The organism is Chromohalobacter canadensis, from assembly GCF_034479555.1.
Classification (GTDB): Bacteria; Pseudomonadota; Gammaproteobacteria; order Pseudomonadales; family Halomonadaceae; genus Chromohalobacter; species Chromohalobacter canadensis.
The window spans coordinates 1,362,934-1,476,460 of sequence record NZ_CP140151.1 but is presented as its reverse complement, the minus strand read 5'-3'; the positions used below and the strand labels follow the sequence as shown (position 1 = coordinate 1,476,460).

Annotated in this window: 104 protein-coding genes and 1 CRISPR repeat array (2 of these 105 running past the window's edge); of the genes, 57 read left to right on the top strand and 47 right to left on the bottom strand. The window is 60.2% G+C overall.

Features of this window, described 5'->3' with window-relative positions:
* Positions 1 to 100 carry the 5' end (the start) of a WYL domain-containing protein gene (locus tag SR908_RS06980; RefSeq protein ID WP_246923994.1) on the bottom strand. The gene continues 767 nt to the left of window position 1, outside the view, so the window shows 100 of its 867 coding nt (coding positions 1-100); its start codon is at positions 98 to 100; the stop codon falls past the left edge of the window.
* A 164-nt stretch (positions 101 to 264) separates the two neighbouring features.
* Here SR908_RS06980 and SR908_RS06975 point away from each other — a divergent pair, with 164 nt between their 5' ends.
* From SR908_RS06975 to SR908_RS16755, 8 genes are all read left to right on the top strand, one after another.
* On the top strand, positions 265 to 2,490 hold the full coding sequence (locus SR908_RS06975) for a CRISPR-associated endonuclease Cas3'' (protein WP_246923991.1): 2,226 nt from the start codon (positions 265 to 267) through the stop codon (positions 2,488 to 2,490).
* Positions 2,491 to 2,847: 357 nt separating this feature from the next.
* Complete coding sequence (gene cas5c, locus SR908_RS06970) at positions 2,848 to 3,516, top strand: type I-C CRISPR-associated protein Cas5c (protein ID WP_246923988.1); 669 nt, start codon at positions 2,848 to 2,850, stop codon at positions 3,514 to 3,516.
* The gene (gene cas8c / locus SR908_RS06965; RefSeq protein WP_246923986.1) at positions 3,513 to 5,315 is read left to right on the top strand and encodes a type I-C CRISPR-associated protein Cas8c/Csd1; all 1,803 of its coding nucleotides are present in this window, start codon (positions 3,513 to 3,515) and stop codon (positions 5,313 to 5,315) included. Before cas5c ends, cas8c begins: the two co-directional genes overlap by 4 nt.
* Positions 5,312 to 6,181 carry a type I-C CRISPR-associated protein Cas7/Csd2 gene (gene cas7c / locus SR908_RS06960; protein WP_246923984.1) on the top strand — a complete coding sequence of 290 codons (870 nt, stop codon included), beginning with the start codon at positions 5,312 to 5,314 and terminating at the stop codon, positions 6,179 to 6,181. Before cas8c ends, cas7c begins: the two co-directional genes overlap by 4 nt.
* A 10-nt stretch (positions 6,182 to 6,191) precedes the next feature.
* Entirely contained in the window at positions 6,192 to 6,830 is a 639-nt protein-coding gene (cas4, locus tag SR908_RS06955; RefSeq protein WP_246923982.1) for a CRISPR-associated protein Cas4, read from the top strand.
* 3 nt (positions 6,831 to 6,833) lie between these two features.
* On the top strand, positions 6,834 to 7,874 hold the full coding sequence (cas1c, locus tag SR908_RS06950; protein ID WP_246923979.1) for a type I-C CRISPR-associated endonuclease Cas1c: 1,041 nt from the start codon (positions 6,834 to 6,836) through the stop codon (positions 7,872 to 7,874).
* 14 nt (positions 7,875 to 7,888) lie between these two features.
* On the top strand, positions 7,889 to 8,179 hold the full coding sequence (gene cas2, locus SR908_RS06945) for a CRISPR-associated endonuclease Cas2 (RefSeq protein WP_246923976.1): 291 nt from the start codon (positions 7,889 to 7,891) through the stop codon (positions 8,177 to 8,179).
* 189 nt (positions 8,180 to 8,368) lie between these two features.
* Positions 8,369 to 13,915: a CRISPR direct-repeat array (repeat unit 33 nt; unit sequence GTCGCGGCCCGCACGGGTCGCGCGGATAGAAAC).
* Between the two features lie 39 nt (positions 13,916 to 13,954).
* Positions 13,955 to 14,176, top strand: coding sequence for a type I-F CRISPR-associated endoribonuclease Cas6/Csy4 (locus tag SR908_RS16755; protein ID WP_407652257.1), 222 nt, complete (start codon positions 13,955 to 13,957; stop codon positions 14,174 to 14,176).
* Between the two features lie 452 nt (positions 14,177 to 14,628).
* Here SR908_RS16755 and SR908_RS06940 read toward each other — a convergent pair whose 3' ends face one another.
* From SR908_RS06940 to SR908_RS06915, 6 genes are all read right to left on the bottom strand, one after another.
* Complete coding sequence (locus SR908_RS06940; protein WP_246923973.1) at positions 14,629 to 15,576, bottom strand: glycerophosphodiester phosphodiesterase; 948 nt, start codon at positions 15,574 to 15,576, stop codon at positions 14,629 to 14,631.
* Positions 15,577 to 15,580: 4 nt separating this feature from the next.
* Positions 15,581 to 15,892 carry a hypothetical protein gene (locus SR908_RS06935; protein ID WP_246923970.1) on the bottom strand — a complete coding sequence of 104 codons (312 nt, stop codon included), beginning with the start codon at positions 15,890 to 15,892 and terminating at the stop codon, positions 15,581 to 15,583.
* 72 nt (positions 15,893 to 15,964) lie between these two features.
* Positions 15,965 to 16,594: an OmpW/AlkL family protein gene (locus tag SR908_RS06930; protein ID WP_246923967.1), complete on the bottom strand. Its 630-nt coding sequence runs from the start codon at positions 16,592 to 16,594 to the stop codon at positions 15,965 to 15,967.
* 209 nt (positions 16,595 to 16,803) lie between these two features.
* A complete protein-coding gene (gene typA / locus SR908_RS06925; protein ID WP_246923964.1) occupies positions 16,804 to 18,615 on the bottom strand; it encodes a translational GTPase TypA in 1,812 nt (603 codons plus the stop codon).
* A 267-nt stretch (positions 18,616 to 18,882) separates the two neighbouring features.
* Positions 18,883 to 19,875, bottom strand: a complete 993-nt coding sequence (locus SR908_RS06920; RefSeq protein ID WP_246923962.1) for a polysaccharide deacetylase family protein — start codon at positions 19,873 to 19,875, stop codon at positions 18,883 to 18,885.
* A gap of 152 nt (positions 19,876 to 20,027) precedes the next feature.
* Entirely contained in the window at positions 20,028 to 20,990 is a 963-nt protein-coding gene (locus tag SR908_RS06915; RefSeq protein ID WP_246923959.1) for a glycosyltransferase, read from the bottom strand.
* A 487-nt stretch (positions 20,991 to 21,477) separates the two neighbouring features.
* Between SR908_RS06915 and glnA the strand changes: the two genes are divergently transcribed.
* The 8 genes from glnA to SR908_RS06875 all read left to right on the top strand — a co-directional run bounded on the left by glnA (position 21,478) and on the right by SR908_RS06875 (position 30,016).
* On the top strand, positions 21,478 to 22,887 hold the full coding sequence (glnA, locus tag SR908_RS06910) for a glutamate--ammonia ligase (RefSeq protein WP_246923956.1): 1,410 nt from the start codon (positions 21,478 to 21,480) through the stop codon (positions 22,885 to 22,887).
* A gap of 199 nt (positions 22,888 to 23,086) precedes the next feature.
* Entirely contained in the window at positions 23,087 to 23,707 is a 621-nt protein-coding gene (locus SR908_RS06905) for a DUF4124 domain-containing protein (RefSeq protein WP_246923939.1), read from the top strand.
* A gap of 161 nt (positions 23,708 to 23,868) precedes the next feature.
* Positions 23,869 to 24,945, top strand: a complete 1,077-nt coding sequence (gene glnL / locus SR908_RS06900) for a nitrogen regulation protein NR(II) (protein ID WP_281505153.1) — start codon at positions 23,869 to 23,871, stop codon at positions 24,943 to 24,945.
* 15 nt (positions 24,946 to 24,960) lie between these two features.
* Complete coding sequence (ntrC, locus tag SR908_RS06895) at positions 24,961 to 26,370, top strand: nitrogen regulation protein NR(I) (RefSeq protein WP_040240785.1); 1,410 nt, start codon at positions 24,961 to 24,963, stop codon at positions 26,368 to 26,370.
* A gap of 165 nt (positions 26,371 to 26,535) precedes the next feature.
* Positions 26,536 to 27,009, top strand: a complete 474-nt coding sequence (locus SR908_RS06890) for an Hsp20/alpha crystallin family protein (RefSeq protein ID WP_246923935.1) — start codon at positions 26,536 to 26,538, stop codon at positions 27,007 to 27,009.
* Positions 27,010 to 27,068: 59 nt separating this feature from the next.
* Entirely contained in the window at positions 27,069 to 27,467 is a 399-nt protein-coding gene (locus SR908_RS06885; protein WP_246923932.1) for an Hsp20/alpha crystallin family protein, read from the top strand.
* 325 nt (positions 27,468 to 27,792) lie between these two features.
* Positions 27,793 to 28,656: an isocitrate lyase/PEP mutase family protein gene (locus tag SR908_RS06880; RefSeq protein ID WP_246923929.1), complete on the top strand. Its 864-nt coding sequence runs from the start codon at positions 27,793 to 27,795 to the stop codon at positions 28,654 to 28,656.
* 22 nt (positions 28,657 to 28,678) lie between these two features.
* A complete protein-coding gene (locus SR908_RS06875; protein WP_246923927.1) occupies positions 28,679 to 30,016 on the top strand; it encodes a deoxyguanosinetriphosphate triphosphohydrolase in 1,338 nt (445 codons plus the stop codon).
* 31 nt (positions 30,017 to 30,047) lie between these two features.
* On the opposite strand, the gene SR908_RS06870 is transcribed toward SR908_RS06875, so the two are convergent.
* From SR908_RS06870 to SR908_RS06860, 3 genes are all read right to left on the bottom strand, one after another.
* Positions 30,048 to 30,977 carry a MalM family protein gene (locus SR908_RS06870; protein ID WP_246923924.1) on the bottom strand — a complete coding sequence of 310 codons (930 nt, stop codon included), beginning with the start codon at positions 30,975 to 30,977 and terminating at the stop codon, positions 30,048 to 30,050.
* 107 nt (positions 30,978 to 31,084) lie between these two features.
* Positions 31,085 to 32,458, bottom strand: a complete 1,374-nt coding sequence (locus SR908_RS06865) for a maltoporin (protein WP_246923920.1) — start codon at positions 32,456 to 32,458, stop codon at positions 31,085 to 31,087.
* A gap of 784 nt (positions 32,459 to 33,242) precedes the next feature.
* The gene (locus SR908_RS06860; RefSeq protein WP_246923917.1) at positions 33,243 to 34,142 is read right to left on the bottom strand and encodes a nuclease-related domain-containing protein; all 900 of its coding nucleotides are present in this window, start codon (positions 34,140 to 34,142) and stop codon (positions 33,243 to 33,245) included.
* A 148-nt stretch (positions 34,143 to 34,290) separates the two neighbouring features.
* On the opposite strand from SR908_RS06860, the gene SR908_RS06855 reads away from it, so the two are divergent.
* Positions 34,291 to 35,172 carry an NAD-dependent protein deacetylase gene (locus SR908_RS06855; protein ID WP_246923914.1) on the top strand — a complete coding sequence of 294 codons (882 nt, stop codon included), beginning with the start codon at positions 34,291 to 34,293 and terminating at the stop codon, positions 35,170 to 35,172.
* A 39-nt stretch (positions 35,173 to 35,211) separates the two neighbouring features.
* Here SR908_RS06855 and SR908_RS06850 read toward each other — a convergent pair whose 3' ends face one another.
* The 14 genes from SR908_RS06850 to SR908_RS06785 all read right to left on the bottom strand — a co-directional run bounded on the left by SR908_RS06850 (position 35,212) and on the right by SR908_RS06785 (position 48,036).
* Complete coding sequence (locus SR908_RS06850) at positions 35,212 to 35,619, bottom strand: YbaY family lipoprotein (RefSeq protein ID WP_246923912.1); 408 nt, start codon at positions 35,617 to 35,619, stop codon at positions 35,212 to 35,214.
* 51 nt (positions 35,620 to 35,670) lie between these two features.
* Complete coding sequence (locus SR908_RS06845; RefSeq protein ID WP_246923909.1) at positions 35,671 to 36,045, bottom strand: translation initiation factor Sui1; 375 nt, start codon at positions 36,043 to 36,045, stop codon at positions 35,671 to 35,673.
* A gap of 90 nt (positions 36,046 to 36,135) precedes the next feature.
* Positions 36,136 to 36,813 carry an HAD family hydrolase gene (locus SR908_RS06840; RefSeq protein WP_246923907.1) on the bottom strand — a complete coding sequence of 226 codons (678 nt, stop codon included), beginning with the start codon at positions 36,811 to 36,813 and terminating at the stop codon, positions 36,136 to 36,138.
* A gap of 163 nt (positions 36,814 to 36,976) precedes the next feature.
* Positions 36,977 to 37,735 (bottom strand): SDR family NAD(P)-dependent oxidoreductase, encoded by a 759-nt coding sequence (locus SR908_RS06835; protein WP_040240811.1) that lies wholly within the window; start codon positions 37,733 to 37,735, stop codon positions 36,977 to 36,979.
* A 166-nt stretch (positions 37,736 to 37,901) separates the two neighbouring features.
* Positions 37,902 to 38,879, bottom strand: a complete 978-nt coding sequence (locus SR908_RS06830) for a 2-hydroxyacid dehydrogenase (protein WP_246923904.1) — start codon at positions 38,877 to 38,879, stop codon at positions 37,902 to 37,904.
* 39 nt (positions 38,880 to 38,918) lie between these two features.
* Positions 38,919 to 39,884, bottom strand: coding sequence for a sugar kinase (locus SR908_RS06825; protein ID WP_246923900.1), 966 nt, complete (start codon positions 39,882 to 39,884; stop codon positions 38,919 to 38,921).
* Positions 39,885 to 40,231: 347 nt separating this feature from the next.
* A complete protein-coding gene (locus tag SR908_RS06820; protein WP_246923897.1) occupies positions 40,232 to 41,281 on the bottom strand; it encodes a TRAP transporter substrate-binding protein in 1,050 nt (349 codons plus the stop codon).
* An 83-nt stretch (positions 41,282 to 41,364) separates the two neighbouring features.
* The gene (locus SR908_RS06815; RefSeq protein WP_246923894.1) at positions 41,365 to 42,813 is read right to left on the bottom strand and encodes an aldehyde dehydrogenase; all 1,449 of its coding nucleotides are present in this window, start codon (positions 42,811 to 42,813) and stop codon (positions 41,365 to 41,367) included.
* A gap of 115 nt (positions 42,814 to 42,928) precedes the next feature.
* A complete protein-coding gene (locus SR908_RS06810; protein ID WP_246923891.1) occupies positions 42,929 to 43,759 on the bottom strand; it encodes a p-hydroxycinnamoyl CoA hydratase/lyase in 831 nt (276 codons plus the stop codon).
* A gap of 121 nt (positions 43,760 to 43,880) precedes the next feature.
* Positions 43,881 to 44,942, bottom strand: coding sequence for a TRAP transporter substrate-binding protein (locus SR908_RS06805; RefSeq protein ID WP_246923887.1), 1,062 nt, complete (start codon positions 44,940 to 44,942; stop codon positions 43,881 to 43,883).
* 48 nt (positions 44,943 to 44,990) lie between these two features.
* Complete coding sequence (locus SR908_RS06800; protein WP_246923885.1) at positions 44,991 to 45,470, bottom strand: DUF3237 domain-containing protein; 480 nt, start codon at positions 45,468 to 45,470, stop codon at positions 44,991 to 44,993.
* A 27-nt stretch (positions 45,471 to 45,497) separates the two neighbouring features.
* Positions 45,498 to 46,817: a TRAP transporter large permease gene (locus SR908_RS06795; RefSeq protein WP_246923882.1), complete on the bottom strand. Its 1,320-nt coding sequence runs from the start codon at positions 46,815 to 46,817 to the stop codon at positions 45,498 to 45,500.
* Complete coding sequence (locus SR908_RS06790) at positions 46,814 to 47,395, bottom strand: TRAP transporter small permease (RefSeq protein WP_246923869.1); 582 nt, start codon at positions 47,393 to 47,395, stop codon at positions 46,814 to 46,816. Before SR908_RS06790 ends, SR908_RS06795 begins: the two co-directional genes overlap by 4 nt.
* Positions 47,396 to 47,532: 137 nt before the next feature.
* Complete coding sequence (locus SR908_RS06785; RefSeq protein ID WP_246923866.1) at positions 47,533 to 48,036, bottom strand: MarR family winged helix-turn-helix transcriptional regulator; 504 nt, start codon at positions 48,034 to 48,036, stop codon at positions 47,533 to 47,535.
* Positions 48,037 to 48,275: 239 nt separating this feature from the next.
* On the opposite strand from SR908_RS06785, the gene SR908_RS06780 reads away from it, so the two are divergent.
* Positions 48,276 to 50,096, top strand: coding sequence for a feruloyl-CoA synthase (locus tag SR908_RS06780; protein ID WP_246923863.1), 1,821 nt, complete (start codon positions 48,276 to 48,278; stop codon positions 50,094 to 50,096).
* Between the two features lie 207 nt (positions 50,097 to 50,303).
* Positions 50,304 to 51,251, top strand: coding sequence for a Gfo/Idh/MocA family oxidoreductase (locus tag SR908_RS06775; RefSeq protein WP_246923860.1), 948 nt, complete (start codon positions 50,304 to 50,306; stop codon positions 51,249 to 51,251).
* Between the two features lie 81 nt (positions 51,252 to 51,332).
* Here SR908_RS06775 and SR908_RS06770 read toward each other — a convergent pair whose 3' ends face one another.
* Complete coding sequence (locus tag SR908_RS06770; RefSeq protein ID WP_246923858.1) at positions 51,333 to 52,484, bottom strand: DcaP family trimeric outer membrane transporter; 1,152 nt, start codon at positions 52,482 to 52,484, stop codon at positions 51,333 to 51,335.
* Between SR908_RS06770 and SR908_RS06765 the strand changes: the two genes are divergently transcribed.
* Complete coding sequence (locus tag SR908_RS06765) at positions 52,483 to 52,695, top strand: hypothetical protein (RefSeq protein WP_246923855.1); 213 nt, start codon at positions 52,483 to 52,485, stop codon at positions 52,693 to 52,695. The two genes, SR908_RS06770 and SR908_RS06765, sit on opposite strands and share 2 nt — an antisense overlap.
* Before the next feature lie 259 nt (positions 52,696 to 52,954).
* On the opposite strand, the gene SR908_RS06760 is transcribed toward SR908_RS06765, so the two are convergent.
* On the bottom strand, positions 52,955 to 53,740 hold the full coding sequence (locus SR908_RS06760) for an IclR family transcriptional regulator domain-containing protein (protein ID WP_246923852.1): 786 nt from the start codon (positions 53,738 to 53,740) through the stop codon (positions 52,955 to 52,957).
* A gap of 103 nt (positions 53,741 to 53,843) precedes the next feature.
* Here SR908_RS06760 and SR908_RS06755 point away from each other — a divergent pair, with 103 nt between their 5' ends.
* From SR908_RS06755 to pcaG, 11 genes are all read left to right on the top strand, one after another.
* A complete protein-coding gene (locus SR908_RS06755; RefSeq protein WP_246923849.1) occupies positions 53,844 to 55,181 on the top strand; it encodes a class-II fumarase/aspartase family protein in 1,338 nt (445 codons plus the stop codon).
* Positions 55,182 to 55,336: 155 nt separating this feature from the next.
* The gene (locus SR908_RS06750) at positions 55,337 to 56,158 is read left to right on the top strand and encodes a CoA transferase subunit A (RefSeq protein WP_035414865.1); all 822 of its coding nucleotides are present in this window, start codon (positions 55,337 to 55,339) and stop codon (positions 56,156 to 56,158) included.
* A complete protein-coding gene (locus SR908_RS06745; RefSeq protein WP_011505609.1) occupies positions 56,155 to 56,931 on the top strand; it encodes a CoA-transferase subunit beta in 777 nt (258 codons plus the stop codon). The genes SR908_RS06750 and SR908_RS06745 overlap by 4 nt, the downstream gene beginning before the upstream one ends.
* 10 nt (positions 56,932 to 56,941) lie before the next feature.
* On the top strand, positions 56,942 to 58,147 hold the full coding sequence (gene pcaF / locus SR908_RS06740) for a 3-oxoadipyl-CoA thiolase (RefSeq protein WP_246923842.1): 1,206 nt from the start codon (positions 56,942 to 56,944) through the stop codon (positions 58,145 to 58,147).
* Positions 58,148 to 58,157: 10 nt separating this feature from the next.
* Positions 58,158 to 59,327, top strand: a complete 1,170-nt coding sequence (pcaDC, locus tag SR908_RS06735) for a bifunctional 3-oxoadipate enol-lactonase/4-carboxymuconolactone decarboxylase PcaDC (protein ID WP_246923839.1) — start codon at positions 58,158 to 58,160, stop codon at positions 59,325 to 59,327.
* 95 nt (positions 59,328 to 59,422) lie between these two features.
* Complete coding sequence (locus SR908_RS06730; RefSeq protein ID WP_246923837.1) at positions 59,423 to 60,445, top strand: TRAP transporter substrate-binding protein; 1,023 nt, start codon at positions 59,423 to 59,425, stop codon at positions 60,443 to 60,445.
* An 18-nt stretch (positions 60,446 to 60,463) separates the two neighbouring features.
* Positions 60,464 to 60,988, top strand: coding sequence for a TRAP transporter small permease (locus tag SR908_RS06725; protein ID WP_246923834.1), 525 nt, complete (start codon positions 60,464 to 60,466; stop codon positions 60,986 to 60,988).
* The gene (locus SR908_RS06720; RefSeq protein WP_246923832.1) at positions 60,981 to 62,267 is read left to right on the top strand and encodes a TRAP transporter large permease; all 1,287 of its coding nucleotides are present in this window, start codon (positions 60,981 to 60,983) and stop codon (positions 62,265 to 62,267) included. Before SR908_RS06725 ends, SR908_RS06720 begins: the two co-directional genes overlap by 8 nt.
* Positions 62,268 to 62,447: 180 nt before the next feature.
* The gene (pcaQ, locus tag SR908_RS06715; RefSeq protein ID WP_246923829.1) at positions 62,448 to 63,425 is read left to right on the top strand and encodes a pca operon transcription factor PcaQ; all 978 of its coding nucleotides are present in this window, start codon (positions 62,448 to 62,450) and stop codon (positions 63,423 to 63,425) included.
* Between the two features lie 155 nt (positions 63,426 to 63,580).
* On the top strand, positions 63,581 to 64,321 hold the full coding sequence (pcaH, locus tag SR908_RS06710; protein ID WP_035414860.1) for a protocatechuate 3,4-dioxygenase subunit beta: 741 nt from the start codon (positions 63,581 to 63,583) through the stop codon (positions 64,319 to 64,321).
* Positions 64,322 to 64,324: 3 nt separating this feature from the next.
* Positions 64,325 to 64,957 (top strand): protocatechuate 3,4-dioxygenase subunit alpha, encoded by a 633-nt coding sequence (gene pcaG, locus SR908_RS06705; protein WP_084076006.1) that lies wholly within the window; start codon positions 64,325 to 64,327, stop codon positions 64,955 to 64,957.
* A gap of 48 nt (positions 64,958 to 65,005) precedes the next feature.
* Here the strand turns inward: pcaG and SR908_RS06700 are convergent, their stop codons facing one another.
* From SR908_RS06700 to SR908_RS06690, 3 genes are all read right to left on the bottom strand, one after another.
* The gene (locus SR908_RS06700; RefSeq protein WP_246923827.1) at positions 65,006 to 65,950 is read right to left on the bottom strand and encodes a threonine ammonia-lyase; all 945 of its coding nucleotides are present in this window, start codon (positions 65,948 to 65,950) and stop codon (positions 65,006 to 65,008) included.
* Positions 65,941 to 66,489 (bottom strand): thioredoxin family protein, encoded by a 549-nt coding sequence (locus SR908_RS06695; protein ID WP_246923824.1) that lies wholly within the window; start codon positions 66,487 to 66,489, stop codon positions 65,941 to 65,943. The genes SR908_RS06700 and SR908_RS06695 overlap by 10 nt, the downstream gene beginning before the upstream one ends.
* Before the next feature lie 235 nt (positions 66,490 to 66,724).
* Entirely contained in the window at positions 66,725 to 67,612 is an 888-nt protein-coding gene (locus SR908_RS06690) for a helix-turn-helix domain-containing protein (protein WP_246923821.1), read from the bottom strand.
* Between the two features lie 167 nt (positions 67,613 to 67,779).
* On the opposite strand from SR908_RS06690, the gene pobA reads away from it, so the two are divergent.
* Positions 67,780 to 68,967, top strand: coding sequence for a 4-hydroxybenzoate 3-monooxygenase (gene pobA, locus SR908_RS06685; protein ID WP_246923818.1), 1,188 nt, complete (start codon positions 67,780 to 67,782; stop codon positions 68,965 to 68,967).
* A 68-nt stretch (positions 68,968 to 69,035) separates the two neighbouring features.
* Here pobA and SR908_RS06680 read toward each other — a convergent pair whose 3' ends face one another.
* From SR908_RS06680 to SR908_RS06670, 3 genes are all read right to left on the bottom strand, one after another.
* On the bottom strand, positions 69,036 to 70,136 hold the full coding sequence (locus SR908_RS06680) for an NADH:flavin oxidoreductase/NADH oxidase (protein WP_246923808.1): 1,101 nt from the start codon (positions 70,134 to 70,136) through the stop codon (positions 69,036 to 69,038).
* Between the two features lie 62 nt (positions 70,137 to 70,198).
* On the bottom strand, positions 70,199 to 70,969 hold the full coding sequence (locus SR908_RS06675; RefSeq protein WP_246923806.1) for a trimeric intracellular cation channel family protein: 771 nt from the start codon (positions 70,967 to 70,969) through the stop codon (positions 70,199 to 70,201).
* A 105-nt stretch (positions 70,970 to 71,074) separates the two neighbouring features.
* Positions 71,075 to 71,977 carry a LysR family transcriptional regulator gene (locus SR908_RS06670; RefSeq protein WP_246923804.1) on the bottom strand — a complete coding sequence of 301 codons (903 nt, stop codon included), beginning with the start codon at positions 71,975 to 71,977 and terminating at the stop codon, positions 71,075 to 71,077.
* A gap of 14 nt (positions 71,978 to 71,991) precedes the next feature.
* Here SR908_RS06670 and SR908_RS06665 point away from each other — a divergent pair, with 14 nt between their 5' ends.
* The 15 genes from SR908_RS06665 to SR908_RS06595 all read left to right on the top strand — a co-directional run bounded on the left by SR908_RS06665 (position 71,992) and on the right by SR908_RS06595 (position 86,658).
* Complete coding sequence (locus SR908_RS06665) at positions 71,992 to 73,197, top strand: muconate/chloromuconate family cycloisomerase (protein ID WP_322527390.1); 1,206 nt, start codon at positions 71,992 to 71,994, stop codon at positions 73,195 to 73,197.
* Between the two features lie 33 nt (positions 73,198 to 73,230).
* Complete coding sequence (gene catC / locus SR908_RS06660; RefSeq protein ID WP_246923802.1) at positions 73,231 to 73,521, top strand: muconolactone Delta-isomerase; 291 nt, start codon at positions 73,231 to 73,233, stop codon at positions 73,519 to 73,521.
* A gap of 75 nt (positions 73,522 to 73,596) precedes the next feature.
* Positions 73,597 to 74,571 carry a catechol 1,2-dioxygenase gene (gene catA, locus SR908_RS06655; protein ID WP_246923800.1) on the top strand — a complete coding sequence of 325 codons (975 nt, stop codon included), beginning with the start codon at positions 73,597 to 73,599 and terminating at the stop codon, positions 74,569 to 74,571.
* Between the two features lie 69 nt (positions 74,572 to 74,640).
* On the top strand, positions 74,641 to 76,011 hold the full coding sequence (locus SR908_RS06650) for a Rieske 2Fe-2S domain-containing protein (RefSeq protein WP_246923798.1): 1,371 nt from the start codon (positions 74,641 to 74,643) through the stop codon (positions 76,009 to 76,011).
* A gap of 13 nt (positions 76,012 to 76,024) precedes the next feature.
* Positions 76,025 to 76,516 (top strand): benzoate 1,2-dioxygenase small subunit, encoded by a 492-nt coding sequence (gene benB / locus SR908_RS06645; protein WP_246923796.1) that lies wholly within the window; start codon positions 76,025 to 76,027, stop codon positions 76,514 to 76,516.
* A 119-nt stretch (positions 76,517 to 76,635) separates the two neighbouring features.
* Complete coding sequence (locus tag SR908_RS06640) at positions 76,636 to 77,808, top strand: ABC transporter substrate-binding protein (RefSeq protein ID WP_246923794.1); 1,173 nt, start codon at positions 76,636 to 76,638, stop codon at positions 77,806 to 77,808.
* A 63-nt stretch (positions 77,809 to 77,871) separates the two neighbouring features.
* Complete coding sequence (locus SR908_RS06635; RefSeq protein ID WP_246923792.1) at positions 77,872 to 78,732, top strand: branched-chain amino acid ABC transporter permease; 861 nt, start codon at positions 77,872 to 77,874, stop codon at positions 78,730 to 78,732.
* A 12-nt stretch (positions 78,733 to 78,744) separates the two neighbouring features.
* The gene (locus SR908_RS06630) at positions 78,745 to 79,797 is read left to right on the top strand and encodes a branched-chain amino acid ABC transporter permease (RefSeq protein ID WP_246923789.1); all 1,053 of its coding nucleotides are present in this window, start codon (positions 78,745 to 78,747) and stop codon (positions 79,795 to 79,797) included.
* Positions 79,798 to 79,800: 3 nt separating this feature from the next.
* Complete coding sequence (locus SR908_RS06625) at positions 79,801 to 80,568, top strand: ABC transporter ATP-binding protein (protein ID WP_246923787.1); 768 nt, start codon at positions 79,801 to 79,803, stop codon at positions 80,566 to 80,568.
* Positions 80,565 to 81,296: an ABC transporter ATP-binding protein gene (locus tag SR908_RS06620; RefSeq protein WP_246923785.1), complete on the top strand. Its 732-nt coding sequence runs from the start codon at positions 80,565 to 80,567 to the stop codon at positions 81,294 to 81,296. The genes SR908_RS06625 and SR908_RS06620 overlap by 4 nt, the downstream gene beginning before the upstream one ends.
* 440 nt (positions 81,297 to 81,736) lie before the next feature.
* Positions 81,737 to 82,144, top strand: coding sequence for a nuclear transport factor 2 family protein (locus SR908_RS06615; protein WP_246923781.1), 408 nt, complete (start codon positions 81,737 to 81,739; stop codon positions 82,142 to 82,144).
* A gap of 763 nt (positions 82,145 to 82,907) precedes the next feature.
* Positions 82,908 to 83,309, top strand: a complete 402-nt coding sequence (locus SR908_RS06610) for an aromatic-ring-hydroxylating dioxygenase subunit beta (RefSeq protein ID WP_322527396.1) — start codon at positions 82,908 to 82,910, stop codon at positions 83,307 to 83,309.
* Between the two features lie 28 nt (positions 83,310 to 83,337).
* The gene (benC, locus tag SR908_RS06605) at positions 83,338 to 84,366 is read left to right on the top strand and encodes a benzoate 1,2-dioxygenase electron transfer component BenC (RefSeq protein WP_246923778.1); all 1,029 of its coding nucleotides are present in this window, start codon (positions 83,338 to 83,340) and stop codon (positions 84,364 to 84,366) included.
* Positions 84,363 to 85,148: a benzoate diol dehydrogenase BenD gene (gene benD / locus SR908_RS06600; protein ID WP_246923764.1), complete on the top strand. Its 786-nt coding sequence runs from the start codon at positions 84,363 to 84,365 to the stop codon at positions 85,146 to 85,148. The genes benC and benD overlap by 4 nt, the downstream gene beginning before the upstream one ends.
* Positions 85,149 to 85,452: 304 nt before the next feature.
* Positions 85,453 to 86,658, top strand: a complete 1,206-nt coding sequence (locus SR908_RS06595; protein WP_246923760.1) for a benzoate/H(+) symporter BenE family transporter — start codon at positions 85,453 to 85,455, stop codon at positions 86,656 to 86,658.
* A gap of 54 nt (positions 86,659 to 86,712) precedes the next feature.
* Here SR908_RS06595 and SR908_RS06590 read toward each other — a convergent pair whose 3' ends face one another.
* Entirely contained in the window at positions 86,713 to 87,621 is a 909-nt protein-coding gene (locus tag SR908_RS06590; protein ID WP_246923756.1) for a LysR family transcriptional regulator, read from the bottom strand.
* A gap of 237 nt (positions 87,622 to 87,858) precedes the next feature.
* On the opposite strand from SR908_RS06590, the gene salA reads away from it, so the two are divergent.
* On the top strand, positions 87,859 to 89,169 hold the full coding sequence (gene salA, locus SR908_RS06585; protein ID WP_246924002.1) for a salicylate 1-monooxygenase: 1,311 nt from the start codon (positions 87,859 to 87,861) through the stop codon (positions 89,167 to 89,169).
* Positions 89,170 to 89,204: 35 nt separating this feature from the next.
* Here the strand turns inward: salA and SR908_RS06580 are convergent, their stop codons facing one another.
* The 8 genes from SR908_RS06580 to SR908_RS06545 all read right to left on the bottom strand — a co-directional run bounded on the left by SR908_RS06580 (position 89,205) and on the right by SR908_RS06545 (position 97,252).
* Positions 89,205 to 89,675 carry a MarR family winged helix-turn-helix transcriptional regulator gene (locus SR908_RS06580; RefSeq protein ID WP_246923753.1) on the bottom strand — a complete coding sequence of 157 codons (471 nt, stop codon included), beginning with the start codon at positions 89,673 to 89,675 and terminating at the stop codon, positions 89,205 to 89,207.
* An 86-nt stretch (positions 89,676 to 89,761) separates the two neighbouring features.
* Complete coding sequence (maiA, locus tag SR908_RS06575; RefSeq protein ID WP_246923747.1) at positions 89,762 to 90,409, bottom strand: maleylacetoacetate isomerase; 648 nt, start codon at positions 90,407 to 90,409, stop codon at positions 89,762 to 89,764.
* Positions 90,406 to 91,113: a fumarylacetoacetate hydrolase family protein gene (locus tag SR908_RS06570; RefSeq protein WP_246923745.1), complete on the bottom strand. Its 708-nt coding sequence runs from the start codon at positions 91,111 to 91,113 to the stop codon at positions 90,406 to 90,408. The genes maiA and SR908_RS06570 overlap by 4 nt, the downstream gene beginning before the upstream one ends.
* Before the next feature lie 47 nt (positions 91,114 to 91,160).
* The gene (gene gtdA / locus SR908_RS06565; protein WP_246923742.1) at positions 91,161 to 92,210 is read right to left on the bottom strand and encodes a gentisate 1,2-dioxygenase; all 1,050 of its coding nucleotides are present in this window, start codon (positions 92,208 to 92,210) and stop codon (positions 91,161 to 91,163) included.
* A gap of 80 nt (positions 92,211 to 92,290) precedes the next feature.
* On the bottom strand, positions 92,291 to 93,550 hold the full coding sequence (locus SR908_RS06560) for a TRAP transporter large permease (RefSeq protein WP_246923740.1): 1,260 nt from the start codon (positions 93,548 to 93,550) through the stop codon (positions 92,291 to 92,293).
* A 3-nt stretch (positions 93,551 to 93,553) separates the two neighbouring features.
* Positions 93,554 to 94,072 (bottom strand): TRAP transporter small permease, encoded by a 519-nt coding sequence (locus SR908_RS06555; protein ID WP_246923737.1) that lies wholly within the window; start codon positions 94,070 to 94,072, stop codon positions 93,554 to 93,556.
* A 47-nt stretch (positions 94,073 to 94,119) separates the two neighbouring features.
* Positions 94,120 to 95,127, bottom strand: coding sequence for a TRAP transporter substrate-binding protein (locus tag SR908_RS06550; protein WP_246923735.1), 1,008 nt, complete (start codon positions 95,125 to 95,127; stop codon positions 94,120 to 94,122).
* Between the two features lie 169 nt (positions 95,128 to 95,296).
* On the bottom strand, positions 95,297 to 97,252 hold the full coding sequence (locus SR908_RS06545; RefSeq protein ID WP_246923732.1) for an FAD-binding monooxygenase: 1,956 nt from the start codon (positions 97,250 to 97,252) through the stop codon (positions 95,297 to 95,299).
* A gap of 292 nt (positions 97,253 to 97,544) precedes the next feature.
* On the opposite strand from SR908_RS06545, the gene SR908_RS06540 reads away from it, so the two are divergent.
* On the top strand, positions 97,545 to 98,315 hold the full coding sequence (locus SR908_RS06540; RefSeq protein WP_246923729.1) for a MipA/OmpV family protein: 771 nt from the start codon (positions 97,545 to 97,547) through the stop codon (positions 98,313 to 98,315).
* Between the two features lie 92 nt (positions 98,316 to 98,407).
* Positions 98,408 to 98,536: a hypothetical protein gene (locus SR908_RS06535; RefSeq protein WP_281505106.1), complete on the top strand. Its 129-nt coding sequence runs from the start codon at positions 98,408 to 98,410 to the stop codon at positions 98,534 to 98,536.
* Positions 98,537 to 98,683: 147 nt separating this feature from the next.
* Here SR908_RS06535 and SR908_RS06530 read toward each other — a convergent pair whose 3' ends face one another.
* The 5 genes from SR908_RS06530 to SR908_RS06510 all read right to left on the bottom strand — a co-directional run bounded on the left by SR908_RS06530 (position 98,684) and on the right by SR908_RS06510 (position 105,014).
* The gene (locus tag SR908_RS06530) at positions 98,684 to 100,063 is read right to left on the bottom strand and encodes an NAD-dependent succinate-semialdehyde dehydrogenase (protein WP_246923726.1); all 1,380 of its coding nucleotides are present in this window, start codon (positions 100,061 to 100,063) and stop codon (positions 98,684 to 98,686) included.
* A gap of 203 nt (positions 100,064 to 100,266) precedes the next feature.
* Positions 100,267 to 102,258, bottom strand: coding sequence for a transketolase (gene tkt, locus SR908_RS06525; RefSeq protein WP_246923724.1), 1,992 nt, complete (start codon positions 102,256 to 102,258; stop codon positions 100,267 to 100,269).
* A 25-nt stretch (positions 102,259 to 102,283) separates the two neighbouring features.
* On the bottom strand, positions 102,284 to 103,240 hold the full coding sequence (gene tal / locus SR908_RS06520; RefSeq protein ID WP_246923721.1) for a transaldolase: 957 nt from the start codon (positions 103,238 to 103,240) through the stop codon (positions 102,284 to 102,286).
* 100 nt (positions 103,241 to 103,340) lie between these two features.
* A complete protein-coding gene (gene dhaL / locus SR908_RS06515) occupies positions 103,341 to 103,994 on the bottom strand; it encodes a dihydroxyacetone kinase subunit DhaL (RefSeq protein WP_246923718.1) in 654 nt (217 codons plus the stop codon).
* 27 nt (positions 103,995 to 104,021) lie between these two features.
* A complete protein-coding gene (locus SR908_RS06510) occupies positions 104,022 to 105,014 on the bottom strand; it encodes a dihydroxyacetone kinase subunit DhaK (RefSeq protein ID WP_246923715.1) in 993 nt (330 codons plus the stop codon).
* 371 nt (positions 105,015 to 105,385) lie between these two features.
* On the opposite strand from SR908_RS06510, the gene SR908_RS06505 reads away from it, so the two are divergent.
* The 7 genes from SR908_RS06505 (at position 105,386) to SR908_RS06475 (ending at position 112,797) form a co-directional block, all read left to right on the top strand.
* A complete protein-coding gene (locus SR908_RS06505) occupies positions 105,386 to 105,880 on the top strand; it encodes an RpiB/LacA/LacB family sugar-phosphate isomerase (RefSeq protein ID WP_246923712.1) in 495 nt (164 codons plus the stop codon).
* 91 nt (positions 105,881 to 105,971) lie between these two features.
* Positions 105,972 to 106,952, top strand: coding sequence for a sugar-binding transcriptional regulator (locus tag SR908_RS06500; RefSeq protein ID WP_246923708.1), 981 nt, complete (start codon positions 105,972 to 105,974; stop codon positions 106,950 to 106,952).
* Positions 106,953 to 107,238: 286 nt separating this feature from the next.
* Complete coding sequence (locus tag SR908_RS06495; protein ID WP_246923706.1) at positions 107,239 to 108,339, top strand: MDR/zinc-dependent alcohol dehydrogenase-like family protein; 1,101 nt, start codon at positions 107,239 to 107,241, stop codon at positions 108,337 to 108,339.
* Between the two features lie 151 nt (positions 108,340 to 108,490).
* Positions 108,491 to 109,078 carry a DUF2291 family protein gene (locus SR908_RS06490; RefSeq protein ID WP_246923703.1) on the top strand — a complete coding sequence of 196 codons (588 nt, stop codon included), beginning with the start codon at positions 108,491 to 108,493 and terminating at the stop codon, positions 109,076 to 109,078.
* A gap of 17 nt (positions 109,079 to 109,095) precedes the next feature.
* Positions 109,096 to 110,643: a sugar ABC transporter ATP-binding protein gene (locus SR908_RS06485; protein ID WP_246923700.1), complete on the top strand. Its 1,548-nt coding sequence runs from the start codon at positions 109,096 to 109,098 to the stop codon at positions 110,641 to 110,643.
* Between the two features lie 27 nt (positions 110,644 to 110,670).
* A complete protein-coding gene (locus SR908_RS06480; RefSeq protein ID WP_246923697.1) occupies positions 110,671 to 111,822 on the top strand; it encodes an ABC transporter permease in 1,152 nt (383 codons plus the stop codon).
* 18 nt (positions 111,823 to 111,840) lie between these two features.
* Entirely contained in the window at positions 111,841 to 112,797 is a 957-nt protein-coding gene (locus SR908_RS06475) for a D-ribose ABC transporter substrate-binding protein (protein WP_246923695.1), read from the top strand.
* Between the two features lie 69 nt (positions 112,798 to 112,866).
* On the opposite strand, the gene fba is transcribed toward SR908_RS06475, so the two are convergent.
* Positions 112,867 to 113,527, bottom strand: the 3' portion of a protein-coding gene (fba, locus tag SR908_RS06470) for a class II fructose-bisphosphate aldolase (protein ID WP_246923692.1). It continues 404 nt past the right edge of the window; the window shows 661 of its 1,065 coding nt (coding positions 405-1,065); its start codon lies beyond the right edge, outside the window; its stop codon occupies positions 112,867 to 112,869.

Sequence of the window (113,527 nt, the reverse complement as noted above, 5' to 3'; positions counted from 1 at the left end):
GCAGCGCCGAAGCCGTAACACGTCCCTCCCAGAACGCCAGCAGCTCGATCACGTGATACCGCGCCCAGGTATCCCAGGCGAGCGGCGACGTTTCCTTCATGACGTACCCCTCATGCTCTTCCCCTTGCGCAACCTGCCGTAAAATTCCCCTGGTGTTTTATCCATGGGGTGGTCGGGCTCAATCGACTTTGCTTATATGAGGGTAACAGAGCGTAATCGCGCTGTGATCGGAATGCTACGTATATGCTTGCTGCAGGTGTCTAAATGTTTTATGCCCACTCTTTGCCGGACGCCCCTCCCAGCAATTGGCAAACGCTGGAAAGTCACTTGGTCATGGTGGCTGAGCTTGCAGCTGAGCGTGCCGAGCGCTTTGGTATGGCCGAAGCTGGCTATGTGGCGGGACTGCTACATGATCTGGGCAAGTATAGTGCTGAGTTTCAAAAGCGTCTGAATGGCTCGAAGCAACGCGTGGATCACGCCACGGCGGGAGCCGTTGTCGCTAAAGAACGACTGGGCCCACTGGGTCATCTGCTGGCCTATGCCATAGCGGGCCATCATGCTGGGCTAGCGAACGGACGCGACGCGGGCGAACGTACCCCGTTGGTACACCGGCTCGAAGCCGAGCTTCCCGCGCTCGACCCCCGTTGGCAGCAGGAGCTCTCTCTGCCTGCCCAAATGAGACCGCCGGCACACTTTACGCAGCGTCGCGAGCGTGGCTTCTTTCAATACGCCTTCCTGACCCGGATGCTGTTTTCGTGTCTGGTCGATGCCGATTTCATTGATACCGAGAATTTCTATGCCCTGCATGAAAAAGGCGTGCCCCATGCCCGTGGCGGCGGCCCAAGGCTCGGCGTGTTGCGCGACGCATTGAATGATCATCTGGCAGCCTTCAAGACCGATAGCGCTGTCAATCGCCTGCGTGGTGACATACTGACCCATGTGCGCACTCAGGCTGAAAAATCACCGGGTCGTTTTACCTTGACGGTGCCCACCGGCGGCGGCAAGACGTTGGCATCATTGGCTTTTGCACTCGATCACGCCATCGCCCACGGTATGGATCGGGTGATCTACGTGATCCCATTCACAAGCATCGTCGAACAGAACGCAGCCGTGTTTCGTCGTGCGCTGGGCGAGTATGGCGACGCTGCCGTGCTGGAACATCACAGCGCTTTCGACAGCGATGCGCCGCGCAATCGTGATAGCCGTGAAAAACTCAGGCGCGACAGCGAGAACTGGGACGCGCCGATCGTCGTCACTACCGCCGTACAATTCTTCGAGAGCCTTTTCGCCGCCAAGACCTCGCGCTGCCGCAAGCTACACAATATCGCCAACAGCGTGGTGATCCTCGACGAGGCCCAGACCATGCCGCTTCCGCTGCTGCGCCCCAGCGTGGCGGCTCTGGACGAGCTCGCGCTCAATTATCGCACCAGCGTGGTGTTGTGTACGGCGACTCAGCCGGCACTGGCCGAGACCGATGACCCCGAGTGCAGCTTCACCGGTGGTCTGCGCGATCTGCATGAGCTGGCGCCTTGTCCGCAGGAACTTTATCGCCAGCTTGAGCGTGTCACCGTGCGCCATGTCGGCACCCTTGATGACGAGGCGCTGCGTGATGAGCTACTCGCCACCGAGCAGGTGCTGTGCATCGTCAATAATCGCCGCCATGCCCGGGCGCTGTTCGAGGCGATTGCCGAACAGCCCGGTGCCTATCATCTCACCACGTCGATGTGCGCGCTGCATCGCCGTCAGGTGCTGGCCGAGATTCTTCAACAATTGACGGAAGGCCAGCCCTGCCGCGTCGTTGCAACCTCGTTGGTCGAGGCTGGCGTGGATGTCGATTTTCCCCGCGTGCTGCGCGCCGAGGCCGGGCTCGATTCCATCGCTCAGGCCGCCGGACGTTGTAACCGCGAAGGAAAGCGTCACGTCTCCGACAGTGAAGTGCTTGTTTTCGCCACAGCTAACGATGAGTGGGCACCGCCGCCGGAGCTTGAGCAGTTCGCTCAGGTCAGCCGTGAAGTGCTCAGAAGCCATGGGAACGATCCGCTGTCTTTGGATGCCATTGATGCCTATTTTCGCCTGCTCTACTGGCAGCAGGGCGACAAGGCATTGGACCGGCACGACCTGCTTGGCCTGTGTGATAAAGGGCGCTTGGAAGGGCTGCCATTCGAAACCCTCGAGCAGAAGTTCCGCATGATCGAGAACACGCAGTGTACGGTGATCATTCCGTTTGACGAGACAGCACGTGATGCCATTCGGCGGCTTTCCTGGGCAGAAAGCGTCGGTGGTATTGCCCGTGACCTACAGCTCTACACCGTGCAGGTGCCGCGCCAAGGCTTTGCAGAGTTGGAACGTGCTGGTGCTATCGCTGCGGTCGAGCCGGATAAGTTCGGTGTGCAGTTCATGGTGCTGATCAACGAAGATCTCTATGACGAGCGGCTGGGGCTGAACTGGAATGAGCCGACGTTTATAAGGTCCGAGCGTTTTATAATTTGATAAATACAACAGATAGGAATTGATTTGAAAAGATAAGGAGACATAGACTGTTCACGAAGCCAACGTTGAGCGGATCGCTACAGGTCGTTCCTATGGATCATGAGCAGCCCCCAAGAAGCTTTAGATTCCTGTGTTCCATTCGAAATGGGCTCTTGCTGTTGGCTGCTGAATGGGGTGGTGCGAGATTGCGGCTTGAGGCGCCCGTTAAGCGTGTTGGTCTTTGGGTCTCGCTATCCATTTCGGGCCTTGGCATTTTTATGAGCTGGTTTGGATGGTGGAGCGGATAGAAACCTGTCGGTTGTATTTATTGTTGTCGCCCCGTTCTCCGGGGCGCGGATTCTGACTGGAGGTCTCTTGATGAGTTATGGAGTCAGGCTACATATTTGGGGAGAGCGGGCTTGTTTTACGCGCCCTGAACTCAAAACGGAAAGAGTCTCCTACGATGTCATCACGCCCTCGGCGGCGCGCGGCATTTTGGAGGCCATCCACTGGAAACCGGCGATTCGCTGGTGTATCGACCGCATCCATGTGCTGAAGCCGATTCGTTTTGAATCGATCCGCCGCAATGAGGTCGCCGGCAAGCTGCCCGCGGGTACGGTCAGCAAGGGTATTAAAAGCGGGCGCGTCGATGAAGTGCATTACTTCGTCGACCAGAACCGTCAGCAGCGTGCTTCTACCATCCTGCGTGACGTGGGGTATGTGATCGAAGCGCACTTCGAGTTCACGTCCCGTGCCGATGACAGCGACACACCCGGCAAGCACCTGGATATCTTCAATCGCCGCGCCCGTCAGGGGCAGTGCTTTCATATGCCGTGTCTGGGTACTCGAGAATTCCCAGCCGCTTTCGAACTGATCGAGTCCGAGCAGCAGATGCCGGCGGTGGACGATGATTTGAGTGGCGAGCGCGATCTTGGCTTCATGCTCCATGACATCGACTTCGCCAACGGAAAGACGTCGCGTTTCTATCGCGCCAAGATGCAGGATGGCGTGATTGAGGTACCTCCGTTTCAGGAGGCGCTGGCATGATCCTCTCCGCGCTCAATGACTACTACCGACGTCTTGCTGCTCAGGAAAAAGTGCCGGTACCCGGCTTCAGCAGCGAGAAAGTCAGCTATGCGCTGGTGTTTTCTCACGACGGTGAGCCAGTCGCCATTGATGATTTGCGTGATACGTCAGGCAAGAAACCAAGGCCAAGGTCGCAGCAAGTGCCGGTCGATAAGCGCCGCACGTCCGGGATTCATGCTTATCCACTATGGGATAAGACGGCCTATGCCTTAGGTGTTACCGCTGGAGAGGGTAAGCGCCTGGCAGATGAGCACGCCGCATTCAAGGCGCGTCAGTTGGCGCTGTTTGGTGGCTGCGATGATGCTGATCTATGCGCCTTCCTGAGGCTGCTCAAGCACTGGCAGCCGGAGAAGCTGGCTGAGCTTTCCGGCTACAGTGAAGAGATGCTGGACACTAACATTGTGTTCCGCCTCGATGGCCAGCAGCGCTACTTGCATGAAAACTCAATGGCGCGGAGCTTGTGGCGCACAGCGCTGGAAAACGACGAAGGCGTGGTCGGGCAGTGTCTGGTTACCGGTGAGATCGCTACCTTGGGTACCGACCATCCCGCCATTCGCGGGGTTCGGGATGCCCAGTCATCGGGTGCTTCCCTCGTCTCTTTTAACAGCGATGCTTACAACTCCTACGGCAACAAGGGGCAGGATAACGCCGCCATCTCGAAAGTCGCTATCTTCGGTTACTCCACGGCACTCAATTATTTGCTGCGCGGCGACAGCGACAATCACCAACGTCTACAAATCGGCGACACCACGGTGGTGTTCTGGGCCGAGGCCAGCGATGCGGTGCACGCCGAGGCCGCCGAAGACTTCTTCGCTATGCTCAACGAGCCGCCGAGCGACCAACAGGAGGCGGCACAATTGGGTAGCCTGCTGGGTCAGGTCGCCCAAGGGCGCCCATTGGCGGAGCTCGATCCCCGGCTAGAAAGTGGTACGCGCTTCTTCGTTCTCGGGCTGGCCCCCAATGCCGCGCGGCTCTCGGTGCGTTTCTGGTGCGCCGATACCCTGGACCGACTGGCTCGCCACTATGCTCAGCATCATCGGGATCTGGCGCTGGAGCCGGCGCCATGGAAAGGCATCGCGCCGGGAAGCTGGTGGATGGCTTTACAGACTGCACCGATGCGCGGCGGTCAGAAACCCAAGGCGGATGATGTGCCACCACAGCTTGCCGGTGAGCTAATGCGCTCGATTCTCACCGGCAGGCGTTATCCGCAGTCGCTGCTGTCCAATCTCGTCATGCGTTTTCGCAATGATGGTCACATCACTGGGGCGCGTATCGCGCTCTGCAAGGCCGTACTCGCGCGGACGGCGCGACTTGCGGCGCATTCCAATTCCCATACTCAGGAGGTGCCCGTGAGTCTCGATCGACACTCCACCCATCCCGGTTATTTGCTCGGACGACTATTCGCCGAGCTAGAAAACGCCCAGCGTGGCGCGCTAGGCAACCAGATTAACGCCACTATTCGTGACCGCTACTACGGCGCGGCGTCGGCGACGCCGGCCAGCGTCTTCCCGATGCTATTGCGCAATGCCCAGAATCACCTGTCGAACATGCGCAAGAAGGATAAGGGTGGGCTGGCACATACCCTCGAGCGTGAGATCGGGGCCATCGTCAACGGCCTTGGCGATACCTTTCCAAAGCATCTGAAGGTCGAAGACCAGGGGCGCTTCGCCATCGGTTATTACCACCAGTCGCAGGCGCGTTTCGCCAAGCGCGACAGCGCAACGACACCGGAAGAATCCACACAGGGAGACGACACATGACCGCTATCGCCAACCGTTATGAATTCGTGCTGCTGTTCGACGTTACCAACGGCAACCCCAACGGCGACCCGGATGCCGGTAACTTGCCGCGCCTCGACCCGGAAACCAATCAGGGGTTGGTCACCGATGTCTGTCTCAAGCGTAAGATTCGCAACTACGTTGAGCTGGAAAAAGAAGATGATGCTGGCTATGCCATCTACATGCAGGAAAAGTCGGTCCTCAATAATCAGCATAAAAAGGCATACGACGCTCTCGATATCAAGCCTGAGTCGAAGAAGCTACCAAAGGATGAGGCCAAAGCGCGCGACCTGACCGCCTGGATGTGTCAGAACTTTTTCGATGTGCGCACCTTCGGGGCAGTGATGACCACCGAGGTCAATTCCGGGCAGGTTCGTGGACCAGTACAGCTGGCCTTTGCCAGCTCGATCGATCCGGTTGTGCCCATGGAGGTCTCGATCACCCGCATGGCGGTCACCAACGAAAAGGATCTCGAAAAAGAACGCACCATGGGCCGCAAGCACATCATTCCCTATGGACTTTATCGCGTGCATGGCTATATCTCGGCCAAGCTTGCCGAGCGTACCAGCTTCTCAGAGGACGACCTTGAGCTATTGTGGCGTTCTTTGATCAATATGTTCGAGCATGACCGCTCTGCGGCGCGTGGCGAGATGTCGGCGCGTAAATTGGTCATTTTCAAGCATGATAATCCCATGGGTAATGCGCCGGCGCATAAGCTATTCGATAGCGTGAAAGTCGAGCGCGTCGATGGCGAGGCCGACTCTCCCGCACGCCAATACAGTGATTATCACGTTTCGGTCGACTCCGAGAGTCTACCGGCTGGTGTCAGCGTCGACGAGCGCCTGTAGGCCAGTGGGAATGGAGGACGAGGCCCGCCTAATCCCGCTCTCGGCGTTGCAGCACTATCTATACTGCTCGCGCCAGTGTGCGTTGATCCATCTCGAACGGCAGTGGGCCGAGAACCGCTACACCGCGGAAGGGCGCATCCTGCATGAACGCGCCGACCGTCTCGGCCACGAGCGTCGACGCGGCGTACATACCGCTATGGCACTGCCGCTGGCCCATGAGCGGCTGGGGCTGACCGGTGTTGCCGACGTGGTCGAGTTCGATGAGCGGGAAGAACAGGTCATCGTCCGGCCTATCGAGTACAAGCGCGGGCGGCCCAAGGCACATCGCGCCGACGAAGTGCAGCTCTGCGCTCAGGCGCTTTGTCTGGAAGAGATGTTGAACGTGGCAATCGAACACGGCGCGCTTTTTTACGGCAAGACGCGGCGGCGCAAGGACATACCTTTCGATGACGAACTTCGGGCACTGACGTTGGATGTTATCGCCGGCACCCGTGCGCTATTCGATGGCAACCGCACGCCGCTTGCCGTATACGAGGCCAAACGCTGCGACCGTTGCTCGCTGATCGAAGCCTGTCAGCCGCAGGTGATGGGCAAGCAGCGCTCGGCGCGTCGCTGGCTGGAGCGTCAGTTGCAATCACTCGACGAGTAACCCATGCGCCGTCAACTTAATACGCTTTACATCACTACCGAAGGTGCCTGGCTCAGGAAGGACGGCGCCAACATCGTCATGGAGGTGGAAGGCAAGGAACGTGCCCGCCTGCCGATTCATATGCTCGAATCGCTGGTTTGTTTCGGGCGTGTTCTGGTTTCACCGCCGCTGATGGGATTTTGCGCCGAGCAGGGTGTGACAATCACTCATCTCACTCCTTACGGGAAATTTCTGGCGCGCATTGAGGGGCCCGTGTCGGGCAACGTTCTGCTGCGCCGCACTCAATATCGCGTGAGCGATGACGAAACCGGCTGTGCCGCTATCGTACGTGGCGTGCTGATCGGCAAGGTACATAACCAGCGCGTCGTATTATCACGCGGCCTGCGCGACTACGGTGCCAAACTGCCGGAAGAGGAAAGGGCGCGGCTCGAAGGGGAGCGCGTTCGCATGAGCAGGATTGCACGCGACCTGCTGGTCGAGCCCACCACAGACAGACTGCGTGGATTGGAAGGGGAGGCGGCGCAGCGCTATTTCAGCGTGTTTGATCTGCTAATTCGTCATGAGAGCGATGCGTTTCGCTTTACGGGGCGCAATCGCCGTCCGCCGCGTGATTGCAGTAATGCGCTGCTTTCATTTCTCTATACCCTGCTGACTCACGACTGCCGCTCGGCGCTGGAGAGCGTTGGCCTCGACCCGGCGGTCGGCTTTCTGCATCGCGACCGGCCTGGGCGACCGAGCCTGGCGCTCGATCTTGCCGAGGAGTTCCGGCCGCTGCTGGGAGATCGCTTGGCGCTGTCGCTGATCAATCGACGCCAGCTACGTGAAAAAGACTTCATCATTGCCGAAAGTGGTGGCGTAACCTTGACGGAAGAGGCCCGCAAGACGGTACTGACCGCCTATCAGGAGCGCAAACGTGAAGAGCTCAATCACACCTTCATTGGCGAGAAGGCACCGATCGGCATGTTGCCTTTTCTCCAAGCGCAGCTATTGGCGCGCCATATACGCGGCGATCTCGATGCCTATCCGCCCTTTCTCTGGAAATAGACAGGGAGTTCTTCATGCTGGTACTGGTCAGCTACGATGTCAGCGTTACATCCGAGGGTGGCACACGGCGGCTACGACGGGTTTCGAAGGCCTGCCGCGATTTTGGGCAACGTGTACAATTCTCGGTCTTTGAAATCGAAGTCGAACCGGACCAGTGGACTCGACTGCGACAGAGCCTGATCGACTTGATCGATGAAGAGGTCGATAGTCTGCGTTTTTATTTTCTCGGACGTAACTGGCAGAAGCGCATCGAACATATTGGTGCCAAACCTGCCCTGGATATGAACGGCCCCCTCGTCTTTTAAGTGGCTCCACTGCCTGCGAACCGCAAGTGTCCCGCTATTTCCTGCCAAGTTCGCGGCTCTTTAACAAGTTGATTCAATAGCATTTGAAAGCTTTCAGTATCTAATAGCGGTCCATAGGCCGCATTTAAAGCAAGGGTTCGCTGATTTAGAGCGATTTTGTTTTATCACTCAATGAGTTATAAACGGGCAGTCGCGGCCCGCACGGGTCGCGCGGATAGAAACCGAAGGCACCGGTAGCGCGCACCCCCTCGTCCCAGGTCGCGGCCCGCACGGGTCGCGCGGATAGAAACATCGTCAGGTAGTTTTCCTGCGCAATGAGAACCTGTCGCGGCCCGCACGGGTCGCGCGGATAGAAACGCGGCCGCCCTGAGCAATGTCGTTGACCTGCTCGTCGCGGCCCGCACGGGTCGCGCGGATAGAAACATCTTCCACGCTACGGCATCAGCTCCACGGCTGGTCGCGGCCCGCACGGGTCGCGCGGATAGAAACGATAGCGTCGATGAATCGCCCTGCCTGGATCAGGTCGCGGCCCGCACGGGTCGCGCGGATAGAAACACCATCACCGACCTGATGCGCATCCTCGAGCAGGCGTCGCGGCCCGCACGGGTCGCGCGGATAGAAACTCGTCGACGAGGTTGATCGCATCGTCAACACCGGGTCGCGGCCCGCACGGGTCGCGCGGATAGAAACCGGGTGGGGTCGTGGAACAGCACCTGGGCGACCAGTCGCGGCCCGCACGGGTCGCGCGGATAGAAACTCGCCCGGCAAGCTGCATGGCGCGCGCGTCGACGGTCGCGGCCCGCACGGGTCGCGCGGATAGAAACAGGTTTAAGGAGGCTAGGATATGGCAATCCGTCCGGTCGCGGCCCGCACGGGTCGCGCGGATAGAAACTTGGACCAAAAGACCGCCGAGACACTGGACACCAGTCGCGGCCCGCACGGGTCGCGCGGATAGAAACTGATTCAGCCCTGACGGCGAAACGGTAGCCATATGTCGCGGCCCGCACGGGTCGCGCGGATAGAAACTCTAAGCCGTCATCGCGTTACCGTGGGGCGCATGGTCGCGGCCCGCACGGGTCGCGCGGATAGAAACTCGCCAGATCGGCGGCCTTGCCGAAGCATTCGCGTCGCGGCCCGCACGGGTCGCGCGGATAGAAACAACCCCGACAGCAACCCCTACATGAAGCCGATCGTCGCGGCCCGCACGGGTCGCGCGGATAGAAACAGGAATCGCTTGTCTGTTGCGCTGCCATCAAGCTGTCGCGGCCCGCACGGGTCGCGCGGATAGAAACTTCGAAGCCGCTGATGGTGACGCCTCGATCCCAGATGTCGCGGCCCGCACGGGTCGCGCGGATAGAAACCTTGAGTGGCCCCATGAGGAACTGCTCGGGGTCAGGTCGCGGCCCGCACGGGTCGCGCGGATAGAAACATGCTATAGGCACTCGCCTTTACCCACTTCACGAGTCGCGGCCCGCACGGGTCGCGCGGATAGAAACAGACCGACACAGGTCAGTGGTATGACCATGAGCGGTCGCGGCCCGCACGGGTCGCGCGGATAGAAACTGGCCTGCCTGGGAATGGGGGCCAAAAGGTATGCCGTCGCGGCCCGCACGGGTCGCGCGGATAGAAACATGTACAAGATCAACTCACTGACTCGCAGGCTGCCGTCGCGGCCCGCACGGGTCGCGCGGATAGAAACAATAAACTGACAGCCCCGTACAAGCAGTCCCTCATTGTCGCGGCCCGCACGGGTCGCGCGGATAGAAACTACGCGCTCTACAAGCGCAACGGTATCGCGCGCGGTCGCGGCCCGCACGGGTCGCGCGGATAGAAACTCCAGGCTAACGCCATCACCCCTCGCCAGGCTTGGGTCGCGGCCCGCACGGGTCGCGCGGATAGAAACAACAAAATGGGCTCGTCTGCCAAATCGGCATCGGAGTCGCGGCCCGCACGGGTCGCGCGGATAGAAACGCCGAAGTCGAGTCGCATCAGCAGGTTAAGAAAGGGTCGCGGCCCGCACGGGTCGCGCGGATAGAAACACCGCGCACCACGCCGACCAGGGACGCCGCTACGGTCGCGGCCCGCACGGGTCGCGCGGATAGAAACGCGATCACCAAGGGCTGGATTGAGATCAATCCCGTCGCGGCCCGCACGGGTCGCGCGGATAGAAACTCTTGCTCGGTGTAGAACGCATCGAAATACTGCTGTCGCGGCCCGCACGGGTCGCGCGGATAGAAACGAGCGTGGACTTGAGCGGATGGACGATGCCGGCGGTCGCGGCCCGCACGGGTCGCGCGGATAGAAACTGAGGAGCTGCGCAACGCCGAGGGCGCGGCTGATGTCGCGGCCCGCACGGGTCGCGCGGATAGAAACTCGCTCAGGCGAGCTTTGAAGCCAACGAGATCAGTCGCGGCCCGCACGGGTCGCGCGGATAGAAACAGCGGCGGCTCTGGATTGGCGTCCCTGCCGGCGTGTCGCGGCCCGCACGGGTCGCGCGGATAGAAACGAGAATCTCGTCGGCGACAACGCTACAGCGATGGCGTCGCGGCCCGCACGGGTCGCGCGGATAGAAACTCGAGCACTAACCCGCACCACTCGAACGCCCCAAGGTCGCGGCCCGCACGGGTCGCGCGGATAGAAACTTGGCGTGCTCTTCCATCTCGGAAGCGGTGAAGTAGTCGCGGCCCGCACGGGTCGCGCGGATAGAAACGAGAGCGAGGACGAATTGCGCCGCGCCCTGGAAGGTCGCGGCCCGCACGGGTCGCGCGGATAGAAACGTTGAGGCCGGTGACGGCGAGCACCAGGCCGGCAGTCGCGGCCCGCACGGGTCGCGCGGATAGAAACTCCTTATTGGTCCATCAGGTGCGCGACGTAACGCGTCGCGGCCCGCACGGGTCGCGCGGATAGAAACGGCCGTACTCGCTCGATGGTGGCGCCAGCGCCCCGTCGCGGCCCGCACGGGTCGCGCGGATAGAAACACCAAGTGGTCAAGAGCCGTGCTGCCGGTCTCGTGTCGCGGCCCGCACGGGTCGCGCGGATAGAAACTGGCGCGCCACTTCTGGCCTACGACATCCCGGTGGTCGCGGCCCGCACGGGTCGCGCGGATAGAAACTGGCCTACGACATCCCGGTGCTTCGACCATCAGCCGGTCGCGGCCCGCACGGGTCGCGCGGATAGAAACTGCAGTATCGCTAGCTTTTATAATTGAAAGTGAAGGTCGCGGCCCGCACGGGTCGCGCGGATAGAAACTCATCGCCCTGGGCGAATGGCTGATCGAGATCCGTCGCGGCCCGCACGGGTCGCGCGGATAGAAACAAGCCCAAGACCAAATGGGTGGCGGTGACCCCGGTCGCGGCCCGCACGGGTCGCGCGGATAGAAACCGCATCGGGTACTGAGGGTTCAGGGCGCTAAAAAAGTCGCGGCCCGCACGGGTCGCGCGGATAGAAACTGCAGTATCGCTAGCTTTTATAATTGAAAGTGAAGGTCGCGGCCCGCACGGGTCGCGCGGATAGAAACTCATCGCCCTGGGCGAATGGCTGATCGAGATCCGTCGCGGCCCGCACGGGTCGCGCGGATAGAAACAAGCCCAAGACCAAATGGGTGGCGGTGACCCCGGTCGCGGCCCGCACGGGTCGCGCGGATAGAAACCGCATCGGGTACTGAGGGTTCAGGGCGCTAAAAAAGTCGCGGCCCGCACGGGTCGCGCGGATAGAAACAAGCCCAAGACCAAATGGGTGGCGGTGACCCCGGTCGCGGCCCGCACGGGTCGCGCGGATAGAAACTGTTGTCAGCGGCCCGAATAGCCCGATTGAACGCGTCGCGGCCCGCACGGGTCGCGCGGATAGAAACTCATTGCTGGCTGTGGAGGTCTCGAGCGGAAGCAAGTCGCGGCCCGCACGGGTCGCGCGGATAGAAACCACCCACTGCTGAAGGCGGAGACCACGGCGCGGGTCGCGGCCCGCACGGGTCGCGCGGATAGAAACTCTGCGTGTATCGACAGGCCCCTCGCCGTAGACGAGTCGCGGCCCGCACGGGTCGCGCGGATAGAAACAAGATCGCGAAAAAACGTAGGCGATAACCCATGCGTCGCGGCCCGCACGGGTCGCGCGGATAGAAACTGTCCGGCTTCAGCGGGGGTTCTATGCAGCGACAGTCGCGGCCCGCACGGGTCGCGCGGATAGAAACGAGGATATGGACTTTGAAATGCCGTTCCACCCCGAGGTCGCGGCCCGCACGGGTCGCGCGGATAGAAACCGGTCATCGACGACCACGCTCGAGTACACAGCATCGTCGCGGCCCGCACGGGTCGCGCGGATAGAAACCGCAAATCCCGATGGTTACATTCAGATCGGGCGTGTCGCGGCCCGCACGGGTCGCGCGGATAGAAACCGTTATCCCCCAGCTCTGGCGCCGCGCCGCTATCCGTCGCGGCCCGCACGGGTCGCGCGGATAGAAACCAGGTTAGCGGCGCCATGGGTCTTGAGATCCGCGGTCGCGGCCCGCACGGGTCGCGCGGATAGAAACATCACTCAGCGAGGACGGAAGACTTACATGGTACAAGTCGCGGCCCGCACGGGTCGCGCGGATAGAAACCCGACGATAGATTTCTCGCAATACCAATGGTCAGGTCGCGGCCCGCACGGGTCGCGCGGATAGAAACTCCGGGAGGGGCTTCCACCGCCCCTCCCATCAAGTCGCGGCCCGCACGGGTCGCGCGGATAGAAACCATTTTCCGAGGTAGTCTTGATCATCGACTGACCGTCGCGGCCCGCACGGGTCGCGCGGATAGAAACACGCCGTGGGGTAAGAGATGAGAGCCGGACGACTAGTCGCGGCCCGCACGGGTCGCGCGGATAGAAACGAGAACCAGCCGCTGGGGCTGCTCAACCAGACCGGTCGCGGCCCGCACGGGTCGCGCGGATAGAAACATCCGCGACGCATGCGGGGTCAGCAGCCGCGCCGGTCGCGGCCCGCACGGGTCGCGCGGATAGAAACTTCCAAGGCGATCGCGAGCGTAACGTCCACACGGGGTCGCGGCCCGCACGGGTCGCGCGGATAGAAACGCTATAATGTCGCGGAGTCCAAGCAGGCAAAACGTGTCGCGGCCCGCACGGGTCGCGCGGATAGAAACCCAAGCGGCCTCAATGGCTACGCGCCAGCTTTCAGTCGCGGCCCGCACGGGTCGCGCGGATAGAAACTCCTCATCCTCGAGCGCGTCGAACAGCGACGGCATGTCGCGGCCCGCACGGGTCGCGCGGATAGAAACATAAGCTCGAACGTGACCTGGTAGATCGGCAGATGTCGCGGCCCGCACGGGTCGCGCGGATAGAAACCGTTGAGCCAATCCGCCGCTGAATAGCTGCACCCGTCGCGGCCCGCACGGGTCGCGCTGATAGAAACATCGTTGGATGTCTGCACACAGGGTGGCGTGGATGTCGCGGCCCGCACGGGTCGCGCGGATAGAAACAGCAGGCCAATGGTTGGAGTCGAAACCAGGCATGTCGCGGCCCGCACGGGTCGCGCGGATAGAAACGGGCGCGGCGTGGGTCGGCTTTGGCCAGACGATGGTCGCGGCCCGCACGGGTCGCGCGGATAGAAACTATTACGGACGAACCGGCACCGCCCGGATCTGCCGTCGCGGCCCGCACGGGTCGCGCGGATAGAAACGGCGACTGGTCCGGCGCATAAAGGAGCCCTATATGGTCGCGGCCCGCATGGGTCGCGCGGATACGGGCGGCGCAAGTCGAGTCAAGTGTTATGCACGTCGCCACGACATCAGTGAAGAAGCAGCGCGCCAGTGCCTCTCGGTATCTGCTGAACGCAAGATTTCGCTGCCGTTCGTGCAGGTGAACAGCCGTTCTAGTGGTCAACGCTTTGCGCTGTTTATCGAACACGGGGGCCCCTGGACGAGCCTACAGTTGGACGATTCAACCATTATGGGTTTAGCCGTGAAGCGACCGTGCCGTGGTTTTGACCCTTTTTTGGCGCCCTTTTAATAACTTTTAAATCAATAGCTTAGCGCTATAGTCTGAGAAAAGGTGTGACGCTTTATTTACGCGGACGTTCTTTAATAATCAGATAGCTTGGCTATGATAAGCTCTAGTTCGTTGCAGCCTAGGCAGCTCAGAAGTTCAAGCAGATTTGGACTGCCCGACGCTTTCCTGTTCGTTGCCGACCAGGCAGCTCAGAAAATGGAACCTCCAGCATTGGGGTGGCGACTACAGTTAGCTGCCGCCCAGGCAGCTCAGAAACAGCTCGCCAGCCAGTAACATGCCGCCTACGGGTTAGCGCTACCCCGCGACCTTGAGTCTTATATCGGCCCTAGCTGTCGCGTGTTCGAAGTGTTGAACCGCAGGCGCAAGCTCAGCCTGCGCCTGATTTCGGTGGCTTCACGATGGGTTCAAGATGCCTTACGAGAGCCTGATGAACGAGACGGCCGCCTGAAGTATCACTCTGCTTCTGCCAGCACGTCCTTCAATCGATCGGGGAAGTTGGTGAAGAGGCCGTCGACGCCCCAGCCGAGCAGTCGGCGCATCCGGTCTTTGTCGTTGATGGTGTAGACGTGCACCAGCAGGTCGTTGGCGTGGGCCTGTTCGATGAAGCGGGCGTCGATGACCGGTTCCCCTTCGTACAGGTAGTTGGGGCCGACGCCGTCGGCGTAGTCGGCGATTGCCTGGAAGTCGGCATCGGTGATGTTGGCGGGGCTGGGGGTGACGCCGGTCCATTCTTCGAGGGTTTTGCCGTCTTCGCTGGGGGAGTACCAGAGCAGTTGGATCAGCGGGATGTCGGGATTGAGCTTGTGCACTTCCTGCAGGCTGGCTTGGCTGAAGGATTGGATGACCACGGAACCCGACTGCACCAGGCCTTCAGCCTCCAGCTTGTTGACCAGGGCGTCTTGCAGCTCGGGATAGTCCTTGGGTGACTTGGTCTCGATGTAGTAGCGCACGTCTTGGCCGTAGCGGTCGATGACGTCATCCAGGGTGAGCAGCTTGGCGCCGGCGTAGGCGTCATCGGCATATTCCGGATGGGCTTGGTTGAACCAACTGCCGGCGTCGAGTGCCTTGAGTTCGTCGAGGCTGTGTTCTTTCACTAACCCTTGGCCATCGGTGGTGCGTTCCAGGGTGGTGTCGTGAATGGCCACCAGGCGCCCATCGGCACTCATGTGAATATCCAGCTCGAGGTAGTCGGCGTCCATGGCGAGCGCTTTGTCGTAGGCGTACCAGGTATGTTCAGGGGCGTAGCCGCTGGCACCGCGATGGGCGATGACCTGGACGTTGTTGTGCAGGGCCTCGCGTTGCTGTTCGAGCGCATCGGCTTGGGCGGTCATGGAGGCCAAGAGCGTGGTACTGCCGAGCAGAGCCAGCATGGACACAAGCGCGGGGCGAAGCGTCGACATGGCTTCAGTCCTCTTCATCCTCGATCGTGGGTTCCAGGGCGCGTTTGTCGTCGGGGAGGCGGACGTAGTCGCCGACGCTTAAATCGCCGTGGCTCTGATGGCGTTTGCCTTGGGTGTCGATGAGGGCGGCGACCTTGCCGATGCTGAGGGCGTCGTCTTCGCGGTAGGCTTCGACTTCGACGCGTACCACTATGCCTTGGTAGCGGGCGGAGAGCATCATGCCGGGGTGAGGTTGAACTTCGTGCTGTTTGTCGCTGGCGTAGTGGCGGGTCACGCTGGCGTTGCCGGGGGCGTCCCAGTCGATGTGCTTATGCATGGCGGGCTCCTGTCGCATCCGTGTGTTTTTACAGGGTAGCCCGCCGTGCGGGGTATCGCCTAGCCGGACGGCTCAGAACCGGTAGCTGAGGCCACCCATGACCACGATGGGGTCGATGTCCACGTCGGCGTGATAGTCGTTGCCGCCGAGCGTGGCGGTGGCGTCGCTGTCGATATCCAGATACCAGGCGGCGGCGTTGAGCGCCCAGTGGTCGTCGATCAGTAGATCGACCCCGACTTGCGCGGCGCCGCCCCAGCTATCGTCGAGTTCGAGCTCGCCGCCGTCGAGTTTTTCGTCGGAGAAGTGGGTGTAGTTGATCCCGGCGCCGAGATACGGCTGCACGCGGGCGTCGGTGCCGCCGAGCGGATAGTACTGCAGCGTCAATGTCGGCGGCAGGTGGTGGATGCTGGCCATGTCGTTGCCATTGAGTTGGACCTGATGCTCGAAGCGTTGCGCGGCGAGCAGTTCTACGCCGAGTTTGTCTTGGAAACGATAGCCCAGGGTGAAGGCGAAACCGCTATCGTCGTCGGCGTCGATTTTCATGTTCAGTGGTGCGCCGAAGTCGCCGTTGTCGCTTTGCGGGGCGACCTTGGCGACACCGAAGCGGGTGTAGAAGTCGCCCTGGCCGTAGGCGAGCGCCGAGGTGGCGGGCACGAGCGCGGCGGTGAGGGCGAGTGAGGAAACGAGCAGGGCACGGCGCATGGGACGACTCCTTGGTTTGTGACGAGTTGGCTTGAGACGAGTTGGCTTGAGGTGAAGCGAGAAGCGGCGAGCGCTTCGTATGCATCAAGTCTAAACCTAATACCCACATAAAAAATGTGGTTATATGTCGCAGCCCAGGAGTGACCGGCCGGAAACGACGAAGCCCACCGAAAGGTGGGCTTCGTGTTCCTACCGAGTGCGGGGCGCCGTTACTTCTTCTTGGCGCGCTTACGCTCGTTCTCGGTGAGGTGCTTCTTGCGCAGACGAATATGCTCGGGGGTGATCTCCACCAGTTCGTCGTCATCGAGGAACTCGATGGCCTGCTCGAGGCTGAAGCGGATGGGCGGCGTCAGCACCAGGGCTTCGTCGGTGCCGGCGGAGCGCATGTTGTCGAGCTTTTTGGCCTTGGTGGGATTGACCGCCATGTCGTCGGCACGGTTATTGATGCCGATCAGCATGCCTTCGTAGACTTCTGTGCCATGCTCGACCATCAATTTGCCGCGATCCTGCAGGGCGAATAGCGCGTAGGCCAGCGCCTTGCCGGGGGCCATGGAGATCAGCACGCCGTTGCGACGCTCGACGGAGGCGTCGGGCTTGAGCGGACCGTAATGGTCGAAACGGCTGGTGAGGATGCCGGTGCCGGAGGTCAGCGTGAGGAACTGGCCACGAAAGCCGATCAGCCCGCGCGCGGGGATGATGAAGTCCAGGCGCACACGACCCTTGCCGTCCGGGTTCATGTTGGTCATCTCACCCTTGCGGTAGCCGATCTCTTCCATCACCGCGCCTTGGTGCTGTTCTTCGCAGTCGATGATGACCTCTTCGTACGGCTCCTGCTTGACGCCATCGATCTCGCGGATGATGACCTCAGGGCGGCCTACGGCCAGTTCGTAGCCTTCACGACGCATGCTTTCGATGAGTACCGAAAGGTGCAGCTCGCCGCGCCCGGAGACCTTGAACTTCTCGGGCGTTTCGGCTTCCTCGACACGCAGCGCGACGTTGTGGATCAGCTCCTGCTCGAGGCGGTCACGAATGTTACGGCTGGTGACGAACTTGCCTTCCTTGCCGGCGAACGGCGAGTCGTTGACCTGGAAGGTCATGGAGACAGTGGGTTCGTCAACGGTCAGCACGGGCAGCGCTTCGACGGCGGCCGGATCGCACAGCGTATCGGAGATCGCCAAATCGCTGATGCCGGTGATGCAGACGATGTCGCCGGCTTCGGCCTGTTCGGTTTGAACGCGCTCGAGGCCGAGGTGTGTCATGACCTGGCCGACCTTGCCCTTGCGGACGTTGCCTTCCTTGGAGATCACGCTGATCTGTTGCCCCGGGCTCACGTTGCCGCGCTTGATGCGGCCCAGGCCGATGACGCCGACGTAGCTGTTGTAGTCGAGCGCGGAGATCTGCATCTGGAACGGCCCGTCGCGTTCGACGGTGGGCGGTTCGACGATATCGACGATGGATTGGAACATCGGCGTCATGTCGTCTTCGAGCGCATCCGGGTCCATGCCGGCGACACCGTTGAGCGCCGAGCAATAGATGATCGGGAAGTCGAGCTGTTCGTCGCTGGCGCCGAGGTTGTCGAACAGATCGAAGATCTGGTCGATGACCCAGTCAGGACGCGCGCCGGGGCGGTCGATCTTGTTGACCACGACGATGGGCTTCAAGCCACGATCGAAGGCTTTCTGGGTGACGAAGCGCGTCTGCGGCATGGGGCCGTCGACGGCGTCGACCATCAGCAGTACGGAATCGACCATCGACATGACGCGCTCGACCTCACCACCGAAGTCGGCGTGTCCGGGCGTGTCGACGATGTTGATGTGGTAATCGTGCCACTGGATCGCGGTATTCTTGGACAGAATGGTGATACCGCGTTCTTTCTCCTGGTCGTTGGAGTCCATGATGCGCTCTTGCCCTTCGGCCTTGCGGTCGAGGGTGCCGGACTGACTCAGGAGTTGATCGACCAGGGTGGTCTTGCCATGGTCGACGTGGGCGATAATGGCGATGTTGCGAAGGTTCTCGATCACGTAGGGATCCTGCTTGAAAATTGGGCCGTATTATAGGGTCAGGGTGCCGACGACTGCCAGTTTGATGACCGTTGCCAACAGGCGCGGCACGACAAAAGTCGCGTTGGCGCGGAGATAACCGTGGCGCTATCAGGGACTTGGGGCGTTTTGGCGGCAGGGCGAAAATACGCAAAAAAATGGCGGCGCGCTCGTCAATCGCCAATTATCGCATCAGAGTGGACGTGTGGCGTGGGGTGGAGCGCTCCGATCTAGAGGGCTATTCACTCATTAAAGGTGCCCGAGTAGCCAATCATAGAGACGTCCCGCGCTGCTGGCAACGGGTTGCGTGATCTGAAAGCGCGGCAATGCCAGTGGATCGTCGCGGTGCGAGAGCCAGCCGGCATGGCTATGAAAGGCTTCCTGAACGCCGCAGCGCTGGGCCAGTTGACGTACGCGGAGCGAGGCTTCCGGCTGTGGATAGGCGAAAGAAGACAGCGGGTCGCGGCATAGCACGCCGAGTTGGCGACGCGAATGGCGAATTTGCCATTGGATCTGGCGGTCGTCGAGGGTATCTAACGGCGTGGCGGCGACACCGCGCGCGCCGAAACGCACTAGGCCGTCGCTTTCCAAGCGGCGTACGCTGAACGGGTCGAGCGTTTGGGGCGCGATGTCGAACTCGGTGCCCAACTCCACGCCGAGTCGAGCCAGCGTCGACAGGGCGGTTTGCTGCGCGAGTTGTTCGAGGTAGTCGTGCAATGCGTGACTGTAGGCGGTGCCTGGGTGGTCGGGCCGTGGCGGTGGGAGCGGAAGCCCGGCATCGCCGAGGTATTCGCGAACGCGCATGGGCTGAATGCCGTCCCAGAGGATGTCGCCGAGGGCCATCCGCCAATCGCCTTGTGGACGCCCTGTATTGCCCGTGGTCAAAAACATGCTGGCCGGCAATGCCAGGCGCTCGAGCTGCCGCAGCGCTACCTCGGCGGTATCTCGCCAGCCGCCGTCGAAGGTCAGCGCGATGCGTGGCATCGGGTCGCGATGCAGACGGCGGGCGCTGGCCAGGGAGACGATCTGCGCGTGATCGGTCAGGTGGTCGAGCAGCCGCCGAAAGCTTTCCGGGCCGAGGCAGTAGGGCGCTCGGTGTGGTAGGCGTGCAGCGGCTTCATCGGGCAACACGCGCTGTATGACCAAGATTGCGCTGCGTCCGCGAAGCGGCTCGCTAAGGTTGCGTCGCCAGTGCCCACGCAGGCGCTGCACAAGATCGTGTGCAAGGCTGAGATGACTCATGGCGTGTCCCTCCGCACTGCTGTCGTTGCTCAGTGTGCGAGCGTTGTTGCCGTGCCGTGGTGACATCCTGTCGCAGACGGCAAGGGCCTCCTTTGAAGAGTGATGTTGTGATGGTGGTTGCGATATCTATCAGCATATCTCGTTGTCTCAATTTAGCCAGTCAGCCCCAGCTTGTCTCGTCGGCAGAATGTCATCAGCGCCGCGCCGGTGGCGGTCAACTGCAAGGCGTGCAGGCTCCAGCGGTACCAGTAGATGCGGTAGGCCATGCGCGGTGCCGGCGTGTCGTCGCGCCAAGCCATGAGCCCGGCGGGAAGCGCACTAAAGGTCAGGCCGGCCATCCCGACCCCTGGCGACAAGGGCAGCCACAGCAGCAAGGCCAGCGGTAGGCTCGTGCTCTGGAGAAGGGCGGCACTCACACGGGGGACGAGAAAACGCGGATGGCGCGCGGTGCTGGGGATGTACAGACAACGCCGCTGATGCCGACGTTGCCGACGCCACCAGGGGCCGAGGCGGCGCGGGGCGGCATGGTCGATCAGCAAGGGTGCGTCCTGCCAGCAGAGATGCGCGTGGCAGCGCCATAGACGTACGAGGATATCCAGGTCGGCGCCTGCCTCGAGGCAAGGATCATGGCCCCCGAGACGCTCGTACCACTCGCGGGTGATGGCCAGTTGACCGGTGGGCCAGTCCCAGGGGTGGTCGTCGAAGCCGCGTTGCGTGCGGCTGAGATACCAACTGGCGAGTTGTGGCGGCAACGGGGTGGCTGGGTATTGGGCGCAGACGATGGCGTCGGCGGCCTGGTGGCTGAAGGCACGGGCGAGCCCGGAGAGCCAGTGCTCGGGTACTTCGAGTGCTGCGTCCAAAAACACCAGCACATCGCCATTGAGGTAGGTAGCGCCATGGTGGCGAAGCGCGCCTTGTCCATGTTGGGGCAGTACCGCGAAGCGGATCTGACGTTCAATCAGCATGTGCTGGGTAGGCTCATCCAGCGTCGTAAGCTGGACCAACGTTTCGGTGTGCCCGCTGAAGCGCGCGATACTGCGTGCCAGGGCGCTCAGGCAGCGCTCCAGGTGCTCGGGGGTATGGCTGGCGTCGATTAGCAGACTGTAAGTGCGCATCGCTGGGAGTGCCTTGGGATCAAACCCGTGTCGAGGGGAGCTGTTAAACAGACTGGGGGGTGGTGCGAACCCTGGCAATCATCGCCGGGGCTGGTTTTTCTAAAGCAATACTGATTACGAGCTTGCGCGAATTCACCTCGACAGGGCGCGGCGCTCAGCTGTCGAGCGAAGGCCCGAATGTTTTTGCACCAATCTGGTTCATAGAGGCGATGCGATGCACCGTTAGAAGGCTTTGAAGTGTCTCTGCACTTTAATGTGGCGCACTTGGCGCTAAAGTGGTGCTAATCCTTGCGCAAGGATGGTTTATTTTTTCTCGGTGGATCATGCGTTTATCGAAGGTGCACTTAGATGGCTCAATGATTGGCATGCCTTCTGCATTGCAAAACGTAAAGTGCATACCCGTGGGCAGTTGCCGGCGGGCGTGCTACAAACGACGCTGAACACGCAAGCAAACGACCCGAGCCGTGGGCTCATAGTGGAGGAAATCATGTCCGAGAAGACCCTCGCCCTGATCGAAGAACACGATATCAAGTGGGTAGACCTGCGCTTTACCGATACCAAGGGCAAGGAGCAGCACGTCACGATTCCGGCCAGCGCCGTCGATGATGAGTTCTTTGAGGACGGCCAGATGTTCGATGGCTCCTCCATTGAAGGCTGGAAGGGTATCAACGAGTCCGACATGATCCTGCGCCCGGAAGATGGCAGCGGTTATCTCGACCCGTTCACCGAAGACGCTACCCTCGTGCTGCGTTGCGATATTATCGAGCCGGCTACCATGCAGGGCTATGAGCGTGATCCGCGCTCCATCGCCAAGCGTGCCGAGGCGTATCTGAAGTCCACCGGTCTGGGCGACACCGCCTTCTTCGGGCCGGAACCGGAATTCTTCATCTTCGACGAAGTGCATTGGAACGCCGATATTCAGGGCGCGATGTACAAGATCACTTCCGAGGAAGGCGCCTGGGCGACCGACTCCACTAACGTGGAAGGTGGCAACCTGGGGCACCGTCCGCGCGTCAAGGGCGGTTATTTCCCGGTGCCGCCGGTGGATAGCTTCCACGACATCCGCAGCGCGATGTGCAACACGCTGGAGGCCATCGGCCAGTCGGTCGAGGTGCATCACCACGAGGTGGCCAACGCCGGCCAGAACGAGATCGGCGTCAAGTTCAACACCTTGGTCAAGAAGGCCGACGAAGTTCAGGAAATGAAGTACGTGATCCACAACGTGGCCCACGCGTACGGCAAGACCGCGACCTTCATGCCCAAGCCGCTGGTCGGCGACAATGGTTCCGGCATGCACGTGCACCAGTCCTTCTGGAAGGACGGCGCCAACATGTTTGCCGGCGACGAATACGCTGGGCTGTCCGAAACGGCGCTTTACTATATCGGCGGTGTCATCAAGCATGCGCGCGCCTTGAATGCCTTCACCAACGCGTCGACCAACTCTTACAAGCGTCTGGTGCCGGGCTTCGAAGCGCCGGTCATGCTCGCCTACAGCGCGCGTAACCGCAGTGCATCGATCCGCATTCCGTATACCGCAAGCCCCAAGGGCAAGCGCGTCGAGTGCCGTTTCCCCGACCCGACCGCCAACCCGTACCTGGCATTCTCCGCGCTGCTGATGGCGGGTATCGACGGCATCAAGAACAAGATCCATCCCGGCGACGCGATGGACAAGAACCTCTATGACCTGCCGCCGGAAGAAGGCAAGGCGATCCCCACCGTGGCCGAGAGCCTCGACCAGGCTCTGGAGGCGCTGGACGCCGATCGTGCCTTCCTCACCGAGGGTGAAGTGTTCACCGATTCGATGATCGACGCTTACCTCGAGCTCAAGCAGGAAGAAGTCGATCGCCTGCGCATGGCGACGCATCCGGTCGAATTCGACATGTACTACAGCTGCTAATCGCGTACTACAGCTGCTGATCTCGCACGACTGCGAGTGATCGCGACTGACCGAGGCCCCGTCCGATGTGACGGGGCCTTTTACGTTATGACGCGTGCATGATGGAGGGGGCGTTAGGGGTTTAGAGGGGACGTGTTGTGGTTGGGTAAATTGAAGGTGCGCTAGACTGAGCGTTCGTTACAGGCACGAGGAGAAGGGCATGCGCCAAGGGTGGGCCACCGCAACATGGTTGAAAGGCGCTTGGGCGTTGCTCGTAGCGGTTGTGATGGGGATGTCGGCGGCGCAGGCGACCCCGGTCTATCGCAGCGTGGATGCGCAAGGCAACGTGACCTTTTCCGATCGCCCGGTAGGAGAGAAGGTAGACGTCGGTACGGTGAACACGGTGCCCGGCCAGCCGCGCGAGACACGCGATCTCCAGGCGCTGCCGGACGCAGCGACGGAGACGGAAGCGGATGACGCATCGTCATTCACCGCTTACGAGCGTCTCGCCATTGCGGCCCCTGGCAACGAGACGACCCTGCCCACCGGCGCGGCGGGTAATACCCAGGTGCGTGTGGCGATCACGCCCGAACTGCGCGAGACGGACAAGCTGCGCATGATTATCGATGGTGAGGTGAATGGGCCGGCTCGACACGCGACGACCTTCTCGGTCACCGAGTTAGTGCGTGGGGAGCACACCTTGCGTGCTGAAGTGGTCGATGCCGAAGGGCGGGTGCGTCAGCGTAGCGCGCCGGTCACCCTCTATGTGCAACGCGCCAGCGTGTATTTACCCGCCAACCCCAACAATCCCCGTAACAATGGTGACAGTGGCAGTCAGTGAGCCGATTTGGCGCCTGGTGCTGTCTGTTGTCCTTCTTTTGCACTATTTTGGTGCGTTAGTGATGCGTGCGTCCATGACGGCACTGCCCTATGCCGGGCGGTGACAGACTGGCGCGCTTCTTGCACTGATAACGTACATGGACGATGGATAATGGACGGGTCATGCCAGAACCTCCCTTGCCGCAATATTCGGTCGAACCAAAACGTTTGCTAGAACACCTGACGACGGCGATCGTGCTGCTCGATGGTGACTTGCATGTGCGCTGGATGAATCCGGCCGCCGAGTCGTTGCTGGCGACTAGCCGGTTGCGTGTCATGGGTCAGCGACTGGAAAGTCTGGCGGGCGTCGAGGGCAGTGTCGAAGCGGTGTTGTTCAAGGCGCGCGACGAGCTGCATCCCTTCACGCAGCGCGAAGCGACCCTGGTATTGCCGTCGGGGAGCACGGCCACGGTGGACTTCACTGTCACGCCGCTGTCCGCCGATGAGCTGCTGATCGAGATCGAGCCGCGCGACCGGCTGTTGCGCATTTCCCGCGAGGAGGCGCTGATCGCGCGCCAGGAGACCATCAAGGTGCTCACCCGGGGCCTGGCGCACGAGGTGAAGAACCCGCTGGGGGGCATTCGTGGCGCGGCACAGTTGCTCGAACGGGATCTGCCCGACCCGCAGCTCGCCGAGTTCACCCGGGTCATCGTCGAGGAGGCTGATCGGCTGCGCGATCTGGTGGATCGCATGCTGGGGCCCAACAGCATGAGTCGTCATGAGCCGCTCAACATCCACAAGGTGCTCGAGCGGGTGCGTACTCTGCTGGAGGCCGAGCATCCGCGCATCGACTACGTGCGCGATTACGACCCCAGCCTGCCGGATCTGGAAGGCGACGAGGCGCAGTTGATTCAGGCGGTGCTCAACGTCGCCCGTAACGCCGTCCAGGCGATGGAAGAACACGGCGTCGATGCCCCGCACCTGACCCTGCGTACTCGCGCCCGGCGGCAATTCACGCTGGGCGCCGAGCGCCACCGCTTGGTCTGCGAGCTGGGCATTCTCGATAACGGCCCCGGCATTCCCGAGACGCTGCGCGAGACGCTGTTCTATCCGATGGTCTCGGGGCGTGCCGATGGCAGTGGCCTGGGCCTTTCCATCGCGCAATCGATCCTGCATCAGCACCAGGGGTTGATCGAGTGCGACTCGGTGCCCGGGTGTACCGAATTCCGTTTGTTGATTCCGCTTGAGAGCCATCATTGAGGCTTGGGAGGCCCTATGACTGACGTCGCACGCATTGTGATCGTCGACGATGACCGCGCCATACGCTGGGTGCTGGAGCGCGCGCTGGCTCAGCCGGATCTCGACGTGCAGAGCTTTGAGCGCGCTGACACCGCGTTGGAACAGATACTGCGTCAACCGCCCGATGTGCTGCTGACCGATATTCGCATGCCGGGGCTCGATGGGTTGGACCTGATGGCGCGCATTCGCGAAAGCCACCCGGATCTGCCGGTGATCGTGATGACCGCGCATTCCGACCTCGACAGCGCCGTGGCGTCGTATCAGGGCGGCGCTTTCGAGTACCTGCCCAAGCCGTTCGATGTCGACGAGGCCCTGGCCTTAGTGCGTCGTGGCGTGGCGCATGCCCGCGAGCGACGCACGCCAGCGGCGGTGCCGGAAGGCCTGTCGGCGGAGATCATCGGTGAAGCGCCGGCGATGCAGGAAGTCTTTCGCGCCATCGGACGGCTCTCGCAATCGCATATCACGGTGATGATCAACGGCGAATCGGGCACCGGCAAGGAGCGTGTCGCGCAGGCGTTGCATCAGCACAGCCCGCGCCATGGTGGGCCGTTCATCGCCCTCAACATGGCGGCCATCCCGAAAGACTTGATGGAATCGGAACTGTTCGGTCATGAAAAGGGCGCCTTCACCGGGGCGACGTCGCAGCGGCGTGGGCGCTTCGAGCAGTCCGACGGTGGCACGCTGTTTCTCGACGAGATCGGCGACATGCCCGCCGAGACTCAGACCCGCTTGTTGCGGGTGCTGGCCGATGGGGAGTTCTATCGTGTCGGCGGCCACACCCCGGTCAAGGTCGACGTGCGCATCATCGCCGCGACGCACCAGCACCTGGAGCGCCTGGTCGAAGACGGCCGTTTCCGCGAGGATCTGTTCCATCGGCTCAACGTGATTCGTATCCATCTACCGCGTCTCTCCGAGCGGCGTGAGGACATTCCCCGCTTGGCGCAGCACTTCCTGGCCGACGCAGCCAAGGAGCTCGCCACCGAGCCCAAGGTGCTGACGCAGGAGGCCGAGCAGCATCTCACGCAACTGCCGTGGCCGGGTAACGTGCGCCAGCTCGAGAACACCTGTCGTTGGCTGACGGTAATGGCGTCGGGCCGCGAGGTGTTGGTTGAGGACCTGCCGCCGGAGCTGCGTGATATAGAAGGCACCGAAAGTGCCGGCGGCGACTGGCGCGGTGCCTTCCGCGAGTGGGCCGATCGCGCCCTGGCGGCGGGGCATACGCATCTGCTCGAAGAGGCGGTGCCGGATTTCGAGCGCATCCTCATCGAAACGGCGCTCAAGCATACTGGCGGGCGCAAGGGCGAGGCCGCCGAGCTGCTCGGTTGGGGCCGCAACACACTGACACGTAAGCTCAAGGTGCTGCTGCCGGCACTCGCCGACGAGTGATCGCCCCATTTGAAATATTCTCGAGGTTAGCGATTACCAACATAGAGGCCTTGAAATCCGTCGAACAGTACCTATTTCTGAGATTGAGCGAGGACGGTGACCGGGCGAGAAAGCCCAGACGCCAGCCTCGTATCGACAGCAGAGATAACGAGGAGGTGTTTGATCATGTTTGGAGATCTATGGCGCCTAACCGGGCCCAGCACCCCGGAATTGGATTGGCTGCGCGAAATGCTGGATGGCGTCCTCCCCAGTGGGGTGAGTGATATTCGCTCGATGCCGCGTGGCAGCTTCCCGCAAATCAACATGGGACGCACCGATGACGCCCTGCATGTCTATGTCTTCGCCGCCGGACTTAAGCCCGATGACCTGGAACTTAGCGTGCAGAACAACGTTTTGACGGTAAGTGGCACACGTGGTGAGCAAGCCTCAGGCGATGCGCAGGGCGGAGGCGCGCAGGATGAACGGCGCCCGCACTTTCGCCAGGAGCGTTTCAGTGGCCACTTCACCCGTTCCATCGCGCTGCCCGAGGGGGTGGACACCGAGCGCGCCGAGGCGCATAGCCATGACGGGGTTGTCGAGATCCGTCTACCCAAGAGTGAGAAGATGAAGCCGCAGCGTATCGAGGTTCAGGCTAGCTGAGCATTACGCTCGGCGATTTCACCATAGCCACGCATCGTGAGTGAAGGAGGTGTTGAGTCATGAACGAAGTCACCCGTCCAAACCAGCAGGGCCAGAACGTCGCCACGACACGTCAGGCCCAGGAACAGCGCACATTGCTGCCTGCCGTGGATATCTACGAAGAAGATGAGGCACTGCATGTGATTGCCGACATGCCTGGGGTGACCCGTGACGCGCTGCACATCGAGGTCGATGATAATGTGCTGACCCTTGAAGGCGAGATCAGCTTTGATATGCCAGAAGACATCACCGCCAGCTATGCGGAGGTGCAGGGTCAACGCTTCTCACGTCGCTTCACGCTGAGCCAGGAGGTCGATAGCGAGGCGATTCGTGCCGAACTGCGTGACGGTGTCGTCTACCTGTTGTTACCCAAGCGCGATACCCACCGTCGGCGTCGCATCGAGATCCAGGCGGCCTGACGTGTAGGCATGATACCTTGGCGCCCTCCGTGCGGGGGCGCCGCTTTGTGATCGACTCGCCCGTCCTGGTGTTTTCCCGCCAGCGCTTCCCACCGCAGCCGTGGCGTGACAAGGCATGCTTCGTGCATCTTGGCGAGCGGCGTAATATCCTTCTCCTCCTAACGTCTAAGTCGATGCCTTTCCGCCTGGTTTGACAGGTGACGCGTCAGCGGGAGGCATGTCCCATGCGCCAGTTAAGCTGGCCGTGTTCAATCCGACCGCCGTCGTCTGCGCGGGCCTTTCGCCCGTGCGCCGTACGGTCGTCGCATGACAATAGGAGTCCCGAGTGGCAACCCCCTCGCAACACGATCTACGTAATGACTTCCGCGCCCTGCTGGCCTCCGATCAATGCTTCTTCACCGCCTCGGTCTTCGACCCGATGTCGGCGCGCATCGCCGCCGACCTGGGCTTCGAAGTGGGGATTCTGGGCGGCTCGGTGGCCTCGCTGCAGGTGCTGGCGGCGCCGGATTTCGCCTTGATCACGTTGAGTGAGTTCGTCGAGCAAGCGACTCGCATCGGCCGCGTGACGCGGCTCCCGGTGATCGCCGACGCCGATCATGGCTATGGCAACGCGCTCAACGTCATGCGTACCATTACCGAGCTCGAGCGTGCCGGCGTGGCGGCGTTGACCATCGAAGATACCCTGCTGCCGGCGCAGCACGGGCACAAGTCCACCGACCTCATTCCGCTCGATGAAGGCGTGGGCAAGATGCGGGCAGCGCTGGAGGCACGTATCGACCCGGCGATGGCGATCATCGCGCGCACCAACGCCGGCCAACTCGACGATGACGCCGCCGTCGAGCGCGTGTGCGCTTATCAGGCGGCAGGGGTCGATGCCATCTGCTTGGTGGGCGTGCGTGATTTCGATCATCTCGCGCGTCTGGCCGCCCCGCTCGATATCCCGCTGATGCTGGTCACCTACGGCAATCCCGAACTGCGTGATCGCGAGCGTTTGGCTGCGCTCGGCGTGCGCGTGGTGGTCAACGGGCACGCGGCCTACTTCGCTGCGATCAAGGCCACCTACGACTGCCTGCGCGAGCAGCGCGATATCGCTGCCAGCGAACTGAGCGCGTCGCAGTTGTCCACGCGTTACTCTACGCTGGACGAGTATCGCGCCTGGGCGCGCGATTATATGGATGTGAAAGAGTAGGCCTCGACAACCGGAGAGTGCGATGACCGCCATGCAATGGGAGCGCTTGCTCGACCCGATGCGTCTCAACGACAAGCACGGGGGCTCGCGAGAGGAGATTGGGCGCAGTCCGTTCCATAAGGATCACGATCGTATTGTCTTCGCCGGCTCGTTTCGGCGTTTGGGGCGCAAGACGCAGGTGCACCCGCTGACCGACAACGATCATATCCACACCCGCTTGACGCATTCGTTGGAGGTGGGCTGCGTGGGGCGCTCGCTGGGCATGATCGTCGGCGAGGAGTTGCGCGAGCGACTGCCGGACTGGATCACGCCGGCCGATCTGGGCGTTATCGTGCAGGCGGCCTGCCTGGGGCACGACATCGGCAATCCGCCATTCGGGCATGCCGGCGAATATGCCATCCGCGACTGGTTCAAGCGCGCCGAGGCGGAGGGCAGCGGGCTGTTGGCCGAGCTTTCGCCGGCCGAGCGCGAGGATCTGCTGACCTACGAGGGCAACGCCCAAGGGTTTCGCATCGTCACCCAGATCGAATACAACCAGTTCAACGGCGGCATGCGCCTGACCGCCGCCACGCTTGGCACGATGCTCAAGTATCCGTGGACGGTGGAGCGCGCCTCGCGGGCCGGCAAGTTCGGTTGTTACCAGTCGGAGCGCGAGCAATTGGGCGAGGTTGCCGAGCGTCTGGGCTTGTTACCGCATGGCGAAACCGCCTGGTGCCGGCATCCGCTGGCGTATCTCGTCGAGGCCGCCGACGATATCTGCTATGCGTTGCTGGATCTCGAGGACGGCCTGGAGATGGGCATTCTGCGCTACGACGAAGTCGCCGAGGTGCTCATCCAGATCGCCGGGGGAACGCCATCGGGCTATGACGACATGCGTGCTCGGGGCGTGTCCCAGCGTCGGCGTATCGCGGCCTTGCGCGGCGCGGCGATGGAGCGTGCGGTGAACGATGTCGCGGCGGTCTTCGTGCAGCATGAAAATGCGCTGCTGAACGGCACGCTGAATGGCGACCTGCTCGAGCTGTGTCATCCCGATCTAGGCTGGGGGGTCGGCACGGCCAAGCAGATCGCCCGCGAGCGTATCTTCCAGAACGAACGCAAGGCCAAGCTGGAAATCGGCGCTTATACGACGCTGGGCATTCTCCTCGAGGCCTTCATTGGCGCAGCGTATGAGTTACATCACAGCGGTGAGTCATCCTTCAAGCACCAGCGCGTGCTGGCGTTGATCGGCGAGAACACACCCAAGCCCTCGTGGTCGCTCTACGCCAGCTATCGGCGCATGCTCGACTTCATCGGCGGCATGACCGACCACTACGCCGTCGACCTGGCGCAGGAGATGGGCGGCCGCCTGCGCGGCGAGTAATGTGCTTGCCACTCGCCGCGCAGGCGCGGGGTTACGGCGAGGCGCTGCGCAGGCGCTCGGCGAGCCAGGCGCGGGTGCCGCTATGGCCTTCGCGCTCGGCGCGTTCGGCCAGTTGCATGGCCAGCTCGATGTCGTCGGCCTTGAGGGCGGCGTTGATCATCCGCCGGTAATCGAAGTCGGGGGCGGAGGCATTGTCGCTATCGCCGCTTGACGAAGAGGCTTGCTCGTCGCGTGCAGTCGCGGTGCGAGTCTCCGTCACACTGTCGGCATGCGAGCGTGTGCCGAGAATCGGCGTTAGCAGGCCACCGCCGGTCTCTCGGGATTCGCTTTCCAGAGTGACGTTGCCGGTTGCGGTGTGCTCGGCGATGGGATCAGGGCCAGGGGGAAGCGCGAGGCCGCGTACGCGGGCGTAGACTTTTTCCGCGCTTTCATACTGCGTCGTGCCCTGGCGCGCGGTCTCGTTGCTGTAGACCACTAGGTAGGCGGCATCGGGGCCGGGGGTGATGTCGAAGGTGGCACCCAAACGCGCACCGGCGAAACCATTGGGACTGAGGTAGTCGAATTTATCGCTGGCGACGCGCTGTGTGGGCTGAAAATCCTCGTTGAGGATCAGCACCGTGGGGGCGAAGACTTGATCATTGGCGATGGTGCTGGTGAGTTTGAACGTCAGCGGCTCGCGCGTGCTGGGCAATTCGAACGCCTGGAAGTAGCTGGCCCCGTCCTCGAAACGGTGCATCGGGGCCTGTGTGTCGAGCGTTAATGACTGTGACTCGCCGACCGCCAATGGCTGATAGGGCAAGGCGGCGAGCGTGTCGCAGCAGTCCGTGGCTTGGGCGAGTGCTTGTTGGCTTTGCTTGGCCGACGCCACGGCGGTGTCGTCGTGGGGAACCAACGTGGCACAGCCTGCCAGGCTGGTCAGGGCCAGTCCCGAGAGCAGGGCGGCGAGAGGGCGTTGTGGCATGCGATGAACTCCCGAATGCAAAAGCGGCCCCGTCATCGATGCGACGGGGCCTCAAGGATCGAAACAGCTAGACTAGCGTTGCCGGCGGGCGGCGGCCCGCCGTGCGATCAACTGCCCCACCAGACCTCCATCTGAGCGCCGAAGGTCAGACCGTCTGTGTCGTTGAAGTCGACGTTATTGGGACCTGAGTTGGTGTCCAATGCGTGGGCTTGGCGATATTCGTTGGCCCCACGTTCTTCATAGGCATCGCCGCTCCACTTGGCGTAGGTGGCGAACAAGCGAATGGTGGGGCGTACCATGGCGCCACGCCCGGCCGACCACTGCTGGGCGAGGGTCAGCTTGGTGAGGTGATGGTCGCCTCCGTCGTAGCCGCCGACATTGCTTTGCGGCTCAATGTGGTCGTAACCGAGCTCCACCGCCGTGCTCATGATGTCGTTCCAGTAGTACACCGGACGCACGCCTGCCGAGAACCACTTACGGCCAGTATTGTCGTCCATGTTCTTGTCTTCATAGATGGCGGCGTAGAGCAGATCGAGCTTGTCCGGCACCAGCCAGACATGGCCGTGGTCGAGGATGCGCCACATGTCGCCTTCCTGTTCAAGACTGCCAGTGGAGCGACCCACGGCGTTGCCGTCACTGGTGATGATGCCATCGGTGGCATACTGCAGGGCCACGGTGTTGGAGCCGCCGAACCAGTTCGACTGGGTATGCTCGATGGTGCCCATCCAGCCTTTGTCGCCCTCGTCGTAGTCGACGCCTTCGTCGTCGTAGTAGTCCTCTTGCCATTCCGATAGCGAGGCACGGCCATAGTCGAGGCCCAGTTGCAGCGAGCCACCGGGATTGGTGGCAATGTCCGTCAAGCGCATGTCGATGGTGTCATCGGAGAGGCGTTGATCTTCGTCGGGCAGATTGTCGCCGTCAGAGCCGGTGCTTCTCACCCAGGCGAGGCTGAGGTTACCGAAGCCCATGTCGATGTCCGAGATCCCCACGCCTGGACCCGAGACGTCCCAGTAGTAGTAGTCGTTCATGTGGATATCGTGACGCTTGTAGAAGCGCTTACCGGCCCACAGCGTAGAGCCATCCGGCAGGCCGCTGATGGCGTTGGTGCCGGTGACGAACATTTCGCGCAGAGCGATGTTGTTGTCGTCGTCCTTGAGCGATTCGTCGTCGTTGGCCTGCGAGGTGACGTAGGCGACGCGGCTGGCGAAGTCGAAGCTTGTGCCTTGCTGGTCGAAGAGGTTGGCGCCCAGGCCGAGCTCGGCGTAGGTTTCGCACTCGTTGCCCAGTCGATACTTGGCGGGCGCCCCCGCCGCCTTGAAGCAGGTCTGGCTGCCACCGCCGGCAGTGGAACCAATGCCCGAGCGCGCGTAGCCGAAGAAGTTGGGATTGATGTCGGCATGGGCCAGCGCCGGCATGAGACAGGAAGCGCCGACCAGGGTCGCGAGTAGCGGCCGGCGCATGAGTTGGCGTGAGTCTCTCATGAGATGTCCCTTATGATGTTGTTGGTCATGGTGACGTTGAATCGTTTCATGGCGTGTGAAACGCGATGGTGCGTGCGCGTCGCTCAGCGAGTCTCTAGGACCGGCGCCGAGGTCGTTGCGCAGGGGGATTGGTACCTCCTGTGAACGGTGAATGGACGAGATGAACGTGTTCTCTGGCCCGCGCGAAACGGGTGCGCCGTTGGCGTGTCGGCAGCGTCGGCATGAGGATTCCCTTGTTGTTGTTCTCGAAACGTTGTTGTTCGCGAAGCGGCGTTATTTGCTAAGTGCGATGGTCGAATGATGTTTTCGCCATTTACGACATTATTAGCATGGTGTCGTAAGTTTTCATTTTGACTATGGTATAAACGCCACTAAAGTTTAATCTCTAAACTTACTCCTGATGCTAAGCATCGACTTGCCTAGGAAATAGCGGGTTTTCGCCGTTTTTACCTCAGTCCGGATAGTTCGTTTGTTTAATGTTTGGTCGATAATGTTGAAACATTACGAAAAACGAGCGTTTGCTTACCTGCTCGCAGCATATGTATAGAGCCTTGAAACGCTGCGGAGCGGGCTTGCCGGCAGCGCACCCGGAAGCCTGCTAATTTAGACAGTCAGGTGAGACAAATGGGGAAGGGGATGTGAGCGAGTTTACCTGGCTGGATAGCGTCGTCTTGGTGGTGGCCGGCTGGAGCGTCACCCTGACCATCGTGGTCATGGAGGTGCTGGCGAGTGACGCTGGGTGAGGTGCCGACGCGCGCGAAAACGACGCCTCAGCATGAGTCGTTCAAGGGGCAGCGCGAGGCTCGGCGCGTTTGACGCGCTGATCGAGTGCCTGCACTACGTGGTGGTGCACGTCGTCATTAATGGGTTTGAGCGGGGTGCCGTCGAGTAGAGCGGCGAGCCCTTCGCCGTTGACGACCATCAGCCCGGTGGGAGCTTTTTCGATCTCTACCTCCCAGCCAGGCAGGACCAGAACACCCTGCACGGCGACATCGCCCAGCGAGCGTCGCGCCAGCCATTGGCGACACCAGGCCGTGGCCAGTTGCGTATGGGCCAACGATTGACGCTCGCTCCAGCCGGGGAAGCGCAACCGTTGGCCGGAGACCGCGACCGTGGTGCGCGGCGCGCCGGCGATGTCCAGCGGCGGTGTGCGGGCGCTGACCTGGACCACGAAGATGCCGTGCGGGGTGACCACGACGTGGTCGATGGTGGTGCTGTCGGTGGGCACGTCATGGAACACGCAATACGGGTGCGCCTCGGGGCGGATCAAACGCTCCAGCTCCTGGCCGACTGCCAGTTCGCAGGCCAATCCTAGCTTGAGGCGCCGAATGCGCTGCACGTCGCGAATCAAGCGAAAGCACAGCACCAACGCCAATAAGGTGGTCAAAAGCCCGTAAAGTGCCCACTCCAGCCAACTGTGACGATTGGCGAATAGCATGCGGCCCATGCCGTAGACCAACGGCGCCAGGGTGATGATGGGGCCCAACGCGCCATCCAGGAAGAGCGCAGCATAGGCGCGGTCGAGTCGGTCGCGTAGCGACTGCGCGGACTCGCGCAGTGTGCGTCCGTCATAGGGCGATACCAGTGCCCCGTCTTCCAGGTGGCGCAGTGCCAGCACTACTAGCGCGGTGGCGCCGAGCGGGGCGAGAAAAATGATCGGTAGTACGTATTCCAGCCAAGCCATCACGGTCATCCTGGTCGAGAACGTGTTGCATGAACGCTCATTCTAGCTAGCTTGCCGGGGAACGGCGATGCCGATGAGCGATGGGCGCTTGTCGCGACGTGGGACGCCGGTTGTATCATGGAGTATCGGCTTTGCCCGGGAGATCACGATGTCCGATTCCTCAGCGTCGTCTTTGGCGACCTTTCTTTCTCATCATTCGCGGTTGTTCGTGCTCACAGGCGCCGGAATGAGTACCGATAGCGGTATCCCTGACTATCGTGATGAGCAGGGCGCCTGGAAACGCTCGCCGCCGATGACGCATCAGACGTTCATGCATAGCGATACCGCGCGTCGCCGCTACTGGGCGCGTAGCCTGGTGGGATTCCAGGCGCTATCCGAGGCGCGTCCGGGACGTGGGCACTATGCGCTGGCCGCGCTGGAGCGTGCCGGACGCCTCGAGCAGTTGGTTACGCAGAATGTCGACGGGCTGCACCAGCGCGCCGGCTCGCGGCGTGTGATCGACCTGCACGGCCAGGCCGACGTGGTGCGCTGCATGCACTGCGGAGCGACCCAGATGCGCCATGCCGTGCACGCCGCCCTGACGCGTCTCAACCCCCATTGGACTGGCCTGGAGGCGAGCGTCGGGCCGGATGGCGATGCCGACCTGGCGCATGATGACTTCAGCGATTTTTCGCTGTTGTCCTGCGCGCGTTGCGGTGACGGTATCTTCAAGCCCGATGTGGTGTTTTTCGGCGACAGCGTGCCACGCCCCCGCGTGGACGCGGCATTCGCTGCGCTTGAACGCGCCGATGCGATGCTGGTGGTAGGCTCGTCGCTGATGGTTTATTCGGGCTATCGCTTCGCGCGGCGAGCGGCGGAGTTGGGCAAGCCGATGGCCTGCATCAACATGGGGCGCACGCGCGCCGACGCGCTGTTCAGCCTCAAGGTCGAAGCGTCGGTGGGCGAGACGCTGGAGGCCGCGCTGCGTCACCTGACAGTCGTGACGCCTGCCGATGAGGTTTCGTCCCGGGCCCCGGCGGCCAGCACTTAGCCGCGCCGGGTATCGCTGCGCGTCCGCGTCGCTCACTCATTAAGGTGAAGCGGGCTCCAGTGTCACGGTCGGTGTGGTGCCGGTCTCGCCGTTGAAGACTTCGACGCGCTCGCGGTTGAGATGAGTCAGCCGTCCTTGGTCGCGCACTTCGGCCTGCAAGACGTACGTATGTGCCGCCTCGATGGCGCCTTGGTCGTATTGCAGCGTGGCCTCGGTCGCGGTGGTGTCGAACTGCGTATAGCGGCTTTCCGCCACGGTGGCGTTGTCGTCGCTATCCTTCAGCGTGACATCGAGAATGGCATCGTCCGACAGCTCGGGCGGTTGATCGAAGGTGACCCGGGCATCGAGCGTGTTGAAATCAGGGCCACTGGCGCAGCCTACGAGACCAAGCAGCAACAAGCCGGTGAGTACGGCATGCAGGCCGCGCGGTACATTAGGCAAGGACATGAGGGTCTCCTCGCACAGGGAAAGGGAAAGGGAAAGCAGCCGACGGAGCGTTCAACCGCCGGCCAATTTGACGCGATAGCCGCGCGCCTCCAGCTCAGCCTTGAGCGTGTCGCGCTGATCGCCTTGAATCTCGATGATGCCATCCTTGATGGCGCCGCCGGTACCACAACGTTGCTTAAGCGCCTTGGCCAGGGGCTTGAGCGCGTCGGTCTTGAGCGGCACGCCTTCGACCAGGGTCACGCCTTTGCCCTTGCGGCCCTTGGTCTCCCGGCGCAGGCGGACGATGCCATCGAGGCTCGCCAGGCGTTCTTCCTCCGCCGCCTCGGCACAGCGACACTCGGCGAGCGGTGCCCGGCACTCGGGGCAGGTCTCGCCGTGTTCGGTGGAGTATACCCGTCCGCGTAACTGGTCCTGAAGCGAAGCCATGCACGCCTCCCTGAATCGATGTGTCGAGAGACGCCCATGATAACGCGCCATGTCGATAGGCACGATATCGCTCGACGCCAATCGGTGGGGTTAGTGGAGCACGGCTTCCAACTGTTCCAAACGTGCCACGGCACTGGGTAGGTCGCGCATATGGTGCAAGGCGATAGCGCCCTCGGGAGTCGTCTCGCGTTCAGGGAAGCGGTTGATGTGGATCGTGCGCATCCCTGCCGCCAGACCGGCCGCGACGCCCACATCGGCATCGTCGATGACCACGCAGTGTTCAGGTGTGACACCCATCGCACGCGCGGCATGCAGGAACAGCTCGGGATCGGGCTTCCAGCGTTCGATGGTGTAGCCGCTGTAGAGGCGGTCCCCGAAATAGGCGCGCAGACCCGTACTGTCGAGGGCGCGGCGAATCTTGTGCTCCGGGCCGTTGGAGGCCACGCAGCGTGGGTGTTCGGTGAGCTGGTCGAGCGCCTCGCGGATCCCCGGAATCGGCTGCAACTCGGTGCTCATACGCGCCTGCATGGTATGGCGCAACTCCGCCTCGGCGGCATCTCGAGTGGCGTCATTCAGAGCACCGAAACGGCGCTCCAGCTCGGCGACGATGTTGGCGAATCTGACGCCTCGAAACTCTTCCATGTATTGGGATGCGGCGAAGGGTAATCCGGCACGGGTCAGGACATTGGCCATGACATCGGCGAGAAGGGGTTCGCTATCGACCAGAGTGCCATCGCAGTCGAATAGCAGGCACAGCGGATGAGACATGGTGGAGCCTCGAGGGCGTAGTGGATGAAACCGTTCATTGTCCCAAATATCGGCAGGCGACGCCCAGTCTTGAGAAAACGCGCCAAGTTTACGAACGGCGTTTTTAAACTCTTCCTAGAACTTTAGTTGCCCCCGGCCGTGATGGCAAGGCCGGGGGGAGCGTTCAAAGCGATTGCCCGCCGGTGAGTTCGATGCGTTCGCCGTTGAGCCAGCCGAAATCGCTCGACAGCAGGCTCGCGACTGCAGCACCGATATCATCCGGCTTGGCGGTGCGCCCTAGTGGCGTGATCGAGCGGAAGTGGGCATTGAGCGCTGGATCATCGCGGACTGCGCCACCGGCGAAGTCGGTTTCCACGGCGCCGGGGGCGATGGCGTTGACCGTGATCCGGCGCTCGCCGAGTTCCTTGGCCATATAGCGCGTGGTCACCTCCAGTGCGCTCTTCATTGCCGAGTAGGCGCAGTGATTGTCCAGCACGAAGCGCGTGGCGGCAGTGGAGACGTTCAGAATGCGCCCGCCACGGGCGATCATCGGCAGCAGGGCTTGGCTGAGCAGGAATGGCCCTTTGAAATGGGTGCGGTAAAGGGCGTCGAGATCGTCCTCGGTGGTTTCTTCGTAGGGCGCGAGAATCCCTTCGCCTGCATTGTGAACCACGGCGTCCAGCTCCGTGCGGCCGAAGGTATCTTCCAGCGTGTCCGCCACGTTGTCCTTGAACTCGGCGAAGGCGGTGCTATCGCCAATATCGAGTTTGAGCATCGCCGCTGTGCCGCCGGCGGCCTCGATCTCGCGCGCGACCGCCAGGGCGTCGTCGCGGTGACTGCGGTAGGTGCCGATGATGCCGACGCCGGCGGCGGCGAGGTGCAACGCCATGCTACGGCCGAGGCCTCGGCCGGCGCCAGTGATGAGGGCAATGCTGGAGGACATGGATGGCTCCCGAATCGGAAAGTGCGCAGCGTTGAGGCTGCTGTCAGTGAACACTGACTGGGGGCGGGGTGCGAGGTTTCAAGCGTGCGGGTCATGAATCGAAAACGCCTGCACCGAGAGGAGCAGGCGTGAAGGGGCGTGGCGCGTGCGTCGTGTGGGAGAGACGTCAGCCGCGCGGTGTGACGTCGTTGTAGGGGCTAGGCGGTTGCTGGCCCTCGAGGGCGGCGATGACGTTGTCGACGGCGCGCTGGGCCATGGCCTCACGCGTTTCATGCGTGGCCGAGCCGATGTGCGGTAGGGTGACGACGTTATCCATCCGCGTGAGCGGTGAGTCGCCGGGCAGCGGCTCCTGAGCGAAGACATCCAGCCCCGCGGCGTGGATCTCGCCGTTGGAGAGCGCCTCGATCAGTGCTTCCTCGTCGACCACCTTGCCGCGGGCGATATTGATCAGAATCGCCGAGGACTTCATGCGCTTGAGCACGTCCGCGTCGATCAAGCCAGTGGTCTCGGCGGTCAGGGGCACGTTGACGCAGACGAAGTCGGCCTGCTCGAGCAAGGTATCGAATTCGCAGTGTGTGGCGCCGAGTTCCTCTTCCAGGGCCGGCTTGGGCGAAGCATGGGTGTAGAGCACTTGCATGCCGAAGCCCAGTGCGCCGCGACGCGCGATAGCCTGACCAATGCGCCCGAAGCCGACCATGCCCAGCGTCTTGCCGTGGACGTCGGTGCCGAAGTGCGACTCGCCGATACTGCTCGTCCATTGGCCTTGCTTGACCATGTTGGCGAGTTCCACTGCGCGGCGGGCGCTGGCCATGATCAGCAGGAAGCCGGTGTCTGCGGTGGTTTCGGTGAGCACGTCCGGGGTGTGACAGAGCAGGATGTTGCGCCGGGTCAGCTCGTCCACGGGGTAGTTGTCGACCCCCACCGAGATGCTCGAGATGGCTTCCAGGTGCGGGGCGCCATCGAGCAGCTCGGAGGTGATCGGCAAGCTGGCACCCAGCAGGCCGTGCGCTTCGCTCAGCGCTTCACGAAACGCGGGGTCATCAGGGCCCTCCAGCGTGTCGAAGTAATCGACGTGGAAGTGGGTGCGCAGCTGCTCGAGGTGATGAGGCTTGAGTCGCTGAAAGGCAACGATGCGTTTGGTCATGTGTGGCTCCTGGTCATGGATGAAGCAGGGAAATTATCGTCACGCCAGTGGGTGCGCGGCTTCCAGGTCGCGCAGCCGAGCTCGGCGTGGGAGGCCTTCCATATCGCCGACGACCTGAACTTGTTCGGCGCCGATGAGATTGCCGCGATGTGCAGCCTGGCGTGGCGAGCACCCGTCGAGCAAGGCGCTGATCACGCCCACTGCGAAACCATCGCCGGCACCCACGGTATCGACAACACGGGATACGGCCACACCCTTCACCATGCCGGCATCGTCTGCCGTGCGCACGTAGCTGCCTTCCGGGCCGAGCTTGATGATGACGCCAGTGGCGCCTTGATCGAGATAATAGCCGGCGATGTCGTGCGCGTTGTCGAGCCCGGTCAGTCGCTGTCCCTCGGCGAGCCCCGGCAATACCCAGTCGGCGTGTGCGGCCAGTGCATTGAGGGTTTCGCGCATCTCGGCTTCGCTGTTCCACAGCGAGGGCCGCAGGTTGGGGTCGAAGCTGATCGTGAGACCGGCCTGGTGAGCGCGCTCCAGCATATGGAAGGCGAGTTCGCGCGTGCTCGGTGAGAGCGCGGGGGGCAAGCCGGTGGCATGTAGGTGGCGCACCCCCTGGAAGTCGAGATCGCGCACGTCGGCCATGCCCAGGTGGCTGGCGGCACTGCCGCGCCGATAATAGGCCACCTTGGGATCCTCGCCGTGTTCGGCGCGTTCCTTGAAGACCAGGCCGGTGGGATGCTCGGTATCGGTACTCAGGTAGCGGCAGTCGAGCCCCTCGGCGTTGAGTGTGCGGCGAATGAAGGTGCCAAAACCATCGTCACCGACGCGACTGATCCAGGCGACATGAAAGGCTAGCCGTGCCAGACCGATAGCGACATTGGTATCGGCGCCGGCGATGCGCCGCTGGAAGCGCTCGACCTCGGCCAGGTCGCCGGAGGTTTCGGCGATGAACAGCGTCATCGCTTCACCGAAGGTCAGGATATCCGGTGTAGTGGCATCGTTCATGAAAAGGTCCTGAAAGAATCTGCAAAAGCGATTGCCGAGGGCACGGCGTTGCGACGGGTCGAGCGATCGTCGATGGGAAAGATCCATCATAGAAACACTAGGGCATCACGACAATCGAACATACCTACGCTTTGTCTGAAAAATGCCTGCGCTCGCCCATACGGCGTTAAAAATCGACTCAAAATGCTCATTTACCCCGCGTAAACTCCGCTTTTTCGCCGATTTTTGCCTTGTCTGGCCATCACTCGTCGATTTTTAAGACAGAGCTTAGACTTTGGTCGGGAAGGGGCTAGAGGGGAGCTACGGGCAGGATGCTGCGCGGGGCGATATGCCCCGCGCATGGGCGTTTATTGCGTTTGCTTGGTGTATTTTTCGACGAGCTGGCTGGCGTCATCGTAGAGCTGCTGGCCGTCGTAGCCTTCTGCGTCCATGCCTGCGATCCACTCGTCGATGGTCTTGTCGGCGGCCGCTTTCCACTTATCCTGATCCGCCTCGGCGATATGGATCATCTGGCCCTCGCCGCGCGAGGCGATGTCGTCGATGGCGGCTTGCTCCGCCTCGTCCATGACGTGGCCGATTTGCTGAGCTTCCTGGATGCCGGCGTTATTGTCGATGACCTCCTGCAGCTCGGGCGACAGGCTGTCGTATTTGTCCTGGTTCATGGCCAGCACCATCATCGCCGTGTACAGGCCATTCTCACCATCGAAGAAGGTGTGGTTCTGGGCGACATCCAGCACGCCCAAGGCGGAGGCGCTCTCAAAAGGTAGCGTCAGGCCGTCGATCACGCCCCGCGAGATCGCTTCCGGGATCTGCGGCATGGGCATGCCCACGGACTTGGCGCCGAGCCGAGTGAAATAGCGGTTCATGGTCTTCGAGGGAGCGCGAATGGCTAGGCCATCGATATCATCGATGTCGTGCACGCTGACATCCTTGGTGTGAAGCTTGCCTGGGCTATGGGCAAAGACAGCGAGGGGATGAACGCCTTCGAAATCGTCCTGCATATGTTCCATGGCGAATTCTTGCGCCGCCATGCTGGTGGCTTCACCTGTGGTGGGCAGGAAGGGCTGATCGAAGGCTTCGGATTCCGGAAAGCGGTTCGGCGTGTAGCTCAAAAGCGTCCAGGCGATGTCGACGACGCCATCCTTGGCCTGATCATAAAGCGAGCTGGCCGATCCACCGAGTTGCATGGCGGGGAATATCTCTACCTTGATGGCGCCATCGGACTGCTCCTCGATGCGTTTCGCCCAGGGTTCCAGATACTGCGTCTGAACCGGCGTGGTCGGCGCCGCGAAGTGATGAAGGCGCAGCGTCACGGTGTCTTGTGCCTGACCCGTGCTGGCCAGGGTGATGCCGCTGAGGAGAACGAGACCGGCGAGCGTATGTTTTGTTGTCATCATCTTAAGCTCCATGGGGGTGGCGTTGGCGTGCCAGTACGCGATGTCTAGAAGCGTGGCCATTAGATGGGCCAGTGGTATGAGCGTTAAATAGGATAATGCCGGGGGCCAAGTTGCATGGTCATCCAGCGCAGTTCAGTGAATTCTTCGATGCCGGCCTTGCCACCGAAGCGTCCGTAGCCGCTCGATTTAACACCGCCGAACGGCATCTGTGGCTCGTCGTGTACGGTGGGACCATTGATGTGGCAAATGCCTGATTCGACACGTTGGGCGATGCGCATGGCGCGGGCCGTGTCGCGGCTGAAGACCGCGGCCGAGAGGCCGTACTCGCTGTCGTTGGCGACACGCAAGGCGTCTTCTTCATCCTTGACGCGCATCATGGCCACCACCGGGCCGAACGATTCCTCGCCGTACAAGCGCATCGCCTGGGTGACGCCATCGACCACGGTGGGCTGCATGATCACACCCTCGGCCTTGCCGCCGCATGCCAGACGCGCGCCATACTGCTGGGCGTCATCGAGCAGGCTATTGAGCTTTTCCCCGGCCTCGCGATTGATCAGCGTACCTAGCGGGTTGCCGTCTTCACGTGGGTCACCGGCACGCAGGGTTTCGGCCTTGCGGGCCAGCTTCTCGACGAAGGCATCGGCCACGGCGTCGACGACGATCAACCGCTCGGTGGACATGCAGATCTGGCCCTGGTTGAAGAAGGCGCCGAAAGCAGCGGCCTCTACAGCGGCATCCAGATCGGCATCCTCGAGGACCACGAACGGTGCCTTGCCGCCCAGTTCCAGCAGCACGGGTTTGAGATGGTGCGCGGCTTTCTCGGCGATGATGCGGCCCACCTGGGTGGAACCGGTGAAGTTGATGCGCCGCACGGCGGGGTGCTCGATCAATGCCTCGACCACCTCGGCGGCTTGGGGCGGTGCGTTGGTCACCACATTGACGATACCGTCGCCCAAGCCCGCTTCGACGAGCACTTCACCGATCAGGTGATGGGTGGCGGGGCATTGCTCCGAGGCCTTGAGAATCACCGTGTTGCCGCACGCCAGCGGTGTGGCGATGGCCCGCGTACCGAGGATGATGGGCGCGTTCCACGGGGCGATGCCGACCACCACGCCGCACGGGACGCGCACGCCCATTGCCAGGCTGTCGGGAACGTTGGACGGGATGACATCGCCGCCGACTTGAGTCGTCAGCGAGGCGGCCTCGCGCAGTATGCTGGCGGCCACCATGACGTTGAACCCGGCCCATCCGGGCGTGGCGCCGGTTTCATCGACCATGCGTGCGATGAAGTCTTCCTGGCGGGCTTCCATGGCGTCGGCGGCGGCGAGCAGCTTGGCGCGGCGCTCGCCGGGGCCGGTCTGCGACCAGGCGGGAAACGCCTGAGATGCAGCTTCGGCGGCGTGCTGAGTATCTTCCACCGAGGCTGCAGCGGCGCGCGTCACGACATGTTCATGCAGTGGGTTGCGACGCTCGAAGGTCGCATTGTCCTGGGCGGCGCGGTGCTCGCCGCCGATGAGTAGCGAAAGATCCATGAGACTCCCCTTGTGGTTGTCGAAGCGATAGGACGTTCAGGGCTGGAGGGCATGCCGACATCGCCAGGGGCGCGGTGGCGTCTTGCGAGTGAACGCCACCGTGCCCTCGCGCCGGTCAGCGCTGGTAGCTTTCCAGCCCGGGCTTGATGCTCTTGTCGTCGAGGAACTGTTTGAGACCTTGCTCGCGACCGTGCTCCGGGTCGAGCTGCTGCGCCTGGTCGAGCTTGGCGTAGAGGTATTCCTCGTTCTGTTCCCAGGTCAGCTCGCGGCACATCTTGAAGCCGGTCTTGGCGGCGCGCAGGACGACGGGGTTCTTGTCGCGCAGCGTGGTGGCCAGCTTGTGCGTGGCATCGCGCAGCTCGGCACGGGGCACGCTCTGGTTGACCAGCCCCATGTCGGCGGCTTGCGGGCCGGTGAAGGTTTCCCCGGTCATGATGTAATAAAGCGCCTGGCGATGCCCCACGGTGTCGGCCATGGCCTTGCTCACCAGATTGCCCGGCGGAATGCCCCAGTTGATTTCGGAGAGCCCGAACACCGACTCGTCGGCGGCGATCGCCAAATCACAGGCAACCAGAGGCGAAAATGCGCCGCCGAAGCACCAGCCGTTGACCATGGCGATGGTCGGCTTGGCGTAGTGACGCAACAGTTTCCATTGCCAGGTGGAGGCGTCGCGGCGGACCTTGACCTGAACGATTTCGGGGCTGGCGTCGATCTCGCGGAAGTATTCCTTGAGGTCCATGCCGGCGGAGAAGGATTCGCCCTCGCCAGTCAGCACGAGCACGTGGGCGTCCTGATCAAGCTCGATGGTCTCGAGCACGTCGATCATTTCGCGGTTGAGCGTGGGGCTCATGGCATTGCGCTTTTCGGGGCGGTTGAGCGCCACCCAGGCAATGCCATCTTCGACGTCAACCTTTACTGTTTCCCAGCGGTTCGTGTAATCGCTCATGTCAATTTCCTGTCAAAATAGTATCAAGTAAGTTGATATTTACCCTGCCAATCTAGGCGCGGGCCTGGTGGATGCCGAAGGAGGCACGGGCCAGATACCGCCTTTCGGCCCGAACATCACCTCAGCGTGTGTATTTCTCGACGAGCCGGCTGGCGTCGTCGTACAGCATCTGCCCGTCGAGCCCCTTCTCCTCGGCCTCGGCGATCCAGTCGTCGACGACTTCCTGACCGACCGCTTGCCAGCGTGCGGTTTCCTCGCTATCCAATCGCGTGATCGTGCCGGGTTGCTCGCCGCTCTGGATGGCCAGAATCTGTCGATGATCCGCCTGGTCCATGATCTGGCCGATTCGGTACGCTTCGCGGCTGCCGGAATGCGCATCGATGATGGCTTGCAGGTCATCGGGCAGGGCGTCGTATTTGTCCTGGTTCATGGCCACGATCATCATCGTGGTATACAGCGCCTTTTCGCCGCTGAAGATGGTGTGTTCGGTGGTGATGTCGGCCAGTCCCATGGCGGTGATGGCTTCGAAAGGAATCACCGTGCCGTCGAGCACGCCGCGTGATAACGCCTCCAATGCCTGGGCCACTGGCATGCCGATGGGCTCGGCGCCGAGCTTGGCCAGATAGCGATTCACCAGCCGGCTGGGGCCACGCATCTTGAGGCCTTCGATGTCCTCGAGCGAGTCGATGCGCGTCTCCTTGGTATGCAAGGCGCCGGGACTGTGGGTGTGCACGGCGATGGGATGCACGCCCTCGAGTTCGTCCTTCATGTGCGTCATGGCGTACTCATGGGCGGCTTGGCTCGTCGCGGCACCTGATGTCGGCAGGAAGGGCAGGTCGAAGACTTCCGCCTTGGGGAAGCGCCCTGAGTTGTAACCCAGCACGGTCCAGATGATATCCACTTGGCCGTCCTTGGCCTGACCGTAGAGTGAGGGCGGTGTGCCGCCGAGCTGCATGGAAGGATAGAGTTGAACCTCTAAGCGTCCATTGGATTCTTCTTCGATGTCCTCTTTCCAGGGGATGAAATACTCCTGGTGCACGGGCGCCGAGGCGGGGAAGAAATGATGTAGCCGCAGGGTGTATTCGGCCTCTTGTGCCTGAGCCTGGCTGGTGGCAGCGATCGAGAGCGCCGCCGCAGTGGTCAATACGAAGCGGCGCAAGTGTGAAGTGGCGCATTGGATCATGGCGAAGTGCCTCATTGTGGTTGTTGTATGACGCCGGGAGGCAATGGATCAGCCTACGGCGAAAAGATCGATGATCACGTTGTCCCGGGTGCGTGCCGCGCTGCCCAGGAACAACGTTCGGTTGAGCCAGTCCAGCCGCGTGCTGGTGGTAAAAAAGCGCGGCGCGGTGTGGAAGTAGTAGTCCTCGGGCGGCACTGCTTCTCCGTCTCGTAGCCGCTGCATGACGGACGCCGGGCCGTGGCGAAAGCCCGTGTTTTCTACCTCGATGCGCTCGCCGTCGTCGGTTTCCAGGAAATAGCGTGCGTACAGTTCAGCCACGCCATCCGCACGTATCGTTTGCCAGTCGCCGCCCGCGGCGAGAATACGGCCATTGAGCTGTTCGCCAGCCACGTCGCCGCCGGTGATCGCGATGAAGCGGCGTTGGCCGTGTGCGCTCTCGCCCAGTTCCCAGGGCGAGGCGACGTCCACCGTGAGGCGGGCGATGAAATCCAGCGTGGGCGTGCGAAGCGGGTTAGTGGAGGACATCATGAGCTCTCCTCGGGCGATGTGGTGACGTCAATAAAGCCAGTAGACGAAACCCAGCGTGATGGACGGGAAAACCACCAGCATGATGATGCGCAGCACGTCCGCCGCCAGGAACGGCAGGATGCCCTTGAATGTCTCGGTCAGTGGTACGTGAGGCGCCATGGAGTGAATGATGAAGATATTCAGTCCCACCGGTGGCGTGATCATCCCCACTTCCACGACGACCAATGCCAGAATGCCGAACCAGATCGCCACGTCGCCGGGGGGCATGCCGAAATCCATGCCCGTCACGATGGGTAGGAAGATGGGCACGGTGAGCAGAATCATCGACAGGCTGTCCATGAAGCAACCCAGAACCAGGTAGCACAGCAGGATCCCCGCCAGGACGATCCAGGGACTGATTTCCAGGCCCACGATCCAGCCCGCCGTGATTTGAGGTAATTGCGTCAGGGCGAGAAAGCTGTTGAACACGCTGGCCCCGAGGACGATGAAGAAAATCATCGCCGAGGTGACGGCCGTGTCGAGGAGGCTCTCACGCAGCCCCTCCCAGCGCAGTCCGCCGCGGATAACGGCTAGCAGCCCGGTGGCGGCGGCGCCGACGGCGGCAGCTTCGGTAGGCGTGAAAATCCCTGTGTAGATACCGCCGATCACGATGATGAAGATCGCTGCACCGGGCCATACATCGAGCAGCGAACGCCAGCGCTCGCCGGCTGATGCCTTGGCCTTGCTCGGGGCGCTATCCGGAAAAAATCGCACGAACAGTGAGATCGCTACCATGTAACTGAGTGCGGCAAGAATGCCGGGGATCAAGGCGGCGGCGAACATCTCGTTGATGTTCTGTTCGGCGAGGATGGCGTAGATGACCAATACCACGGAAGGCGGGATCAGAATGCCCAGCGTGCCGCCTGCGGCCAGCGCGCCGGTGGCCAGACTACCGCGATAGCCTTGACGTTCCATTTCCGGCAGCGCGACTTGCGTCATGGTCGCGGCAGTCGCCAGCGAGGATCCGCAAATGGCGCCGAAGGCACCGCAGGCGCCCACCGTTGACATGGCCAGGCCACCGCGACGGTGGCCCAACCAATCGTTGGCGGCTTGAAACATGGCGCGTGATAGCCCGGCGCGCGCTGCGAATTGCCCCATCAACAGAAAGAGGGGAATGATTGACAGTGTGTGGCTGGAAAAGTGTTCGTAGGGCAGTGTCTTCAGGGCATTGAGGATACCCATCGGCCCCGTGACGAGCATCGAGCCCAACGCGCCGATAACCAGCATGGCGAGGCCGATAGGGATACGGGCGCCCATCATGGCCAGCAACAAGACGAAGCCGCCTGCGCCCAGAGTAAGAGGCGTCATGAGGCATCTCCTTGTGTCGAGGGGTCGGCGTCACCCGAGAACGTGGCCAGGAGCCGGTATAGGCAGACTAGCGAGAGCAGGATGAAACCGATTATGCCGGCGATATAGCCCCACCACAGCGGGATACCCAGCAGCATGCTGGTTTCCATGTAGCGGTGCTTGTCGAGCAGGCCGTGATAAAGCCGCCATGTCATCAGGCATGAAACGACGAGGAATAGGGCCTCCGCGAGCACGGCGAGAAAACGCTGCACACCCAGCGGTGCACGCATGACCAGCAGATCCACCGTGACGTGACCACCACGCAGATGGCAGTAAGGCAGAAATAGGAACACCGCGATGGCCGTGCCCATCTCGACCATTTCATAGTCACCAGTGACGGGTCCGATCCAGCTCAGGACCGCTATGTCACTGACCAATGGCAAGCTGGAGATCCAGCGTCCGAGAATGCTGGCCACCGTCATCAGGGAGAGCGCTGCGACGATCAAGCCGCCGATGATCGCGGCGAGCCGACAAGTCGTTGCGAGGCCCCGGCGTAGGCAGGTGATACTGGCGTTGGATGTCGTCGCTAGGCTGCTCATGATTATATCTTTATCGGTTGCGTGGATCGGCCAAGGCGCGAGTAAGGTCGTTTTTTAGTTACTTTGTATAATTAATTGTCCCTGAGCAGGTGTGCAAGCCATGCCGCTTCAATTTGCCTAAAATTGCGGCTAAAGGATTAGTCGTCACCTTCCTCCGAGGCGTATACCTTCCGTAGCAAGGTCAATAATTGGCGTCTCTCTATCTCGCTAAGTGATTGAGTTGCTTCTAAATCGCTTTGCTCTGCCAAGCCTTTCAAGCGCTCGACGAGTGCCTCGCCGGTCTTGGTGAGGAAGATCCCATGCGAGCGACGGTCACGCTTGCATCGCACGCGCAAAGCCAAGCCACGCTCTTCCAGACTATTAATCAAGCTAACGACTCGCGGCGGATCAATGCTCAATGTCTGGGCCAGATTGGATTGCGTAACGCCTGGATAGCCCTCGATGACCACCAGCGAAGAGAACTGTGCCGGGCGAATGTCATGCTCGCGCATGGCCTCGTCGAAGTGCTTGAAAACCTTGAGCTGAGCCCGCCTCAGGGCATAGCCGAGACGCTCCTCGAGCACCAGCCCCTCGACGGTGGTCGGATAGGCTTCCTCGAGGGGTGTTTGCTCCGATGAGGATGTTTTCTTGGGTGTCGTCATGAGGGCTCCTTCATTCGGTTATATAGTTAATATGAGAATTATATGGTTGGGGCATTGTTTCCGATATCGGCAAGCATAGGCAACACCGGCGCCATTTGGGGGTTATCGTGCATCTAAAGTCTCATGCGGTGTGTCTAGTCAAAAAAATAGTTACCTATTATAACTATATCTATCACGTTGTTGGTGAAGAACGTACCGCTGAATAACAAGGTTCATCACAGACTAATGGAGCGCCTTTCATGTCGTCCCCTTCCGGCAGCCGGCCTTTGCCCCGTTCCGAGAGCGATACGTCCCCACAGGCGTATCGACTGTACGGTGGTGAGGTACCGGATTACCCCCGTTGCATGACCGAGCGCCTCGCGTACTGGGCACGCGAGACGCCGTCGACAACGTTTCTGGCCGAACGCGAGGGGGCGCAACGTGCCTGGCGGACGCTGACCTTCGGTGAGGCGATGCCGCGCGTGGCCTGCCTGGCACAAGCGTTGCTGGACCATGGCTTATCGGTAGAGCGGCCGTTGATGGTGCTGTCGGGCAACGGCATCGATCATGCGTTACTGGCGTGTGCCGCCATGCATGTGGGCATTCCCTATGTGCCGGTATCGCCCTCGTATGCGTTGTTGTCGGAGGACTTCGTCAAGCTTCGCCATGTCGTCGAGCTCGTGACGCCGGGGATGATTTTTGTCGACGATGAAGCACGCTTTGGCGCAGCTCTGACGGCCGTTTGCGATGAGCAGGTGACCTGTGTGGCGACGCTACCGAGCCATCGGGGGCTGTCGCTGGAGACGCTGGCGGCGACGCCGGCACGGGCCGAGGTCGATAATGCTCATGCGCGAGTGACACCGGATAGCGTCGCCAAGTTGCTGTTCACCTCGGGTTCGACTGGCATGCCCAAAGCGGTGATCAATACGCAGCGCATGCTGTGCAGCAACCAGACCATGCTCGAGAAACGTCTGGATTTCCTGAGCCGCCACAAGCCGGTGCTGGTGGACTGGCTACCCTGGCACCATACCTTCGGCGGCAACACGATCCTGGGCATGACGATCCATAACGGGGGTTCGCTGTACATCGATGACGGCAATCCGACGGCGGACGGCGTGCGGCGCACGGTGGATAACTTGCGCGAGGTCTCGCCGACGTTCTATTGCAACGTGCCCAAGGGCTTCGAGGCCCTGGTCGAGCATTTGCGTGACGATGAGGCCTTACGCACGGCCTTATTCCGTAATCTCGAGATGATGCACTTCGGTGGCGCCGTGTTGCCGGTGCATGTGCGCGAGGCGCTGGATACCTTTGGCGAGCAGACTCGTGGACGCCCCGTGCCCATGCTGACGGGGCTTGGATCCACCGAGGCGTGCCTGGCGTTCTGTACCGAGGAGGCCAGTGGTACGCCGGGCTTGATTGGTCGGCCCGTGCCGGGGATGTCGCTCAAACTGGTGGCAACGGACGACAAATGGGAAGCGCGCCTCAAAGGACTCAATGTCACGCCGGGCTACTGGCGCGACGCCGAACGCACCGCCGAAGCATTCGATGACGAAGGCTATTATTGTACCGGGGATGCGATGCGACTCGCTGATCCCGAGCAGCCTGAACGTGGGTTAATCTTTGACGGTCGCTTGAGCGAGAACTTCAAGCTGGTGACCGGTACCTGGGTCAATGTGGGCATCTTGCGATTGCAGCTCATCGAGCATTTCGCTCCGCTAGTGCAAGACGTGGTGATCGCCGGTGAAAGCCGTGACTATCTCACTGGGTTAGTAGTGCTGAACGTCCCCGCATGCGCGCAGCATATAGGCGTCGCGACGTCATCAGTGCATGACCTGGCGCACGATACCACCCTGCACCAATGGTTCGCGCAACGTCTGGCGACCTGCCGTCGAGGGCAGGCGAGTTCCACGTGTCTGGAACGTCTACTGATTCTGGATACGCCGCTTTCGGTCGATCGTGGCGAGTTGACCGACAAGGGGTCGGTCAATCAGCGCTTGGTGCGCGAACGCTACGCCGATCTCGTCGGGACACTCTATGCCGATACTCCTCGCGATGCGCGCGTGGTACTGCCGGCTTCTTAGCCGATAAGTGAGCAGTACGCGGGCCGCTCAAGACGCCATGCGCCATCCGCACTCCGAGAATAAACCTGATAACACGCAGCCATGACGTGGTATTTGCCGATACCTAGCTCATGGCTGCAACGCTTATGAAAGGTAGACAAAGCATGGCGATCCTGCGGCAATGTCCGGCAACGAGATGGGCATAATCAAAGCAGCCGAGGAGCCATGATGACTTCACCCATACGTATCCTGATGGTGGGCGAAGGCGCCATCGCCGGGATTCATATGCAAGCCCTGGCGTCCGTTCCTGAGGCCCGTGTCGTGGCCGTGGTAGGAGGTGATGCCCAAGGAGCGCGACGCTTCGCCGAGCACTGGAATATTCCGCATGTGTGCGCTGACTATACGCAAGCGCTGGCGACGCTCGAGATCGATGCCGTGATCCTGGCGACGCCGAGCCCGTTACATGCCGACCAGGCCGAGCAAGCGATCGATGCCGGTAAACACGTCCTCTGCGAAATTCCCATGAGCCTGAACCTGGCGGATGCCGAGCGCATGACAGCGCGAGCCCGTGAGGCAAATACCGTCGCTATGGTGGCCCATACGCGTCGCTTCAATGCGCCGCATCGCGAAATGAAGCGCCGTATACGAACGGGAGAGTTCCACCTGCAGCATCTGGTGAGCGAGACGTATTTCCTGCGTCGCGAAAACCTCAATATGCAAGGCGAGCCACGCGGCTGGACGGACCATTTGCTGTGGCATCATGCTTGCCATAGCGTAGACCTGTTTGCGTGGTTGCTGGACGATTTCGATTTGAAAGTCTGGGGTGGAAGAGGGCCGATTCATCCCGAGCTGGGGATTGCCATGGATATGAACATTGGCTTGAAATCACGCAATGAGACTCTGGCGACCTTGACGCTTTCTTTTAACAACCATGGGCCTTTCGGCGGATTTTATCGCTATATAGGCGAAGAAAACACGCTGATGGCCTATCGCGATGAGCTGAAGGATTATCAAGGGGAGGTGATGACTCTTGAGGGGGTGGGGTTTCAGGAACAGGATGCCGAATTCATCGCCGCCATTCGCGAATGCCGTGTTCCGGAAGCGACATTTTCGCATTGCCTTCCTACCATGCGTCTTCTCGCTAAGCTTGAAAAGATCATGGCTGACGTGTGCTAAAGCGCCACGATCTATTTTTTCTTTCATGAAAAAGGCTGGCGAAACGCCAGCCAAAATCACGATCGATCAGTGTTTACGATGTTAGAACTGGAAGATGGCACTGGCCTGCAGACGGCTAGCATCGTCGGAGTTGCCGTTAACCTGCTCGACATCGGCGTTCTGATACTCAAGACCCACTGCCAGGCGTTGAGTGACATCCCAGATCACGTTAGCGAAGGCGTAATCGATGGTCTTGAACTGTTCGCCATAACTGTCGGGCATGTCCTGATCGAGGCGCGAAAAGCCAACAGAGCTGACCCAGTCGTCGGTCCAGTTATGGTTGAGCGACACACCGAAGGCACGTGTCTCGATGGCCTCGAGTTCGTTATTGTCATTGACGTAGACATCGGGCGCGTGGCGGTGCCCAGTATTGCCGGGGTTGCCCATGTAGTTACCGATACCTTCGCCGTAAGTGGCGGTACCCTTCAGGCTGGTCATTGGCGTAAAGGGCAGGTTGAATTGCGCATTGACGCCATACCCCGTGGTTTCGTCATCCACGGTGCTGGTGATGTCATTGGTAGAGAGCTGACGGGCCACCCCGGACAGAGCAAACAAGCGCTTGTACTCATAGCGTACAGTCAAGTCGGGGAACTGGCTCTCACCATCGGCCACACTCGCATCGTCGCGGGCGATCACTGTATCCGGGTCCTCCACGGAGAAAGACAGGTTGCCCGTGCCCATTGGCTGGGTGTAGCGCAACTGCGCCTGGCGCTCGAACACGTAACCCTTGGGATCGCCCAATGCCAGCGTGCGGGGGGCACCGACGAAACTTTGGAAGTTGGTCCATGTCTGGCCCGCGAGGAAGCCATTGAGTTCGCCATATGCATGACGTAGTCCAAACTTTCCATCGGGCACGAAATGGCCTTCGAAATAGGTCGTCAAACGCCCGTAATCGGTCATGGTGTGCGTACGGAAGTTGAGGCGCGACTCATAGGCGGTGAAGTCCGTCCGACCGTCGGTCCGGTTGTCTGGATTCATGATCTCATAAGGCGTTGTGGTAGTGCCAAGGTCATAGTCGAAATCGTAAAGCATATCGAGCTTGACATAGCCGCCGAAGGCGATATCAGTCTCGGTGCCCGGTATGTTGATGGTTGAGCGATGGTTCCATGGCGGTCCCACACGGCTGGGGTCGCCGGTGACGACGGGTTGTCCCGCTTCGACGACATCGAAAGCGTGAGCGGGAGCCGTCGCCATGCCTGCCATTCCTGAAACGAGTGACACGCATAGCGCGAGTTTTGTCATCTTGAATGTTGTTATATCGGATCGCATTGGTGAGCTGCCCTTTGTAGGAAGTTATGAGCTTGGTGCGCATGAACGAGTATGCGTTTCTGAGTCGACGGGAAAATTAATTTTTCATCGCCTCCCCATGCATTTTTCTGATGACGTTTTAATGACCTCCCGCTGAATTGGCCCGTGAAAGGGAGGGGGTGATAGAGGTCAGCCATGCTTGCTTGATTGCCATCTTTATTCCCCGGCTAATGGTTTATTCGTTATATTTTGTTCGCAATACGAACCTTGATTCGTCTTGCGTACATGAAAGTTGAAAAAAAAAGCCCTTCCTGTCAATGCGGAAGGGCCGTGCGATTGGTGGGTAGAAGGTAACGCTTTGTATTGAAGCGGTTTTTACACGCTTATACTTTGGTTGTGGCAGTGTTTTTTGGCGATTAAATCAATGTTTCTTTAATTTCCAGAGCCTTTTGCTGAAGGCAGGGAAGAATGTGATCGGTGAGCCGTTCGAGGGGGACCCGAGCGGAGTTGGTCGAGACGTTCATCGCACCGATCAAACGTCCGCCTCCGCTGAAAATGGGGACGGCAAGCGACCGCAGGCCGGAGTCCAGCTCCTGGTCGACGATGCAATATCCCTGCTTTCCTGCCGTGTCGATCGCCTCTTCGAGCTGGTGAATATCGGTGATGCTACTTGAGGTATGCGCGACGAGATCGCTTTCTGAAAGGATGCGTCGACGCTCTTCGATATCCAATGTGCTCAGCAGCATTCTGCCCATCGAGGTGTAGATCGTGGGCAGGCGAGTGCCCACCGCCAGGGTGATGGCCATCAGGCGATGCTTGGCGGCGGAGCGCGCCACGTAGATCACGTCCTTGCCGTCGAGCACACCGAGAGACGAGGACTCGCCCGTTTCCAGCGTGACGTCTTCCAGATACTTTTGGATGGCGTTGTGGTAATTGTTCGCCGAGAGAAAGGCATATCCCAACTGGAGGGCCTTGGGCGACAATTCGAAATATCGCTCCTGCTTGCGTACGTACCCCAGCGCATGCAGCGTCAATAAAAAGCGCCGGGCCTTGGCTCGATTCATCTGGGTCTTCGTGGCCACTTCGCTCAAGGTCATGCGGGGGTTGGCTTGATCGAAGGCCATGATGACCTCAAGGCCGCTTGCCAATGCGGCCACGAAATCCCTGTCATCCGGGGTAAGCGCTCCGTCTTGTGATGCCATGTCGCGTATTGCCTCGTTGTCGATTGTGGGGTACGTAGGGGCAATCTATCATAAAAGTTCGAAATGCGAACATTTGTTCGATAAATCGCCGTTGGAGATTCGTATGTACGACACCCTGCTTCGCCATCCTTTCATGAGTGACGAGGGACGCGCAGCGACGCAAGCCCAGGATCTGGTCGCTGCCATGTGTACCGTCGAGGTCGCGCTGGCCACCGAGCAGGAGAGACTGGGCATCCTGCCGGGCGGAGTCGCGGCCGAGATCGAGCGAGTGCTCGCGGAGCATGTCTTCGACATGGACGCGATGGCGCACGGTACCGTGCTGGGCGGCAATGCGGCGATTCCCTTCGTCAAGCAGGCCAAGGCGGCCCTGCCCGACGAGCTCAAGGCACATTTCCACCGTGGCGCGACCAGCCAGGATATTCTCGACACCGCCTTGATGTTGCTGCTCAAGCCGCGCCTCGAGGCATGCCTCGCTCTCATGAAACGTAGTCGCAAGGCCGGTTGTGCGCTCATGCGTCGACACGCCGGCACGCCTATGGTCGGGCGTACGCTGATGCAGCAGGCGTTGCCGATCACCTTCGGGGTCAAGGTCGCGCAATGGGCGGAGAACCTGGCGCAGGCCGAACGACGACTGAGAGACGTGACCGAGACCGGGCTCTATCTGCAATTCGGTGGCGCGGTGGGCGTTCACTCGGGACTGGATGCCCAGGGGCTGGAGGTGATGGATCGCGTGGCCGAGCGGCTTGGGCTGGCGTCGCCGTTGCTGCCCTGGCATACCAATCGCCAGCCGATCCTGGCCTTGTCCGGTGCCGTCGATGCGGTGGCGGTGGGGGTCGAGAAAGTCGCCCTGGATGTCTCCCTGCTGACCCAGTCCGAGGTGGCCGAGGTCAGCGAGCCGGCGGTCCCCGGCGCGGGGGGCTCGTCGTCGATGCCGCACAAGCGCAACCCGGTGATCTGCGCCCGACTGCGGGCGGCGGCTCGTCAGATTCATGGTCAGGCCGTGACGCTCAGCCATGCCGGCGCGCAACCCCTCGAGCGTGGGCTCGGGGAGTGGCATGCCGAGTGGGCGCCGATGCTGGATGCGGTCCTGCTGATGGAGGGGGCCCTGGTATCCCTGGCCGAACTCTGGGAAGGCCTGGAGGTGCATGCCGAGACGATGCGCCGCAACCTGACGCTGATGGGCGGCGCGATCATGGCGGAGCCCGCGGCGCGCCTGCTGGGTGACATCCTGGGGGCTGACGAAGCGCAGCGCATCGCCAGGGAGGCCGCCGAGACGTCGCGCCTTGAGCGCCGCGAATACGCCGAGGTATTGCTCGCCCACCCGGCGGTGGCGGGGCGGGTCGAGGCACAGCGGCTACGGCGTTGTGTCGACCCGGGTTTATACATTGGTAGTAGCCAGGAGCAGGTCCAGCGTGCACTGGCGGTCCTGGAGTCGATGTAACTCCCTGTTTTTGAATTGATATTCGGCACCTGGCGAGGTGGGTAACGGCATGCCGTTGCCCACCTCGCGCGTTTGACCCCCTGCGGTAATCCCGATAATTTTGTTCGTATCACAAACCAGTGTTCATTAAGCGAACAACTTGCGAGGCAATCCGCATGGCCGAATTTCTTAGCCTGCATGACGCTGTGGCGCGCTACGTCGAGGATGGCGCGACCGTGGCCATGGAAGGCTTCACCCACCTGATTCCTTTCGCCGCCGGGCATGAAGTCATTCGCCAGCGCAAGCGTGATCTGACGCTGATCCGCATGACGCCGGACCTGGTCTACGACCAATTGATCGGCGCCGGCTGCGCCAAGAAGCTGATCTTCTCGTGGGGCGGCAACCCCGGGGTGGGCTCCTTGCATCGCCTGCGCGACGCGGTGGAGAAAGGCTGGCCGCACAAGGTGGAGATCTTCGAGCACAGTCATGCGGCCATGGCCTGTGCCTTCGAGGCCGGCGCGGCGGGCCTGCCGCTGGCGGTGCTGCGCGGCTATGTGGGCAGCGAGCTGCCCAGCGTCAACGACCAGATCAAGTTCATCGAGTGCCCGTTCACCGGCGAACGCCTCGCGGCGGTGCCTTCGGTGCGCCCGGACGTGTCCCTGGTGCATGCGCAGAAGGCCGATCGCAAGGGCAATGTCCTGGTGGAGGGCATCATCGGCGTGCAGAAGGAGGCGATTCTGGCGGCGGGCAAGAGCATCGTCACCGTCGAGGAGATCGTCGACGATCTCGAGGCCGGTCCCAATGCCTGCGTGATCCCCGGCTGGGCCATCGACGCCATCGCCGTGGCCGAGAAGGGCGCCTATCCCTCCTATGCCCACGGTTACTACCCGCGCAACAACCGCTTCTACAAGGAGTGGGATACCATCGCGCGCGACCGTGACACCTTCCAGACATGGCTCGACGAGAACGTCTTCAACGCAGGGGGGCAGGCCCAATGAGTATCGAGTACACCTCCGCGGAAATGATGACCGTGACGGCGGCGAAGGCGCTGGAGAACGGCATGACGTGTTTCGTGGGCATCGGCTTGCCGTCCGAGGCCGCCAACCTGGCGCGCCTGACACATGCACCGGACGTGGTACTGATCTATGAGTCCGGCACCCTGCAGACCAAGCCGGACGTGCTGCCGCTTTCCATCGGCGACGGCGAACTTTGCGAGTCGGCGCTGACCACCGTGTCGGTGCCGGAAATGTTCCGCTACTGGTTGCAGGGCGGCAAGATCGATGTGGGCTTTCTGGGCACCGCGCAGATCGATCGCTACTGCAACCTCAACACCACGCTGATCGGCGATTATCAGGCGCCCAAGGTGCGCTTGCCCGGCGGCGGCGGGGCACCGGAAATCGCGACCTGTGCCGGCGAGGTCTTCATCACGCTCAAGCATTCCAAGCGGACCTTCGTCGATCAGGTGGATTTCATCACTACCCTCGGCTTCGGCCGCGACGGCAAGGCGCGTGATGGGGTGCCCAATATCGGCCGCGGCCCGACTCGGGTGATCACCGACCTGTGCGTGATGAAGCCCGACCCCGAGACTCGCGAGCTGGTGGTGGTATCGCTGCATCCGGGCGTGACCGTCGAGCAGGTGCAGGACGCGACCGGCTGGGAGATTCGTTTCGCCGAGCAGCTCGACACCACGCCGATGCCTTCCGCGAATGAGCTCGACGTGCTGCGGGATCTCAAGGCGCGTACCGAACGCAAACATGCCGGCGAGGCATGAGGAGAATTCGATGAGCGATGTTTGGTTGTGTCACCCCACGCGTTCCGCCGTGGGACGTTTCGGCGGCTCGCTGGCCAGCGTCCGCCCCGACGACCTGGCGGCCACGATTTTCCGGGCCGTGCTGGCCCAGGCGCCGGACCTCGATCCGGCGGCCATCGATGAAGTGATCATGGGCTGCGCCAACCAGGCCGGTGAGGACAATCGCAACGTCGCGCGCATGTCGGCGCTGCTGGCCGGGCTGCCGACCAGCGTGCCCGGCACCACCTTGAATCGCCTGTGCGGGTCGGGCATGGATGCCGTGGGGACGGCATTTCGTGCCATCAAGGCGGGCGAGTTCGAGCTGGCGCTGGCCGGCGGCGTGGAGTCCATGTCGCGCGCGCCGTTCGTGATGGGCAAGGCCGAAACGGCGTTCTCGCGCAGCCAGGCGATCGAGGACACCACCATCGGCTGGCGTTTCGTCAATCCGTTGATGAAGAACCACTTCGGCGTCGAGTCGATGCCCGAGACCGCCGAGAACGTCGCCGAGCAGTTCCACGTTTCTCGCGAGGATCAGGATGCCTTCGCCGTGCGCTCGCAGCAGAAAACCGAGCGCGCCCAGCAGTCCGGGCGTCTGGCGCAGGAGATCACGCCGGTCGAGGTGCCGCGTCGCAAGCAGGAGCCCCTGATCGTCGATCGGGACGAGCATCCGCGCGCAGGCACCACGCTGGAAAAGCTGGCCAAGTTGCCCACGCCGTTTCGCGATGGCGGCAGCGTGACCGCGGGCAATGCGTCGGGTGTCAACGACGGGGCGGCGGCGATGCTGGTCGCCAGCGACGCCGCCGTCGCGCGCCATGGTCTCACTCCGATGGCGCGGATCCTGGGCATGGCCACCGCCGGCGTCGAACCCCGCATCATGGGCATGGGCCCGGTACCGGCGACGCGCAAGCTGCTCGAGCGTCTGGGTATCGGCATCGATGAGGTCGACATCATCGAGCTCAACGAAGCCTTCGCCGCCCAGGGGCTGGCATGCCTGCGCGAACTGGGCGTGGCCGATGACGATCCGCGCGTCAATCCCAATGGCGGCGCGATCGCACTGGGGCATCCGCTGGGCATGTCCGGGGCGCGGCTGCTGCTGACCGCGGCGCACGAGCTGCACGTACAGAACAAGCGTTACGCCCTTTGCACCATGTGTGTCGGTGTGGGCCAGGGCGTGGCCACTTTGATCGAACGCGTTTGAGGAGAACGGCATGGCTTTCTTGACGGTGGCGGAGCGCACGATCGCCTATCGCGATAGCGGTGAAGCCGCGCTGCCGGCGGTGCTGTTGGCACACCCGCTGGGCATGAGCCAGGACGTGTGGGAGGACGTGGTCGCCGCCTTGCGTGGCCGTTTCCGCTGCGTGACCTGGGATCTGCCTGGCCATGGCGCCAGCAGTGGCCTGACCGAGGCGGTCACGCCCCGCGCGCTGGCCGAAGACGCCCTGGCCCTGGCCGACGCGCTGGACGTGACGCGCTTTCATTTCGTGGGCACCTCGATCGGCGGCGTGGTCGGTCAGCAGTTGCTGATCCAGTGTCCCGAGCGTCTCGCCGATGTCGTGCTGACCAACACCGGCGCTGTCATCGGCACTCCGGACAACTGGTATGCACGGGCCTCGCGCGTGCGCCAGGAAGGCCTGGCCGCCATGGCCGACGAGATCGTTCCGCGCTGGTTTTCCGAGGCGTTCGCGCAAGGCGATACGGCCACCTATACGGGCTGGAAGACCCAGCTTGCGCGTACCGATGGCGAGTCCTACGCGCGGCTTTGCGAGATGCTGGCCGACACCGACTTCAGCGGACAACTGCGCGGGGTCGCGGGGCCGGTGCGCTTGCTCGGCGGGCGCGAGGATCTGTCCACGCCGCCCGAGACCCTGAAGACGCTGGCTTCCCAGTTCGGTGACGCGCGTCTCGAAGTACTCGAAAACATCGCGCACGTGCCGAGCGTGGAAGTGCCCGAGGCGATCGCCAAGCGTCTGCGTGCCTGGCTGGGTGATGAGCACGTCGACGAGAACGGTGTGAGCTATGCCGCCGGGCTGGAAACGCGCAAGCAGGTACTCGGCGACGAGCACGTGGCGCGTGCCAGCGAAAATGCCACCACGCTCGACGCGCCGTTCCAGAACATGATTACGCGCATGGCCTGGGGCGAGCTGTGGGGCAACGATGATTTGAGCCGCACCGAGCGCAGCATGATCACCCTGGCGGTGCTAGCAGCGCTGGGGCGCGACGGAGAGCTGGAACTCCACCTGAAAACCGCCCAGCGTATCGGCCTTAGCGAAGCACAATTGCGCCAGGCACTGATGCATGTGGCGATCTATGCCGGCGTGCCGGCTGCTAACCATGCCTTTTCGATGGCCAAGAAACTGGGCTGGGGCAAAACCCTATAACGAAAATCTCTGCCTGGAACTGGCCTTCTTCGGAAGGTGGTGGAACCGAGAGGCCTTATTGGGCCTCTTTCGAGATAATAAGAGGAATCAACGCCATGAAACGTACGCTCACTTGCATGCTTACCCTCTCCTTGACCGCGGCTGCAGTGTCGACCGCCCATGCGGAAACGACACTGCGCATGTCGCATTTCTGGCCGGGGGCTTCATCCATCAATAAAGATGTGTTCGAAGCCTGGGCCGAAGCAGTGGAAAAAGACTCCAATGGCTCCTTACAGGTCGAGAACTACCCCTCGCAGACCTTGAGCCAAGCCGATGAAACCTATGAAGCGGCCGTCAACGGGATCGCTGATATCGGGATCACGGCACAGGGCTATACCAATGGCCGCTTTCCGCTGAGTCAGATCGTAGAATTGCCGGGCGTGGCGTCGTCGGCGCCGGAAGGAGCCTGCGTGCTGCAAACGCTCTATGACGATGGCAAGATCGATAGCGAATATGACGATACCCATGTGTTGTTCATGTTCACCACCGGGCCTGGGTACATTCACACGCGCGAGACGGACGTGCAGACACCTTCGGATCTCGAAGGCCTGCGTATGCGTAGGCCCACGTCCGTGGCGGGCAACATCCTCAACAACATGGGCGCCGAGCCGGTGGGCATGCCGGCCCCGGAAATCTATACCTCCATGCAACGTGGTGTCCTGGATGGGCTGAGCTTTCCTTGGGAAGGGATGAAGACCTTCCGCCTCAATGAGCTGACCGAGTATCACACCCAGGTACCGTTCTACACGCTGATCTTCGTCGCCACGATGAGCCAGGACACATATGACAGCCTGTCCCCTGAGCAACAAAAGGCCATCGACGAGAACTCCGGCATGAAGTGGGCGGAAAAAGCCGGAAAGGTCTTTGCCGCCGATGATAAGGCCGGCAAAAAAGAAGCCGAAGAAGCCGGGCACACCATTCGTGTCATCGACAATCCGCTCGAGAATTCGGAATGGGCAAAGCCGCTCAAGGCAGGCATCGACCAGTACCTCGGTAATCTCGAGTCGCGTGGTCTCGATCAGGCGCGAGATGTCTATTACGCAGCGCTCGAAGCGCGCAAATCCTGCTCAGCCGAATAAGGCCTAGGAGAGAACGGTATGCAGCAAGGGCTCACTCGGCTCAGCCACTGGCTGGGTTACCTGTGCAGGCTCATTGCCGGCGTGGCGCTGCTGGCATTGTTGTCGGTCACCATCCTCGACGTGGGACTGCGCTATCTGGGCCGGCTGACCGGGGGCGCGGTCTCGCTGAGCGTCTCCGGCAGCGTGGAACTGGTCAGCTATCTGTTGCTGTTCTCCCTGCTCGCGGCCATGGCCGCGAGCGTCGAGAAAAGCCAGGTGGTCGTCGAGGCGCTGACGCACCGTATGAACGATGCCCTCAAGGCGCGTCTGCACGGTTTCTACCTACTGGGCTTCATGGTGCTTGGGATTATCTTGTGCGTGGGGCTGATCAATTCGGCGCTCGGTGCGATATCGCATGGTGAAGTCACGCAAGACTTGAGAATTTCCATGGGGCCCATTTATTTTTTTGCCGCCTTTCTGAGTGCACTACTCAGCCTGCGCAGCTTGATGCATGTCTTGCTGAGCGGCGTCTTCGGCCAACAGGAGGAAAGCGCCAATGGGTAGTGAAATGATCGGTGGCCTAGGTCTGGCGTCATTGCTGGTGTTGATGATGCTGCGTGTGCCGGTGGCGCTGTCGATGTTGATCGTTGGTGTCGTGGGGTTCTCGCAGATCATCAACATGGGGGCCGCCTTGTCGATGGTTAAATCCGTGCCAGTGGAAGTGCTGTCTAACTACAGCTTCAGCGCGGTTCCCATGTTTATTTTCATGGGGGTATTGGCGGCGCACTCAGGCATGGCGGGTAAGTTGTTCAATTCCACCCGTGTGATCTGCGGTGGCTGGAAAGGGGGCCTGGCGATCTCGGCGATTGGCTCCTGCGGTATTTTCTCGGCGATTTCCGGGTCGTCATTGGCCACGGCGAGCACCATGACCCGCGTCGCGCTGCCCGAAATGGAGCGCTACGGTTACAACCGGGGCTTGGCCACCGGTGCGCTGGCCGCGGGCGGAACGCTGGGGATCATGATTCCGCCGAGCATCGCTTTGTTGATCTACGCCATTCTTACCGAGCAGTCGGTAGGCGATATGTTCATGGCGGGTCTCATACCCGGTTTGATGGGGCTTCTGTTCTATTCGCTAGCCATCACCATCGTGATGCGACTCAAGCCTTCGCTTGCCGTCGCGGGAGAGTCCACTTCCTGGAGCGATAAGGTTAAATCCCTGGCGGGATTGTCACCTTTCTTTGGTGTCTTTCTACTGCTCATATTGGGCATTTATTTTGGTGCTTTCACGCCCACAGAAGGCGCAAGTGTGGGGGCATTCGCGACATTGCTTTACGCCTTGGCCAAAGGTATGCGAGCCAGGGGGTTGTGGCAGGCCGTGCAGGAAACCTTGGCACTTTCCTCGGTGGTGTTTTTCATGCTGGTAGGCGCCGAGACGCTGGGCTATTTCATTTCGGTCTCGCGTATTTCCTTTACCATCAGTGAGTTCCTGTTAAGCATGGATCTTACGCCGCTTGTCGTGCTGCTATGCATCTTGTTGCTGTATTTCATCCTCGGGATGTTCATGGACTCGATCGCCATGCTTGTGATCACCGTGCCGGTAGTATTCCCGATCATTCAGACTGTGGGCATCGATCCGGTATGGTTCGGCATCGTGACCGTGCTGACCGTCGAGTTAGGGTTGATAACGCCCCCGGTGGGGATGAACGTCTTCGTTATCAAAGCCATGGCACCCCACGTGGGGTTGGGCGAAATCTTCAAGGGCGTGGCGCCTTTCATCGCCGCTGATTTCGTGCGCTTGGCACTATTGATCGCATTCCCTGTTCTCAGTCTATTTCTCATTTGATCTCAGGAGTGGAAAACGCTAGCTGCCTCGGTGGTTGGCAATCCCGTTGATTAAATAACGGCACTTAGTGATTGAGTTCAGGGACTGACACTGATCCTCAATCTCATCGCCATGGCCGTTACCAAGCGCCTGCTGGTATCCTCCTCTCACTGATGTCGACCTTGGCGAGGGCGAGTGATCGTGGCTCGTACAGGTGTCGCGCCCCTGCCCGTGATTCGTGAGGAAACCGCGATGCTGAGCGCTCGCGTCAAGCTACGCCATCTCATGGCGTTTCAGGAAGTCGCGCGATTGCAGAGCCTGGCCAAGGCCGCGCAGGCGCTTTCCATTACCCAGCCGGCGATGTCCAAGACGATTCGCGAGCTGGAAGAGATCCTCGAGACGACGCTTTTCGAGCGCAGCCCGCAAGGCGCTACTTTGACTACCGCCGGCTTGACCCTGCTGCGCCACGCCGGCCCCGCGCTGCGCAGTCTGGGCGAGGGCTTCCAGGCGGTGCAGGACGCCGCCCAACAGGAAGCGGTGGTGCGTCTGGGCGCGCTGTCGACCGTCGAAGAGGGCCTGCTCCCTCGGGCGCTGCATCGTCTGCATGCCCAGGCTCCGCAATGGCGCGTGCAGGTAGTGACGGGGCCCAGTGCGTATCTGCTCTCCCGCTTGCGGATGGGAGAGCTGGACGCGGTGGCCGGACGCATGAGCGAGGCACGCGAAATCCGCGGCCTGCAGTTCGAGCACCTGTATTACGAGCCGCTGGTGCTGGTGGCTCGCGCCGGGCATCCGCTGTTGGGGCAGGATGTACTGGATGCTGAAGCGTTGATCGCCAATGCGTGGATCGTCCCACCGACGTCCACCACCCTGCGCGATCAGGTCGAGCGTTTCTGGGTCGAGCAGGGAGCCGCGCCGCCGCGTATCGCACTGGAAACCCTGTCGCTCTCGTTGAGCCGGCGGTACGCCCTGGCCAGCGACGCCTTGTGGGTCGCGCCTCTCGATGCGGTACGCGAGGATCTCCGCGATGGCCGCCTGGCACGCTTGCCCGTGCGTCTGGAATCGCGGGGCGGCTCCGTGGGGGTGTGCACCAATATCGCCCTGCCGCGCAATCCCGGCGTCGACGCCTTGAGCGCCTGTCTGCGCGATATCGTCGCCGAGATGGCCTCGCCCTCGACATGACTCATTCCTTGGTCGAATAGACCTTTGGTCGATATATCCAATCAGTTATGGGGGTGGGCGGCCATTTCAATTGGCAGCCGGAGCCCAGCGCGGACAATGAGGCATGACATCGTGGCGTTCGCTTGCGCCGCGGTCCTTTCGATCAGGAGATTCGCATGCCTCGCAACGATAATAAACGCTTCGTCGAGCGCGACCGTAACTGGCATCCCCCGGCCTACGCGCCGGGCTACAAGACGACGGTGGCGCGCTCTCCCAGTCAAGCCTATGTCAGCATGCAGGCGCCCAGCGTCTCGGAGCTCGGCGGCCCGGATTTTACGCGCCTGCGCATGGGGCCTCACGATAACGACCTGCTGCTCAACTTCCGTGCCGACAACGAGGCCCAGGCTGGATTGCCCATCGGCGAGCGGGTCATCGTGTTCGGCCGTGTCGTCGATCAGTTCGGCAAGCCGGTGCCCAACACCCTGGTGGAAATGTGGCAGGCCAACGCCGGCGGGCGTTATCGCCACAAGAAAGACGGTTACCTGGCGCCGCTCGACCCCAATTTCGGCGGTGTGGGGCGCTGCCTGAGCGACGACGAGGGCTGGTACCGTTTCCGCACCATCAAGCCTGGCCCGTATCCCTGGCCCAACGACATCAATAGCTGGCGCCCGGCGCACATCCACGTCTCGGTGATGGGGCCGTCGATCTCCACGCGCTTGATCACGCAGATGTATTTCGAGGGCGACCCGCTGATTCCGCTGTGTCCCATCGTACACACCTTGCGTGACCCCGAAGCGGTGGAAACCATGACCGGGCGTCTCGACATGGCACGCAGTCGCTCGATGGATTGCCTGGCCTACCGCTTCGATCTGGTGATCCGCGGTGAAGTGCAAACCTATTTCGAGAATCAGGGGTAAACCATGCAACAACCGAACTCACAGCCCTGCGCTGCAACCATGCTGCGTGAAACTGCGTCGCAGACGGCCGGCCCCTACGTGCACATTGGCCTGGCCCTGGATATCGCCGGCTTGCCGCCGCGCGAGGAAGAAATCTGGAATCGGCTCGCTTCGCCGGAGGCCGACGGCGAGGCCATCGAACTCGTGGGCCGCGTCATCGACGGCAACGGCGACCTGGTGCGCGATGCCTTGCTGGAAGCCTGGCAGGCCGATGCTCATGGCAACTACCAGTGCGAGTTCGATCTGCAAGCGCCGTTCAACAGCTTCGGACGCACCGCGACCACGGTGGAAAACGACGGCGAGTGGTGCTTTCACACCATCAAACCGGGCCAGGTCGCGCGCCGCGATGGCCGCCTGATGGCACCGCACGTCACGCTCGCCGTGTTCGCCCGCGGCATCAATATTCAGCTGCATACGCGGTTGTACTTCGAGGATGAGGCCGAGGCCAACGCGGCTTGCCCGGTGCTTAATGCGGTGGAATCTCCCACGCGCCGCCAGACCTTGATCGCTACGCGTGAAGAGGGTGAGGGCAAGCCCCGCTATCGCTTCGACATTCGCCTTCAGGGCGAGGGCGAGACGGTGTTCTTCGACTTCTAGGCACGTGACCCGAGCACGTCGCTCCAGCACGTACGTCAAAGACGTCGCTCACAAAAAGCCGGCCAGCTCATCGCGCCCCAGGTTGGCGCCGGTGACGATGACCACGATATCGCCTTGCGGCGGTAGCGTGGCGGCGTTTTCCAACAGGGCGGCCACGCCCACGGCAGCGCCGGGCTCCGCGACTAGCTTGGTCTGGTAGATCAAGTGGCGCATGGCGCGGTGGATGGCGTCCTCGTCCACCGCGACGAGCTCGGTGACGTGCCGGCGACTCAGCGGATAGGTGTGCTCGCCGACGATGGCGGCGGCGAGACTTTTGGCGCAGCTTTGCACCTCACTGAGCCTGGCGGGGCCGCCCTGGGCCCAGGCATGCGCCATGCTCGCCGCTCCGCGGGGTTCCACGCCGATCAGCGAGAGCTTAGGCCGCCGCGTCGACGTCGCCACGCCGATGCCCCCGATCAGGCCGCCGCCACCGACCGGGCACAGGATCGCCTGGGCGTCCGGTGCCTGCTCGAGCACCTCGAGGCCCAGCGTGCCCTGGCCGGCGATGATGCGCTCGTCGTCATAGGGATGCACCAGCGTCAGCCCGCGCTTCTCGACCAGTTCATGCATCAATGTCCAGGCCGCGTTGATATCGCCGTGCAGGATGACCTCCGCACCCAGCGCGCGGCTGCCCTCCACCTTGAAAGAGCTCGCATTCTCGGGCATCACGATGGTCACGGATATGCCCATCTGACGTGCCGCCCAGGCTAGCCCCAAGGCGTGATTGCCGGCGGATACGGCCCCCAGTCCGCCGGCGAGTTCCTCGTCACTCGCCGTGCGCAGCCAGTTCAGCGCACCGCGTGTCTTGAAGGAGCCGGTGTGCTGAAATGACTCGGCCTTGAGCCACACGCGCCGTTCCAGACGCTCGGACAGCGTCTGGTCGAGCAACAGCGGTGTCGGCGCGAGGGCCTCGGCGATCCGCTCCCGCGCGCGTTGGAGATCTCTTACTTCCATTTGATGTTGCAGCCCATGGAGGGTATTTGCTGGGCCGCCGGCGCACGGTCGGCGAGCACCGCATCGGCGGCGGCGCGCAGGTCCTCTCCGGTGACCGGCGTCTCCTTGCTGGGCCGGCTGGCATCGAATTGTCCTCGGTAGGCCAGCCGGTGCTCGTGGTCGAAGAGGAAGAAGTCCGGGGTGCAAGCCGCCTCGAAGGCGCGCGCCACATCCTGGCTTTCATCCACCAGGTAGTGAAAGGTATAGCCGCGCGCGTTGATTTCCTCACGCATGCGCTCGGGGCTGTCATCCGGATGGGCGTGGAAGTCGTTGCTGTTGATGGCGATCACTGCCAGGCCCTTGGCCTGGTACTCGCGAGTAAAGTCGGCGAAAGCATCCGCGATGTGCTTGACGAACGGGCAGTGGTTGCAAATGAACGCGACCAGGACCGGCCGCCCGGCGAAATCGGCGCTGTCGACTTCCTTGCCGTCGGCATCGGGAAGCCGAAACGTCGGCAGTGGCGAGCCCAGCTCGATCATGGTGGAAGGTGTCAATGACATTGGGGACCTCCTGTACGCGATGAATACTACCCAGCCTGGCAACAGGCGAGATGCATGCATTCATTCTAGGCGCGGTTGGCCCCTCAAGGGCAAGGATGCCTCTGAGATGGTCATTGTCTAGGCGCGTCGGGCGTCTACTGGCGGATTGCGCTACGGCATGCTCTTCGGACTGGGGGAAGTGGGGCATGCGTCAGACGCGACATAGCGTTTTTGGATCCAATGCGCGCGGACAAGCCTATGCCTGACGCTGGCGAAACTCCTTGGGCGAGCAAGCGACGTGGCGTTTGAAGAAGCGCGTGAAATAGGCCGGCTCCTTGAAGCCCAGCCGTTCGGCGACCTGGCCGATGGTCATGTTGGTATAGGTCAGGTGGCGCTTGGCCTCGAGAAGCACACGCTCGTGCAGCAATTGCTGAGCGCCGCGCCCCGCGAGTCGTTGGCAGATCGCGCTGAGGTGCGCACTGCTGATACCCAGGCGTTCGGCGAGCTCGGGCATACTGGGCTGCTGATGGTAGTGGGCTTCGATGAGCTGCTGAAAGCGGGCCAGGTGCGCTTCGCCGCGTTCATGATGGCGTGACGCGGAACGCGCCTGCCGTCGGGTCGCGCGTCGTGAGGCGAGCACCAGCAAGCTGTTGAGCAAGGCTTCGAGCAAGGCGTCGCGCCCTTCGGCGGGCTGGCGGTACTCGGCATCGAGTTGGGCGACGAGCGTGGCGATGGGCGCGCGTTCCGGCTGGTCGGCAAGCGGATAAAACGCTGCGCGTGCCAGGATCTTTCCCTGGGGATGCAGTGTGTCGGCGATATGGGTCGCCAGCGGCATCGCCAGAGTGATGATGTGTCCATCGACATCGTGCGAGAAGCGAAACGCATGCACCGTCATCGCGGGGACGACGATCAGCAGTGGCCCCTGGACGCGCTGCACATCGTCATCGAAGGTCAAGTTCACTTCACCGTGCGCGATATGCAGCACATGCACGAGGTCGGCGTGACGGTGCGGCCGTATGTGCCAATCATGCAGTCGGCTGCGCTCGGCGATGGACTCGCAATGCAGCAGGTCGGGGGTCGGCCATTGGTGCGTTTCGCCATACAACTGAAAGACGGGAATGGCGCGCTTTGTCGATGCCGACATGGCGGTCTCCTGTGCGACGAAAGTCGATGCTTCGACCAAAGTTACGGTCGAATCTTGGGAAAGTATAAATTCATGCGGGGATTTTGTCTTATTCGCAGGTTTTCATCGGTGAAAAATGCAACTCGATGACTGGCCGTGATGCCAGACCCGAATAAGAGGAGATTGCCATGAAAACCCAAGTCGCGATCATCGGTGCCGGCCCCTCCGGGCTGCTGCTGGGGCAGTTGCTGCAACGCGCGGGGATCGACAACGTCATCCTCGAGCGTCGCAGCGGCGAATATGTCTTGAGCCGCATCCGTGCCGGCGTGCTGGAGCAGGGCATGGTCGACCTGTTGCGCGAAGCCGGTGTCGAACAACGCATGGATGCCGAGGGCCTGCCGCACGACGGCGTCGAGCTGGCCTTCGACAACCGTCGGGTGCGCATCGACCTCGCTGGGTTGACCGGTGGCAAGCAGGTCATGGTCTACGGGCAGACCGAGGTGACCCGCGACCTGATGGAAGCGCGTGCCGCCGAGGGCGGAAAGACGCTCTATGAAGTGGACAATGTGCAGCCCCACGCTCTGGAAACCGACGCCCCATACCTCACCTTCGAGCACAACGGCGAAACGCTGCGGCTCGATTGTGACTATATCGCGGGCTGTGACGGTTATCACGGCGTCTCGCGCCAGACGATCCCCGCCGATCGGCTGAAGACGTTCGAGCGGGTCTATCCCTTCGGCTGGCTGGGGCTGCTCTCCGACACGCCGCCGGTCTCCGACGAGTTGATCTATGCCCGCCACGAGCGGGGCTTCGCGTTGTGCAGCATGCGCTCCCAGACCCGCAGCCGGTATTACGTGCAGGTGCCGCTGGAAGAGAAGGTCGAGGATTGGTCCGATGCGCGTTTCTGGGAAGAGCTCAAGCGCCGCCTGCCCGAGGACGTCGCAGCCAATCTGGTGACCGGGCCCTCGCTCGAGAAAAGCATCGCGCCGTTGCGCAGTTTCGTGGCCGAGCCCATGCAGCACGGTCGGCTGTTCCTGGTCGGCGATGCCGCGCACATCGTGCCGCCGACGGGCGCCAAGGGGCTCAACCTGGCGGCCAGCGACGTCAACACCCTGTATCGCCTGATGGTCAAGGTCTATCACGAGGGCCGCACCGATCTGGTGCCGCGTTATTCCCAGACCTGCCTAAAGCGCGTCTGGAAGGCCGAACGCTTCTCGTGGTGGATGACCTCGATTCTCCATAAATTTTCCGAGGAAGAGGATTTCGGCGCCCGCATGCAGCAAGCCGAACTGGACTATGTCACCGGCTCCGAGGCAGGCCTGACGACCATCGCCGAGAACTACGTCGGCTTGCCTTACGAACCGTTGGAGGGCTAGGCGTGCGGCCCGCATCGTGTCGACGATGCGGGCCGCCCGAAAAACGCCTGCGCCGCGTGGATATCGCGTTAGCCGAATAGCTTCTTGAGCGTATGCGGCTGGCTGCGCAAATACTGCTTCGGGGCATGTACGGTAGCGCCGAGCTTGGCGGCGGCGTGCCACGGCCAGCGCGGATCAAAGAGCATGCCGCGAGCCAGCGCGACGGCGTCTGCCTCGCCACCGAAGACGATGCCCTCTGCCTGTTCCGGTTCGGTGATCAGGCCGACAGCAATCACCGGCATGGCGACTTCCTGCTTCATGCGGCGAGCGAACGGTACCTGATAGTTGGGGCCGACGTTCAAGGTCTGGCGTGGGTCCAGGCCACCACCGGAGCAGTCGATGAAGCTGCAGCCGCGGGCGTCGAGTGCTCGCGCCAACTCGACGCTTTGCTCCAGATCCCAGCCGCCTTCGACCCAATCGCTTCCGGAGATACGGATACCCACAGGCTTGTCGTCCGGGAAGACCGCGCGCACGGCATCGAAGATCTCCAGCACGATCCGCATGCGGTTTTCCAGACTGCCGCCGTACTCGTCATCGCGCTGGTTCGAAAGTGGCGACAAGAACTCGTGCAGCAGATAGCCATGCGCTGCGTGCAGTTCGATCAACTCGAAACCGAGACGCTCGGCGCGCTTGGCCGAGGCGACGAAGTTCGCCTTGAGCTGCTCGATATCATCGAGACTCATCGCCTGTGGCGGACGCTGCCCGTCCTGATACGGTACGGCGGAAGGCGCCACGGTTTGCCAGCCCCCCTCTTCCAGGCTTAGCTGGGCACCGCCTTCCCAAGGTGCCTGGCAGGAGGCTTTGCGTCCGGCGTGGCCCAGCTGGATGCCGACCGGCATCGGCGAGTGGGCACGAACGGACTGGAGTACACGTGCCATCGCTTGCTCGTTGTCGTCCGAATAGAGCCCCACGTCGCCAGAGGTGATGCGTCCTTCCGGCGCGACGGCGGAGGCCTCGACGATCAAGAGTCCTGCCCCGGAGAGAGCGAGATGCCCCAGATGAATCTTGTGCCAGTCGGTCATGCTGCCGTTTTCGTCGGCGGAGTATTGGCACATCGGTGAAATGACGATGCGATTGGACAATTTGAGCTCGCCGAGTGTGAGCGGCGAGAACAGCTTAGGGGATGCCATTGAAACGTTCCTGAAGGGAATGATGGCAACAATGTAGCGTGCTAATAATTGCTTAGCAATGGCTATCTACGCCGTCGTGTGGGCGAGAGCATTCGCACGCGGGCTTTAGAGCGTGGCTTCTTTTCTATCTCGTTCGACGACGGTGTTGCGTTGTGCATAGTGCTTTGAGATTCAGCACTTTTAGATTTAGTGCTTTTAGATAAATCCTCGGCTGGCGAGGTGATCCAGGCGAATACCGGCAAGGAGAGGCGCCAGTAGATGGCGCTGAGACGCAGCGCCAGGATCACCAGGATAGGCAGCGCGATAGTGACGTAGGGGTGGATAGGGTGCGTGTACAGGGTGACGTATGCCGTGGCGCCTGCGATGGAGGCAGTCGCATAGATTTCCTGGCGCAGCACCATGGGGACCCGCCGTGCGAGTACATCGCGCAGCATGCCGCCCGCGACACCGGTGAGGAGTCCCATCAAGACAGCGACGGTACCTCCATGGCCCAGCGCCAATGCCTTGTGAGCGCCGATAATGGTGAAGATGGCGAGCCCGAAGGCATCGAGTACGGGCAGGACGATGCGCGATAACCGGTGAATGTAATGAAAGCCGACGATCGATGACACGACGGTGATGATGATCACCCATAAATAGGTGGGGTCGGTGACCCAGAACACCGGGCGAATGCCCAGTAATAGATCGCGCAGGGTACCGCCGCCGATGCCTGTCATTGCGGCCAGTACGAGCATGCCGAAGGGATCCATCCTCGAGCGGCAAGCAAGGATGACCCCTGAGAGCGCGAAGACAGTCACCCCAGCTAAATCCAGCCAATAAACCCAGTCTGTCACCCTGTTACTCCTTGAAAGTTTCTTCTTTTATCTTTTGGATACAGTAAGAACATTTCAAAAGCCATCAGGCATTTTTGACCGTGCCTATCAATCCGATGAACATATTCAGGGATAGCGTCCACTACGCCGGTTTTCGACCAAAACCTCTAGAATGGCGTTGGTTTCTTGCATGATAGGCGTAAGTGGTTCGCCTTTTCGTCGGCTGCATATGATGGGAATGGTGATATCGGTGTCGGCGAGATAGACATAGGAAATGCCATCGCGTTGAAGGCGGCGAACTTGTTCGGGTACCAGCGTGATACCGAAGCCTGAGGCAATGAGCCCTAACGTCGTTTGGAGCTCGTTGGTTTCCTGCACGACATTGACCTTCATGCCTCGGCGACGAAACATACCCAAGACTATATCCGCCATGCTTGGGCGTGGTGAGGCGGGGAAAAGTACCATTGGGTAGTTTGATAGTTCCGCTATGGTGGGCTGAGTACCTTCTAATATATGGCCCGCGGGGACAGCGGCCACCATCGGCTCTTCAAACAGCACTTCCTGCTCTATCTCGGGGTCGTCGATTCGCAGACGGCCGAATCCGATATCAATACGTCCCGCTTTGAGCGCCTGGATCTGCTGAACCGTGGTGAGCTCTGAAAGTGTCAGCTCGGCATCATCATTTTGTCTAAGTTGCCTCACGAGGGAGGGGAGTTGCCCATAAAACACGGAGGGTACGAAACCAATCCCGAATAACTCGCGCTTGCTGCGAACCATGTGCCTCGTGGCATGGATGGTCGTGTCTACTTTTTCAAGTATCTGAAGAGAATGCTCATAAAAGAACTGTCCCGCCGGTGTCAGGCTCAACCCACGGGCCTGGCGGACAAACAATTGAGCCCCCATCTCCTCTTCTAACTGTTTGATTTTCCTTGTTAATGGTGGCTGTGCCATATGCAGATTTTGTGCCGCTTTGGTGAGGTTGAGCTCCTCGGCGACGGTGCAAAAACAGCGCAAGTGATGTAGCTCCATGATACCTCCTGGGTATGAGTAGCCACTCAAACAATATTGGTGATGCTAAAGACAAACAAGCAAGACTTTGGGGCAAGACGAAACATCTTAGTGGAGCTCCCATGCCCGTTGTCATTGAACATATTGAAACTCAACTCGTCGACCTGCCGACGATTCGGCCGCACAAGCTGTCGATGGCCACTATGGGATGCCAGACGCTGGTTATCGTACGCATGCGCCACAGCGACGGCGTGGAAGGATTAGGTGAGGGCACCACTATCGGTGGCCTCAGCTATGGCCCCGAGAGCCCGGAGAGTATCAAGTGCAATATCGATACCTACTTGGCGCCGCTCCTCATTGGACAGTCGTCGGCCAATATCAATGCCCTTCGGGCGCGTATGAATCGCCATGTACGCGGCAACACCATCGCCAAGTCGGCGCTGGAAACCGCATTACTGGATGCCCAGGGAAAACGCTTGGAGGTGAGTGTTGCCACCTTGCTTGGCGGGACAAATCACGACCATTTGCCAGTGCTTTGGACGTTAGCCAGTGGTGATACGCAGCAAGACATTGAGGAGGCTTTTCAGCGGCTCGATGATCGTCGCCACTGTGATTTCAAACTGAAAATTGGTGCGAACTCGGTCGACCAGGACGTAAATCACGTCGCCATGATCAAGGAGGCGCTGGGGGAGCGGGCCAGCATTCGAGTCGATATCAATCAGGCGTGGGATGAGTCTACTGCAGTACGCGGCATCGCTGCACTACAAAACGCCGGCATCGATCTAATTGAGCAACCTGTCGACGCCCGTGATAAGGCCGCAATGATTCGTCTATCCAGACGTTTCAATGTGTCGATGCTAGCCGATGAGGCGGTACAGGATACGCGTGATGGCCTTGATCTGGTGTGCGGTGGTTTTAGTGGTGCTTTTGCACTGAAGATCGCCAAGTCGGGTGGGCCGCTGGAGGCTCTGGAGTTGGCGCACTTGGCACAAGCCTCAGGTATGGAGCTCTATGGCGGCACCATGCTCGAGGGCACGATCGGCACCGCCGCCTCGCTACATGCCTGGTCGACGCTTTCCGAGATGGCCTGGGGTACCGAGATGTTCGGCCCTCTATTGCTCGAAGACGATATCGTCGCCGAGCCGCTTTCCTATCACGAGTTCGGTGTCGAGCTGCCGGCCGGCCCAGGCCTCGGCATTACCCTCGACGAAGACAAACTTACCCACTATTCGCGTAAGTAATCCGCGACTTCAAAGATCGAAGAGGAGAGCGCCATGCTATTTCAAGTGCAAATGACCGTGAAATTGCCCACGGATATGCCGTCGAATCAGGCCGCCGAGATCAAGGCGAAGGAAAAGGCCTACTCCCAGGAACTACAGCATGCTGGGAAGTGGCGTCATTTGTGGCGTGTGGCCGGTAGCTACGAAAACGTCAGCGTATTCGATGTCGAGGACAACGCTGAACTTCAAGAAATTATCAGTGGTTTGCCGCTGTTTCCCTATATGGAAATTAACGTCAAGCCGTTGTGTCGGCATCCATCGTCGGTGCACGACGGTGACGCCTGAATAACCAAGGCTCTAACGGGCTTCATCACGCCAACTCATAGAAACCTAAAGACTATAACAAGTGAGGCAATGACCATGACCGTCAAGATCTACGAGACCCAAGCAGTACAAGATTTCCTGAATAGCATCAGCGGCTTTGACCAAGAAGGAGGCAGCGAGCGTGCCAAAAAAATCATGCACCGCTTCCTCTCCGATCTGTTCAAGTTGATCGACGACTTCGACGTCACCCAGGAAGAGTACTGGACTGCCGTCAACTTGCTCAACGCTTTGGGTAGTCAGACACAGTTTGGTTTGCTCTCACCGGGCTTGGGCTTTGATCACTACCTGGATATGCGCCAGGACGCTATCGATGCCGAGGCCAAGCGGACTGGCAACACGCCTCGCACTATCGAAGGACCACTCTACGTCGCCGGCGCCCCCGAGGCAGAAGGCTTCGCGCGCCTGGATGACGGTAGCGATCTTGATGCCGAGACCATGTGGCTGACCGGCCAGGTGCGTGACATCGACGGCACCCCGATTCCCGGCGCCAAGGTCGAAATATGGCACTGCAACTCCAAGGGCAATTACTCGTTCTTCGACCCGACCCAGAGCGAGTACAACATGCGTCGCACCATCTACGCCGACAGCGAAGGCCGCTACACCGCGCGTAGCATTATCCCCTCCGGCTACGGCGTGCCGGAAGGCGCCCCCACCGACGTGGTACTCAAGGCCTTGGGTCGTCACGGTGAGCGCCCGGCGCACATCCACTACTTCATCTCTGCACCCGACTATCAGCACCTCACGACTCAGATCAATCTGGCTGGCGACCCCTATACATTTGACGACTTTGCCTTCGCCACTCGCGAGGAGTTGGTGATTGAAGGCAAGCATATCGAGAGTGTGGCGGAAGCTGAAAAGCGCGGTCTGGAAGGGCCATTTACCGAGGTGATCTTCGATATCGAACTGGCCAAGACCGAATCGGCTGATCTGCAAGTTCGCCACAAGCGTGCCCGTGCCAAGGAAGATGAGCAGGATGCTGCCAGTCAGCTGGCCAGCACTGCCAAGGTCTGATTGGCCTCATCGCGACGCTTTAGCGCGACCCGCTGAAAGCGTATCCATAAAGCAATCGAGGAATTGGCTATGACCTCACAACTTGATCGTCTCGAAGAGCGCGTTCGTGGTGCCGTCGTCGATGATGCCGACCAGGGTATCTTCCGCGTTCACCGCAGCATCTTCACCGACCCGGACTACTTCGAACTGGAGATGAAGCACATCTTCGAAGGCAACTGGCTGTTCCTGGGCCATGAAAGTCAGGTCGCCGAGTCAGGTGACTACATGACCGTGACCCTGGGCCGCCAGCCGGTGATCATCACCCGTGACAAGCAGGGCGAATTGCATGCCCTGATCAATGCCTGCGCGCATCGTGGCGCGACCCTGTGCCGCAAGAAACGCGGCAACAAGGGCACTTTTACTTGCCCTTTCCATGGCTGGAGCTTCAAAAACGACGGTACATTACTCAAGGCCAAAAACGAGAAAGCCGGCGCCTATCCTGACGGCTTTAAACAGGATGGCTCTCATGACCTAAAACGTATCGCACGTTTCGAGAACTATCGAGGCTTCCTATTCGGTAGTCTGAGTTCGGATGTCCAGCCGCTCGCCGAGCACCTAGGCGAAACCACCAAAGTCATCGACAACATCGTCGATCAAGCGCCGGAGGGGCTTGAGATCCTGCGTGGTACATCGTCTTACACCTTTAACGGCAACTGGAAGCTGGGGGCCGAGAATGGTGCCGACGGTTATCACGTCAGTACGGTGCATTGGAATTACGCCTCGACGATGGATCGCCGTAATTACGACGCTGGCGGCACCAAAGCAGTGGATGCCGATGGTTGGTCGAAGAGCCGGGGCGGTTTCTACTCCTACGAGAATGGCCACATGATGCTGTGGACGCGCTTACTCAATCCCGAGGTGCGTCCGGTCTACTCCCAGAAAGACTGGATCGAGGAGCAGTTCGGCGAGGCGCGTGCCGACTCCATCGTCAATCAGACCCGTAACCTGTGCTTGTATCCCAATGTGTATCTGATGGATCAGTTTTCCACGCAAATTCGTGTCATTAGACCGTTGGCCGTGGACAAGAGTGAAGTGACTATCTATTGCTTCGCGCCCAAAGGTGAATCGGCGGAGAATCGCGCGCTGCGTATCCGCCAATACGAGGACTTCTTCAACGTCAGTGGTATGGGTACTCCAGATGATCTAGAGGAATTTCGGGCTTGCCAGAACGGTTATGCCGGTCTCGATGCCGAATGGAACGATCTTTCCCGGGGCGCCAAACAGTGGATCGAGGGTGCCGATGAAAATGCCAAGGCCATCGACATGAAACCGCTGCTTAGCGGGGCCTCTCCTGAAGATGAAGGCCTGTATGTGATGCACCACAAGCATTGGGTCGCTGAAATGCTGAGCGCCATCGACAAGGAACGCAGCCAGTTCATTCCTACCGCTTCCGCATCGTAAAGAGGGCATCGCCATGAGCATGAGTTTTCTAGACATTCAGGCCTTCGTCTACCGGGAAGCGCGTCTACTTGATGATCGTGACTGGGATACCTGGCTCGAGTGTTACAGCAAGAATGTGGTGTTTTGGATGCCGGCCTGGGACGACGATGACCGGCTGACTCAGGACCCTCAGTCCGAGATCTCGCTGATCTACTACCCCAATCGTGAAGGGTTGGAGGATCGCGTCTATCGAATCAAGACCGAACGTTCCGGGGCGACCAGCCTTCCCGAGCCGCGTACCACCCATCAGATTTCCAATCTGGAGGTACTTAGTCAGGAGGGTGACAAGGTAGAGCTGCGTTTCAACTGGCACACATTGAGTCATCGCTACCAGCAGACCAACGCTTATTTCGGCACGTCTTTCTACACATTGGACGTGTCTGGGGACGCCCCGCTGATCGAGCGGAAGACGGTGATTCTCAACAACGATTACATCCACCAGGTCATAGACGTCTATCACGTCTGATTTCCAATGGACCTCGTGGCAGGGACGCCACAGTGTAAGACGGTGCATGAAAAAGAAGCATAAAGGAAAAGATGTTAACGCCACTCCATAATCACAACACAAGCTCTTTGGTGAACATAATGAAACACGCCTTCAAGAATACTGTCTTGGCCTCACTGATAGGCACCAGTCTCGTAGCCTCTGCAATGGCGACTGCGAGCGAGCATCCGGTCAAGCTGGGCCTGATGCTACCATACTCCGGTACCTACTCGGCTTTGGGCGAAGCCATTACCAATGGCCTAAAGCTCGCTATAAAGGAACAGGACGGTCAGCTCGGCGGTCGTGATGTTGAGTATGTTCGACTCGACTCCGAGGCTGATCCCTCTCAGGCGCCCCAGAACATGAGCCGTCTGGTCAAGGGTGATGATGTCGACTTCGTTATCGGTCCGGTGCATTCCGGCGTAGCTATGGGTATGCTGCGGATGGCCAAGAAGACCGGTGCCATCACCATTATTCCCAATGCTGGTTTAGAAGCTGCCACTAACCAGCTGTGCATGCCCAACGTGTTCCGCACCTCGCACAGCATGTGGCAGGACAGCTACCCGATGGGCAAGGCCGCCTATGAGCGAGGCCACCGCAAGGTAGTGACTATTACCTGGGACTATGCTGCTGGTAAGGAAGACGTGGCCGGCTTCAAGGAAGCCTTCACCAAGGCTGGAGGCGAGATCGTCGAGCAGATCTGGGTGCCTTTCCCCAGCACTGAATTCCAGAGCTATCTCAGTCAGATCGCTAGTATCGACCCTGATGCAGTCTATACCTTCTTCGCTGGCGGCGGTGGAGTGAGCTTCGTGCGCGATTACGCTGCGGCTGGGCTAAAGGAAAGTATTCCTTTACTTGGCTCAGGCTTTTTGACTGAGGGCAATCTTCAGGCGCTGGGCGAAGCAGGTGAGGGGGTGATGACCACGCTACACTATGCCGATACCCTTCAGAGTGAGGCGAATCGCAATTTCGTCTCAGCTTACCAGGAGGCCTATGGTGAGACTCCCGATGCCTACGCCGTCCATGGCTACGATACTGGAAAAATGCTTGCTCAGGCCCTGTATTCTGTCAAAGGCGATACCGAGAATAAGGAAGCATTAATAGAGGCGCTTTCCAACGTCCACTTGGATAGTCCGCGCGGCCCAATAAGCTTCTCCGACTCTCATCATCCGATCCAGAACATCTATTTGCTTGAGATCCAGGATGGCAAGCAGGAAGTCGTCGATGTTGCCTATGAGCAACTTGAGGTGCCGGACGACGCCTGCAAGATGTAACACGGTGAACGTCTGACCTGCGGGGCGGGCCAAGCTCGCTCCGTCCATCGCGGAGGAGGTTACATGAATCTCGCGTTTTTTGGCGTGCAGCTCCTTAATGGGCTGCAGTACGGGCTATTGCTATTCCTTATCGCCAGTGGCCTGACCCTGATCTTTGGCATCATGGGTATCATCAACCTAGCCCATGGCGCTATGTACATGATCGGGGCCTACTTGGTCTATGACCTGACCCTGCGCCTGGGGAACTTCTGGCTGGCAATTGTCGTAGCTGTGCCGATTGCCGTTGCCTTGGGGTTGATTATCGAACGTCTCTTCCTTGACACGCTTTACAAGCGCGATCACCTCTATCAGGTGCTGCTGACTTTCGGCCTGATCCTGGTGATCAACGAGGTTCAGCGCATCATCTGGGGAGGCGATGTGCATAGTGTAGCGGTGCCGTCACCCTTTGATACCAGCCTGCAGCTTACTAGTAACCTGCAATACTCGGTATACCGGCTGTTCTTGATGGGCGTGTGTCTAGCCTTGGCAGCCGTCATCTACTGGGTGATCCGACATACTCGGCTGGGTATTATCATCCGCGCTGGTGCCGTTGATCGCGATATGGTTGAGGGGCTGGGTATCAACGTACGCACTCTGTTTACCTTGATCTTTAGTGCCGGCGTAGCGCTGACGGCCTTCGCTGGAATGATCGCAGCCCCTCTGTCCACCATAGCTCCGGGAATGGGGGATAGCATCCTGATTACCTGTTTTGTCGTGGTGGTCATAGGCGGGATTGGCTCGATCAAGGGCGCCTTTTGGGGGGCCATCTTGATCGGTATGGCTGAGACTTTCGGCTCGGTACTGATCCCTAGCCTCGCCAGCATGGTGATATACCTGATCATGGCCGCTGTGCTGCTGGTCAAGCCACGCGGTCTTTTTGCCTGAGGAGGCGCAGACATGCTGCATCGTTATCCGAGACGCGTCGCTATCATCATGCTGGCATTGACGCTCTGCGTAGCCGTATTCCCCCTGTGGGGCCCGGCTGTTTTCGGCGATCAGGTAGATTTCATTCAGGAGAAGCTTACACTGATGGTGATCCTAGCATTATTCACCATGAGCTTGGACCTGCTGGTGGGTATCGTCGGGCTAGTCAGTTTGGGGCATGCTCTGTTCTTTGGGGTCGGTGCCTACACACTGGCCTTGGCTAGCCCTGAATATAGTGCCGCCTCCCTATGGTGGATGTTGCCATTGGTCATTGCTGTCGCGGCGATAACGGCATTCGTGGTCGGCCTGCTGGTGATCCGGACCAAGGGCATTTTCTTCATCATGTCCACCCTGGCCTTCGGCCAAATGTTCTTCTATCTGATAAGCACTTCGCAATTCGCTGGTGGTACGGACGGCCTCTTCATCATGTTTCGCCCGAGCGTCACATTCGGCGAAACGACACTGCTGGATCTGAGTAATCCGCAGACGTTCTTCTACTTCTGCTTGGGATTGTTAATTGTCGGCTACCTGTTCATGCGCTGGCTGACTCGTTCTTACTTCGGCCAGGTGCTTGACGGCATCCATGACAACGAGCACCGCATGCAGGCGCTTGGCTATGCAACCAGTGGCTACAAGCTGGTAGCCTTTGTGATCGCCGGGGTCCTCGCCGCCATTGCCGGTATGCTGGCTGCTATGCAGTATGGCTTCGCCAACCCTGTACAGCTCGGCTGGCACACCTCTGGTGAGGTGCTGATGATGTTGATTCTTGGCGGCATAGGTACCATCTTCGGCCCAATCCTCGGCGCCTTCGCCTACGAGATCCTGCTATACGTTTACGAACACCTGACCGTGCACTGGCCGATTCTGATGGGCCTTACCATCATAGCCTCCGTGTTGGTGCTGCCCCGAGGTATTGCCGGGCTGATTATTGCCCCGCCTTGGAACCGCAAGAAAACGCCGGTCGCAAAGGAGCAGGCCGCAGAATCAGTCATTCCGCCCAACAGCATTCAGCACAATGAGGGGTAAGCCATGAGCAATGAACCGATTCTGGCCACTCACGGGCTGATCCGTCGCTTCGGCGGTCTGGTAGCGGTCAGTGACGTTGACTTCGATGTCAGGCCAGGTGAGATCCACGCCATTCTCGGGCCCAATGGAGCCGGAAAGAGTACCTTAATCAACCTTTTGTCGGGAGAGATCCCGCCCTCAGAGGGCCAGGTACTCTTTCACGGTAAGCCGATCCAGGGCAAGAGCGTGCGCCAGATCGCCCGCATGGGTATCGGTCGCAGCCATCAGAAGACCAATATCTTCCCTCGCCTCAACTGCCTGCAGAACTGTGAGCTGGCATCTCGCATCCACATGGGAGGCGTGTTCGGCAGCTGGCGTTCCCGCCAACGGGCACGCAAGGTCAGCGAGCGGGCCCTTGAGGTGCTCGAGACCTGTCATCTGGTTCACCGCGCTTATACCCCGGCCGCCGACATGAGTTACGGCGAGCAGCGTCAGCTGCAAATCGCCATGGTGCTGGCTACAGCGCCCACCCTGATGCTACTCGACGAACCCATGGCCGGCATGGGCCGCGAGGAAACCTGGCAGGTCACAGAACTGCTCAAGAGCCTTACCGACCGCTACACTCTGGTACTTATTGAGCACGACATGGACAGTGTCTTCTGTCTTGCCGACCGCATTACTGTGATGGTGGACGGCTGTGTACTGGAGAGCGGGACCACCGATCAGATCCGTACCAGCGAGAAGGTACGTGACGTCTATCTCGGGCGCCACCACGAGGAGGCGACGGCATGACGGCACAGCAACAGATTATCCCACTGATCGATGCCTGCAACCTTCACACCTATTATGGCGAAAGCCATGTACTGCACGGTGTCGATCTTACTCTTATGCCTGGAGAGACGCTGAGCCTACTGGGGCGTAATGGCATGGGTAAGACCACCACGCTGAGGTCGATCCTAGGCTTCGTGCCACCGCGCTACGGGGAGGTGCGCATCAAGGGCGTGCCGGCGGCGAAGCACCGCCCCTGGCAATTGATCCGCCAGGGCATCGGTTATGTGCCGGAAGGGCGTGGCATCTTCCCGGGCATAAGCGTGCGTGAGCATCTCATCATGGCCGCTCGGCCTAACGACAGGGGCGAGTCACCCTGGACGCTGGAGCGCGTGCTGGACACTTTTCCACGGCTCGGACAGCGAATTAATCATGATGGCTCTTTCCTATCGGGGGGCGAGCAGCAGATGCTGTCGATCGGGCGTGCGCTGACTACCAATCCCGATATGGTCATCCTCGACGAGGCTACCGAGGGTCTGGCTCCGTTGATTCGTGACGAGGTGTGGAAGATTATCCACGAGATCAAGGCTTCGGGTATCGCCGCCATCATTGTCGACAAAAATATTGACAACCTGCTGGAAGTGGCCGAGAAGCACATATTGCTGGTCAAGGGCGAGGTAATCTATAGCGGCGGTTCCAAAGGCCTGAAGGACGATCCCGCGATCCTTGAGACCCACCTCGGTGTCGCCTGAGGGATAATGGATAGATAGACGCTTTATGCGACTGCACACCAACTGGTTGATACCTCCTTATTCCTGGATAGTGAGTGGTGTATGGCAAGGGGGTTGAACAAAAAAGCGCCGCCTTTGGGGTATGTGTGAAAATTCTAAAATACTTACAACACGCACCCAACATTGCGATCCCTACTGCTACGACTAAAAGCGGGACCAATGAAAATACGAATGGTCTGTTCCGGCTATCCAAAGGAGATGACTCTCGGCAGGTGGCGGGCGACGAGTTGAGAGGGGGTATTAAGCAGCCGGATAACCATCCCAGGAACCGATTCGGTTATCAGGCACCGGGATGGGGGTTCTTGGGAGAATACTCAGGAGCTCTGGATACCGCAGTTATGGCTTGAGTTCTGAATTCAAGTCAGTCTGAATTTCCCAAATCAAGAACAGAAGGATATAGCATGGAAAACTCCATTAAATCTATCGATCAGACGCCTGAATATGATGAGATCGTGAGTGTGGTACAACTGTATGTCGAAGGTTTTCAAGGGGGAATAGACAAGCTTAAGGAGGCCTTTCACGAGGATGCCTGGATTCTTGCTATTGCCGCAGATGGCGTTCTTAGCAAAGATTTGATCAGCGGCCGCTTTGAGCGCTGGGCGGCCAGCCACAGGCCGGTCAAGGGGCGCGTTATCCAAGTGACTCAAGCCGGCGAAGTCGCTAGCGTTCTGCTCGGCTTCGACAACATGGAAGATTTGGCGGACTCTTGGGTGGATGTGCTAACCCTACTCAAATTGGACGGCACTTGGAAAATCACTCATAAGAGCGCCGTCCACAGCAGCCGAGCGGCCTGGGCAAAACCGCAATAGCTCCGGTCACATTCTCGTGGTTTGTAGTGCCGTTTGATTGGCACTACATGCCGTAATCCTACTTTGCAAACACCTCGAAGAGCAGATCACGTAGCCATCGGTTACGGTATTTTGATGAAAGCACCGATGCCAGAAGAGATCGGCCAGCAGGTCCGGCCGGCGGATAGGTTCACTATGCCGCTACAGGTTGAGGACATAGCCCTGAGCACTGGCGACTGAGTGCCCACTCCAATCGGGTCACTGCAGTTCAATGTCATCATTTTGTCTAAGTAGCCGTATGAGTGTGGGGAGTTGCCCATAAAACGCGGAGGGCACGAAGCCAACTCCGAACAACTCGCGCGTGCTGCGTACCATGCGCTTTGTGCCATGGATGGTCGTATCTAACTTCTCAAGTGTCTGCAGGGAGTGCTGATGCAAGCAGTGGCCGGCCGGTGACAGACTTAAGCCACGTAGTTGACGGATAAGTAGCTGCCCTGAATTTATTATAAATGATTGATTTTTATAATAAAAATTTGATTAATCATGCACTGCTTTGGTGAGGCTGAGTTCCTCGGTGAAAGCATAGGAGTAGTGGAAATGTCGTGGCTTCATGATACCTCCTAGGTATGGATGGCCACTCAAACAATATTGGTGAGGGTGAGGACAAAAAGTAAGACTTAGGAGAAATACGAAACATCCTTGATGGAGGCCTCATGTCCGTTGTCATTGAATATATTGAAACTAAACTCGTCGATCTACCGATGACTCAGCCGCACATACGAGGCTGGCGCGCTGGACTTCGCGCGGATGGATACCGGTTTGGGAGGACAACCAGCGATCCCATGATCCGCAAACCGATATTTCGCTGATTTGTTATCCCAGCTGTGAGGGATTGCAAGACTGTGTCTATCGAATCAAGACCGAGCGCTCCGGGGCGACCAGCCTTCCCGAGCCGCGCACCACCCACCAGATCTCCAGCCTGGAGGTACTTAGTCAGGAGGGTGACAAGGTGGAACTGCGCTTCAACTGGCACACATTGAGTCATCGTTACCAGCAGACCAACGCTTATTTCGGCACGTCTTTCTACACATTGGACGTGTCCGGGGATGCCCCGCTGATCGAGCGGAAGACGGTGATCCTCAACAACGATTACATCCACCAGGTCATCGACGTCTATCACGTCTGAGTACCGACCCGGTGGGAGGAGAACGACCATGAGCTACACCATTGCGCTTAATTTCGAGGACGGCGTCTCCCGGTTCATTACCTGCAAGGCAGAAGAGACGGTGCTCGACGCTGCGTACCGCCAAAAGATCAATCTACCGATGGATTGCTCCGACGGCGTCTGCGGGACCTGCAAGGGCCATTGCGAGCAAGGCGCTTTCGACATGGGTGACGACTATCTGGAGGAGGCCCTTTCCGAAGAGGAAGAAGCTGAGGGCAAGGTGCTGACCTGTCAGATGGTGCCGTCTTCGGATTGCGTCATCCAAGTGCCGGTGGCCTCGACCCTTTGCAAGACTCAGGTAGGTGAGATCACTGGGCAGATGGCCTGCGTCGAGTCGCTCTCCGAAGATAGTATCGAATTGATGATCGACATGGACGAAGACGCTGAACTGGCCTTTCTACCCGGCCAGTACATCAATATTCAGGTACCGGGTAGCGAGGAAACGCGTTCCTACTCGTTTAGCTCGTGTCCCGGTGACAAACGGGTATCTTTCCTGATCCGCAATGTCCCGGATGGCTTGATGAGCGGTTATCTTACCCGTACGGCTCAGTCCGGTGACCCTCTAACCCTGACGGGGCCGTTGGGTAGCTTTTACCTACGTGACGTGAAGCGCCCTGTGCTGATGTTGGCCGGTGGCACGGGCTTGGCACCATTGCTTTCCATGCTCAAAGTGCTGGAAGAGAAGGGCTGCGACCAACCGGTCCATATGATCTACGGCGTCAGCCGTGACGATCATCTCGTCAAACTCGATGAGCTCGACGCCTATGTCCAGCAACTGCCCCATTTCAGTTACACCACGGTGGTGGCCGACGAGGCTAGCGAGCACCCGCACAAGGGCTACGTAACGCATCACATGGACGCCGAGATACTTCACGACGGTAACGTGGACGTCTACCTGTGTGGGCCGCCGCCGATGGTCGATGCCGTGCTCAAGCATTTCCGCGAGCAGGACATTATGCCGGCGAGTTTCTACTACGAGAAATTCACGCCCAATCAGACCTCTGAGGAGGCCGCATGAGCATGCAGCGCTTCACCGACAAGGTGGTCGTCATCACTGGTGCCGCTCAAGGTATCGGACGACGAATCGCTGAACTGGCCGCTCAAGAAGGAGCGCACTTGGCGGTGGTAGATCGTGCCGACGAGATCGATGAGGTCGTGGCGACGATCAATACCCAAGGTGGGGAAGCCGTTGCCATTCGAGCTGATCTTGAAACCTGGCAAGGCGCTGAAAGTGCCTTTCGCCAGGCCCATGAACGCTTCGGGCGGGTCGACGTGCTGATCAACAACGTCGGCGGGGCGATTAACTTCAAGCCGTTCACCGAGTTTACCGAAACTGAGATCGAAGCCGAGATCTCGCGTTCACTAATGCCAACATTGTGGTGCTGCCGCGCAGTGCTGCCAGCGATGATAAAGCAAGAAGAGGGCGTCATCGTCAACGTCTCGTCGGCGGCAACACGAGGCATTCACCGTATTCCTTACTCAGCCGCCAAGGGAGGCGTCAACGCCATGACGGCGTCGTTGGCCTTCGAGTACGCCGAGCACGGTATTCGTGTAGTGGCCACTGCACCGGGGGGCACCGAAGCACCCCCGCGCAAAATCTCGCGGGGCACGCCGGAAGCACAGACCGAACAGGAAAAGGCTTGGTTTCAAGCGCATATCGATCAGACCAAGCAGAGCTGCCTGATGGGGCGTTACGGCACTTTAGATGAAATGGCTGCACCGATTCTTTTCTTAGCATCAAGCGATGCCAGCTATATCACGGGTAGCGTTTTGCCAGTGGCGGGTGGTGATCAGGGCTAGCGTTTGTCGGCCCAATTTTAAATATAACAATATTTTGGAGAACATCATGAAGCATATCGAAAAGGGTGACTCCCGAACGCTAGAGCGCGAGACGTGCCATGGGGTCGGCACCGCTGCAGACGAGATAAACGTGATAATCAACGAGCCCGCGGCGTGACGTCTAGATGAGCTTTCTCATTCTAGAGACTCCTAAACTACCCGGCTGATATTTTTCTTGGCCCGCGTCCGAGAGGGTGGCGCGGTCCCTTTTTGCCTTTGCCGAGCTCCGGGATTTCCCTTTATTCCAAAAACAAGGACCGACGCCATGAGTTTACGCAAAGATTGGTCGATACCCGCTGTCACTGCTGGCTTCGTGGCGGTGCTGGTATCCTATTCTGGGCCACTGGCCATCTTCTTCCAGGCCGCCGAGAGCGCTGAAATATCGAGTGCCATGATGACTTCCTGGGTGTGGGCGATATCGGTCGGTGCCGCTGTCTCCAGCATTGGGCTAAGTCTTTGGCTCAAGGTGCCGGTGGTGACGGCCTGGTCAGCGCCGGGCACAGCGTTATTGGTGGGCCTATTTCCTGAGCTATCGCTGGGTGAGGCGGTAGGGGCTTACTTGACCTCGGCAATGGTGCTCTTCGTGATCGGTGTGACCGGATCCTTCGATCGGATCATCCAGCTGATTCCACCGGGTATCGCCAGCGCGATGATGGCCGGCATTTTATTCCAATTTGGTGTAGGGGTCTTCGAGTCCCTGGCCGCAGTGCCGGCATTGGTCATCGGTATGCTGCTGGCTTACCTAGTATTCAAGCGCCTCACGCCGCGCTATTGCCTGATCGTCTTACTGTTAGTCGGCGTTGGTTTAGCTATGACGTTGGAAGGCGCGAGCCTCGAAGGCGTGACGTTGGAAGTGGCCTCCCCGCAGTTCATTTACCCCGAGTGGACGTGGCATAGCACTCTGAGCCTCGCTATTCCGCTGGTATTGGTTAGCCTGACCGGACAGTTCTTGCCGGGCATGGCGATACTGCGTACCTCTGGCTACCATACTCCGGCTCGGCCGATTGTCACCGTCGCTAGTCTGACTTCTTTCATCACGGCTTTCTTCGGTGGTATCACCACTGTGATCGCCGCCATCACGGCGGCAATCTGCACCAGTAAAGATGCCCACGAAGATCCAGACAAGCGCTATGTGGCGGGTGTGGCCAATGGCGTCTTCTATCTGATCGGCGGCACTTTCGCTGGCACTATCGTATTGTTGTTTACCTCGCTGCCAGGCGAATTCGTAGCTGTACTGGCTGGCTTGGCGCTGATCGGAGCCATTACGAGTAATATTAGTGCCTTCGCTGCCCAAAAAGATCATTTAGAGGCCTCGGTAATTACCTTTCTTGCAACTGCTTCAGGCGTTAGCTTCTTGGGACTGGGGTCGGCTTTTTGGGGGGTGATGATTGGTGCCGTCGCCTATAACATCCTACACCGTCGTTTCGACACTCGAGGCGAATCGCCTCAGGTATCCGATAGCTCGCGTTGAAGCTATCCGGCATTGTGTCTGGGTGGGAGGCGCTACCAGACGAATGCCGCTAGCTCAAGTTTCCGCAAACATCTCATGAATCAGGCGTCGCAACCATTGATTGCCGGCATCTTGGTGGAAGCGGCGATGCCAAAAAAGGTTGATAGGCACTTCGGGTAGTGCCAACGGATGGGGGATGGCACATAGCCCAAAGCGAGAGGCTGTGGCCTCGGCCAGCTTGTCGGTGACGGTTACTACCAAGTCAGTATCGTTGATGATGTAGGGAACGGCGACGAAGTGCGGCAGCCTGAGTCGTATCGGGGGGTTGATACCACTCCTGGCCAGCAGTTCCTCGATTCTGCCATGCCCTGTGCCCTGTGCCTCGACCACGATATGCTGCGCCTTGGCGAAGTCTTCCTGGGAAAACGTGCCGCGTGCAAGGTGATGATTCTCACGCATTAGGCAGACATAGTTCTGCACGAATAATCGCTGCTGGTAGAAACCAGCGCCCAGTTGTGGAATCAGTCCCACCGCGAGGTCGATATGACCTTCCTCCATGTCATGCTTAATGTCATAAAGATCACTGCGTGTGGTTCTCAGTGAGACGTGTGGGGCCACTTCAGCCAGCCGTGACATCAAGCGGGGTAGGAAATAAATTTCGCCGATATCACTCATGGTGATTTGAAAGCGGCGCTGGCTGGTCGCTGGATCAAAGCCATGACTTAGGTTGAGTGTCTCTTGGAGACTGGACAGCGCTTTGGAAATCGGTTCGTGGATGTGTGTGGCATAAGGTGTTGGCATCAGACCTTGCGAGGTGCGCTCAAATAGTTCATCACCGAGCATCTTGCGTAGCCGCTTTAGTGCGTGGCTGACCGCAGGTTGGGTCTGGCCAAGTTGTTCGGCGACCACCTGAGTATTGCGATGTTGGTAAAGTAGATCGAATACCACGAGCAGGTTGGTATCGACCTCCGATAATTTACGCATGAAAGGCCTTCTGTGATGACGCTTAGCTGAGAAAAACGACTGTATACGTAATAATATTCGCTATCCATCCCGGTTAGACAAAGGTCGTAAAAGGGGTGGGGCGGCTAATACAATATGCTGTTATTTATGGGTATTAGCGTCGTTTATTTGCCAAATGAAGGCGGTTTCGTTGTGGGGTATGTCGGCGGAAGTCTAGCGTGATGCTACACCATTCTTTTCTTGATAGGAGTAGTGATCATGCAAACACGGAGCACAACAAAGACCCCTCAGGGAAAGCGCCTCAGCATCGGTATCGTCGGCGGCGGCATCGGAGGTGTGGCCCTAGCCGTGGGCCTCTCTCGCACTCGGGACCTAGAAATTAACCTGTTTGAGGCCGCCGAACGCTTTTCTGAGATAGGTGCCGGAGTTTCGTTCGGTCCTAATGCCGTGCGAGCGATTTCCCTACTCGGCTTAGAGAAAGCCTATCGGCGCATTGCCGATGCCTCGCCGGCTCCCTATGGCGACGTCTGGTTCGAATGGCGACGCTGGCATGATGAGGCCTACCTGACAGCCTCGTTGGCCCCTGGCTGCGGTCAGTCCTCGGTTCATCGTGCTGATTTTCTCGGGGCTATCGTCTCTCACCTGCCTGAGGGTATTGCCCACTTTGGTAAGCGTTGTCGGTCAGTGGAGCAGGACGCTGAAGGTGTCAGCGTAAGCTTCGAGGATGGCAGTGACTTCCGCTGCGATATCCTAATCGGCTTCGATGGAATCAAGTCGGCGGTGCGTGAGCATGTGCTGCCGACTGTTGAATACGGCGCGTTTGATCCTAATTGGAGCGGAACCCAAGCGTATCGCGGCTTGGTGCCTACCGAGAGGCTTCGTCAGGCCCTCCGGGCGGTGGACGTCGACGAGAAGATGGCTACTGTGCCGCAGATGTATTTGGGACCTGATCGCCACATCCTGACCTTTCCGGTGAAGCAAGCGACGCTAGTTAATGTGGTCGCCTTCGTCACTGATCGTTCGATGCCCAATCCGCAACTATCGGAAGGCGCTCCCTGGGTCGAGGAGGTTAGCCAGGAGGAGATGCTTGATGACTTTCCTGGTTGGGGAGTCGCTTCCCGAGCAATTCTCGGTTGTATCGACCAACCAACACGCTGGGCGCTGCATGAGTTACCTGAGCTTCCTCGTTATGTGCGTGACCGCGTATTGATCACTGGTGACGCTGCCCATGCCATGCTGCCCCATCAAGGCGCTGGGGCTGGTCAGGCTTTGGAGGACGCCTATGTGCTGACCGAGCTATTGAGCGATCCAGCCTGTGATCGCGTCACCGCTGCTGAGGTATTAGCGGCTTTCGAGGGTGTTCGGCATGCGCGAACCTGTCGCGCGCAAGCCACCTCTCATGAGGCTGGAAACGTCTATGAGTACTGCGGTACCGGAATCGGCTCCGATGAAGCTCACATCGCCGCCGATCTCAAGCAACGTTTCGACTGGCTGTGGAACCACGACCCTCAAGACGATGTTGCGGCGGCGCGCCAGTGGTTGGGTGGGGAAATGGCTGTCGAATCATAAAGGGATCGGGTGGTATGAGGCGTTACTGTCACCGGCTATTCAGCAGTTCGGATCGGCACCCGGCTGCGTTCGTTATTGGCGTCGGCCATGCGTTGTAGCAAATGGCATAGGGTTTCACGCTCCTCAGTGGAGAGGGGGGCCAGGATTTCCTCTTGGGCGTCGCGGACCGAGGCTTCGGCCTGATGGCGAAGATCACGCCCCGCTCCCGTCAAGGTGACGAGCATTGAGCGTCGATCCTGAGGGTTGCGCTGACGAGTGACCAGACCGCGCTCCTCAAGTTTTTTGACTACTACGGCGATCGTATTGCGATCGAGCGCTGTATAACCACCGAGAGTGATCTGATCCAGTGAACCTTGTTCTTCAAGAGCCGAAAGGGCGACATATTGTAGCTGTGTAAGGTGGAAAGCCTCGCACTGTCGCAGGAAGATGGCCACGCTGCTTTGATGGCAGCGCCTGAGCAAATTGCCAGGCAAGGTGTTGGCTTCGGCGAGGGGCGAGTCGGTCATGGTGTCGAGAGCGTCCGGTGAAAATCGGTGGAAGGCCGCAGTATCGCGGGCCACGGCCTGAATGCTATGGGGATCGTCGCTTGACCTCAACCTGCATGTGGATGGCTCTCGGGTAGAGCGTCGACGAACGCTGGTAGCTCAAGGCAGTTGGTGTTGATAGTCGCAAGCGTCGGATAGGGTGTCATATCGACTTCGAAGCGTCGGTTGTTGGCCATCTGAGCGAACAAGCAGATATCGGCTAGGCCGGGCGAGTCACCGTAGCAGAACTGGCCACGGCGCGGGTCGTCAGCCAGTTGGCGCTCGAGCGCGGTGAAACTTTCAGCAACCCAATGGCGGAACCACGTGGTGACGCCTGCCTCGATTACGTCCAATTCCTGCCCCAGGTATTGCAGCACTCGGAGATTGTTGAGTGGATGGATATCGCTGGCGATGGAATGTACCAGTCCACGCACCCAGGCACGATCTAACGGATCGCTGGGTAGCAGCAATGGCTTAGGATACACCTCGTCGAGATATTCGATGATCGCCAGCGACTGTGCCACCACCGTGCTGTCTTCAAGCTGCAGTGCTGGAACTAGTCCCTGTGGATTAAGCGAGAGGTAGGTGGGGGAGCGGTGCTCCCCTTGGCGTAAGGTGTAGGAGACATGCGTATACGTCAGCCCCTTGAGTTGAAGGGCGGCGCGTACACGCACTGACGCCGAGCTACGGAAAAAATTGTGCAGGACGAGACTCATAGTCCCTCCCGTGGTGTGACGATGGTGATCGAGTGATCACCGACGCCGTCAATGCCACCGGTCACCTTGTCGCCGACCTGGAGCGGGCCGACGCCGGCGGGAGTGCCGGTATAAATCAGGTCGCCAGGGCGGATGCGCATAGTGTGGGAGAGGAGCGAAACGATTTCCTGCACGTCCCATATCAGGTCGGCAATATCTTGGTCCTGCTTGATCTCATCATTGACGGCGAGCCAGATACGGCCCTCGGTGGGATGACCGATATCACGGGCCTTGCGCAAGGGGGAAATCACTGCGGACTCATCGAAGGCCTTGCCCCAATCCCAGGGCCGGCCCTTTTCACGTGCTTCGAGCTGCAGGTCGCGGCGGGTCAAATCATTACCGGCGGCGTAACCATAGATGTAATCGTTGGCCTCCTCGACCGGGACCTGGAAGCCGGCCTTGCCGATCGCTACCACCAGCTCCATTTCGTAATGAAAATTTTGGGTCTCCGGTGGGTAGGGGACATCGCTGCCGTCAGGCACGATAGCGTCGGCGGGCTTGGTGAAGAAGAAGGGAAATTCGCGATTCGGGTCGCGCCCCATCTCTCGGGCATGCGCCTCATAGTTGCGGCCGACGCAGAAAATGCGGCGCACCGGAAAGCGCTTGTTGTCACCCTCAATGGCGACACTGCTGACGGACTGCGGGTCGAAGACGTAATCGGTCATGGTATATCGCTCTTGGTATGGAGTGAAAAAGGTTGAGTGACAAAGAGTCAGTCGGCACTGCGCTGCTCGCGCCAGATGCCCAGCTTTTGCTGAGTTACCCGGTCGGAGAAACTGAATAAAACAGCATCTTCGTGGGCCTGATGGACTACCGGGCACCAACTGGGTATCACGACAATGTCCTTGGGTTTCCAGTGGTAAGTAGTGTCGCCAATGGTAGTCGTCCCACTACCTTCAACGACGGTGAACACCGTGGCATCGGTCGAACGATAGCTAGTGGTCTTGAAGCCTTTGGGTAGCAGTTGCACGAAGGGAGAAATGGTGGGCATAGCTGAGCCACCGTCGAGTGGGTTGATGTAGCGCATCTTGAGACCGTGACATGGGTCCCACTCATCATGACGTCGCATTGCCTCGAGAGCTTCGCGGGTTCGCGTATAGGGATAGTTGAAAAGAGGGGAGCTTAGCCCCGTGCGCTCGAAATCGACGGGGAGCAAGTTGGCGCCATAGCGGGCCTGTGAATCGCCATTGGGCTTGGTGAGCGCTTGCGTATCTGCCCCCAGTCCTTCGGCAAAAGAAGCATCGAAGAACGAAAGCATTGGAATGTCGAGGCCATCCATCCAAATCATCGGAGCGTTCGACTCATTCCCGTGATCATGCCAAGCATTAGGCGGCGTGATCACGAAGTCACCCACTTCCATATACGTGCGCTCGCCGTCGACGGCGGTGCAGGCGCCGCTACCCTCCATCACGAAGCGCAACGCTGATTGGCTGTGACGATGGGCGGGTGCCACTTCGCCAGGCAGAACCAGCTGCAGTCCCGCATAGAGCGACGTGGTGATACGACTCTGGCCGCGCATTCCGGGGTTCTCTAGGATCAGCACTCGCCGTTCGGCCTCCTTGGCAGTGATCAGATTGCCGGCCTCCATCAGTAGCTCGCGAGCTGGGGCGAACTCCCAGCGATGCGGTTGGCATGCGCTCTTCGGTGTGGGCGTAATGAGATTGTTAAGTACGGTCCAAAGTGCGCTGAAGTTTTTATCGTTAAGCTTGGTATAAAACGCATCGCGCTCCGGTGATCTTTTTGGAGCTTCGGTGAGTGACATGACACACCTCCTTGCGGATTAGGGGTATCGCACCTGTTCTCGTCTTTTCGAGAGCTTTTTTGCGGTCCATGCCAGTGACGCTATAGAAAGGCTGTGACCAGTGCGGGATAAAAGATCGTCAGCAGAATCACTAAGCTGGCGGCGAGGATGAACGGTAAAATCCAAAATGTGATCCGTGCCAAGCTGACATCGCTTATTGCTGAGGCCACGAAAAGGCCGGCGCCGACGGGGGGCGTCAGCAGCCCCAAGGTCAGAGTCATACAGGTCACCACACCGAAGGCGACTGGATCGATGCCATAGCCCTGCTGAGCGACCGGTAGCAGGATCGGCACCAGAATGATCAGAGCGGCGATGCCGTCGAGGACCATTCCGACCACTATCAGCAAAGCGAAGACCATGAGCATGAAGAGCAGCGGGCTCTGGGTGGTGGTCTGCATCATTTCTGCAACCTGCTGAGGGACCTGGTTGAACACCAGTACCCAGCCGAAAGCCTTGGCTGCGGCGATCAGGAATAGCACGATGGCGGTATTGCGCGCTGTGCGTTGTAGCAAAGCGGGGAGACTGTCGAGCTTGAGCTCTCGGAATACCAGGCCTCCGAGCAGTACTGCAAGCAAGGTCGCCACCGCGGCTGACTCGGTAGGCGTGACGATGCCGAAAGCAATGCCGCCGACGATCACCAGCGGAATCGACAAAGTCAGTAGCGCGCCTCGTGTGGCTTGCCACTTGTCGATACGTGTCTGTTTTGGTGCGTTTGCCGATTTGGCGCGACGTGCGAAGAGAGCGATCAGGCCGCTAATGATCACGAATAGCGCCAGCCCGGGTAGGATACCGCCCAGAAACATCGCCCCGATCGAGACCTGGCCGATCACCCCGTAGATGATAAAGATCATCGAGGGGGGAATGATCGGTCCGAGAAGGCCGGAGCCAGCAGTCAGCGCTGCGGCGAAGCCCTTGTCGTAGCCATCCTTTTCCAGCTCCGGAGTCATCACGCGGCTCATGATTGCGATCTGGGCAGTAGCCGAGCCCATAATCGAGGCGAGCATCAGATTCGAGGTTAGCGATACATATGCGATGCTGTGCGGTAGCCACGAGAACCAGGCACGTGCTGCAAGAATGATGCGTCGGGTAATGCCGCCTTCATTCATGATCTCGCCGAGCAGGATGAACAACGGAATCGCTAGCAGATCGAAGACTTCCAGCGAGCCGAAAAGCACCTGGGGCAGGGTCTCGAGGGCACGGAAGTTACCGTCGAGCAGGATGAACGCCAAGGTGGTTGCCAGCAGAACGAAAGCGATGGGCATTCCCATCAGCATGAGCAGTATGAATATACCGAGCGTCATAGGTCAGTCCTCCTGCACGCCGAGAGCGAAGGCGTGGCGTGAGCGGTCGGTGAGGCGCGCGGTAATATGCAGTAGGGACGTAGCCGAGAACAGGGGAACGATCAGGTAAAAGACCCATTTATCCCATCCCAATGTAATCGCCATATCGAAGGTCACGGCCGGCGAGGTGACCCAGTCGAGAGAGTATTTGAGCAGCACCGCTAAGATGACCAGGCAGATTAGTTCGCTGATCCAGTAGCAGGCCGCACGCAGCGGGTCTGGCATTACGCCCGTGAGCATGGTCAGTCGCACATGACTGTCATGGTGGATGCCGATCGAGATGGCCATGAAGGCCATCCAAATCAGGATATATACACCTAGTTCTTCGGCGAAGAATAAAGGGCTGTTGAAGGCGTAGCGCAAAATCGCGTTGATAATCAGCAGTACGCCGAAGGCGACGATCAATGCGTTGCAGACCCATTGCTCGACGTACACAACGGTACGGCTGGCACGGGTGAGGAGATTTCCATGGTAAGTTGTCATGGCGTCACCTGCCTCGTGGTAATGGATAAGCGGCCACCGAGGCTCGTTTATTTCTCGGCATGCTGGTCGGCGACCTGCTGTTGGAATTGGCTGATCAGCGGCAGGACCGAGAACTTGTCGTCGAAGGCGGTATTGGCCTTGGCGAATTGCGCCTTGGCATCGTCGAGGTGGCGGACATCGATGTGTTGCTCGAGATAGTCGAGGTTGTCGGCTTCGGCGTCGACTTGAGCCTGATTGGCCCAGTTCAGCGCCTCGTGCATGGCATGGTTCACGACTTCGCGTTCGTTTTCACTCAGAGTGTCCCAAGTGGTGGAACTGACCATGGCAATCGCTGGGAAAGCCATATGGTTGGTCAGCGTGAGGTGCTGGGCCACTTCGTCAAAACCGGAGCCCACCAGGGCGTCGAGGTCAATGCCGACGCCATCGATCATTTTATTTTGCAGGCCTTGATAGACGTCTGGTAACTGGATGGGAGTGGGCACCGCACCCGTCGCGCGCCACCAGGTTTGCATCGCAGAGATGGGAATGATGCGAATTTTCTGATGGTCGAGGTCGTCGATCGAGGTGACGGCCTGGTCACGCATTAGAATGTGGCGCATGCCGGCGAAGGTATAGCCAAAAGCGTGTAGGCCTTTGTCCGATAGGTTGTCGAGCATTTGCTCGGCGGCGGGAGTTTGCGTGGCCTGGATGGCATCCTCGACATTATCGAACAGGAATGGCGTGAACCAACCGTTAACTGACGGCTCGCGTTGACTGGTGATAGCGGCGGTCATAATGCCCATGTCCAATAAGCCGGATTGCATCTGTGCAAACATCGCCGGCTCATCCCCGAGTTGACCGGCGGGAAATAGGGCCACACTCAAGTCGCCGTCGCTTTCCGATTCCACTCTCTCGGCGAATTCGTGAGCGGCCTTGGTCCAGACATGCTGGGGAGGCGTGATGATCCCTAGTTTCAGCTCCTTAGCCTCGCCAGGAACTGAGAAACTAAGAAGTGCGCTGCCGAGTGCGAGTGCGGCAAAGGTCAGGGGGCGTGCTGTCAGGGGATAGATTTTCATTGTCTTTGTCTCGTTGTTGTTGGGAACTGAGCTGTGACCCAAGGTGCATTGGGATATTGATCAGTATTATGACTATCAGTATTGTGCTCAATTATACAAAGGTGGCAGTTCGTAGCTGTGCCTATCGGTTGATAATGTCTCTAGTGTCTAGGTAGAGCGGAAACTCGTCTCAACGGGTTGATTGATCGAGCATAAAATTGGCGAAGAAGGCAGCGAGCTCGTCGTGGGCCTCTAATGGCAGCACCTGGGCGACGTGCTGGTCGGGTCGCACGACCACTAGGCAGCCTTGCTCGCGATCGATGCCGCGTATATCGAATATATCCTGGCCGCCTTTGAGATCCGCACAGAACACCTTCTCGTAGTCACGTAGGCCATAGCGGCCTTTTCGCGGCCAGAGAAAGCTTGGGAAGTTGTCTAGGGAGAGGTCACGAAAGCCTTGCTGGCAAACGGCGCGTAGGTCGAACACGGTGTCAATGTCCGCGCCGGTCGGAGTGTAGCGGCGGATCGGGCTGCCCGGAGACTTGGCGAGAAACTCGCAGAGTTGGGAGAGTGACGAATCGTGTGCCGTGGGGGTTTCAGCTCCAGCGAAGGCGAGTAATCGCCATCGCCCGTCGGCCTCTATCACGTGCCCCAAGTGCATGGGTTTGGCATCGGCTAGTCGCACCACTGGAGCGGAGTGGAAGCGCGTGCCGATTTCGAAGCCCTTGGCCAATGCCTGATGGGTCGGCTCGGCACAGATCAGCGATGGATAATACTGGATCGCCGTGCCGGCGGTGAAACGCCCTTGCTGGATGAAGTATTGCTGGAACTCCTTGGGATCCACGCCGTCACCCTGGTCCTCGGATGAGCCTTTGGGTGGGGCGCTGAACATCTTTGCGAATTTACGATCGAAATCGATCAATTCCTTGGCTACAGTCTGTCGTTCCGACGTATAAGTGTGCAGCAGCGCTGGCGTGGCCTGCCCCCGCAGCACCGAGGCCAGCTTCCAGCCCAAGTTGAAAGTGTCACGCATCGAGACGTTCATGCCCTGCCCGGCCTTGGGGCTGTGGGTATGGCAGGCATCGCCGGCGATAAATACATGCGGAAAGCGGCTTTCCATCTCCGATGTGGGCACGTCATCGAACTTGTCACACAGTCGTTGGCCGATCTCGTAGACTGACCACCAGGCGATCTCCTTCACATCCAACGTATAGGGGTGGAGGATGCGCCGGGCGCCGGCTACCAGCTGTTCGGCGGTAATCTGGCGGCTGGCGATCCGCTCGTCTTCCGTGAGCTTGTCGAGCTCAATGTAGAGCCGCACCAAATAGCCACCCTCCCGCGGGATGACCAAGATATTCCCCTCATTGGCGGAGTGGATAGCCGTTTTCATGCGGATATCCGGAAAGTCGGTGACCGCCAGCACGTCCATGACGCCCCAGGCTTGATTGGCGGAGTCGCCTTCCAGAGACCGGCCCAGCGACTTGCGTACAACGCTACGCGCCCCGTCACAGCCCACCACGTAGCGGGCACGCACGGTCTCGACCTCGCCGGCATGGGCCTTATCGGTGCGTTCAAGCGTTACAGTCACCGAGTGGTCGTCGGCTTCCAGGGTGGTTTCATCAGCCTTGGCCGGGTCGATCTCCACGTCGAGTAAGCGTCGCGCGTAGTTGGGCTCCAGACGGCTGGAGGAATTGCGCATCACCTCTAGATAGAAGTCGTGGACCCGGGCCTGGTTGAGCACCGTATGGGGAAATTCGGATAGATCATCCTCGGTATCCTGGACGCGGCCGTGGCGCACGATCTGCTGGCGGTTCGTCTCGCCGGGCTTCCAGAACACCGTCTCGTTGATCCAGCAAGCCTCCTTGAGCACCTTCTCGGCGAAGCCGAAAGCATTGAACATCTCCATGGTACGGCAGGCTATGCCGTCGGCCTGGCCGAGTTCTAGCGGCCCGTCCTTCTGCTCGATAATACGAGTGTTGATGTCGGGGAAAGCCGATAATTGGGCCGCGAGCGTCAGGCCAGCCGGGCCGCAGCCAACGATGAGTACATCGACTTCTTCTGGTAAGGCGTTGGTGTTGGCGGGCGTCCCAATGGGAGCGTGGCGGGCCGGGTCGCCGGTGTGGAAGCCATCGCGATGAAATTGCATAGGATTACCTTGTCAGTGCTGTCGAATTATCGTCACTGTGATGACAATCAGTATTGTGATCAATTCTGCCAAAGTCGTAGCTCGGGAGGGAGCGAGGGGGCAACCGGGGGCTTGCGAGTGCCTTGGCACGGTTCGTTATGTAACAAGCTCCACGGTTGCCTATCGACCTGTTTGGCATAGCTGGCGCAGAACAGATACCTACGTTACCGTACGTAAGATGTCGAGTGTGCGTCTGCGGTGCGGCGGGCGGCTTGCTCGATGGCCATGCAATGGAATTCAGGGAGTCGGAACTATGCAGTTAGGATATCGATACGTGGCGCTGGCCGTCGGACTGCCGCTGATAGCAGTGGCAGTGCCAAGCCAAGCACAGGACAGCAGCTGGCAGGGGAGCCTCGGTGCGGGGGCGATTTACGCGCCCGATTATCTGGGGAGCGACGATTACGAGACGTCCGCATGGCCATCGGTCGACCTGACCTATGGCGATAGCGTGTATATCAACGCGCGTGATGGCGTGGGCTGGAACGTCATCAACCGGGATGGTTGGCGGGTGTCGCCGTTTCTTGGTTACACCTTCGGACGCGATAACGACGATGACCTGAACCGCCTGGATGAGGTCGACGGCGGCGTCACGGCAGGGCTGCGGGCCGAGTACACCGAAGGCCATTGGTTATACAGCGCGGCGGTGGAAACGCCAGTGAGCGGAGACGTGGATGGCTACCATGCCAGCGCCAAGGCGCATTGGCGTTCGCGCCTGACCCAGCGGCTCTCCGTTTCGCTGGGTCCGAACATCGCCTATGGAAGCGACGCCTGGACCGAGGACATGTTCGGCATTTCCGCGCGGGAGAGTCGACGCTCGGGGCTGGATGCGTACTCGCCGAGCGAGGGCTATTTCCGCATCGGTGCCGATGCCAGCGCCAGTTATTATCTCACGCGGACGTGGTCCGTCACGGGCCTGGTCGGCGTGTCGCACCTGACCGGCGATGCCAAGGATAGTCCCATCGTCGACGAGGTCGGTGATGCGACCCAGGCCTACGTGGGCGGGTTCATCAACTACAACTTCTAACTTGGGCGTTGGTCGTGCGGACCGCTAATTAGACCAAAGTATAAAGACTAAGGTATAATGCTTGTGTATCCACCGACACAGGCACGTTATCCATGACGATTTCGACTGCGCGACCGACTCTGCTCAAGCGTTTTGGCAAGCATGCAGGCCGTGTGCTGGGAATGATGACCGAGAGCGCCTACCGCGGCTTTCAATCACGGACATCTACTCCTTATATCTAAGCCCTGATCTAAGGGAGCCGATCTAAGAGATATATAGCCGTGATATGGTCGGCCTAGCTGGTTTTGGAACATCGCGGACGCCGAACGACAAAGCGCCCCGCCCAATTATTTGGGCGGGGCGCTTGCGTTGGGGCGTTCACGGCATACTTACTCGGCGATATAGACCGTGCGCACGTTGAGGAAGGCGCCAAAGCCGTATTCGCTCTGCTCGCGACCGTAACCGCTTTCCTTGACGCCACCGAATGGCAGCTCGGCGAAGGGCGTGGTGGGCTGATTGACGAAGCTCATGCCGACTTCGAGCCGGCGTGCGACCTGCTCGGCGCGTTTCACGTCCTGGCCGACCACGGTACCGCCCAGGCCATAGCGGCAGTTGTTGGCCAGCTCGATGGCGTGCTCGGCGTCGTCGGCGACGATAACCGAGGCCACTGGGCCGAACAATTCCTCATCGAAAGCCGGATTGCCAGGCGCGACATTGGTCAGCACGGTTGGCGCATACCAGGCGCCGGGACGGTCGAGGACTTCACCACCGGTCTCAAGTTGTGCCCCTTGCTGGATCGCCCGCTGAACTTGGTCATGGAGATCGTCACGCAGATCCTTGCGCGACATGGGAGCGATTTCGGTATCGCCGTCCATGGGATCGCCGATGGTCAGTTTCTGCACACGATCAATGAGGCGCTCGGTAAAGCGCTCCAGCACCGGGCGTTCAACGATGAGGCGCTTGGAGGCCGCGCAGCTTTGCCCGGTGTTGTCGAAGCGGCCATTCACGGCCAGTTCCACGGCCTTGTCGACATCGGCGTCGTCGAGCACGATCAGCGGGTCGATGCCGCCGAGCTCAAGCACGCTAGGTTTGATGGCATCGCCGGCGATCTTGGCAACGCTGCGCCCAGCTTCATAGCTACCGGTGAGCGTGACGCCGCAGACGAGCGGATCGTGAATGATGCCTTCGACCTTGTCGGAACCGATCGGCAGCCAGGTGAAGGTACCTTCCTTGAAGCCCGCGTCGTGGAACAGCTTGGTGATGTATTTGGCACAGCCCGGCACGTTGGAGGCGTGCTTGAGCAGGCAGACATTACCGCCTGCCAGGTTGGGCGCGGCGAAGCGCACCACTTGATAAAGCGGATAGTTCCACGGCATCACGCCGAGCACGGCGCCCATCGGGTCGTGGACGATTTCGGCCTTCTGTGCGCCTTCCACCTGACGTGGCTGGGGCTTGAGAAGAGACTCCAGGTTATCGGCATAGAAGCGCACGATAGCCGAGGAAATCTGCGTTTCGTCGATTCCCTGATGAAAGGGCTTGCCCATTTCATGGGCAATAATCTCGGCAATTTCACGTTGATGCTGGTCGATCAAGTCGGCCAGTGCGGTGAGCCGGTGTCTGCGGTCGGCCACCGGCAGGTGACGGAATTCGGCATAGCCCTCGCGGGCTTGATTGAGCTTTTCGGCCAACTGGTCATCGTCGAGCATCTCGTGCTCGCCGAGTACTTGGTCGTTGGCGGGATTGACGGCGGTGAGGGTCTTGCGGCTCATATCATCCTCCTTAACGGGATCGTCGGCGACGAGTCTTCCCGAGGCAGCCTTCCTGCTTGCCTCACTACTCGTTCTGGCGATGCTGAAGGAGAGAATCAAGGGGGCGACTGGCCATTATCGCTTGGCCACCGATCCAGCCCGGATCGGGCCCGGCGGATGGCGACATGGCCGTCTGGGCCATGCCGCCAGGCAGGCCAGGCAGGTCAGTCGAGCAAAGTGTGAGCCGTGTCGATCACGTTTTCGACGGTGAATCCGAAGTGGCGGAACAAGTCCTCGGCCTTGCCCGATTCCCCGTAGCCGGTCATGCCGATCACACTGCCTCGAGGGCCGACGTATTTGTGCCAATAATCGGGATGCGAGGCTTCGATGGCGAGGCGACGTGTCACCGTAGGCGGCAGTACCGCCTCCTGATAGTCGGCATCTTGAGCATCGAATGCGCTGGCGCAGGGCATCGAAACGACGCGGACCTGACGCCCCTGGCCATTGAGCTGGGTGGCGGCTTCCATGGCCAGGCCCACTTCCGAGCCGGTGGCGATGAGAATCAGCTCGGGCGTGCCCTCGCAATCGCTGAGCACGTAGCCACCACGTTCGATAGCGGCGAGCTGTGCGACATCGCGTGCTTGCCCGGGAAGCCCTTGGCGCGAAAATACCAAAGCCGTGGGGCCGTCCTGACGTTTGAGCGCCGCCAGCCAAGCCACGCTGGTTTCGGTGGCGTCGCAGGGGCGCCACGTTGCCAAGTTCGGCGTGATGCGTAGCGCATTGAGTTGTTCGATGGGCTGGTGAGTCGGGCCGTCTTCGCCAAGCCCAATGGAGTCGTGGGTGTAGACGAAGATCACCTGGCGCCGCGCGATGGCGGCCATGCGCACGGCGTTGTGCATGTATTCCATGAACGTCAGGAAGGTGGCTCCATAGGGAATGAAGCCGCCGTGCATGCTGATGCCGTTCATGATGGCGCCCATGGCGAATTCACGAACGCCGTAATGCAGGTAGTTGCCGTCGGGTGCCTGGGCCGAGATGGCGCGTGCGCCCTCCCAGATCGTCAGATTCGATGGCGCGAGGTCGGCGCTGCCGCCCAGCAGTTCCGGCAGGCGTGGCCCCAGGTGGTTGAGCACACCGAGTGAGGCCTTGCGTGAGGCCAGCGTATCGCAGGCTTGCTGGGCGTCTTCGATCAGGGCGCTGCCGCCCAGGTCGCCCGGTAGCTCGCCACGCCAGCGGCGCTCGAGTTCTGCGGCAAGCTCGGGATAAGCCTCGGCGTAGCGCGCGAAGCGTTGGCGCCACTCGGCCTCGGCTTGCTGGCCGGCTGCGTCGGCGTTCCAGCCCGCGTAGATCTCGTCGGGCACGTGAAACGGTGGGTGCGACCACTCGAGGCGCTGGCGCGCGGCGGCGACTTCATCCTCGCCCAGGGCGGCACCATGACAGGCGCCGGTGCCCTGTTTGTTGGGCGCACCGAAGCCGATGACCGTCTTGCAGATGATCAAGGTGGGGCGTTGCGTGTCCCTCCTGGCGGCGACGATGGCGTCTTCGATGGCGGCGGGATCATGCCCGTCGACGTCAGCGATGACCTGCCAGCCGTAGGCCTCGAAGCGCTTGGCAGTGTCATCGGTGAACCAGCCCGCGACCTCCCCGTCGATGGAGATGCCGTTGTCGTCGTAGATGACGGTCAGCTTGCCGAGACCCTGCGTTCCTGCCAGCGAGCAGGCTTCGTGGCTGATGCCCTCCATCAGGCAACCATCGCCGACGAAGCACCAGGTGCGATGGTCGACGATGTCATGCCCTGGGCGATTGTACTGCGCGGCCAGAGTGCGTTCGGCGAGTGCCATGCCCACGGCATTGGCCAGCCCCTGACCCAGCGGGCCGGTGGTGGTTTCGACCCCAGGCGTATAGCCGAGCTCGGGATGCCCCGGCGTGCGCGAATGGAGCTGGCGGAACTGCTTGATGTCGTCGATGGCCAGGTCGTAACCGCTGAGGTGTAAAAGCGAATACAACAGCATCGAGCCATGCCCGTTGGAGAGCACGAAACGGTCGCGGTCGGGCCAGGTGGGATTACTGGGATTGTGCTTGAGATGGTCGTTCCACAGCACTTCGGCGATATCGGCCATGCCCATCGGCGCGCCGGGGTGGCCGGAATTGGCGGCCTGCACAGCATCCATCGAAAGGGCGCGAATGGCATTGGCTAGCGTGAAGCGAGAGGGCATCGGTGTCTCCTCCGTGAGCGATGATTCAGTTATCAAGCCGGTCGGCGATCAAATCCTCGAGACAGGCCTGGTCGTCGGCGAAGCGCCGGATGCCTTCGGCCAGCTTGTCGATGGCCATGGGGTCTTGGTTGTGCTGCCAGCGGAAGGCGCTTTCCCCGAGCGGATGGCCAGGTTGTGCCTCGGGATGCGTGAAGCGGACCTTGGCGTCGACATCACCTTCGCGCGCCTCGAGCGTTTCCAGCAAGGCGGGGGAGATCGTCAGTCGATGACAGCCGGCGAGGGCGAGGACTTGCTCTGGCGTACGGAAGCTGGCCCCCATGACGACGGTGTCGTAGCCGCCCTGGTCGGCGCGCTCGCAAACCTGGCGCACGAACCGCACACCAGGGTCTTCCTCTGGGGAGAACGTTTGATCGGTTTCTTTCTGATACCAGTCGGTGACACGCCCCACGAAGGGCGAAATCAGGAACACGCCAGCATCGAAGCAAGCCTGCGCCTGAGCGTCGCTGAACAGGAGGGTGAGGTTGCATTGAATGCCTTCGCGCTCGAGTACCTCGGCGGCACGGATGCCTTCCCAGGTCGACGCGAGCTTGATCAAGATCCGCTCACGGCCGATACCCAGCGCCTCGTAACGCTCCACCAACTCATGAGCCTTGCGGATACTGGCCTGGGTATCGAACGAGAGCTTGGCGGCGACCTCGGTGGAGACGCGTCCCGGAATGAGTTGGGCGACCTCGCTGCCGATGCCGACCGAGAGGCGGTCGACGATACGCTCCAAGTGGTCGGCGTCATGTGACTTCTCGTCACGCGCCTCTTCCAGGATCCGCTCGATCAGTGGCTGATAGCCGGGCAGCTCGAATGCCTTGAGGATCAAGGAAGGATTGGTGGTGGCATCGACGGGCCGATAACGTTCGATGGCGGCTGGGTCCCCGGTGTCGGCGACCACTTGCGACAGTGCCTTGAGTGAGTCGAGCTGTGAAACCATGGTTGCTCCGCCGCGGTATGCGGGCGTGAAGGCCCACGACGTGCCAGACGGCGTCGGGGGCTAAAAAATGGAGGGAAACCCAGTAAGCCGCCGCCAGTGCTCAGGCGGCGGCTTTTTCCAGGCGGCGTTCGGTGCTGTCGGCCAAGCGGGTCAGCAGCAGGCAGCACGACACCGCACCGGCATCCAGATGGCCGCGCGAGCGCTCGCCGAGGCGTGCCGCGCGTCCGATCTTGGCTTCCAGGTCGAGCGTCGAATCGCGACCGTCTTGGGCGCCGTTACGTAAGGCTTGCAGTGCGTGAGGAAAGTCGTCTCCGCCCTCGACGGCGTCACGGTAACGTTCGATGGCCGGCACCAGAGTGTCGAGAAGACACTTGTCGCCGACCTTGGCATCGCTGATCTGCTCGAGTGCTTCGCGCCCATCGGCCAACATGTCACCGAAATCCTTGGCGTCGAGGACGTTCTTGTCCTTGACCGACTTGGCCATGCCCATGAAGAGGCTGCCGTAAAGCGGCCCCATCGAACCGCCGATCGAGCCCATCAAGGTCGTGGCGAGCGTGCCCAGCGCCTTGGAAAGCGACAGCGATTGGCCGGCGACCGACTCCCCGCAAAGCCGAAACCCCTTGGCCATGTTGATGCCGTGATCGCCGTCGCCGATCGCGCCGTCGACGTCACTCAGGTATTGGCGGTTGTCGACGATGACCTCGACTAACTCCTCGAGAATGTCCCTGCCTTGAGTCGCGTCCAGAACTTGCATGATGAGTCTCCGTAGTAGCGGTTCCGATCAGCACTGCGTGATGGCCAGCGAGCGTGCCGGGGCGTCCAGCAGCGGTTTGAGCTCGTCGTCGAGCTTCATCAGCGTGAGCGTGGCGCCCATCATTTCCAGCGAGGTGAAGTAATTGCCGATATCCGTACGATGCACGCGAATATCAGCGTCTTCGAGTCGTTCGGCGATGTGCGCGTAGAGGATATTGAGTTCCATCACCGGCGTGGCGCCAAGCCCGGAGATCAAAACCGCCACTTCGCTGCCGGCGAAGTCCTGGTCGGCGAGAACAGGGTCGCACATGGCCGTGGCGATGGCCTCGGCACTGGTCAGCGGCGCGACTTCGATTCCCGGTTCGCCGTGGTGGCCGATGCCGAGCTCCATGTGGCCGGGCTCGATCGAAAAGTTGGGTTTGCCGTTGGCGGGAATGGTGCAGCTACTCAGTCCGACGCCGATGCTCGAACACGCATCGACGGCCTTCTGCGCCAGGCGGATGACCTCGTCGAGACTGTCGCCGCGGGCCGCCGCCGCGCCGCCGATTTTCCACATCATTACTTCGCCGGCCACGCCGCGCCGTTTGTCACGCTGCGTCGCCGGTGCCGAGGCCACATCGTCGCGTGCAATCACCGTCTTGACCTCGATGTCTTCCATCTCGGCCATCTGCTTGGCCATCTTCACGTTCATGTTATCGCCCGCGTAGTTGCCGTAGAGGCAGGCGACACCCTGCTCATGGGGGGCGGCACGAAAGGCTTCGAGGAATGCATCGGCGGTGGGCGACGAGAATATCTCGCCGATGGCTACCGCATCACACATTCCTTCACCGATATATCCCAGGAAGGCGGGTTCGTGGCCGGAACCGCCACCGGTGACGATGCCGACCTTGTCGCTGGGGCTGTCCGGGTACTTGAGAACGCGCGGGTGGTCGGTGGCGACAAACAAGCTCGGCGAGGCGCGCAAGTAACCTTTGATGGCATCGTCTACGACGTTGTCGGGGTCATTGATGATGCGTTGCATGGCGTATTCCTCTTGTTCGTTGTGGCCGACGGCGTGGCGATCCGACACCTGGGATGGTGGCTTATATAATGATCTTTCACTGAACAGATGTTTAGGCTTGGGGCCCAAGGCTGTCAAGGCATGGTCGGTGTCGACGCCTGAGACTTTGGTCGTGAATAAGAGGCTTGAAAGCGTCATTTCAAGATATATATTTGAAATATAAGCTTTTTTATTTCTTTCCTTGGAAGCTGGATTATCGGGTGTTCGAGGCTTGACCTGACTTTTCGTGATCAAGAATTTTACAAATGTTCGGTTAGTGATATTTTGAACATAGCGCGAACGGTAACAGCATGCCGATCGCAAGCGGGAGGAATCATCACGGGAGACAATACATGTCAGACTCAAGAGGTCGCGCGCCGGCAAAGCGCATCGCACTGGGCGGCGACGAAGCCGCATTCGAGCTCAAGGCTTTGCTGATCGAGCACATTCGCGCTCTGGGATATGAGCCTGTCGATTACGGCACCTATAACGCCGAGCCGGTGCTGTACCCCGATGTGGCGGTCAAAGTGGCGCGCGCCATCGACTCGGGAGAGGTGGCGCAGGGAGTGCTGGTCTGTGGGACCGGCATAGGCGTAGCGATTTCAGCCAATAAGGTGCGCGGGATTCGTGCCGCTCAGGCGCATGACACTTATTCGGCTGCCAAGGCGCGCTCGAGCAACGATGCGCAAATCGTGACGCTCGGCGCCCGTGTGGTCGGCCCGGAGCTGGCCAAGGCCGTGGTGACGACCTTCCTGGAAACCGAGTTCGGCGGTGGCGGCTCGCGCGCCAAGATAGAGCGTATTGCCGAGTATGAGAAGGAAGCCTTTCGCGACTCCCCGAACGTCTGATCGTTAAGAGTACGCCTGTTCGCTGTGGTATCTTGTGCGCGTCGCCCGAAGTGGACCGGAACCGGGAAGCGGATCGTATGAGGCTAGTGCCATGAGTGAACGTGTCGAGAGCGCCGAAGTCGCGCTGATGACTGAAATCGCCTCTCTGTATTATGTGGAGGGCGAAACCCAGGAGGCGATCGCCAACCGGCTGGGGATATCCCGGGTCAAGGCGGGCCGGCTTTTAAAACGCGCGCATGCCGAAGGGATCGTCGATGTGCGGGTGCGCCAGCACCCGGCGGTGAGTGCCGAACTCGAACAGGCGCTGATCCGGCGTTTCGGTATCAAGCGCGCCTTGATTGCGCTCGACCACACCGAGCCTGACGTTCAACGTTCCGGTGTGGCCAGCCTGGTGGCCGATCATCTGTCGCGCGAGCTGCACGATGGTTCGATCGTGGCAGTGGGGATGGGGCGTAACGTGGGCGCGGTGGCCGATAATGTCTTCGAGCAAGGCGAGCGCAAATGCTCGTTCGTGTGTGCCATTGGCGGCTCGCTGCGTGCCGGCGAATACATGAACCCCGACCATATTTGTCGTCGCCTGGCGGTGAAGTATGGCGGTGAAAGCGAAACGCTTTATGCCCCGGCGCTGGTGCAGAACCCGGCGTTGCGCGATTCGATGTATGAAAACCCTACCGTGCGCCAGACGTTAGATAGGGCGCGCCGCGCGGATATCGCGATGATCGGCGTCGGCGATCTCAGTGAGGACAGCAACATGGTACGCATGGGCTGGTTCACGCCGCAGGAAATCGCCGAGGCGCGCCTCTCGGGTACCGTTGGGGACATGATGGGGTACGACTTCATCGACATGCATGGTCGGCCATCGGAAACGCCCATGCAGGGCCGGGTCATTGGATTGACCATCACGGATCTGGCGCGGATTCCCGATGTGGTGGCGATCGCCAGCGAAAACACCAAGGCGGCGGGGATCCTGGGGGCACTGCGTACAGGCGTCATCGATACCTTGGCCACTAGTGTGACCAACGCCCATACCATCCTGCGCTTGGATGAGGCGACCACCTCAACGGCGAGCTAAGTCAAAGTATCGCCGATTGCCGTGCAGAGCCGTTCATATGAACACTAATGTGTTTATGTGAACGGCTTTTTTGTGCAGGCTTTCTTTTTCTCCTTACACTCTGCGGGCGTTAGCTTTCGCAGAGCCCTCTATAAAATTTATTATTTTCAGAAACTTACAAAGCAATCCTAAAGTATAAGGCGAAAAGGTCGCCGACTGCATTGACCTGGCTATACTGAAAAGCGTTAATTCATTTGAGCAACAAAAGATCAAATGATAAATAAGCGCCAGCTCAATGGAGGCCGTCATGAACGATACGCCCACCTCATCCCCCGATATCCCCGACACGATGCGTGCCATCGTCGCCTACGCACCGGAAGACTATCGACTGGAAAACGTTGCGGTCCCTGATATCGGTGAAAAGGAGATTCTGGTCAAGGTCGAGGCCTGTGGCATCTGTGCCGGTGACCTCAAGGCTTATGAAGGCGCACCGAGTTTCTGGGGCGACGAGGAACAGCCTGCCTATATCAAAGCGCCGATGATTCCAGGGCACGAGTTCATCGGGCATGTCGTCAAGATGGGCCCCGGTGCGACGGGTTTCGAGATCGGGGATCGGGTCATTTCCGAGCAGATCGTGCCGTGCTGGGACTGCCGCTTCTGTCATCGCGGCCAGTACTGGATGTGCGAGAAGCACGACGTGTATGGCTTCCAGAATAACGTCAACGGCGGCATGGCCGAGTACATGAAGTTTCCCAAGGAAGCCATCAACCACAAGCTGCCAGACGATGTGCCGGTGGAAAACATCGTGCTCACCGAGCCGTTTTCCTGCTCGATGCACGCAGTGGAGCGAGCGCAAATCCAGTTGGGAGATATCGTGGTGCTCTCCGGTGCCGGCACCCTGGGGCTGGGAATGATCGGCCCGGCCAAGAAGTCCGGTCCCGCCAAGCTGGTGGTGCTCGATCTTCACGGTGAACGCTTGGAACTGGCCAAGAAATTCGGCGCCGATGTGGTGCTTAATCCAGCTGACGAAGATGTCGTTCAGATCGTCAAAGACATGACCGACGGCTATGGCTGTGACATCTACATCGAAGCGACCGGTGCACCCAAGTCGGTGGAGCAGGGGCTGGCGATGTTGCGCAAGCTGGGACGCTTCGTGGAGTTCAGCGTGTTCAAGGATCCGGTGACGGTCGATTGGAGCATCATCAGTGATCGCAAGGAGCTTGACGTGCTGGGTTCGCATCTGGGGCCTTACTGCTACCCACACGTGATCGAGGGTATCGAGAGCGGTGACTTCCCCACCGAGGGTGTGGTGACCCACAAGCTGCCATTGGCGGATTTCCACAAGGGTATCGAGCTGATGAGGCACGACAGCAGCGCACTCAAGATCATTCTCATGCCCGGGGCGTGATGTCGCGATGTTCTGCGTGGCGATCACAATCGTCATCCGACGCGGGACTTGATTACCACTCATCAGCGACGCCAGGGGGCGCTTCATCATGACTTCAAATACGGCCGCCATGCCTACGAAACGATGGCGAAAAGGGCGCGGTAGGGCGGTAATGATCGGCGTTGCGGTCGTCCTGCTTGCCGTCATGGCCTGGGATACCACGGTGGTGCCGATCGGCGCGGAAGAGGAGCAGGAAGGCGCGAAAATGGCACGCTTCGCCGAAGAAGAATTTCCCAAGATTCGCGACGATGTCGAGGCGCGTGCCGTCGATATCGAGCAGCTTTCCAGTGCAATTGCCGACGACCAGAGCGCGGCGGGGGAAAAATACGGCGTGCCAGGCGGCGTCGGGCCGATCATGCCCGTCACCTTTACCGGTGTGGTGGGAGACGGCACGTCCGGGACATATGAGGTCAAGGCTGACGGGGCGCCCGATGACCTCGTGGTACGGGTTCAGACCGGTCCGGCCATCAATGGTACCGACCTGCGGGATGCCACTGGAGAAATCGAGTTCGGTCAATTCAAGAATCAGATCGAATATCAGAATGCGGGCGCCGCTCTGAACGATGCCATGAAGGCCCAGGTGCTATCGGATATCGATACACAAGGCCTGCAAGGCAAGACCGTGACGGTGACGGGTGTGTTCCAGTTGATCAATCCGAATAACTGGCTCGTGACGCCGGTCGACTTTAGCGTGGAATGAGCCGGAGGCTTGATGCGATGAACGAACATGCAACCAGTCAAGAAGGAACGCTAGGAAAGGTGATCCTGTCGGCGCGTAATATCGCCAAGTCATTCGGTAATGTTCATGCGTTGAAGGCCGTGAATTTCGATGTTCACTACGGGCAAGTGACAACGCTTTTCGGTGAGAATGGCGCGGGAAAATCGACGTTAATGAAAATTCTCTCGGGTGTCATGCAGCCATCATCGGGGGAAATCGTTCTCGAAGGCGAGCCGGTTCGCTTCTCTTCGACCACGGAGGCGCAGCGCCAGGGGATATCGATCATTCACCAGGAGCTTAGCTTGGCGCCCAATTTGAGCGTCCGCGATAACGTCTTCATGGGCCGTGAAATCGTCGGCAAGGGCGGCGTCGATTATGCGGAGGAGGCGCGCCAGACGCGCCAACTCATGGAAGAACTGGATGAACCCATCGATCCACTCACGCCTGTGGAAGATCTGCGTCTCGGGCAGCAGCAGATCGTCGAGATTGCCCGTGCGTTATCCGTCAATTCGCGCATTCTGATCATGGATGAGCCGACTTCGGCATTGAGCGCCTCGGAAGTCGAGGTGCTGTTTCGCGTGATTCGTGACCTGAAAAGCCGTGGTGTTTCACTCGTATATATCTCCCACCATCTCGAGGAAGCCCTGACCATTACCGACCATGCCGTGGTATTGCGCGATGGTCGGATGACGGCCTATGCCGCGCGTCAGGAGATCGATCTCGAGTGGATCGTACGCAACATGGTGGGAGAGAACTTCGATCTTGGTTCCCCGCCGGACGGGTACGCGATGGGGGGTGCCGTGCTGTCGATCGAGGGCATCACCATTCCCGATGTATCGGTGCCCGGACGCGCCGTGGTCGATGACGTGTCGTTGAGCGTACGTGCCGGCGAGATCGTCTGCATCTATGGGTTGATGGGGGCGGGCCGCACCGAACTGCTTGAAAGCGTGGCAGGACGTGGCGGTATGAGTGCGGGCCGAGTCCTGCTGCATGGTGAGGACATCTCGCGGCTGAGTATCGCGGAGCGTATCGAAAAAGGCCTGGTGTTGGTGCCGGAGGACCGCCAGCGCGATGGCCTGGTACAGACGATGTCGGTGGGCGAAAACCTGTCGCTTGCCAGCATCGGTGCCTTTACCAAAGGACTACTGACATCGCGTGGGCGTGAGCGTCACGTGGTGCGGGAATCGATCAGCAATGTCCACATTAAGACTGACGGCTCTGCAGCCTCCATCGGGTCGTTATCCGGGGGCAACCAGCAGAAAGTCGTGATCGGCAAGATGATGGCGACGCATCCCCGGGTCGTGCTGCTCGATGAACCCAGCCGAGGTATCGATATCGGTGCCAAGGCCGAGGTCTTCAGACTGCTGAGTGAGGGGGCGGCGCAACAGGGCCTGGCCGTGGTGTTCTCGACCTCGGAAGTCGGCGAATGCCTGAGTATTGCCCATCGTATCGTCGTCATGAGCCGTGGCCGGATTGCGGCCGAATTCGGTGCCGATGCCAACAAAGAAGAGATTATGGCTGCCTCGGGCGAGGCCGTGGTCGCTTGATCCACTTATAAAGCGGAGATAATCACAATGTCTGATGTCAGCCAAGATAACGACAATGAGAGAGGCAAGCTATTCGGCGGCGATTTCGATATAAAGCGCATGCTTCTGGAGGGTCGTGCGTTCTTCGCCTTGATCGCGATCATTGTCATTTTCTCGATTCTTTCCCCTGTCTATTTCTCGACCAGTAATTTCCTGACCATGTCGTCTCACGTCGCCATCTTCGGGTTGCTATCGCTCGGGATGCTATTGGTCATCCTGACGGGCGGCATCGACCTTTCCGTGGGCTCGACGCTTGGCCTGGCAGGTGTCTTCGCAGGCTTTCTGATGCAAGGCGTGTCTTTCGAAATACTGGGCGTCGTGTTCTACCCCCCCGTGTGGGTCGTGGTCATTCTGACGTGTGGACTGGGCGCTCTGGTCGGTGCCATCAACGGTGTGCTCATCGCATATTTCAAGGTGCCCGCCTTCGTGGCGACCCTGGGGCTCTTGTACGTGGCCAGAGGCGTCGCCCTACTGATGACCAACGGCCTGACCTATAACAATCTGGGCGGTAGCCCTGAGCTGGGTAACACCGGATTCGACTGGTTGGGCTTCAATCGATTGTTCGGGGTTCCGGTCGGTGTCCTGATTTTGGCGGCCGTGGCGATCGCCTGCATCCTGCTGCTGGCGCGCACGCCGTTTGGGCGTTGGGTGTATTCCACCGGCGGTAACGCCCGTGCCGCAGAGCTTTCGGGCGTACCGGTCAAACGCGTGCAAGTGCTGGTGTATGTGCTATCAGGCATTTGCGCGGCCATCGCCGGGTTGGTGCTGTCATCCCAGCTGACGTCGGCAGGGCCGACGGCCGGGACGACCTATGAATTGACCGCGATTGCCGGTGTCGTCATCGGCGGTGCGGCACTCACCGGTGGCCGCGGCAATGTGCGCGGCACTTTGCTGGGGGCCTTCGTGATCGGGTTCCTCTCCGATGGTCTGGTCATCATCGGGGTTTCTTCCTACTGGCAGACCGTGTTCACCGGGGCCGTCATCATTCTCGCGGTCTTGCTCAACAGCATTCAATACAGCGGTCGGAAGAAGCAGCAAGCCTCTTCCGATGGCAAGACGACTTCGCCGCAACCGGAGAGCGCCGTTGAGCGTTCGCCGGCCTCGGGAAGTACTGCCGGTAAAGCCGGTACACAATCATAAGAGTAAAGGTGGTCGATTATGTTCATGAAAGGAAAACGCCTGCTGATAGCTGCACTGGCCGTGAGCGCGCCGCTCTTCGCGGGTGGGGTCGCGGCTCAGGACGAAGGACGTATCTCCATTATCGTCAACGACACCTCCAACCCCTACTGGTTTACTGAGGGTAAGATCGCCCGAGAGACAGCCGAAGAGTTGGGATATGAGGCCAACGTGAACTCGCACAAAGGAGACACCAACACCGAGAGCAATCAGATCGATACGGCTATTACCAATCAGGCAGAGGCCATCATTCTCGACCCAGCCAATGCTGACGGCTCTATTGGGGCGGTACGCAAAGCCGTCGATGCTGGTATTCCGGTGTTTATCATCAACGCCGAAATCAATGAGAAGGGGCTGGCCCAGGCACAACTTGTCTCGAACAACGCCCAGGGTGCGGCGCTGGGCGCACAGCAGTGGATCAAGAGCGTTGGCGATTCGGCAAGCTATGTGGAACTCAAGGGCGCGCCCTCGGATAATAATGCCGCCACCCGTTCCAACGGTTACGAAACCGTGCTCAGCCAATATCCCGGCCTAGAGCGTGTCGGCGTCGATGTCGCTAACTGGGATAGGACCCAAGGCTTCAACAAGACGCAGAGCCTGTTGCAGGCCAACCCTGATATCGATGGCGTGATCAGCGGTAACGACGAGATGGCGTTGGGCGCGATCTCGGCCTTGAAAGAAGCCGGTAAGCTCGATGACGTGGTCGTGGGAGGCTTCGACGGCTCTCCCGACGCGGTCGAGGCGGTCAAAGCCGGTGAGATGGCGTATACCGTGCTGCAGCCGGTGGCCATCTTCTCTGAAATGGCGGTGCGCATGGCAGATAAATATATCAAGAATGGTGATACCGGCATCGACGGCGAGAAGAAGCTTTTCGATTGCTTCCTCATCACCGCGGACAACGCCGATCAATACACCGACCCGTTCGTGCTTAAGCAGTAATCCTTCCCTGAATCGCTTGAGAGCGCCGGGCGGCGCTCTCAAGCCTACTACCGTTACACCGATGAGGCCTTACGACACCTTTGGCTTTAGCTCACCGCTCGCGTAACGCTCGAACATGCGTTCGAGGTTGAGCGGGGCGATCTTGCTGGCTTGGCCGGCGGTGCCGAAAGCTTCGAAGCGCTGGATGCACACGTCGCGCATGGCGGTGACGCTTGCCTTGAGAAACTTGCGCGGGTCGAATTCGCTGGGGTTTTCGGCCAAAAAGCGACGCACTGCGCCGGTGGAGGCCAGGCGCAGGTCGGTGTCGATATTGACCTTGCGCACCCCGTGCTTGATGCCTTCGACGATTTCTTCCACCGGCACGCCGTAGGTCTCGGGAATCTCGCCACCATGGGCGTTGATGGTCTCCAGCCATTCCTGCGGCACCGAGCTGGAGCCGTGCATCACCAGATGGGTGTCGGGGATGCGCGCGTGAATTTCCTTGATGCGTTGGATGGAGAGAATATCGCCTGTTGGCGGCCGCGTGAACTTGTAGGCGCCGTGGCTGGTGCCGATGGCGATGGCCAGGGCATCGACATGGGTGGCGGTGACGAACTGGGCGGCTTCCTCGGGGTCGGTCAATAGCTGGCTGTGATCCAGCGTGCCTTCGGCGCCGACGCCGTCTTCCTCGCCGGCCTGACCGGTTTCCAGCGAGCCCAGGCAACCCAGCTCGCCTTCCACCGAGACCCCG

What these genes read in the sequence shown, in the direction of transcription:
- SR908_RS06975 (WP_246923991.1), top strand. Translation starts at nt 265, where the DNA reads ATGTTTTATGCCCACTCTTTGCCGGACGCCCCTCCCAGCAATTGGCAA.
- cas5c (WP_246923988.1), top strand. Translation starts at nt 2,848, where the DNA reads ATGAGTTATGGAGTCAGGCTACATATTTGGGGAGAGCGGGCTTGTTTT.
- cas8c (WP_246923986.1), top strand. Translation starts at nt 3,513, where the DNA reads ATGATCCTCTCCGCGCTCAATGACTACTACCGACGTCTTGCTGCTCAG.
- cas7c (WP_246923984.1), top strand. Translation starts at nt 5,312, where the DNA reads ATGACCGCTATCGCCAACCGTTATGAATTCGTGCTGCTGTTCGACGTT.
- cas4 (WP_246923982.1), top strand. Translation starts at nt 6,192, where the DNA reads ATGGAGGACGAGGCCCGCCTAATCCCGCTCTCGGCGTTGCAGCACTAT.
- cas1c (WP_246923979.1), top strand. Translation starts at nt 6,834, where the DNA reads ATGCGCCGTCAACTTAATACGCTTTACATCACTACCGAAGGTGCCTGG.
- cas2 (WP_246923976.1), top strand. Translation starts at nt 7,889, where the DNA reads ATGCTGGTACTGGTCAGCTACGATGTCAGCGTTACATCCGAGGGTGGC.
- SR908_RS06940 (WP_246923973.1), bottom strand. Translation starts at nt 15,576, where the DNA reads ATGTCGACGCTTCGCCCCGCGCTTGTGTCCATGCTGGCTCTGCTCGGC.
- SR908_RS06935 (WP_246923970.1), bottom strand. Translation starts at nt 15,892, where the DNA reads ATGCATAAGCACATCGACTGGGACGCCCCCGGCAACGCCAGCGTGACC.
- SR908_RS06930 (WP_246923967.1), bottom strand. Translation starts at nt 16,594, where the DNA reads ATGCGCCGTGCCCTGCTCGTTTCCTCACTCGCCCTCACCGCCGCGCTC.
- SR908_RS06920 (WP_246923962.1), bottom strand. Translation starts at nt 19,875, where the DNA reads ATGAGTCATCTCAGCCTTGCACACGATCTTGTGCAGCGCCTGCGTGGG.
- SR908_RS06915 (WP_246923959.1), bottom strand. Translation starts at nt 20,990, where the DNA reads ATGCGCACTTACAGTCTGCTAATCGACGCCAGCCATACCCCCGAGCAC.
- glnA (WP_246923956.1), top strand. Translation starts at nt 21,478, where the DNA reads ATGTCCGAGAAGACCCTCGCCCTGATCGAAGAACACGATATCAAGTGG.
- SR908_RS06905 (WP_246923939.1), top strand. Translation starts at nt 23,087, where the DNA reads ATGCGCCAAGGGTGGGCCACCGCAACATGGTTGAAAGGCGCTTGGGCG.
- glnL (WP_281505153.1), top strand. Translation starts at nt 23,869, where the DNA reads ATGCCAGAACCTCCCTTGCCGCAATATTCGGTCGAACCAAAACGTTTG.
- ntrC (WP_040240785.1), top strand. Translation starts at nt 24,961, where the DNA reads ATGACTGACGTCGCACGCATTGTGATCGTCGACGATGACCGCGCCATA.
- SR908_RS06890 (WP_246923935.1), top strand. Translation starts at nt 26,536, where the DNA reads ATGTTTGGAGATCTATGGCGCCTAACCGGGCCCAGCACCCCGGAATTG.
- SR908_RS06885 (WP_246923932.1), top strand. Translation starts at nt 27,069, where the DNA reads ATGAACGAAGTCACCCGTCCAAACCAGCAGGGCCAGAACGTCGCCACG.
- SR908_RS06875 (WP_246923927.1), top strand. Translation starts at nt 28,679, where the DNA reads ATGACCGCCATGCAATGGGAGCGCTTGCTCGACCCGATGCGTCTCAAC.
- SR908_RS06870 (WP_246923924.1), bottom strand. Translation starts at nt 30,977, where the DNA reads ATGCCACAACGCCCTCTCGCCGCCCTGCTCTCGGGACTGGCCCTGACC.
- SR908_RS06865 (WP_246923920.1), bottom strand. Translation starts at nt 32,458, where the DNA reads ATGAGAGACTCACGCCAACTCATGCGCCGGCCGCTACTCGCGACCCTG.
- SR908_RS06860 (WP_246923917.1), bottom strand. Translation starts at nt 34,142, where the DNA reads ATGGCTTGGCTGGAATACGTACTACCGATCATTTTTCTCGCCCCGCTC.
- SR908_RS06855 (WP_246923914.1), top strand. Translation starts at nt 34,291, where the DNA reads ATGTCCGATTCCTCAGCGTCGTCTTTGGCGACCTTTCTTTCTCATCAT.
- SR908_RS06850 (WP_246923912.1), bottom strand. Translation starts at nt 35,619, where the DNA reads ATGTCCTTGCCTAATGTACCGCGCGGCCTGCATGCCGTACTCACCGGC.
- SR908_RS06845 (WP_246923909.1), bottom strand. Translation starts at nt 36,045, where the DNA reads ATGGCTTCGCTTCAGGACCAGTTACGCGGACGGGTATACTCCACCGAA.
- SR908_RS06840 (WP_246923907.1), bottom strand. Translation starts at nt 36,813, where the DNA reads ATGTCTCATCCGCTGTGCCTGCTATTCGACTGCGATGGCACTCTGGTC.
- SR908_RS06835 (WP_040240811.1), bottom strand. Translation starts at nt 37,735, where the DNA reads ATGTCCTCCAGCATTGCCCTCATCACTGGCGCCGGCCGAGGCCTCGGC.
- SR908_RS06830 (WP_246923904.1), bottom strand. Translation starts at nt 38,879, where the DNA reads ATGACCAAACGCATCGTTGCCTTTCAGCGACTCAAGCCTCATCACCTC.
- SR908_RS06825 (WP_246923900.1), bottom strand. Translation starts at nt 39,884, where the DNA reads ATGAACGATGCCACTACACCGGATATCCTGACCTTCGGTGAAGCGATG.
- SR908_RS06820 (WP_246923897.1), bottom strand. Translation starts at nt 41,281, where the DNA reads ATGATGACAACAAAACATACGCTCGCCGGTCTCGTTCTCCTCAGCGGC.
- SR908_RS06815 (WP_246923894.1), bottom strand. Translation starts at nt 42,813, where the DNA reads ATGGATCTTTCGCTACTCATCGGCGGCGAGCACCGCGCCGCCCAGGAC.
- SR908_RS06810 (WP_246923891.1), bottom strand. Translation starts at nt 43,759, where the DNA reads ATGAGCGATTACACGAACCGCTGGGAAACAGTAAAGGTTGACGTCGAA.
- SR908_RS06805 (WP_246923887.1), bottom strand. Translation starts at nt 44,942, where the DNA reads ATGATCCAATGCGCCACTTCACACTTGCGCCGCTTCGTATTGACCACT.
- SR908_RS06800 (WP_246923885.1), bottom strand. Translation starts at nt 45,470, where the DNA reads ATGATGTCCTCCACTAACCCGCTTCGCACGCCCACGCTGGATTTCATC.
- SR908_RS06795 (WP_246923882.1), bottom strand. Translation starts at nt 46,817, where the DNA reads ATGACGCCTCTTACTCTGGGCGCAGGCGGCTTCGTCTTGTTGCTGGCC.
- SR908_RS06790 (WP_246923869.1), bottom strand. Translation starts at nt 47,395, where the DNA reads ATGAGCAGCCTAGCGACGACATCCAACGCCAGTATCACCTGCCTACGC.
- SR908_RS06785 (WP_246923866.1), bottom strand. Translation starts at nt 48,036, where the DNA reads ATGACGACACCCAAGAAAACATCCTCATCGGAGCAAACACCCCTCGAG.
- SR908_RS06780 (WP_246923863.1), top strand. Translation starts at nt 48,276, where the DNA reads ATGTCGTCCCCTTCCGGCAGCCGGCCTTTGCCCCGTTCCGAGAGCGAT.
- SR908_RS06775 (WP_246923860.1), top strand. Translation starts at nt 50,304, where the DNA reads ATGACTTCACCCATACGTATCCTGATGGTGGGCGAAGGCGCCATCGCC.
- SR908_RS06765 (WP_246923855.1), top strand. Translation starts at nt 52,483, where the DNA reads ATGCCTGCCATTCCTGAAACGAGTGACACGCATAGCGCGAGTTTTGTC.
- SR908_RS06770 (WP_246923858.1), bottom strand. Translation starts at nt 52,484, where the DNA reads ATGGCGACGGCTCCCGCTCACGCTTTCGATGTCGTCGAAGCGGGACAA.
- SR908_RS06760 (WP_246923852.1), bottom strand. Translation starts at nt 53,740, where the DNA reads ATGGCATCACAAGACGGAGCGCTTACCCCGGATGACAGGGATTTCGTG.
- SR908_RS06755 (WP_246923849.1), top strand. Translation starts at nt 53,844, where the DNA reads ATGTACGACACCCTGCTTCGCCATCCTTTCATGAGTGACGAGGGACGC.
- SR908_RS06750 (WP_035414865.1), top strand. Translation starts at nt 55,337, where the DNA reads ATGGCCGAATTTCTTAGCCTGCATGACGCTGTGGCGCGCTACGTCGAG.
- SR908_RS06745 (WP_011505609.1), top strand. Translation starts at nt 56,155, where the DNA reads ATGAGTATCGAGTACACCTCCGCGGAAATGATGACCGTGACGGCGGCG.
- pcaF (WP_246923842.1), top strand. Translation starts at nt 56,942, where the DNA reads ATGAGCGATGTTTGGTTGTGTCACCCCACGCGTTCCGCCGTGGGACGT.
- pcaDC (WP_246923839.1), top strand. Translation starts at nt 58,158, where the DNA reads ATGGCTTTCTTGACGGTGGCGGAGCGCACGATCGCCTATCGCGATAGC.
- SR908_RS06730 (WP_246923837.1), top strand. Translation starts at nt 59,423, where the DNA reads ATGAAACGTACGCTCACTTGCATGCTTACCCTCTCCTTGACCGCGGCT.
- SR908_RS06725 (WP_246923834.1), top strand. Translation starts at nt 60,464, where the DNA reads ATGCAGCAAGGGCTCACTCGGCTCAGCCACTGGCTGGGTTACCTGTGC.
- SR908_RS06720 (WP_246923832.1), top strand. Translation starts at nt 60,981, where the DNA reads ATGGGTAGTGAAATGATCGGTGGCCTAGGTCTGGCGTCATTGCTGGTG.
- pcaH (WP_035414860.1), top strand. Translation starts at nt 63,581, where the DNA reads ATGCCTCGCAACGATAATAAACGCTTCGTCGAGCGCGACCGTAACTGG.
- pcaG (WP_084076006.1), top strand. Translation starts at nt 64,325, where the DNA reads ATGCAACAACCGAACTCACAGCCCTGCGCTGCAACCATGCTGCGTGAA.
- SR908_RS06700 (WP_246923827.1), bottom strand. Translation starts at nt 65,950, where the DNA reads ATGGAAGTAAGAGATCTCCAACGCGCGCGGGAGCGGATCGCCGAGGCC.
- SR908_RS06695 (WP_246923824.1), bottom strand. Translation starts at nt 66,489, where the DNA reads ATGTCATTGACACCTTCCACCATGATCGAGCTGGGCTCGCCACTGCCG.
- SR908_RS06690 (WP_246923821.1), bottom strand. Translation starts at nt 67,612, where the DNA reads ATGTCGGCATCGACAAAGCGCGCCATTCCCGTCTTTCAGTTGTATGGC.
- pobA (WP_246923818.1), top strand. Translation starts at nt 67,780, where the DNA reads ATGAAAACCCAAGTCGCGATCATCGGTGCCGGCCCCTCCGGGCTGCTG.
- SR908_RS06680 (WP_246923808.1), bottom strand. Translation starts at nt 70,136, where the DNA reads ATGGCATCCCCTAAGCTGTTCTCGCCGCTCACACTCGGCGAGCTCAAA.
- SR908_RS06670 (WP_246923804.1), bottom strand. Translation starts at nt 71,977, where the DNA reads ATGGAGCTACATCACTTGCGCTGTTTTTGCACCGTCGCCGAGGAGCTC.
- SR908_RS06665 (WP_322527390.1), top strand. Translation starts at nt 71,992, where the DNA reads ATGAGTAGCCACTCAAACAATATTGGTGATGCTAAAGACAAACAAGCA.
- catC (WP_246923802.1), top strand. Translation starts at nt 73,231, where the DNA reads ATGCTATTTCAAGTGCAAATGACCGTGAAATTGCCCACGGATATGCCG.
- catA (WP_246923800.1), top strand. Translation starts at nt 73,597, where the DNA reads ATGACCGTCAAGATCTACGAGACCCAAGCAGTACAAGATTTCCTGAAT.
- SR908_RS06650 (WP_246923798.1), top strand. Translation starts at nt 74,641, where the DNA reads ATGACCTCACAACTTGATCGTCTCGAAGAGCGCGTTCGTGGTGCCGTC.
- benB (WP_246923796.1), top strand. Translation starts at nt 76,025, where the DNA reads ATGAGCATGAGTTTTCTAGACATTCAGGCCTTCGTCTACCGGGAAGCG.
- SR908_RS06640 (WP_246923794.1), top strand. Translation starts at nt 76,636, where the DNA reads ATGAAACACGCCTTCAAGAATACTGTCTTGGCCTCACTGATAGGCACC.
- SR908_RS06635 (WP_246923792.1), top strand. Translation starts at nt 77,872, where the DNA reads ATGAATCTCGCGTTTTTTGGCGTGCAGCTCCTTAATGGGCTGCAGTAC.
- SR908_RS06630 (WP_246923789.1), top strand. Translation starts at nt 78,745, where the DNA reads ATGCTGCATCGTTATCCGAGACGCGTCGCTATCATCATGCTGGCATTG.
- SR908_RS06625 (WP_246923787.1), top strand. Translation starts at nt 79,801, where the DNA reads ATGAGCAATGAACCGATTCTGGCCACTCACGGGCTGATCCGTCGCTTC.
- SR908_RS06620 (WP_246923785.1), top strand. Translation starts at nt 80,565, where the DNA reads ATGACGGCACAGCAACAGATTATCCCACTGATCGATGCCTGCAACCTT.
- SR908_RS06615 (WP_246923781.1), top strand. Translation starts at nt 81,737, where the DNA reads ATGGAAAACTCCATTAAATCTATCGATCAGACGCCTGAATATGATGAG.
- benC (WP_246923778.1), top strand. Translation starts at nt 83,338, where the DNA reads ATGAGCTACACCATTGCGCTTAATTTCGAGGACGGCGTCTCCCGGTTC.
- benD (WP_246923764.1), top strand. Translation starts at nt 84,363, where the DNA reads ATGAGCATGCAGCGCTTCACCGACAAGGTGGTCGTCATCACTGGTGCC.
- SR908_RS06595 (WP_246923760.1), top strand. Translation starts at nt 85,453, where the DNA reads ATGAGTTTACGCAAAGATTGGTCGATACCCGCTGTCACTGCTGGCTTC.
- SR908_RS06590 (WP_246923756.1), bottom strand. Translation starts at nt 87,621, where the DNA reads ATGCGTAAATTATCGGAGGTCGATACCAACCTGCTCGTGGTATTCGAT.
- salA (WP_246924002.1), top strand. Translation starts at nt 87,859, where the DNA reads ATGCAAACACGGAGCACAACAAAGACCCCTCAGGGAAAGCGCCTCAGC.
- SR908_RS06580 (WP_246923753.1), bottom strand. Translation starts at nt 89,675, where the DNA reads ATGACCGACTCGCCCCTCGCCGAAGCCAACACCTTGCCTGGCAATTTG.
- maiA (WP_246923747.1), bottom strand. Translation starts at nt 90,409, where the DNA reads ATGAGTCTCGTCCTGCACAATTTTTTCCGTAGCTCGGCGTCAGTGCGT.
- SR908_RS06570 (WP_246923745.1), bottom strand. Translation starts at nt 91,113, where the DNA reads ATGACCGATTACGTCTTCGACCCGCAGTCCGTCAGCAGTGTCGCCATT.
- gtdA (WP_246923742.1), bottom strand. Translation starts at nt 92,210, where the DNA reads ATGTCACTCACCGAAGCTCCAAAAAGATCACCGGAGCGCGATGCGTTT.
- SR908_RS06560 (WP_246923740.1), bottom strand. Translation starts at nt 93,550, where the DNA reads ATGACGCTCGGTATATTCATACTGCTCATGCTGATGGGAATGCCCATC.
- SR908_RS06555 (WP_246923737.1), bottom strand. Translation starts at nt 94,072, where the DNA reads ATGACAACTTACCATGGAAATCTCCTCACCCGTGCCAGCCGTACCGTT.
- SR908_RS06550 (WP_246923735.1), bottom strand. Translation starts at nt 95,127, where the DNA reads ATGAAAATCTATCCCCTGACAGCACGCCCCCTGACCTTTGCCGCACTC.
- SR908_RS06545 (WP_246923732.1), bottom strand. Translation starts at nt 97,252, where the DNA reads ATGCAATTTCATCGCGATGGCTTCCACACCGGCGACCCGGCCCGCCAC.
- SR908_RS06540 (WP_246923729.1), top strand. Translation starts at nt 97,545, where the DNA reads ATGCAGTTAGGATATCGATACGTGGCGCTGGCCGTCGGACTGCCGCTG.
- SR908_RS06535 (WP_281505106.1), top strand. Translation starts at nt 98,408, where the DNA reads ATGACGATTTCGACTGCGCGACCGACTCTGCTCAAGCGTTTTGGCAAG.
- SR908_RS06530 (WP_246923726.1), bottom strand. Translation starts at nt 100,063, where the DNA reads ATGAGCCGCAAGACCCTCACCGCCGTCAATCCCGCCAACGACCAAGTA.
- tkt (WP_246923724.1), bottom strand. Translation starts at nt 102,258, where the DNA reads ATGCCCTCTCGCTTCACGCTAGCCAATGCCATTCGCGCCCTTTCGATG.
- tal (WP_246923721.1), bottom strand. Translation starts at nt 103,240, where the DNA reads ATGGTTTCACAGCTCGACTCACTCAAGGCACTGTCGCAAGTGGTCGCC.
- dhaL (WP_246923718.1), bottom strand. Translation starts at nt 103,994, where the DNA reads ATGCAAGTTCTGGACGCGACTCAAGGCAGGGACATTCTCGAGGAGTTA.
- SR908_RS06510 (WP_246923715.1), bottom strand. Translation starts at nt 105,014, where the DNA reads ATGCAACGCATCATCAATGACCCCGACAACGTCGTAGACGATGCCATC.
- SR908_RS06505 (WP_246923712.1), top strand. Translation starts at nt 105,386, where the DNA reads ATGTCAGACTCAAGAGGTCGCGCGCCGGCAAAGCGCATCGCACTGGGC.
- SR908_RS06500 (WP_246923708.1), top strand. Translation starts at nt 105,972, where the DNA reads ATGAGTGAACGTGTCGAGAGCGCCGAAGTCGCGCTGATGACTGAAATC.
- SR908_RS06495 (WP_246923706.1), top strand. Translation starts at nt 107,239, where the DNA reads ATGAACGATACGCCCACCTCATCCCCCGATATCCCCGACACGATGCGT.
- SR908_RS06490 (WP_246923703.1), top strand. Translation starts at nt 108,491, where the DNA reads ATGATCGGCGTTGCGGTCGTCCTGCTTGCCGTCATGGCCTGGGATACC.
- SR908_RS06485 (WP_246923700.1), top strand. Translation starts at nt 109,096, where the DNA reads ATGAACGAACATGCAACCAGTCAAGAAGGAACGCTAGGAAAGGTGATC.
- SR908_RS06480 (WP_246923697.1), top strand. Translation starts at nt 110,671, where the DNA reads ATGTCTGATGTCAGCCAAGATAACGACAATGAGAGAGGCAAGCTATTC.
- SR908_RS06475 (WP_246923695.1), top strand. Translation starts at nt 111,841, where the DNA reads ATGTTCATGAAAGGAAAACGCCTGCTGATAGCTGCACTGGCCGTGAGC.